Genomic DNA, 114486 nt, shown 5'->3' on the forward strand with positions numbered 1-114486 from the left:
GACAAACAGGCAAGCCTTGAAGATATCAACTTTTCAGATGGGGTGATCAAACGTGAGCAAGACTAAAAAAGCAGAGCCCGCTCAAACAGCCGGCGAAGAAAAAGAATTTGGCTTTTCATTTGAAGCCTTAAAGGAGCACAGTAAGGATCTTTTTGGGGTCAAACCAGAAATCCTTGAAGGTGCTCTTTTTTATATCAAACATCAACCAATTACAAAAACAGAAGCGAAAAAGCACATTGATGCTTTTTTGTCCAAGGAGGTTTAAAGGATGAACGGAGGCACTTTTACACCAGGTACAGAGAAAAAGCGTCCTGGTATTTACTTTAATTTTAAAACAACAGCAGAGCAGCGAATTACTTTAGGCGATCGAGGTACGGTGGCACTTCCCCTTGTGATGAGCTGGGGAGAACCAAAAACCTTTATTTCCGTTTCAAATATGGAAGATTTAAATAAAAAGGTTGGACTCAACATTGATGATAAATCACTTCTTCTTTTCCGTGAAGCAAAGAAAAAAGCGCAAACGGTCTTACTTTACCGCCTCAATGAAGGAGAGCCGGCCAAAGCCGAAATTGCTGAAAATTTTGTCGTCACAGCAAATTATGGCGGCCAAAAAGGAAATGAGATCACAGTACAAGTGGCAGAAAATGTACTTGATAGTAAAAAACGCAATGTGATCACTTATCTTGGAACAGACATTGTGGATAAACAGGTTGTCACTGATGTGAAAGATCTTGTGAAAAACAAATACGTTCAATTTTCTGGTGAAGGTGAAGCTGTCATCACAGCTGGTGTGGCACTAAGCGGCGGTAAAAACGGGGTGGCAAGTGTCGCAGATTATACAGCTTTCCTAGAAGCAGCAGAAACAGAATACTTCGATGTTATTGCCCTTCCAGTCGATAATAGTGAGCAATTAAAAGCAACCTTCGCTTCATTTATCGAGCGTTTGCGTGATAAGCAAGGACGTAAGGTGCAAGGGGTTGTGGCGAATTATGCAGCGGACCAAGAAGGAATCATCAATGTGACAAGCGGTGTTGTACTCGAAGATGGAACCGAACTAACACCTGCTCAAACAACAGCATGGGTCGCAGGTGCAAGTGCCGGAGCAAATTTCAATCAGTCATTGACCTTTGTTGAATACGAAGGAGCGGTCGATACATTAGAACGCCTTGACAATGATCAAGTAGAATACCGATTATCTCAAGGGGAGTTCCTTTTCACCTTTGATGCGCGAGATCGTACCGTGAGTGTTGAAAAAGATATTAACTCCTTGACAAGCTTCACAGCTGAAAAGAACCAGCAAATGGCGAAAAACAAAATCATTCGTGTGCTTGATGCGATCAACAATGATTTAACATTCGAATTAAAAAATCTGATTAAATTACGTAAAGCCAATGGCAATGACATTCCAGCATCAGATGATGGAGTGCAGCTTGTGAAAACACTGATTACCCAGTATCTCACACAGCTTCAAGATGGCAGCGGCATTACAGGCTTTAATTCAGAAACAGATATCGTAATTGGCCTCAATGAAGATCGTGATGGATTTATCATCGATTTAGCGGTTCAACCAGTAGATGCAGCAGAAAAATTCTATTTCAATGTGGAGGTGAAGTAAGATGGCTTTTAAAGCACAAAATACAATTTCAGGTAAAGAAGGTCGTCTTTTCTTAGAAGGTGAGGAACTTGCATTTATCAAAACCTTCGAAGCAAACGTGGAGAAAAACAAATCAGAAGTCAACGTCATGGGCCGCCGAATGACTGGCCATAAAACAACGGGAGCAAACGGAACAGGAACGGCAACATTCTATAAAGTTACGTCCCGTTTCGTTCAATTAATGCTCAATTATGTGAAAAAAGGAGAAGATCCATATTTCACTCTACAAGCGGTAATTGACGATAAATCATCAGGCCGTGGCACTGAGCGTGTGACATTATTTGATGTCAACTTTGATTCTGCTAAAATCGCTGGATTAGATGTTGATTCAGAGGCGCTTGAAGAAGAAGTTCCTTTCACATTCGAGGACTTTGATCTGCCTGAAAAGCTGAAGAATACATTCTAAGAAAAGTGGAGGAAATTAGCTAATTAATTAGCTAAATAACAGCTGAATATGCTATAATGCAGTTGTAATACAACCGTCTTGATGCCGTCTTCATTTCGTCTGGTAACGTCTTGTATTCGATTCATTAAAATATGTTTACTTGCAAAGCAATTTGCATAAAATAAAAAGAAGCCAGGATGCTCTAACATCCCGGCAATGTACAATGAGGCCCTTCAAGGGGCTGGCTTATCGAATAGGTTCTTTAGGTAGACTTCCCTTTAACCTTCCACAGCTCAAGGGGAGTCTATTTTTTGTCTATATACGTCAACAAAGTAAAGATAAACATCCCGAATAAAAGCATAAGGGAAATCGCTTCAAATGTTGACATATGCATCACCCCCTTCCTATCGGGGATGAGCCAGACGCCCTTGAGCAAGCCGTTCACTTGTACAATTTAAATGATACATGAAAAGATTGGAAAGCACATTCAAAAATGGATGTGCTTTTTTGCATTCAAAAAAACATAACAAAGGGAGTTTTTAAACATGAGTGAAAAACAAACATTTGATCTTTCATTTTTTATGCCAGGACAAACAGTAGAAGCGGAAGAAGTCAAAGTACCGATTTCTAAGCGTTTTGTTGATAAAAAAGGAAATGTCATTCCTTTTGTCTTTAAAGCTATTACAACTGAACGTATTGATGAATTGGAAAAAGAAAACACAACCTTCAAAAATGTCAAAGGCAGAGGACGCGTGAAAGACTTAGACAGCCAGCGCTTCTACGCACGTATTGCGATTGAATCGACCATTTATCCAGATTTCCGCTCAAAGGAATTAAGAGAAGCCTACAGCACACAAGATCCAGTTGAAGTAGCAAAACGTGTCCTGTCAGTAGGCGGTGAATATGCGAACTGGTTAAACAAAGCGATCGAAATCAACGGATTCGAAGATGAAATTGAAGATTTAGAAGAAGCAGCAAAAAACTAATAAAAGATGGGGATAAAGAAGCGGTGTTTTTATATTACGCGATGCACGAGCTTCACTACTCCCCATCTGAACTCCTGGAATTATACGAATCACCAAGACCGTTCAAAGCATTCCTTTTCGGACTCATCAGCTACAAGCTAGACATGCTAGAAAAAGAAGCAAAGAAAGGAGGTAAATAATTGGCGAAACTTACAGCACGATTTGAATTAGAAGACCGGGTGTCGAAGAAGTTATTACGCATTCAAAAACGATTTCAAACGTTTGAGAAGCAGCTTAAACCATTTAGAAAACCAGTGAAAATAAGTCTGGAAATGGATGAAAAGAAATTAAGAAACCTCACTTTATCGCTGCGGAAAGTTTCAGTATTTTCTATGAGGCTGGATCAAGGAATCTATCGGGATCTAAAAGCATTGAACAATCAGTTAAATATGATTCCAAATCATCTGATCATATCCATTCAAGCGAAGGGGCTGGATGTCATCAAATCCAGCATAAATCGTTTAAAACAAATGGGAACAACCCCCATTATGATGACGTTTAAACTGAACGATCAATTGTCAGGTAAAATATCATCAATCAAAAAATCAATCCTTCAGCTCATCAACAGAACGTACTATATGAGATTAAACATGGTTGACCAAGCCACCGCAGCAATTCAACGAATCAAAAAGACACTCAAAAGCTTGACGATGTCCAAACACGAAATCAGAGTGTCAGTTCAAGACAATGCAAAGAGTAAGCTGAAAAAACGAGATCAGGCAGAGTCTGTTGTGAAAGAAAAAACCATAAAAAAAGAGCCTGAGACTGCTAGTCCGTCAGTTAAAACGGATGAACCTAAACAGAGTTGGCTCCAAAACTTTGCCAATAAAGGATTAAATGAAATTCAAAAATATGCAGGTGACGTTGCAGACAAAGTGAAGGAAAAATTGAGTCCTAGAAAGTTTTGGGATGAAAAAGCACTTCCTTGGGTTGAAAATAAAATAGAAGAGTACAAACAAGATGTGATCGGAAGAATTAAAGAGAAGATTAAATTTAATCCTGAAGAAAAACTAGATCAATGGGTGAAGACTGGATTAGATCGCCTCTTTGGTACAAGTGATCCATCAAGTGAAAACAATAGTACCACTCCGGCACCAACAACAGCACCAACAACAGCTCCGACAACTGCACCAACATCAACACCATCTAATTCGGCTCCTAAAACGCAGCCTAAGCCGCGAGGTGGAAAAGGTTTGTTTCGCAGTAGTTGTTGCCCTTGTTGTGCAAGAGGTATAAGCAGCCGAGGATCTACTAAAGCGAAAAATGGCCGTTCACCGAGACGATCAACAAATCCAAATGCCACATCAAGAACCGAAATGAATAGAAGGCCTCCAAGTAAATTAGGGAAACTGAAATCAAATGCAGGTAAATTATTTGGAAAAATCCCTAGTGGTCTAAAGAAAGGTGCGGGTATCGCAGCTTCAGTTGGCGGACTTACGGGTCTAATGAAAGGTGGCAAGGGGTTAAGTGGACTAGGAGATGCGGTGAAAAATATCGGTAAAGGGAGCGGTAAATTATTAAAGAAAGTACCTATTCTAGGTGGTTTACTTAGCGCAACAAATTTAATCGGTATGAAAAAAGAGAATGCTGGTGAAAAGATCGGTACGACTGGAGGCGGTATTGCCGGCGGAATGGCAGGTGCAGCAGCAGGTGCAGCTATTGGAAGCGTAGTTCCAGGAGTAGGTACAGCCATCGGTGGTCTAGTAGGCGGCATCGCTGGAAGTATGGGCGGCGAATCTATCGGTGAAACGATCGGAAAATGGTTTGATGGCGGCGGATTTGAAAAGATTGGTCAAAAAGCCATTGAAATCAAAGACCAAATTGTTGAAGTTTGGTCAACAGTTGCGACTTGGTTCACAGAAAATGTCTGGACACCATTAAGCAGTACGGTTGTCACAGTAGCATCATCCATCTGGTCAAATCTAGTCAATGCCTGGACATGGATCCAAGAAACATTCAGTACAGTTGCAGGCTGGTTTATCGAAAACGTCTGGACACCGTTAAGCGGTACAGTCGTTACGGTAGCCACGACCATCTGGTCAAGCCTAGTCAACGCCTGGACATGGATCCAAGAAACATTCAGTACAGTCGCAGGCTGGTTTATCGAGAACGTCTGGACGCCGTTAAGCGGTACAGTCGTTACAGTAGCCACGACCATTTGGTCAAGTCTAGTCAATGCATGGACATGGATTCAAGAAACGTTCAGTGCAGTCGCAGGCTGGTTTATCGAGAACGTCTGGACGCCACTAAGCAGCACAGTTGTTACAGTCGCTACAGGAATTTGGACAGCATTATCAAATGCATGGAAAAAGATACAATCAATCTTTGGAGTTGTATCGACATGGTTTATGGAAAATGTGTGGAATCCACTTGTAGATACGGTAGGAACCATTAAAGACAGTTTCGGTAAAAAGTTTGAAGAAGCGTATAAAGTCGTGACAGATATATGGGATGGATTATCCAAATGGTTTGAGGACAACATTCAAAAGCCAATTGTAAAAGTAGCAGAAGCTATTGGTGATGGGTTTTCTAAAGCGTTTGGCTGGGTCAAAAAGATTTTTGATAAGGCTGGCGGTGGGGTTGATTTTGTATTGAAACATGTCTTTGGAGGTGCTGATAATAACGCCACAGGCGGTTATATCACCCAGCCAACCTTATCATGGGTCGGTGAAGCAGGTAACGAATTTGTTATTCCAACTCAAAATAACCGAGGACGCGGAAAGATGCTTCTTGCACAGGCCGCTTCTCAACTTGGAATGTCTGTTGTACCGAGCGGAGCGGCAGGAACTCAAGTGTCAAGCTCCCCAGCTCCTACAACTCCATCATCTTCTGTAGGTTCAATGAGCGGAGGCGGATCAGTCTCATTGAATGCGAACATTCAAGCCTCTAGCATTGGCGAGCAATTTAATAGCGATTTTGAACAAGGATTAAATCGTAAAGTCATCTCTCTTGATCAATGGAAACAAAAGAATATTCAGCAGCCTTTTGGTCAATTGACATCAGACTCAGGAAAGTATGGTCAGCAAACGGTTTCTGCCTTTGCAAATGGCCAGCAGATGACACCAACAGGAACAGATAGCTTTTTACAAAGTCGTGTAAAAGCACCCTACCAACAAGTCATGACAGCATCACCCACTTGGGGTTCTGGAACGGTTAGTGGTTTTGCAGCAGGTCAAAATGCTACATCAATTGGCACGAGCCAATACGTAGATCAAAACATTAAACAACCATTCCTGCAAGCGAAACAAGAATCACCAGGCTGGGGTTCAGGAATGATTGACGCCTTTAACAGCGGCATGCGTTCCAAAGGAAGCGAAGTTACTCAAGCGGCCAAAGAAATGGCGAAGAAAGTAGAACAGGCGTTTAGAGAGGAATTAGACATTCATTCCCCTTCACGCGTCATGATGAGTCTTGGGAAATTTGCGTCAATCGGTGTTGTCAAAGGGCTTGACTCAGTTGATGTGAAAAAATTTGCTGAAAATCAGGCTGGTTCATTAATCGGTGCCTTCAGCGGTATGGGAGCTTCAGGTCTTAGTGTTCAGCAATGGCTCATGGCAGCTCTCATGGCAACTGGCACATCTATGAGCTGGCTACCTGGTTTGATGACCATCGCGCAGCATGAATCAAATGGAAACCCGAGAGCGATCAACTTATGGGATTCCAACGCCAAAAAGGGAACACCTTCTAAAGGCTTAATGCAAACCATTGGACCGACTTTTAATTCCAATAAAGGCAAAGGCATGAATGACATTTGGAACCCAATTCATAATGCCGTAGCAGCCATTAACTACATTAAGGGAAGATATGGAACAGTCTTCAACACGCCGGGATTGCGAAGTATGAGAAGAGGCGGCCCTTATAAAGGCTATGCAAATGGCGGATTGATTACTCAAGAGCAGGTTGCTAGAGTCGGTGAAGGAAATAAACGCGAATGGATTATTCCTGAGGAAAGAGGCATTCGCGGAAGGTATTTATTGACGCAGGCAGCTAAAGCACTTGGGATGCAAGTATATGATCCATCAAATGCATCTGCTCCTTTACCAGAAGCACAGATGCAGCAAGTTACCTCAGTTCAGTCTACTGGCAGTACAACATCGCCAGGTAATAAACAAATCACGATTCAATTCAATGGAGATCAGCATTTCCATAATGGACAAGATCAGCAATCGCTAGTCGAAAAAATTAAACAAATGCTTGTAGATGAACTAGAAGTAGAGATTCATACAGGAACGAAGGGGGTCGTAATTGATGGGTAAATCAGTGTATCAATTGTGGATTTCCCAAGGAAAGGACAAGTTGCGATTCCCTGTCCTTCCATCCGAACTCGAAATCACAAATAACGTACAAAATGAAACGGTAAAGGTCGCCTCTTTTGGAGAACTGACCTTTATTGACGTACCATCGGCTAAACAAGTATCATTCACCTCATTATTTCCTAAGAAATATTCGCCGATTGCTGAATATAAAAACATTCCATCACCAGAGAATGCGATCGCGAAAATTGAACGAATGATGCGTTCAAAGAAATCTGTTCGGTTGATTGTAACTGGAACAAAAATCAATATGACGTGCAGCATTGAAAGCTTCACCCACAAGGAAGGGGCATATGATATTGGAGATCGTGAATTTACGATCGAGTTAAAGGAATATAAAACCGCATCGCCTAGGAAAATCAAACGAAAGAAAAAAGCAAAACAAACGAAAAAGAAGCGGCCTTCAAAAACACCACCAAAAATGTACACCGTCAAAAAAGGGGATACGCTATGGGCCATTTCTGGCAGGTTTTATGGCGACAGTACAAAATGGCGGCGTATTTGGAATGCCAATAAATTAGCGATGATTAAACGTAGCAGACGCAATATTAAGCAGCCGGGGCATTGGATTTTCCCTGGACAAAGGTTAAAAATACCACAATAGGGGGGCTGGCATTGATCGAGCTTTTTGCCATCAGAAGCGGCACCATGTATGAGCTTGTCACAGAGAGTGTGACACTTCAGGGGCAAAGGTATCAAGCCCCTCGCTCAATTCAGGCAAATATTATCACAAAGCAAGGCAGTCAAACATATTACCGTGTCTCGGAAGGGGACACGGTTCTTTTTAAATGGAAAGGAAAAGAGCTGTTTAGAGGCATTGTTTTTTCCCGTACACCTGTTGAAGGGAAGATGACCTTTACCGCATACGATATGCTCCAATATTTGGTGAAAAACCAAGATGTCTATGTTTTTTCAAATCAAAGAGCAGATCAAATCTTAAGGCGGATTGGAGCTGACTTTCAAATTCCAATGACCTCCATCTCCAATACAGGACATGTCATAAAATCACTAGTGTTTAAAAATGATACAAGCTTGTATGACATGATATTGAAAGCATTGAAAGAAACGAAGCGGCAAACAGGAAGAAACTATCAAATCTATTCTGCTAAAGGCAAGATGGGACTGAGAGCCTGGCCTGATCCAGAGGACGTCTGGGTCATTGAATCAGGCGTCAATCTCATTAGCTATCAATACAGCACCTCGATCGAAGAGACAGCCACTCGTGTCAAGATGCGTACGTCAGCTGATGAACAGGGGAAGAATAAGAAAAAAGGCAGTAAATCCGAGATTGTGGTGATTGAACAGGATAAAGCCGGTCAGAATAAATACGGTATTTTACAGCATGTTGAGACAGTCACTGGGCAAATCAACCAGCCGCAGCTGCAAAAGAGAGCCAAAGTACGGCTGGCAGAGAAAAAAGGCGTCAAACAAGAAGTCAAAAGTATACAAGCCCTAGGAATTCCTGAGCTGCAAAGCGGTCTCCCAATCTATTTGAAAATTCCTGAAATCAACGTAAAAAAAACTTACTGGATCGATCAAGACAAACATGAATTCAGTGGGGTGAAACACACCATGACCATTGATGTTGTTGAGAAAAATTCCATGCCAAAGGGTGATCAAGCGTGAGATTAAGTGAAGCGATTAAACGATTAGCAGTAAATGCAGTAGACGCAGAATCGCCAATTGATCTTGTTATCGGAGAAGTCACGGCAGTTTCCCCTCTGAGCATCCGATTAAATGAAAATCATAAGCTGATCATTCCAGAAGAATTACTGATTTGGCCGAAGCGCTTAAATAAGGGTGAGGATGATGAGCTGAAAAGGGGAGACAGTATTATGGTGCTTGCAATGGCAGGAGGCCAGTCCTTTTACATCATCGACAAATTGTAAGGGAGGTGATGAACGTGGCACTTTCACCAGAGGAAGAAATCGAGGAAATAGAAGAAGATGAAGAGGTCGAAACCTCAACAACGTATCGAATAGATTTTGAAACTGGCAGACTGACAGGCGAAACCATTTCAGGTATTGAGGCAATCCGGCAATTCATTTATATGACACTTAGGACAGAGCGGTATGCACATCCTATCTACAGTCACGACATTGGCACTGAAATTCAGGAGCTGTTGACGGATACAGAAGCTACGGATGAATACAAAGAAATGGAGATTCCAAGGCTGCTAGAGGAAGCACTGCTCGTTGACGAACGGATTGATCATATTGAAGAGTTAGAGGTCACAAAACAAAATGACTCGTTTCATGTCAAACTAGCGATTGTCACAGATGAGGGCACATTAGAAATAGAGGAGGTGATGGAGGGCGATGTTTGAGGAACAGACGTACGAAGCATTAATGGAAAGAATGCTGGATAGACTGCCAGATGATATAGATAAAAGAGAAAACAGCGTCATTTGGAATGCCTTGGCACCTGCTGCCGCTGAACTGGCCCAGTCCTATATTTGGCTTGATCAAGTGTTTGAGCTGGTCTTTGCAGACACAGCACAAGGAGAGTTTCTAGATCGGCGGGCTGCTGAAGTAGGGATCGAAAGAAAACCAGCCACTAAAGCGGTTTGGTCAGCGGTCATTCAGCCAAACAATATCAACATTCCAGCTGGCTCACGTTTTTTTATTGAAGACGTTTATTTCCAGTATTCGAAGGATGGTACGCTAGAATGCGAGACACCTGGTAAAGCCGGCAATGTTCAATTAACAGATCAGCCGCTGCTGTCACTTGATACAATTCCAGGACTTGAATCGATTAAGATGAAAGAACTGGTGATACCAGGTCAAGAGGAGGAAGATGACGCTTCTTTATATGATCGATATTTAATACGTGCGAGGCGGGAGGCTGTCAGTGCCAACAGGGCGCATTATAAAAAATGGGCTGAGGAAGTGCCCGGTGTTGGCAGAGCGAAAGTGTTCCCGCTTTGGAACGGAGAAGGGACAGTCAAAATTGTCATCACAGATGGCAATCTAGATGTTGCATCAGACCTTCTTGTCAAAAGAGTACAGGAATATATCGACCCAGTGCCAGGTGAAGGAGAAGGACAAGCGCCTATAGGCTCGAAAGCAACCGTTGAAAGCGCCAAATGGCTGGATATCGACATAGAAGTGGCTGTCGAACTTCAAATGGACTGGACCCTTGAAGGCGCTCAGAAAGAAATAGAAGAAAAGGTCAAGACACTGTTGAAATCAATCGCATTTGAAAAGAGTACCATTCGAATGTCCGCCTTAAATGATATTCTGTACCATTCAGAAAGTGTGTCAGATTATGCAGATGTGTTATTGAATGGAGAGTCGAAAAACTTAGTATTACAGGACATTGAGATTCCGCGTCTTAGGCAGGTGAAGGTTATTGAGCAAACAGGATGAAATGAAAAACTACCTGCCGCCATATTTTACAGAGATTTATGAAGTTGATCACCTGCTCAAGACAGAGGCACCGGAATTTGAGGGATTGGACGAATCTATTTTCGACTTAACGGATCAGTTCTTTCCTCTAACAGCGACATGGGGATTGAATAGATGGGAAAGAATGCTGAAGGTGCAGCGGGAATCAGATGATTCAATTGAACTGCGCAGGGCACGCTTACTCAATATGATGTCAAATATTCCCCCAATCACGTACCTTTCATTAGAAAAATCAGTCAATCGCTTTCTCAAGAATCCAAGTGCTGTCATCCGTCTCACAACCAATCGCTATCACTTCGCTTTACGTGTGAACCTAGATGATTTGCAAAACACGAGATATATTGTAGAAATACTTGAAACGTTAAAACCCGCACACTTGGCTTATACGTTCACGGCTTTTCATCATACTGATGTACAAGAAAAAAATGATCATCACGGGAGGCTCACACTGCGCAGCAGAGTGGGTTTTTTCGATCATATCCCAATTTTACTCAATGGTGAATTTGTCTTAAATGGTACGTTTTATCTCAGCGGAACAAGAGGGACAACGGATGTGCCTGCTCGTTTTCGGCACTCATTAAACATGAGAATGCCGCTTCAACATCAGTCAGAAACAGCATATCGCATGAACTATGTCATGAATGGAGCGGTACATGAAACGAAGCAAAAAGAGGCACTGACTTTACGCACAAAAAATCAGCTCCAGCATCAAACAAAGAAGAAGATGACGTTCCGTCTGCCAGTACATGTCCAAACTGAGCAGGGTGGAAGCTTACTGATCAAGGATCATTACTGGATTCTCGATGGATCTGTTCCGCTGGACGGATCAAAAATGCTAGCAGCAACTTCTAAAAAAATAGATTTATAAGGAGGATCACAATGGCTGATCAATTAACTGTAACAACACTGTATGCACGTCAACAAATGGCAAAGGCAAGAGCCGAAGGAACAAAACTTACAAAAGTCGTCAAAATGGCCTTTGGAAATGGGGGAACGAAGGATGGAAAACCGATCTCACTAGACGGCACTGAACAAAAACTCAAAAAAGAACTAGTTCAAAAAAATATTGATTCGTTTACTTTTATGGAACCAGCAAAAATCCGCTACACCTGCACGATCGCGGAAGGAGAACTGACAGGAGAAGTGATCAACGAACTAGCACTTGTCGACGAAGACGGTAAATTCACCGCCATCCGCACCATGACAGACAAACAAAAAGATGGCGACATCGAATTTGTTTTTGAGATTGATGATATTTATTAATGGAGGGATTTAAATGGAAATAAATTCACCGAAAACATTTGAAACTAGTGACAAAGCTCATGCTGATTTATTCAATGAAATGGTTCAAACCTTGCTTGAAAACGACAATGGACTGTTAGAACTGCTTACAAGTCACACTCAGGATATGAACTTCCATGCATCGGATGAAGAAAAGAAAAAATGGAATGACTCGCAAATCTATAAAATAACTGCAGATAATGGTATGCAGCTTATCAATGTCTCAGCAGACTCAAAAATATTTGATGCAATTAAGGATAAAGGAACATGTACATTTTACGCAGCTCCTGGAGTTGAAGATTCTCCATCATCGTCAAATATATCACTAAGAGGTATGCAAATAGTAGGCCAAAATAACATAGGGGCAGGCTTTGCGGTAGATATAGCAGGGAAGGCATACAGCTTTTATTACAATCATGGGCATACGACTATTACTTGGACACCTCTTCCGAGTATAAACGATTTAAATAAATGGAATGAAGGGCAACTATCTAAGATTACTGCGGATAATGGAGGGGTGATTCTATCTGTTTCTGATGGTGAAGATTTACTTGAAAAGGTAGTTTCTTTAGGTCCAAGGCATGGAACATTTTATGTTACAGGTAAAGCATTAAACAGCCCAACAACAAGATCGTGTCGTGGTATGTATCATTTTACTTCTCAAGATAGTAATGGAAAAGGGACATTTGGATGGGTCATAGCAATAGATTATAACAATTACATGTATACAAACTATCTTGATTTAAATTTGGGGTGGCAAGGCTGGAAACGTGTTTTAACAAAGGAGGATATGGATAATACTTCTTTTGTTGATACGTATGATCTCGATAATTCTTCTGTATCAGCCGTTGAAAACGTTCCAACAAAACTGAATTTTGGTGATACAAGATCAGACGATTTAGGAGAGTATAATCGTTCGCGCGCTGAAATTACACTGAAAAACAATGGTCTGTATTTAATTAGGCTTTATCTTAATAGCAATAACATTCCTGTTGGATCAGATAGCATTTTGTCATGTTATGTGAATGGTACAGAATTTCAACGATTAGGTAACTGGAATCCTGTCGTCTCATCAAGTGTATGTGTATTATACCTTCAACAAAAGTTTAAAGCAGGAGATAAATTAACATTTTATATTACACCCAAAAACACTGGGAGAACCATTACAGTAAATAGAGCTTATGTTACCTTGTCACAGCTAAGATAGGATTATTTGAAAAAGAAAGTGTGTGAGCAAATCGGAGGTAGCTGTCTTTCACTTTTTCCGTTTTATGTGCTTAATACAACAAAGGAACGAGAACATAAGTTCAATGCTAACATCGCCTAATAATAATGGTTTTTTGAAAGGAGAAAAAGATCATAAAAACACCTCAACCTTTTAGTACGAGCGATAAGGCTCATGCAGATCTCTTTAACAATCTAGTGAAGATTTTGATTGAAAATGACCAGGAACTATTAGAACAATTCAATCTTCATACGGGAGATACAAACCCTCACGTCTCTGATTCAGAAAAGAAGAAATGGAATGAATCACAGCTATATAAACTGACAAATGATAACGGGTCCCATTTGATCAATATCCCTGCCGGCGGCAGTATTTATGAAGGAATTAAAGCGCTAGGTGCCTGCTCATTCTATGCCCCAGGAGGATCTGGAGTAGTTGATTCTCCTGCTGTTGGGAACGCTGCATTAAGAGGCTTCCAGCTTGTAGGCCAAAACAATATTGGTGTAGGAATCGCAATTGACACATTAGGCAATGCATTTTATTTTTCCTATTATGTAAAAGACATTGGAATCAACTGGGTGCAGATGCCGACTCAAAATGAAAAAAACAAATGGGATGCAGGACAATTGTCTAAAATCACTGCTGATGATGGAAAAGCTTTTGAAAGAATTAATGCAGATGATCCTAGCATTTTAGATAAGCTGATAAAGTTGCCGGGAGTTCACTCATGGTACATCCATGAAGCACATCCAGATCTTCCGACAAGAAGTTCCATGAGGGCTTTGTCTGTTTTTAGTGAAAATACCTACGGCTGGGTCATCGGTGCAAACAATACAGGAGATGTCTATATTAACCGTTCAACAACTGATGTAACAGGTACCCAACAAGAGTGGAGCGGTTGGAAACGTCTCAATGACCATAACCTATTAAACTCAAAGGGATTAAGACTTTCAATGCCAATAGGTACTGATATTTTAACGCTGCCATCCGGATTTTACTTTGCTGTTGGATCTAATGTTTTAAATATGCCTGTCGATAATGATTCTTCTTGGTTTAATATCGATATTTTAGAAACTGTAAATGGTAGAAAGAGCATTCATATTATTAGAAGTTATGACAACACTCATTGGTTTGGTACTGTTCATACTGACGGTGTTTTCAAAGGGTGGAAAAAAATAGTAACTGATGCCGATTTTGAAAGTGTCAAGTGGCTAGATGTCACATTAGCCAATGGTTCCTCTATTGGAGACAGACCGGTTCAATATGTTAAATGGGGAAACTTATTATTGTTGAGGGGCCATCTGATAGCAAATAGAGAAGTGATCTGTGGAAGTATTCCAAATACAGGCCTACCCGATAAAGGCATAGTAGTATCAGTCCCAGTATCAGGCACAACGGGTCATAGTAAACTATATATATATAAGACAGGAGAGCTAAAACTAACTGGTTTACATGCAGTGAATAACAGTGGGGTAACTGGCTACTATTTAGACACAGTCGTCCCATTAAATTAAGGAAGTGATAGTATGATACAAGTTTATGAGTACAACCATCAAAATGAATTGGTCAGACCTATCGAAGTGTTCAAAAGGGATGAGGAAGGTAATTATGTCATTCCAGATCAATGCACAACAATTGCCCCACCCAATAATCCCTCTTTTTATAAAGCAGCTTTTGATGTGGAAAAACAACAATGGTATGAATCAGCGACACAGGAGTATATAGATAGCCTAAAACCAGCCCCTCTCCCGCTAAGTGATATAGAACTTTTAAAGAAACAAAATGCTTTATTATCTAAACAATTAACGCAGCTATTGGCTATGCAGACAGGGGGGACTTTAGAATGATGTTTCCAACTGTAGCAGATATCAAACAATTTTGGGACTGGCAATGTTACGGCCCAGAGGACATTGCATTTTATGTAAGCATCGGCTGGATCTCGGCAGATGACTATCAAGACATAACAGGAGACAAATACGAAGCCTAATGGCTTTATTTTTTTACCGTAAAAAGGTGATTCCAGCGGCTTAGGTTAATCAACCATTAAATCATAAATTATCCTCAATCTCATTGAAACAATTTATGGAGTTGTAGAAAGGAGAGAACACATTGGATATAAAAACTCCTCGTTCTTTTGAAACGAGTGATAAAGCTCATGCTGATCTATTCAACGATATGTTGAAAATACTGATTCATAACGACACTGGTATATCAGAACAATTAACTAATCATATCGATGATTCGAGACAGCACTCTTCAGAAGTAGAAAAAAAGAAATGGAATGAGTCGCAGCTGTATAAAATTACAGGTGATGACGGAGTACATCTTATAAATATTCCTGCCGGCACAAAAATTTATGACTCAATTAAAGACAAAGGGACATGTACATTTTATGCGCCCAGTGGAATAGAGGATAGCCCTTCACAATTTGCCATTAGAGGGATACAGACAGTGGGACAAAATAACATTGGAACAGGTTTTGCGATAGATACTTCAGGTAATGCATATTACTTCTACTATAATTCTAGCCATTTATCTATCACTTGGACTCAGATTCCGACAGCAGCTGAAAAAGATAAATGGAACAACAGTCAGCTCCATAAAATAACAAGAGATAACGGTCAACCCTTTTACAAAAGCATAAGTGAAACCACCGACTATAACGAAATGACAGAAACAGGAATGTATCTCGTTTATAATACTGGTCTTAATGGTCCAAAAGAAATCAAAAGGGCATTTATGACCGTGATCAGTTATGGGAATACTCTGCTGCAAGCTATATATGATGCAGTTAATGGTCTGAACTCTTTTTATAGAATTAGGAAGACTGACTATACATGGACCGAATGGGAAAGGCAGCTCACATCTACAGATTTAAATGCTATTCAATCATTCCCTATTACTGATAATAATGGACAGGGGAAGGTTTATATCAGTAATACGGACGATTTCCATGAAATATTACCAAAGTATCGAGGTTTAGTTCATTTTGTATCTGCAAATGCGCCAATCAATGGACCTGGTACTGCGTTAAGGGGGATCTGGACTTGTAATAGCACAAGTACGTACGGGCAGGCAATTGGCTTTGACAACTTAAACCGCACGTGGCGTAAGACAATAGCGAATGGCGTATGGTCAAAATGGGAACGTTTGTTAACCAGCGCAGAGCCAATAGAATGGAAGTCCCCGACAAAAATAATAAACGGATGGAAAGAATACGGGACTCAAAAAGTGCAATTTTATAAGAATGCATTTGGAGAGGTAGAGTTAATTGGTTCAATTACAGGGGGTACTATCGGTTTTGAGGTACCTGCTTTTACATTACCAAGTGGTTATCGTCCTATACAGGGAATGCATTTTATAGGGGTAGCATCTAGTATAGGTGGTGGTTCAACACCACAAACACACAGAACACATATTGATACTGATGGTAATGTGTATATACAAAGTGTCTCCAATTCAACAAACCCAAATGAATTTATCACTTTCGGCTTTAAATTCATGGCTGCACAGGAGGGATGAAAGTGAAATGGATATATAAATACGACGGAAAATTCAATTACCTTCCAGGGGAAGAAATAGAAATTGAAGAGGAAGCAGACATCCCAAAAGGATATACAGATGTAAGACCTCAAGATGGTTTGTACAACGGTAAATACAATGAAGAGAAAAGGGCATGGTATGAGTCAGCAACACAAGCATACATTGATAGTTTACAGCCAAAACCGCTGCCACCATCAGAAATTGACCTATTAAAACATCAAAATGCTGATCTGCTTCAGCAGCTGGCAGAGTCAAAAGAGAGTAGAAGAACAATCAAAAACAATATCAGAACTTATCATGTTGCTGAATGAAAAGGAGGTCATTTAATTGGATTGGTTCCGTAGTATTTCATTGTTCTATCAATGGAAGTGTTATGAAAATCAAGACGTAGCAAAATTTGTTCGGTTCGAGAAGATTACGCCAAAACAATACAAAGAAATAACAAAAGAAGAATATCCAACAAACGCTGAATAGGCGTTTTTATTTTGCCTCCTTTAAGGATGCGCAAAGTGAGGGAGTAGGTGAGTGCAGTGGAAATGGATTTGACTCAATATTTAATGACACAAGGACCGTTTGCGGTGTTGTTTTGTTGGGTGCTGTTTTACGTATTAAACACAACAAAGGAACGAGAAAACAAGCTCAATGAGCAAATCGAGGCGCAAAATGATGTGTTAGCAAAGTTTAGTGAAAAGTATGACGTCGTGATCGATAAGCTCGATAAAATCGAACGAAATTTAAAATAGGAGGAAAGATCATGAAAACATTCGACAAAGGTACTGTGATTCGCACAGTGCTTCTTTTTATTGCTCTGATCAATCAAACGCTTGTCATGTTTGGACAGACGGTGCTGCCGATTAGTGAGGAGCAAGTACAAACCGCAGGTGAAGCACTATATGTGGCAGGTTCTACAATTTTCACTATGGTCACAGCGGTAATAGCTTGGTTTAAAAACAATTATGTGACCTACAAAGGCCAATTACAAAAAGATGCTCTGAAACAAAGAGGGCTAACAAAATAATACTTGAAGGAGAAACGACATGGTAAAAATCATTCAAGCATTGATTCCAAAACAACATCGCAACAGACCAGGAAACACGATGAAGCCGCTCTATATTACAGTGCATAATACATCTAACAGTGCAAAAGGTGCTAATGCGGCCAGTCATGCAGCATTTGTTGCACGTTCAAGTACCGGGGTGAGCTGGCATTACACCGTTGATGATCAGGTGATTTATCAGCATTTACCGTTAAACGAAAACGGCTGGCACGCAGGGGATGGCAGAGGCACCGGCAATATGAAATCAATTGGAATTGAAATTTGTGAAAATGCAGACGGCAATTTTGAACAAGCAGTTGAAAATGCCCAATGGCTCATTCGAAAGCTGATGGGAGATTTCGGAATTCCTTTATCAAATGTAGTGCCTCATAAACATTGGAGCGAGAAAGAATGTCCAAGGAAACTTCTCGGACGGTGGGATCAGTTTAAAGCTAGAATAGCCACAACGCATACCGGCAGCAAAAGTACAAGAAAACCAGTTCAAGCAGAAAGTTTGAGCCACAAAACACCCGTTTCCAAACAGAAATCGTCAAATCTGCCATCTGGCATTTTAAAAGTCACCAAGCCCTTAACAAAAGGCCCTCAAGTCACAGCCGTGCAAAAAGCCTTATCTTCTCTCTATTTTTACCCAGACAAAGGGGCAAAAAACAACGGGATTGACGGCTATTATGGACCGAAAACGGCGAATGCGGTCAAGCGGTTCCAGCTCATGAATGGCTTAACTGCAGACGGAATTTACGGACCGAAGACGAAGAACAAAATCGAAAAAATGTTGAAAAAGTGATTTTTCATCATCAAGGGTAAATGGTAAACGCAATAAGGTAAGAAAATTGCTATATTACATCTTCAACAGCCCAAAAAGAACACCCATAAGCTCACTGATAGAGATTTAAGAGAGCTTTTGGGCAAAACACGCAAAGACTGAGAAGAGCCAAAGGCGGGCGTACAAGCGCAAATAACGGAGAGGGGAAACAGCAAGAACAAAAAAAAGATTGAAGGACTAATTCACAATTATCACTGGATGGCGAAAGAGGTTCAGCGGCTCCAGCGTGTTATATATGGTACTGACATTCCTATGCGAAGGTGGGGTGTGGCGCAATACGGCATTGAGGCAACCTTACCAAAAGGGAGCAAAGGAAAAAGCCAAGCTGAATTACGTGACATGGATATGAGGGAAGAAAGATTATTTAAACGTCTTCGGAAATTTGAAGAACGTGTAGATGCAATAGAAACGGCAGCAAGCAAAATCTAAGGGGAGAAAAACAGAGTCGTGTATGACTGCATGATGGAGGGTATGAGTTATCGAGCTATCGGACTTCACTTGGGCCTGTCTCGTGAAAAGGTCCGCCAGATGAATGATAATATCATCAACCAATTATGCCATTTTGTGCACTTGTTGAATGATGAAAAATCCGTAGTGTAAAATGGAAGGCAGTCTGTGGAGGCGCAATATTACCGCGTCTCCACAGACTTAAATTCGCTAGATAATCCCACTTCTTATTTGTAATAACATTATGATAGTCTTATGTTACAAATAAGAATTGGATGTGTATATCAAATGGACGGGAATTCTAGCACTATCAGGGCTGAAGAATTAAAGAGAATCATTCGAAATTGGGGTCTTCCAATAGTATTATTAAGCAATAAAGAAAATATTGAATTCAAATTCTCTGATGAGGGAATAAAAAATAATACTGAGACAAACTATCGTATTGACGCAGGAACCTGTAAATTTTGTTTATATGATGTGAAAGAAGAGAAGCCTTTATTTAGTATGGAGTTTTATCAAATTAGTGATAGAATAGCTGCATTACGACCTGTAGGCAAGCCAATTGAAAAACCACTAGTATTGGAATTTTTATATGTGCACGATGATTCTTTAAGAAAAAAAGGTATTGCAACGTTTTATATGAAAAAAGTTCTTAGATATGCAAAATCAATTAAAGTTGACTATCTTAAAATAAAGCCTAATGCAAACGCAGATAATTTTAAAAAAGATAAAAAAACAAATGCTTTAAATCAAGAAGAGTTAGAGCAATTCTATTCAAAATTTTGCACCCCAGAGATGCCTGTAAAACTAAATCCTTTAAAGTAAATTCGTTCGACAAATTTTGCAAATGGTTCCATGTGTTTATTTCCTGTCGATATAAAGATGGGGGGTTGATTATTAATGAGTCAAAAGAAAGTGAGATTCGAATATTATCAAGTGGTATTTGTGAAAAAAGAGGACGATCAAAATGGTAGGGAAAGATTGTTTGATCTCTTGCCTTGGATGGCAAAAGCCAATCAAAAGTCTTTAGAAGGCCGGACATACGACTATAGACAAGAACAGGCTAGATTAGAAGAAGCAACATGGGACGATGAATTGCAGATATATTATTTGCATTTTGTCAGACTTAGAGATCATATCCCTTCAACTGCAAAAACCTCTGAGAAAGTAATACCGCTTGAATTAGAAGATGATGAGTATATTGGAGAAGAAGTGTCAGCTTTATATGATGAGTCAAATCATGTGTTAATGTTACAAAGAAACAAATATAGTTTAGGTCCAGAGGGAATCGAAGACTATTTGAATTTAATTTGGAATTCAGAAGAAGAAACAATTTATCTAAGAGCTATTTGTCCACCGAATATTTTTGAGAATGCTAAAAAATCAGCTCAATACAGGAAAATAACTCTTAAATTTGCTGATCTTAAAAAACATAATGGTAATTCAAATGGTTTTTTGGGTCGACTTAAATCGCCTGTAAGTAATTTGTTTCAAAGTTTCAATAAATATGAGGGTGTAAATGCACAAATTACTATTACTGTTGGAAATACTAAAAATTCATTAGATGAAGAAGCAATTCATGAAACTTTAAACGATCTTCAGGAACACAGAGACTTGTTTTCAGGAGCTGAATTAGCCCGAAGAAGTAATGTTGATACTCCAGTGGAATTAATCGATTTATTTGAACATAAAGCACATGACTTCGGAACATTTAGAATGGAAAAAAGACAAACTCTAAATCACCATTCAATTGTAGCTGAGATGTGGAAAATTTATGGAGCTAAAGAAGGCTGTAGGAATAGACAGCGAGATATTAATTCTTATTTAAGGGGCTAGATAGGAGAAATCACATGACAGTTAATAATCAATCTAAAAAATATGAATATGTCCACCTTTTTGTGCCCGGATTAATTTCAATGGGAATTGTCTTTTTAACTATGCGTTCTGGAATCAATTATAACTTCAAAAACTTAGATAAAGTGCTTGAAGGTACAACGAATTTCAGTTCAATTCTTTTAGGTTTTTTGGGTGCATTATTAGGTATTCTATTAAGCATTAAGGACAGTGATATTGTAAGATATATCTTTGATCAAAAAGGTTCTTCATGGTTAAAGTTTTATTTTAATGAATCATTCATATTCGGATTGATAGTAGTTATATTATCGGCTGTTATGCAGGTGTTTATTGATGATAGTAGCACATTTGCTAAGGTGCTATTCTTAAGCTGGATATTTGCTTTGACGTACTTTATGTATTCTACTTTTCGAATTGTGAGGTTTTTGATGAAAATCTTCTTTAATTCTAATGCTGTTAATGCTAATGATAGACCAGAGTCGAATCTAGTTGAAGATGATCAACAAAGGCTTGAAATGAGAAATTCTTTGACACAAAATAACAGCGGAGATTAAATTATATTTCTAATGGCATTAAAGCGGATAAGATGTAAATAGTTCCATGTGCTAACATATTACAGACTCTATTGATGGATGGTGAATTAGTAGTGGAAACGAAAACTTATTACGATTATTGTGTTCATAAAATAAAAGGCTCATTAGATGATAAAGGTCCTCTAGCTGAACTTGAAAACCTTCTGAAACTTCAAGGTGAAGAAGGCTATAGACTTGGTAATGCTATACCGCAAGTTTATGAAGGTAGTACAGAGTCAACAATACTAATATTTGAATCAGAATATGAAGACAAAGCCTAAACTGAGTTTTCAAAAAGCATCCTGCGGGGTGCTTTTTTAGTCCCTGTAAACTGCTTCCGATAATTCTTTACATCAAGCATCGGCTTAAAGGTAGAGTGCGGCGGCAGTTTAGAGCGAATGAAAAAGTTTTACATAAACAAAAAAGAATTAGCAATAATAAATTTTGAATAGGGGGTGTTAGAAATGGAATGCCAACCAAATAATGATCCTCAGCTTTTACGGGATAACGGAAATCTACCTATTATAAAACTGGTTGAAAATATATATAGCGGCGGTGCTCCTACAAGAAACCAAAACGCGAAGACGCACGGGTTTTTATTCAAAGCACATGCCGGCTGAAGCGTTTGAGATCATGCAAGACATTCAGGAGTTTTCACCTGTTGATCTGCTGTGGGAACAAATACAGATTCAATTTACCGCAATTGTGAGGGCGCAAAAGATCATTTTCGTTGAAAGCAAAGACGAAATGATCAAAGAGCTTAAAAAGAAAAAATCAGTCGTTTCAGATTCTACAGATATTGAGGAAGAAGAATACGAGTTTCAGTTTGTCTGAGCTTAGGGGCTTAATAAAGCAATTTGACAACATAGCCCATGAGACAGACGAAAGACGGCTTAAACTGAAGCAGATGCGCTTAAACACCGAGAAGACTAAGAAAGCCAAATTTGTTGCAAGATTAATCTTTTACTTTCAAACCCAAAAAATAAGAAAAGCCTATTACTGGAAAATTGGAAACTTGGCATGCTGCTAATCTTTCAGGTGTCACATTAATATTTTCAAAAAACAAGTACTAATGTCTATTCCTTTTATCTTTGTACTTGTAAAGTCAATATCATTTATATTGCATCTAATTAAATTTACTTTAATTAATTTGGAATTGAAAAAGTTAGAACTCTTTAATGGTGTAAACGGACTTCTTTTAAATCTGCTGTCAGCAAAATTGCTTAAATTAACTCGCAATTTTCAAAAGGTAAATTCCCTAAGCTCGATTTTGCCAAAACAATTCTTAAAAGTTTACAATTTTTAAATACGACTCTATGAATATTTGCTGAAGTTAAAATAGCATTTGATAAATTGCAGTTTTTTAATATTACATCCGTCAATTCTGTATTATCAGTCTTTAATTTTATGACGAACTGTGTGCAATAAAGTTTTTACGTTTTTGGTATGTTATTCACATTACTCACATGGCCCAGTAACAAGAGCTTTTTTTATTTGAACCGTCATTCTTTTTTCTATTAATTACAAGCAAGCTCATTTCGACATTAGATTTTTGACGACTTTTCTTGTATACGCTTTACCTTACCTGTTTTCCTTTAAAATGGTCCCAAAATGGACCAACACGAAAAAAAGAAGAAAGATAAGATGTTGAAAATAAGAAAAACCCTTACACCAGTAAGGGTTTTGTGTATGGAGCATAGCGGGATCGAACCGCTGACCTCTACGCTGCCAGCGTAGCGCTCTCCCAGCTGAGCTAATGCCCCGAGGTATGACGACATAACTTATTATAATCAATCCTCCTGTGAAATTCAAGCTGTAAAACGTAAACACATCGTCTATTTTTCTTTCTGTTCAATCGGAATATAGTCAAAAATTTCACCAGAATGAACAGAATGGGCTAATCGTCTCAGCCAGTCATAATAGGCTTTTGAGCTTTCAAGCTGCTCAATGAGCTGCTGCGCTTCCTCTCTTACATGCTCCTCCAGCTGATCATCACGCGACACCTCTTGAAGCCGCTCTTGCGCTTCTTCAATTGCCGCTAAATTGACCTCGACCTCACGTTCCCATTTTTGCGGAAAGAAGTTCGTGAAAAACTTAAAAAAATCTTTTTCCGCAACAAAGCTGTGTTTTCTTCGGCCACGGTGAAACGTCTTTTTGACAATATTCATGTCTTGCAGCTTTTTCACACCCGTGCTCATACTCGGCTTACTCATTTGCAGCTCTTCACGCATTTCATCCAGTGTCATTTCCTCATTTAAATACATCGTTCCATATAGAATACCTGCACTTCTTGTAATGCCATAGAGATCCATCGTTTCAGCTATGGAATCAATGACTAGATCTTTAGCAGCTAAAATACGATCTTCTGCTTGCGGTTTTTCCTGCTTTTTCATTTTGTCCCTGCTTTCTATTAAGAAAATTCAATCCGTTCAAAAAAATCTTTATGGACTATATGTTAACGAAAGAATACAAAATGTCAAAATAAATGAAGCATATCTCCCTTTGACAGAAAAATTTGAACATGATAAGTTAATTATGTTCAGAACGTTAAATTTTTATTTAACAAACTTACCAAAGAGAATCAGAGGAGGTTCCTTCTATGAGTCAAACACTATTTATAGACGGACAATGGGTTGGTGCTAAAAGTAGCGACACACGGGATATCATCAATCCGTTCAATCAAGAAGTGATCGCGACAGTCAGTGAAGGATCTAGAAATGACGCGCAGCTAGCCATTAAAGCAGCGAGAAAAGCCTTCGATCAAGGGGACTGGGCAAACCTGCCTGGACTTGAAAGAGGAAATATTATGTTTAAGATAGCTGAATTGATTAGACGTGATCTTGATGAACTTGCCAAATTGGAATCGCTTGATACAGGCAAAACATTAGAGGAAAGCAAAGCAGATATGGACGATATTGCGAACGTGTTCCAATATTACGCAGGTCTGGCTGATAAAGATGGCGGGGAAATCATTGCATCGCCAATTCCAAACTCGAAAAGTGAATTAGTCAGAGAGCCTGTCGGTGTATGCGGACAAATCACTCCTTGGAACTATCCATTGCTTCAAGCAAGCTGGAAAATCGCTCCTGCACTTGCGGCGGGAAATACAATCGTTTTAAAGCCAAGTGAAATCACACCACTCACCACAATAAAAGTATTTAAACTCATGGAAGAAGCGGGCGTTCCAGCAGGTGTTGCAAACCTAGTGCTTGGACCTGGGGCAACCGTTGGAGATGAGCTTGCTGTGAATGATCAAGTAGATCTGATTTCATTTACAGGCGGGATTGAAACAGGGAAGAAAATTATGCAGGGAGCCAGCGGGAATGTGAAAAAAATAGCCCTTGAGCTTGGCGGAAAGAATCCGAATATTGTGTTTCAAGATGCTGATTTAGACGTAGCGGTTGACCAGGCGATGAATGCTGTGTTTTTCCATGCAGGGCAAGTGTGTTCAGCAGGTTCACGTTTGCTGGTGGAAGAATCTATTCATGATGAATTTTTAGAAGAACTGGTGAAGCGTACGAAAAAAATCAAGCTAGGAAGCGGCTTTGATGAAGACACCCAGAGCGGGCCGCTCATCTCAGCTGAGCATCGAGAAAAAGTAGAAAAATACGTCAGCATCGGTTTAGAAGAAGGCGCTAAGTTAGAGACAGGCGGAAAAAGACCTGACGCAGAGGAGCTGCAAAATGGGTTCTTCTACTTGCCGACCATTTTCTCAGGCTGCACGTCAGATATGCGGATTGTACAGGAAGAAGTCTTTGGACCCGTCCTGACAGTCGAATGCTTCCGTACAGAGGAAGAAGTCATCAAGCTGGCAAATGATACGATTTATGGTTTAGCAGGAGCTGTGTGGTCTTCTGATATCAGCAAGGCCGAAAGAGTGGCTCGACAATTAAGATTGGGCACGGTTTGGATCAATGACTTCCATCCTTATTTCGCTCAAGCACCTTGGGGTGGATATAAGCAATCAGGCATTGGGCGCGAATTAGGACGTACGGGACTTGAAGAATATACCGAGTTGAAGCATTTATATCGAAATACAAAACCTGAAGCGGTTCATTGGTTTAAATAAAAATTACGCATTTGGAGGAGATTCTATATGACACTAAATATGAAAATTGAAAGCATGCAGAAATTCCATACATTTGAAATTCCAACTGTCATCAAACACGGCATTGGTGCAGTGAAACATGTTGGGGAAGAAGTGAAAGCATACGGCGTTTCAAAAGTATTGCTTGTAACAGACCCTGGTATTTATCAAGCCGGCGTGGTGGACCCAGTCATTGCTTCATTAAAAGAAGCACAAATCGATGTCGTTCTATTTGATAAAGTAGAGCCAAATCCGCCAGTCCGTCTAGTGAACGAAGGATCTGCTTTATATGAAAAAGAAGGCTGTAATGGATTAGTCGCAGTAGGCGGCGGCAGTTCAATGGATACAGCAAAGGCAATCGGAGTAGAGGCGACCCATGAAGGCTCAGTCCTTGATTACGAAGCGGCAGAGGGAAAAAAACCGCTAGAAAACAGAATCCCTCCTTTAACCACTATTCCGACAACAGCTGGTACAGGTTCAGAGGTAACGCAGTGGGCGGTCATTACTGATGAAGAAAGAGAATTCAAATTCAATACAGGTGGACCTCTCATTGCAGCTCATCTAACAGTGATTGACCCAGAGCTTCATGTATCCATGCCGCCTCATGTGACAGCAATGACTGGAATTGACGCACTTGCTCACGCGATTGAATGCTATACGATGAAATTTGCTCAGCCGATTACAGATGCGGTAGCGCTCATGGCGATTGAATATGCTGCTCATTATATTCGCCGTGCCTTTGCCGATGGCGAGGACTTAGAAGCCAGATATGGAATGGCACAAGCTGCGATGCTTGCCGGGCTTTCTTATGGAAGCGAATCAGCAGGAGCTGCACATGCGATGAGTCAAACACTCGGAGGCATTATTCCTGTAGCGCACGGTCAGTGTGTTGCAGCGATGATGGGACCAGTGATGGAGTATAACTGGAAAGGGTATCCGGAAAAATTCGCTCGAATTGCGCAAGCGTTTGGTATTGATACAAGCAGAATGTCAACAGAGGAAGCAGCCAAAGCAGCTGTGAATTGGATGTATGATTTAGTAGAAGATTTAGAAGTTCCTTCATTAGAAGAACAAGGTGTATCAAAAGATATGATTGATCGTTTATCTAAAGAAGCGATGAAAGATCCGCAAACAGTTGGAAACCCAAGAGATTTAAACGAAAAAGCGTACAAATGGATTTATGCTCGCTGCTTTGAGTTAACACCTAAAACGGTGTAACAATGAAAAAAGGCTCCCAAAAGGGAGTCTTTTTTATGTCTATAGTTGTTCTTTAATTTCTTTGATTTGATGAATATGGCGTTTTTCGTGTGCACCGATAAAATCAAGGTATTGCTTAAGGGATAGCTCTTTAAACACAGGGTGTGCAATGACGCGTTTGAAATCTTCCTCAGTAAATGTTGATAAAATTTGATTGAGCTGCTCACGTGCAGTATCGAGCTCATCCTTTAAATGTGTAGGTGTTACATGCTTGCGCTCAGGCTCAACAATACTAGGCGCAGTGGCTTTTTTCGAACGGTCCTCTGCCATTTCTACCGGCTTTGGTTCATATTCTTTAATTGGTGCTTTTTTACCCTCAGCAGCTAGATGTTTTGCTGCAACTAGGTCCATTTTCTTTAAATGATCTGCTACCTCTTGAATACTCCAAGTATCATCAGATAATTTTTGGTTCAATTGTTCTTCGCTCAAACCTTGCAGCTCGTGCCACAATTCTTGTCTCGCTTCATGTAATAAACTCATTTTCTTCATCACCTCAAGATCAAATTTTAACATAATGGTACATGACAATCATTCTTGAGCTATCCGAAAAACCCTTTGAAGAATTGTGATGAAATATGAAACCTTTACAAAAGTGGTTCGTATTACCTGTTAGAAGGAATACATTGGAGGTGAGTGTGGTCTAAATGAAACAAAAGATGTTCATTTCATGAAGAAAGGGTGAGGAAGATGGATGTGTTCGGGCTGCCTCTTCAGACGCTGTATTTATACATATTAATGATATCAGGAATCCTGACACTTGTTTTCGTCTTTTTCGGCGATGTATTTGATGGATTGTTTGAAGCGATCCCTGTTCCATTCCTTCAACCAACATTGATCCTCGCATTTCTTACCTTTTTCTCGGCTGGAGGGTTTATCTCTGAAAAAACAGCAATTGTAGGAAGTGGACTTGGCGCAGGATTATCTGCCATCCTCGCAGTGATCCTTGTGACCTGTTTGAATGTATTTGTACTAGTCCCGCTTTCCTCTGCTGAAGAATCTCTCTCTTATACGGAGGCCGATTTAAAAGGAAGAACTGGGGAGATCATTGTATCTGTTCCAAAAGACGGATTTGGAGAAGTGCTGTTAATCAGTAATAGCGGGAAAATCTCAAAGCCAGCTGTCAGTTTCGACCAAGAGGAGATTCCATATGGAACCCGTGTGCTAGTTGTCGAAGTGAACAAAGGCGTCTTATCTGTTATACCAAATGAAGAAATCTAGGAGGGAATGCTATGCCAGGAACAACGATTTTAGTGATCATTGGAATTGTGCTTGTGATTCTTATTGCACTTATTGGTGTATTTGTTTCTAAATACCGGACAGCAGGTCCAGATGAAGCATTAATCGTCACAGGAAGTTACCTAGGAAGTAAAAATGTCCACGTGGATGAAGGTGGAAACAAGATTAAGATTGTGAGAGGCGGCGGTACCTTTGTACTTCCAGTCTTTCAACAAGCAGAGCCGCTCAGCTTACTATCTAGCAAGCTAGACGTTTCAACACCTGAAGTCTATACCGAACAAGGTGTACCGGTCATGGCGGATGGAACAGCCATCATTAAAATTGGCGGATCGATTGAAGAAATCGCGACTGCTGCAGAGCAATTTTTAGGGAAAACAAAAGAAGACCGTGAAAACGAAGCAAGAGAAGTATTAGAAGGCCATCTTCGTTCCATCTTAGGATCAATGACAGTTGAAGAGATTTATAAAAACAGAGAGAAATTCTCTCAAGAAGTACAACGTGTCGCTTCTCAAGATCTAGCGAAAATGGGTCTTGTCATTGTATCGTTTACGATTAAAGATGTTCGTGATAAAAATGGCTATTTAGAATCTCTAGGTAAACCAAGAATTGCCCAAGTAAAACGCGATGCAGATATTGCAACAGCTGAAGCAGATAAAGAAACACGTATCAAACGTGCCGAAGCAGATAAAGATGCGAAGAAATCTGAGCTTGAGCGTGCTACTGAAATCGCTGAAGCAGAAAAGATCAATGAGCTGAAAAGAGCAGAATTCAGACGTGAACAGGATACGGCAAAAGCAAGTGCTGACCAAGCGTACGATCTAGAAACAGCTCGTAACCGACAGCACGTAACTGAACAAGAAATGCAAGTCAAAATCATTGAGCGTCAGAAACAAATTGAATTAGAAGAAAAAGAGATTCAGCGTCGTGAACGTCAATACGATTCTGAAGTGAAAAAGAAAGCAGATGCGGACCGTTATGCTGTTGAGCAGTCAGCTGCGGCGGAAAAAGCGAAACGCCTCGCTGAAGCAGATGCGAAGAAATACAGCATCGAAGCAATGGCCAAAGCAGAAGCTGAGAAAGTCCGTATTGACGGGCTTGCCAAAGCGGAAGCGGATCGTGCGAAAGGGGAAACAGAAGCAGAAGTCATTAGACTGAAAGGACTTGCGGAAGCGGAAGCAAAAGAGAAAATTGCGGAAGCATTCGAACAGTATGGCCAGGCAGCGATCCTTGATATGATTGTGAAAATGCTTCCTGAATATGCGAAGCAAGTATCTGCTCCACTTTCTAACATTGATAAAATTACTGTTGTGGATACGGGCGGTAACGGCGAAGGCAGCGGCGCCAATAAAGTGACCGGCTATGCGACAAACCTTATGTCCAGTCTTCAAGAAAGTCTGAAAGCTTCCTCTGGGATTGATGTCAAAGAAATTATTGAGAATTTCTCTGGCAAAGGCAATGTGAAACAAAGCATCCAAGAACTGACCAATGAAATCAAACAGCCAAGAAAAAAAGAAATCGCTGATCGTCAAATAGAAGAATAAAATCAAAAGACACCTTCTGATAGAAGGTGTCTATTTTATTTGGGGCACATGCCGGTGTCTTTTGATAGATGAAGAAAGATTCACAAGAATGCCTGCTGATATCATCATGAACACCAATGAAGATCCGCCGTAGCTAATAAAGGGAAGAGGTATGCCTGTAATGGGGAGAAGCCCGAAGACAGCTCCTAGATTAAATGCTGCTTGGAGCATGATTTGAAACGTGAGCCCGATCGTTAACAGTTTTCCAAATGGGTCGTGTAAAGCTTGCACAATTCGCATGGCTCGATACATGATGAGAAGATATGCACCAATCACAAGCAAAATTCCCATGATTCCCAGTTCTTCACTGATGATGGCCATGATAAAATCCGTATGGGCTTCAGGAAGAAAGCCCAGTTTTTGAATGCTTCCGCCTAAGCCATTTCCCGTCAGCCCGCCTGAATTCATCGCGAAATACGAATGAATCAGCTGATATCCATCCCCATTTTCATACTGAAAAGGATTACGAAAAGAAGTCAGCCGTTTTAAACGGTAAGGAGCTGTCACAGCAAAAAAAGTGATTCCCGCTGCGGCAGTCCATCCCAGCAAAATAAGATGGCGCGTTTTCAGTCCAGCGCATAATAAAATAATGCCGCAGCTTAATAAAATAGACACAGCTGTGCCTAAATCCGGCTGCTTTAAGATCAATAAAAAAGCAATCCCTAAAAGAATGAGTGGGGGCATTACACCTTTTTTAAAAGATGTAATGTACGCTTGTTTTTTCGCATACACATAGGCAAAATAGATCACCATCACTAGTTTCACAGCTTCTGAAGGCTGGAGCATGAGAGAACCTAGATGAATCCACCGCTGTGAATTATTTTTGACAACACCAATTCCAGGAAGCAGGACAAGGATGAGACATAGCAATGACAGTAAGACAAGCCACTTTATCCATTTGCGATAAATCTGATAAGGGAGAAGAGCGGCAATGAAGAAAAAGAATCCCCCCATCACGAGCCATTGCCATTGTTTGATAAAGAAATAGCTGCCCTGTTCATACTTCACTTCTCCTAAAGGATAACTTGCACTGTAGACCATCAGTAAACCAAATAAGCAGAGAAACACAATCGTACCAACAAGAATGCGGTCGATTCTTTTGAGATGGGATAAAAGGAATGTCATCATCTTCAACCCCAATTGCGACCAAACATATAGGATGATGATCTAAGATTGACACTAAACACGAGACCAATGGCGATCATGTTGGTCAATAGCGCACTGCCTCCATAGCTGATAAAAGGAAGTGCAAGTCCCGTCACAGGCATTAAACCGATTGTCATCCCTACGTTTTGGAAAACTTGAAACATGATCAGCCCAACGACACCTGCACATATGTATAATCCATAGAGTGTATTAGCGTGCATAGCCACGTGAATGATTCGGTAAATCATCATTAAGTACAGACACATCAAAAGAGAGGCGCCAATAAAACCAAACTCCTCACCAATGACGGCAAATATAAAATCCGTATGGGCTTCAGGGATATTGCCACCTTGTACTTGTTGCCCCTTTGTAAAACCGCTCCCTGATAATTGACCTGATCCAATGCCGAGTATCGATTGTTTCAGCTGATACCCGTATGTTGAATCAAATTCATCAGGAGAGAGCCACCCATAAATGCGATCAAGCTGATGAGGCTTAATGATTTTCGTAAAATGCTCAAAATGATGATTGTGCAGATAGATCAAAAAGGCAAGAAGTGCAAGAAAAGCAGCCATTAATGCAGCCGTCATCTTGCTCGAAATCCCTGATACAAGCATCAGTGTAAAGGCAATGGATAAGATCACGAGCGCTGTTCCTAAATCAGGCTGAATTAAGATGAGGAAAAAAGGGACGATAGTCCAGCAAATGACTTTAGTTGTAGGAATGATGCTTTCTTGAAAAGAAAATCGCTGATGCTTGTATTGGTTCAAGACAGCCGCAAGCAGCAGGATCACAAAAATTTTCATGAACTCTGATGGCTGAATTTTGATTGAACCGAAGCTGATCCACCTTTGGGAACCATTTTGACTCGTTCCGAAAAAATGCACAAGAATAATGAGAAAAATACCACCTGCAAATAACCGAAAAGATAAACGCTCAAGCAGCTCATAATCAAAGTAGGCAACTGCTGCCATGAGACCGAAACCGACGATATACCAGAAAATTTGCCTTTTGACGAAATAAAGCATATCTTGCGTTTCATACTGTCCCGATCCGCTATAAACAGCTAGTAGGCTGATGACAAATAAACAAATAACAGTGAGTAAAAGTGCGAAGTCAATGCTGTACTGTTTTTTCATGGATTCTTTTCCTGCTATGCCCTATTTGTCAGTTGGTTTAATATGACTTGCACCGCGGCAGCGTCATCAATATAGCCGATCGGAAAAATATAATCTGGTATTAAATCAACAGGCATAATGAAATAAAGGAGTGCGCCTCCCATCAGCATCAATTCTCGAGGAGTTCCTCGTCCATTGATGAATAAACTGTACATGTTTTTCAACTGCTCAAGAAATGGCCCGACGCCGCTTAGCGTCTTCATCTTTTTTTCAAACTTTGCCGTAATCGTTTCTTTTCCTTCAGCTGTTTGGCTGTAGACTTCGTATTCGTTTAACTTTTGTTCCAATTTGGTCTGACTAAACGTACCGTCGTAGATCTCTTGATCTTTTAGGGTTTTTTCAATCTCTTCTACCGCTTGAATGAACGTATCACCGTGCGCCTTTTCGTTTTTAATTGGATACCCTGAAGCAGTCAATAGTTGATCTAATGATATGTTCAGAGATTCTGAAAGCCGCTGCAGATGATTCAAAGTGGGTTTTCTTTTTCCATTCATGATTCTGGACAGTGTCGCTTTATCGATTCCTGTGTATGTGCTGAGCTCTCTTAAAGATAAAGAGCGTTGCTGCAATTTTTCCTTTAAAATTTGCCCAAGCTCTGTTGTCTTAATATCCATTTTCTACGCCATCCTTTTCATTATGTATCAACTCTTCTATAGAAGAAGTCGTACCCAATATAAAGGTGTGTTGACAAAATGTCAACGGATATCCTTTATTGATTGAATTTTAAAAAATAAGAATTTATCATAATATAAATAGGATAAAAACAGTGAGTAGGAGTGGCGCGGATGAAGGTGAGACACGCGGTACATCAAGATATTCCAAAAATCGCTGAGATTCATGTGAAAAGCTGGCAGACGACTTATCAGGGGATTATTTCGCAGGAGTATTTAGATGGATTAAACATTGAAGATCGGAAAGAGAGCTGGAGAAGAAGGTCACTTGAAGGGACGTTTGTCGCAGAAGATGCGGAAGGCGTATTTGGTTTTGCTTCTTTCGGAAAACAACGTGACGAACGTTATTCTACATATGATGGAGAGCTATATGCCATCTATTTATTACAACAGAAACAGAAATCAGGTGCGGGTATTGCTCTAATAGCAAAAGGAGTGGAATATTTAATAGAAAAAGGTTATCAGAATATGCTGCTATGGGTGTTTGAACAAAATTCGGCAAAACAATTTTATCAAAAACTTCAACCTAGTTTTGTCGTTACCAGCCAGTTCGAGCTGGCTGGCGAGAACCATAATGAAATAGGGTATGGATGGGAGCTGTCTATATTGAATAACCATGTACAGCGAATTAAATCGTCAGCTTCCAGTAATAATGAGAGAAAAAAGTGAAGAGCACAGCAAGCAACATGTAAGAAATAAACGGTGAAGCTTCTACTTTTCCTTTCACGCCTGCTATTTTTAAAGCTTCATAGAAGCCTGCCAAAAAATAAGCAAGACTGAGAATATAACAGCACAGCATAATGGAGTAAGGGCTCATTGTCGTACCTCCAGCATGAAATCTTCTATTATTAATAGATTCCATGGAGCAGCAAATTATGCATAAAAAAATAACCAGCTGAAATCAGCCGGTTATTTTTGATGAGGAAAAACCAAACGAGATGCACTTGGGATGAGTATGCAAAGAACGATACTGCAAATAATAAATGAAGGAACCATATATGTGCTGTTATAAATTAAAGAGTAGACCCATCCTGGTGTTCCTTTCGGTGCATATTGAGAAAAGAAAACGACGCCAGAAATAAAGAACGTCAGCAGCCTGAAGAAACTAGCAATAAAAACAGCTAGGGTAATATAGAAGAATTGCTGTTTTCGCTTTTGATCCTGAATGGCTTTTTTGATCAGTCCAGAAAACAGGCCGCTTAAAGAAATGACAACAGATGCAACGAAGTAATCGAGGAATCCTTGAACAGGTGTAGCGATGATCGGGCTATTCATCAGCTGAAGACCTGCGATTAACACACCGATGATAAATCCGGTAGATATTCCCCATCTAATAGACATGAGAATGACGGGAATCATAATCAGCGCAAGAGAACCGCCATTAGGCATTCTTAAAAAGAGACCTGATAAGTAATCTAATACAAGTGCAAGTGAAGTCATAATTGCGATTTCCATCAGTCGGACCAATTGATTTGATTGCTGCATAAAAAAATCTCCTTTTTCATGAATTGAGCAAGGAGAGACCGTGTAAGGATGAGTATGTTATTCATAGAAAAACATATCGATTTGAATACACCGTATGTATTCAAGTGATTCCACATTCCTACTTCAGTATTAACTGACAGGTTCAAAGGGTCAGAACAACGAATGTTCACTCTCAGCACAAAGCTCCCCCTGCGGTTATTTAGTTTCAATCTATTATAAATATACTAAAGACCCGCAGGATCAACAATAGATAATTCCCGAGATAAGTAGCATTTGTATCAATATATAGGAAGAGATAAGGAAAAATAAATTATTTAGAAAAAATACTTGTTTCTTCTTTCAAAAGGTGTTATATTTGTATTCGCCGCTGAAACAGCGCGGTTGATAAATAACATTAAGAAAAAAGTTGTTGACTTTATCTTGATAGAATGTTATATTAATAAAGTCGCCTCTGAGAGACGACGAAGATGATCTTTGAAAACTAAACAAGACAAAACGTACCTGTTAATTCGAGTTTTTATAAAAAAATCCTATGATACTTCATAGGTAGTCAGTCAAACTGGCGAGGCAGGAAGTGATCACATGCTAAGTTCGCTACATCGTGTAGCAACGCATGTGTGATATGCATCCTGCATACCTCGGAGAGTTTGATCCTGGCTCAGGACGAACGCTGGCGGCGTGCCTAATACATGCAAGTCGAGCGGACAGAAGGGAGCTTGCTCCCGGATGTTAGCGGCGGACGGGTGAGTAACACGTGGGTAACCTGCCTGTAAGACTGGGATAACTCCGGGAAACCGGAGCTAATACCGGATAGTTCCTTGAACCGCATGGTTCAAGGATGAAAGACGGTTTCGGCTGTCACTTACAGATGGACCCGCGGCGCATTAGCTAGTTGGTGGGGTAATGGCTCACCAAGGCGACGATGCGTAGCCGACCTGAGAGGGTGATCGGCCACACTGGGACTGAGACACGGCCCAGACTCCTACGGGAGGCAGCAGTAGGGAATCTTCCGCAATGGACGAAAGTCTGACGGAGCAACGCCGCGTGAGTGATGAAGGTTTTCGGATCGTAAAGCTCTGTTGTTAGGGAAGAACAAGTGCGAGAGTAACTGCTCGCACCTTGACGGTACCTAACCAGAAAGCCACGGCTAACTACGTGCCAGCAGCCGCGGTAATACGTAGGTGGCAAGCGTTGTCCGGAATTATTGGGCGTAAAGGGCTCGCAGGCGGTTTCTTAAGTCTGATGTGAAAGCCCCCGGCTCAACCGGGGAGGGTCATTGGAAACTGGGAAACTTGAGTGCAGAAGAGGAGAGTGGAATTCCACGTGTAGCGGTGAAATGCGTAGAGATGTGGAGGAACACCAGTGGCGAAGGCGACTCTCTGGTCTGTAACTGACGCTGAGGAGCGAAAGCGTGGGGAGCGAACAGGATTAGATACCCTGGTAGTCCACGCCGTAAACGATGAGTGCTAAGTGTTAGGGGGTTTCCGCCCCTTAGTGCTGCAGCTAACGCATTAAGCACTCCGCCTGGGGAGTACGGTCGCAAGACTGAAACTCAAAGGAATTGACGGGGGCCCGCACAAGCGGTGGAGCATGTGGTTTAATTCGAAGCAACGCGAAGAACCTTACCAGGTCTTGACATCCTCTGACAACCCTAGAGATAGGGCTTTCCCTTCGGGGACAGAGTGACAGGTGGTGCATGGTTGTCGTCAGCTCGTGTCGTGAGATGTTGGGTTAAGTCCCGCAACGAGCGCAACCCTTGATCTTAGTTGCCAGCATTCAGTTGGGCACTCTAAGGTGACTGCCGGTGACAAACCGGAGGAAGGTGGGGATGACGTCAAATCATCATGCCCCTTATGACCTGGGCTACACACGTGCTACAATGGACAGAACAAAGGGCTGCAAGACCGCAAGGTTTAGCCAATCCCATAAATCTGTTCTCAGTTCGGATCGCAGTCTGCAACTCGACTGCGTGAAGCTGGAATCGCTAGTAATCGCGGATCAGCATGCCGCGGTGAATACGTTCCCGGGCCTTGTACACACCGCCCGTCACACCACGAGAGTTTGCAACACCCGAAGTCGGTGAGGTAACCTTTATGGAGCCAGCCGCCGAAGGTGGGGCAGATGATTGGGGTGAAGTCGTAACAAGGTAGCCGTATCGGAAGGTGCGGCTGGATCACCTCCTTTCTAAGGATATATGGAGCAGCGTGCGTTTTCGTCTTGTTTAGTTTTGAAGGATCATTCCTTCAAAACATGTCTCTAGCGAGACAGGATTGTTCTTTGAAAACTAGATAACAATAAGTAATACATTCACATTGAATGCAATGCAAAGTTCATCACACATAGTGATTCTTTCTAAAGTAAGAAATGGTTAAGTTAGAAAGGGCGCACGGTGGATGCCTTGGCACTAGGAGCCGATGAAGGACGGGACGAACACCGATATGCTTCGGGGAGCTGTAAGCAAGCTTTGATCCGGAGATTTCCGAATGGGGAAACCCACTGCTCGTAATGGAGTAGTATCCATACTTGAATACATAGAGTATGAGAAGGCATACCCGGGGAACTGAAACATCTAAGTACCCGGAGGAAGAGAAAGCAAATGCGATTCCCTGAGTAGCGGCGAGCGAAACGGGAACAGCCCAAACCAAGAGGCTTGCCTCTTGGGGTTGTAGGACACTCTATACGGAGTTACAAAGGAATGATATAAGCGAAGAGGTCTGGAAAGGCCCGCCAAAGAAGGTAACAGCCCTGTAACTGAAATGTTGTTCTCTCCAGAGTGGATCCTGAGTACGGCGGAACACGTGAAATTCCGTCGGAATCCGGGAGGACCATCTCCCAAGGCTAAATACTCCCTAGTGACCGATAGTGAACCAGTACCGTGAGGGAAAGGTGAAAAGCACCCCGGAAGGGGAGTGAAATAGATCCTGAAACCGTGTGCCTACAAGTAGTCAGAGCCCGTTAACGGGTGATGGCGTGCCTTTTGTAGAATGAACCGGCGAGTTACGATCCCGTGCAAGGTTAAGCAGAAGATGCGGAGCCGCAGCGAAAGCGAGTCTGAATAGGGCGCATGAGTACGTGGTCGTAGACCCGAAACCAGGTGATCTACCCATGTCCAGGGTGAAGTTCAGGTAACACTGAATGGAGGCCCGAACCCACGCACGTTGAAAAGTGCGGGGATGAGGTGTGGGTAGGGGTGAAATGCCAATCGAACCTGGAGATAGCTGGTTCTCTCCGAAATAGCTTTAGGGCTAGCCTCAAGGTAAGAGTCTCGGAGGTAGAGCACTGATTGGACTAGGGGCCCCTACCGGGTTACCGAATTCAGTCAAACTCCGAATGCCGATGACTTATCCTTGGGAGTCAGACTGCGAGTGATAAGATCCGTAGTCGAAAGGGAAACAGCCCAGACCGCCAGCTAAGGTCCCAAAGTATACGTTAAGTGGAAAAGGATGTGGAGTTGCTTAGACAACCAGGATGTTGGCTTAGAAGCAGCCACCATTTAAAGAGTGCGTAATAGCTCACTGGTCGAGTGACTCTGCGCCGAAAATGTACCGGGGCTAAACGTATCACCGAAGCTGCGGACTGTTCTTACGAACAGTGGTAGGAGAGCGTTCTAAGGGCTGTGAAGCCAGACCGGAAGGACTGGTGGAGCGCTTAGAAGTGAGAATGCCGGTATGAGTAGCGAAAGACGGGTGAGAATCCCGTCCACCGAATGCCTAAGGTTTCCTGAGGAAGGCTCGTCCGCTCAGGGTTAGTCGGGACCTAAGCCGAGGCCGAAAGGCGTAGGCGATGGACAACAGGTTGATATTCCTGTACCACCTCCTCACCATTTGAGCAATGGGGGGACGCAGGAGGATAGGGTAAGCGCGGTATTGGATATCCGCGTCCAAGCAGTTAGGCTGGGAAATAGGCAAATCCGTTTCCCGTAAAGGCTGAGCTGTGATGGCGAGCGAAATTTAGTAGCGAAGTTCCTGATTCCACACTGCCAAGAAAAGCCTCTAGCGAGGTGAGAGGTGCCCGTACCGCAAACCGACACAGGTAGGCGAGGAGAGAATCCTAAGGTGATCGAGAGAACTCTCGTTAAGGAACTCGGCAAAATGACCCCGTAACTTCGGGAGAAGGGGTGCTTCTTAGGGTGTTAAAGCCCCGAGAAGCCGCAGTGAATAGGCCCAGGCGACTGTTTAGCAAAAACACAGGTCTCTGCGAAGCCGTAAGGCGAAGTATAGGGGCTGACGCCTGCCCGGTGCTGGAAGGTTAAGAGGAGCGCTTAGCGTAAGCGAAGGTGCGAATTGAAGCCCCAGTAAACGGCGGCCGTAACTATAACGGTCCTAAGGTAGCGAAATTCCTTGTCGGGTAAGTTCCGACCCGCACGAAAGGCGCAACGATCTGGGCACTGTCTCAACGAGAGACTCGGTGAAATTATAGTACCTGTGAAGATGCAGGTTACCCGCGACAGGACGGAAAGACCCCGTGGAGCTTTACTGCAGCCTGATATTGAATGTTGGTACAGCTTGTACAGGATAGGTAGGAGCCTTGGAAACCGGAGCGCTAGCTTCGGTGGAGGCATCGGTGGGATACTACCCTGGCTGTATTGACCTTCTAACCCGCTGCCCTTATCGGGCAGGGAGACAGTGTCAGGTGGGCAGTTTGACTGGGGCGGTCGCCTCCTAAAATGTAACGGAGGCGCCCAAAGGTTCCCTCAGAATGGTTGGAAATCATTCGCAGAGTGTAAAGGCACAAGGGAGCTTGACTGCGAGACCTACAAGTCGAGCAGGGACGAAAGTCGGGCTTAGTGATCCGGTGGTTCCGCATGGAAGGGCCATCGCTCAACGGATAAAAGCTACCCCGGGGATAACAGGCTTATCTCCCCCAAGAGTCCACATCGACGGGGAGGTTTGGCACCTCGATGTCGGCTCATCGCATCCTGGGGCTGTAGTCGGTCCCAAGGGTTGGGCTGTTCGCCCATTAAAGCGGTACGCGAGCTGGGTTCAGAACGTCGTGAGACAGTTCGGTCCCTATCCGTCGCGGGCGCAGGAAATTTGAGAGGAGCTGTCCTTAGTACGAGAGGACCGGGATGGACGCACCGCTGGTGTACCAGTTGTTCTGCCAAGGGCATCGCTGGGTAGCTATGTGCGGACGGGATAAGTGCTGAAAGCATCTAAGCATGAAGCCCCCCTCAAGATGAGATTTCCCATTCCGCAAGGAAGTAAGATCCCTGAAAGATGATCAGGTTGATAGGTCTGAGGTGGAAGCGTGGTGACACGTGGAGCTGACAGATACTAATAGATCGAGGACTTAACCTATATTCTATTGTGAAGCATGAACATTGTTATCTAGTTTTGAGAGAACATTCTCTCCATCAGGTTTGGTGGCGATAGCGAAGAGGTCACACCCGTTCCCATACCGAACACGGAAGTTAAGCTCTTCAGCGCCGATGGTAGTTGGGGGTTTCCCCCTGTGAGAGTAGGACGCCGCCAAGCTTCTATAAGGATCAGTTCCAGTCGGAACTGGTCTTTTTTGTGCAAGTTGAGGGTACATACATTCACTTGTTTGATAAAAGATCGTGGCTTCATTTTATGTCCACAAGCAGCGTGTAAAATACTTGGATATAAAGAGAAAATGAGCCTATCGCATAAAACATATCTATAAAAAACAATAGAGAGATAGAGTATCAGCTTATATAGGGAAATTAAAGATGTGTAAGCCTATATGATTTTTATAAATGCTTACGGCTAAAGAGATTACATATATCATTAAAGTATAAAAATGAGGGACTGCTAATATTTCTGAAGGAATCGAACGTTTTAAAAGAGAATATAGAAGAGAGAAGTTCAGCTGCTGAACGTGGAACAGCAGCTGTTTGAATAGGTGAAATGACGATCATTTGTTAAAAGAAATACGCAATGAAAATTGAAATAAAATTTTTTTAATATAGCCTTTACAAATGATTAAAACCTGTATATAATAATCTTTGTCGGATCGAGAGATTCCTACATAGTGGAGGATTAGCTCAGCTGGGAGAGCATCTGCCTTACAAGCAGAGGGTCGGCGGTTCGAGCCCGTCATCCTCCACCATATTTATTCTTACATAATGTTAGGATAGATAAAGCCGGTGTAGCTCAACTGGTAGAGCAACTGACTTGTAATCAGTAGGTTGGGGGTTCAAGTCCTCTTGCCGGCACCACTTTCATATGGTAAGATAGACAAGTCGCTTTTAAAGCGAGCCATTAGCTCAGTTGGTAGAGCATCTGACTTTTAATCAGAGGGTCGAAGGTTCGAGTCCTTCATGGCTCACCATGTTTCATGCGGGTGTGGCGGAATTGGCAGACGCGCTAGACTTAGGATCTAGTGTCTTTATGACGTGGGGGTTCAAGTCCCTTCACCCGCATTGCCAAATAAAATAAAGAAATCCTGTAATGCGGAAGTAGTTCAGTGGTAGAACACCACCTTGCCAAGGTGGGGGTCGCGGGTTCGAATCCCGTCTTCCGCTTATACCATCCACGCCGGGGTGGTGGAATTGGCAGACACACAGGACTTAAAATCCTGCGGTAGGTGACTACCGTGCCGGTTCAAGTCCGGCCCTCGGCATTATAAATAAGCGCCCGTAGCTCAATTGGATAGAGCGTTTGACTACGGATCAAAAGGTTAGGGGTTCGACTCCTCTCGGGCGCGCCATTAAGATCGGGAAGTAGCTCAGCTTGGTAGAGCACTTGGTTTGGGACCAAGGGGTCGCAGGTTCGAATCCTGTCTTCCCGACCATCTTTTATGGGGCCTTAGCTCAGCTGGGAGAGCGCCTGCCTTGCACGCAGGAGGTCAGCGGTTCGATCCCGCTAGGCTCCACTTTTTAAAAGATTATTTTGATCATGGCGGTGTAGCTCAGCTGGCTAGAGCGTACGGTTCATACCCGTGAGGTCGGGGGTTCGATCCCCTCCGCCGCTATAAAGGACCTTTAGCTCAGTTGGTTAGAGCAGACGGCTCATAACCGTCCGGTCGTAGGTTCGAGTCCTACAAGGTCCACCATCTATACGGAGGAATACCCAAGTCCGGCTGAAGGGATCGGTCTTGAAAACCGACAGGGGTGTCAAAGCCCGCGGGGGTTCGAATCCCTCTTCCTCCGCCATATTTTTTAAAACCCATATCATCGCGGGGTGGAGCAGTTCGGTAGCTCGTCGGGCTCATAACCCGAAGGTCGCAGGTTCAAATCCTGCCCCCGCAACCAAAATGGTCCGGTAGTTCAGTTGGTTAGAATGCCTGCCTGTCACGCAGGAGGTCGCGGGTTCGAGTCCCGTCCGGACCGCCATTTTTCAAAAGAATACTTGGCTCGGTAGCTCAGTTGGTAGAGCAACGGACTGAAAATCCGTGTGTCGGCGGTTCGATTCCGTCCCGAGCCACTTTTATAAAAATATTCATAGTATGGCGGTTGTGGCGAAGTGGTTAACGCACCAGATTGTGGCTCTGGCACTCGTGGGTTCGATTCCCATCAATCGCCCCATACATATTTTTGCGGGTGTAGTTTAGTGGTAAAACCTCAGCCTTCCAAGCTGATGTCGTGGGTTCGATTCCCATCACCCGCTCCATTTGTATATCTGTTCATGGGCCTGTAGCTCAGCTGGTTAGAGCGCACGCCTGATAAGCGTGAGGTCGGTGGTTCGAGTCCACTCAGGCCCACCATGATCTTCCGCAGTAGCTCAGTGGTAGAGCTATCGGCTGTTAACCGATCGGTCGTAGGTTCGAATCCTACCTGCGGAGCCAAATGGAGAAGTACTCAAGTGGCTGAAGAGGCGCCCCTGCTAAGGGTGTAGGTCGCGTAAGCGGCGCGAGGGTTCAAATCCCTCCTTCTCCGCCATTGATCTGGCCCGTTGGTCAAGCGGTTAAGACACCGCCCTTTCACGGCGGTAACACGGGTTCGAATCCCGTACGGGTCATTTTTAAAAGAGATCTTGTCAAAGATCTCTTTTTTATTTTCTCCAAAACGAAAGACCGCATCATGGCGGTCTTTTTTTTACATATTCATGGAATAGATCGTATAAGACAAGTATGTGGCAAAGAAGCCCCATAAGACATAAGGAATCAGTAAAATTGGAACGACTTTGCTTAGTTTACGTGAGACGATGACAAGTGCAAGTGCTGTCAGTGCGACGAGAAGGCAGTCGATTGTAGCTACAAACAAATCCTTTTGTGTAAATTGAAAAAAGCTAAAGGCTTGATTGAAAACATAATTTAAAAGGAAAAGAATCCAAAATGGTAAAGTGATTTTTTGGAATCCATATTTTCCATAAATGATCGCTGCGGACAATGAGATGAGTGCAAATAAGACAGCCCACACAGCACCAATCACACCGCCACCAGGCGTCCATTCTGGTTTATTCAATGCGTCATACCATTCTCTGTCGATGGGGAACAAGAATCCGGCAATAGAGAATAGTGCGTATGTAATAAAGAAGACAACAATCGCCCAAATGATACTTTTTCTAGCCATCAAGAATCTCCTCCAATCAAATTCACTCTTAAAATGATTTCCCAATAATTACATGATATAAACATAAAGCCCCCAATATGAGGGGACTAATGATTTTCTTCTGTATAAGGTTCTTCCTCGTACGGTTTCAAGTCACCAAATACCGTCATGACACCTTCTTCGTCTAGTGCTTCTTCATAGGCCTCGTGTGCTTTGTTCGGATACACCTTGCTTGCTTTTCCTTCAATATCAGCAGCTGCGAATCCTTCGTAGTCCTCCACATAATCTTCATCTTCTGATTGTGTATATACATCATCGTATGTTAGAGGAGGGAATTCCATATCAGATGGGGTCTCAGAGTTTCCGTAGCGTTCTACGTCTTGGTAGGCATCCTCTCCATCGTATGCAGCACTTTCTTCATTTTCAAATTGTCCCGCGGGCGGACTTAATAAATCCTCTTCAATCGGACGGTTTTGTGAAACGGTCTGTTCTTTTGAATGCTCTGTGCATGTGACGGCAGTAGGCAAGGCTTCTAAGCGTTCCTTTGGAATAGGGGCTTTACAGACCTTGCACAGACCATAAGAGCCGTCTGCAATGGCTTGGAGTGCTTCATTGATGTCTAACATATGTTCATGTTCCAAGCTGTTTAAAGCAATATCTTTCCCCCGCTCGAACAGCTCTGTCCCTTGATCACCCGGGTGGTTATCATAGGCAGACAATTCACCGATCGAATCGTAAGGAAAGGATACTTTCTGTTCATCGTCATGGCTTTTGGCTTCAAGTTCTTTCTTTTCATCAAGAAGGCGCTGCTTCAAATGATGTAATACGTCTTTAGACAACAAAGCGATCATCCTTTCATATCAAACATATTGTTAGTATGAGCAATTTTGTATGTAAGACTAGTTCCAATTTGAAGCAATTCCTTATTAAAAAAACGCCTGCGGCTGCAGGCGTTCTTTGTTACGCGATATAGTATTGTAAGATCAAAGCGATCGTCAGCAGAAAACCAAAAAATGTATTGGTTTGAGCTGTAGATTTCATGGCATTCATTAATTCAATCGGCTTTTCTTTTTGTTTAAACTCTTTAATGGCTGTATAGGCTTTTGGCACACTCAGTAAAACAAGAAGACTCCAAAGACCGACGATATCTGTGAAGATATAAACAAAAATGAGTACATATGATACCAAAAACATGGAAAGTAAAATGTTCACTGCAGCTCTGCGTCCAGCAAGAATGGCAAGTGTTCTTCGTCCATTTTCCTTATCCCCGTCTAAATCACGGATATTGTTCGATAGTAAGATAGCACCAACTAAAATAGAAATTGGTAGTGAGATGAGAACCGCTTTAGACGTCAGTGTGCCTGTTTGGATATAGAAACTAATCAGGATGATTCCTAATCCCATAAAAGCACCTGAAACAAGTTCTCCAAACGGTGTATATGCAATTGGTACAGGACCGCCAGTATAGAAATAGCCTGCTGCCATACAAATAAGTCCTATTAGTGCAATCCACCAGCTAGACATCATGCAAATATATACCCCAAGTAATAAAGAAAGCGCAAATAGTGCATAAGCGAGGCTGAGGACTGTCTTTGGCTTCACACCGTTTCTTACAATGGCTCCGCCGATGCCGACAGATTTCTCGTTGTCAAGCCCGCGAACATAATCAAAGTACTCATTAAACATGTTTGTTGCGATTTGGATAAACATAGATGCAAACAGCATGGCTAAAAATAGCCCAACATGTATTTGACCACTTGGAAGTGCTAAAACAGTTCCTAAAGTAACGGGAATAAATGCCGCTGTTAGTGTATGCGGTCGTAGTAAATTCCACCAAATTCGCCAGTTTTTATCAGGCTTTATTGGTGAAAGTTGATCTGATATCGATTGATGCTGCATAAAATATACTCCTTTAAATAAAAAAATACGTACACGTCCAAATTCCAGTTTAGCAAAGTTCAAAAAGGTGTCAATATATTGATGCGATGAATCGGGAAAAAGATGTTTGCTAATCGTTGCCATATCGAAGGAAAGCTTGATTTTAGAACAGGACCTGCCATTTTACCTTTGATGCTCTCGTTTCAATAAGCAGGAGCGAAAAAATCTTGAAAGCGTGATATAATAAGGATTCGAGGTTTTAAAAGCTGTTTTCTTTACTAAGTTCATCTGTTAAGGTTTATAATAGAAAAGCAGGTCATTCGACATATTCGAATGTTCATGTATTTTTTTGTTATGGTTTTATTTTTTATGTTATTTCATGGATTTTGGAGGAATGTATCATGGTGACAACAGTGCAAAGTACTTTCCGGCAGGAAGCGCTCGCGACATTAGAAGAAGCGAATAACGTCAACCATGCTGTTTTGATAAGCTACTCCAGAAGAGTTGACGATCTGGATCCTCTTGCCTTTTTCCAAAGCGGCGAAGCTGATTTTTTAGGCGAGCGGTTTTTTTGGTCTGATCCAGAAAGCCAAATGATATTTTCTGGACTTGGCAGAGCGGCCGTCATTAAATCATCTAAGCAAGGCAAGGAACGATTCGATATAGTCCATCAAGAATGGGAACAGCTAAAACAGCACATGTTCCATTTTCATGATGAGAAGGAGTTAAAGCAAGCGGCTGTTGGTCCGCTTTTATTTGGAGGATTCTCGTTTGATCCGCACGAAGAGAAGGCACGTCATTGGGAAGCATTTGGCGAAGCTCATTTTTTTGTGCCATCGATCATGCTGACTGTCTCAAAAGAAGGCAGTTTTCTTACGATCAATGAGTGGAAGCAGGTGGACGGGAATGTTCATCAGCTTATTCAAGAAATAGAACAAAAAGCCTCTCTTTTCGAGACATTGCCAGTACGGACTGGTGGACAAGCTGAACTTGTTCATATGGAAGAGCTGGATGTGAACGAATGGATGAAGGCGATCCAAGAAGCGACAGACCACATTCGTGCAAACGAATATGAAAAGGTTGTTTTAGCAAGAGAAGTCTTGCTTCACTATAAAAATCAAATTGAACTTGCTCCACTATTAGCAGAATTATTAAAGCACCAAACAACGAGTTATGTATTTGCGGTTGAACAGGGAAGACAAGCATTTGTCGGAGCCACGCCGGAACGCTTAGTGAAAAAAAGCGGCGGAGAGGTCTTTTCATCCTGTTTAGCAGGTTCCATTGTTCGCGGAAAAGATGAAGCGGAGGATTACGCATTAGGCGAGGAACTGCTGCATGATGAGAAGAATTTGATTGAACATCAAATTGTCGTCAATATGATTGAGCAAGCATTTAAAGCGAATTGCCTTCATGTGCATAAACCAAATCAACCAAGTCTTTATAAAACAAAAAACATTCAGCATTTGTTTACACCGATTGTGGGAGAAATCAAAAGCAGCTGTTCCCTCTTTTCATTAATTGAGCAGCTTCATCCGACGCCGGCATTAGGCGGATATCCTAAGGAAAAGGCGGTTGAAGTGATTCGTGAAATCGAACCGCTTAAGCGCGGCTGGTATGCAGCGCCGGTAGGCTGGATTGATTCTCAGGATAATGGAGAATTTGCTGTAGCCATTCGGTCAGGTCTTATTGAGGAAGATCGTGTTCGTTTGTTCGCCGGCTGCGGAATTGTAGAGGATTCCCTTGCAAAGCAGGAGTATGAGGAAACACAAGTGAAGTTAAGACCAATGCTGTCTGCTCTTGGAGGTCATCCTATTGAATAATCACATCATGACAACATATATAGGCAGATTGATGGATGAATTCGTTCAAGGTGGTGTGAAAGAGGCAGTTGTCTGTCCTGGTTCTCGTTCAACTCCGCTTGCGATGCTGGCCCTTGCTCATCAAGACATCCATGTCCATGTTTTAGTGGACGAACGGTCTGCTGCTTTTTATGCGCTTGGTCTTGCAAAAGCAAGTCAATCACCAGTGCTGCTTATTTGTACATCAGGTACAGCAGCTGCTAACTTTTATCCAGCCATTGTAGAGGCGCATTATTCTCGTGTACCTCTTATTGTGTTAACTGCTGATCGGCCGCACGAATTGAGGGAAGTTGGGGCACCTCAAGCGATTGATCAGCAATTCTTATTCGGTAAGTTTGTTAAATGGTTCACAGACTTAGCATTGCCAGAGGAAAGTCAAACGATGCTGCGTTATGTTCAGACAGCAGCTGCGAGAGCAAATCACATGTCGATGCAGGAGCCAAAGGGGCCTGTTCAGATCAATGTACCTCTGAGAGAACCATTGCTTCCTGATCTGTCTATTGACCCTTTCGCGCGAGAAGAATCAGACACGAAAAAGGTATTAGCATCAGGTCAGGCTTTCCCAAATGATCGAGTGATGTCTGAAATCGTAACCGTCATAAACCAATCAAAAAAGGGACTAATTGTGGCTGGTGAACTTCATACACAGGAAGAAAAAGAGGCAGTTTTACGCCTTTCGAAAGCTCTGCATTTACCTATTTTAGCTGACCCGCTTTCTCTTTTGCGCAACGGGCATGAGAATAAAGAGCTAATTATCGACGCTTATGATTCTTTATTGAAAGATGAAGCATTACAGCAGCACCTATTGCCGGATATGGTCATTCGCTTTGGACCGATGCCTGTATCTAAGCCCTTATTCAAGTGGCTGGAAAAACATGCGGAAGTGCAGCAGATTGTTGTAGATGCAGCCGGAGGTTTTCGTGATCCTGGGTTAAGTGCTTCTTACGTCATTGAAAGTACTGTCTCTGCTTTTGTAGAAGCAGCATTAAATCAAGCAGTACAACGTAAAGAGACAAGTTTCTTAAACTGCTGGCAGAATGCTAATTCTTCATTCAGAACGCATGCAGCCCGCTATTCAGATGAGGATTTGTCCTTTGAAGGGAATGTGTACCGTCAGCTTCAGTTCCTCTTGCCAAAGGAGAGTGTCCTTTTTATCGGAAATAGTATGCCGATTCGTGATGTAGATACATTTTTTGAAACTCAGTCCAAGCCTTTTCGAATGATGGCGAATCGCGGAGCAAATGGCATTGACGGCGTTGTGTCCACAGCACTTGGCACGTATGCAGCATTGAAGCAGCCAGTCACTTTAGTCATTGGAGATTTATCATTTTACCATGATATGAACGGTCTGCTTGCAGCTAAGCTGATGGACATTCCGCTGACAGTTGTTTTGATAAACAATGATGGGGGAGGTATCTTTTCTTTCCTTCCGCAGGCGTCTGATAAACCTTATTATGAAAAGCTCTTCGGTACGCCGACAGGACTGAATTTTGAGTATGCATCGAAGTTATATGGGGGAACCTATTCGAAACCGTCAACGAAACAAGAGTTACATGATGTGTACATGGCGCATATCGATGAACCAGGGCTTCATTTAATTGAAATTGAAACAGATCGTCATTCCCGTGTAGACAAGCATCGTCAAATGATGGATGACATATTGGAAGAAGTGAAAAAAGAATGCTTTCTCTCATCATAAGAATGCGTGATGGGGTAGCGTACGAAGTGGTGGACCAGAACCCTTCGGCAGCAAACGCCACATTATGCTTACACGGCTTTACTGGAAGTGCAGCGTCTTGGACGTTCTTGAATGCTTATTTGGAGAATACAAGACTGATTCAGATCAGCTTGCTTGGACATGGGCGTACGGACTCGCCAGAAAGTGTGAGAAGATATGCCATGTCTCAGCAGCTGGCAGATCTTGTAGAGATTTTAAACCAATTAAAGCTTCACAAAGTGAATATTCTCGGATATTCTATGGGAGGACGTATTGCTTTATCATTTGCCGCTCGTTATCCAGATCGTGTCAATAAATTGATTCTTGAGAGTACATCTCCTGGGCTTCGCACTTTTAAAGAGCGGATGGCAAGACTAAAGCATGATCATCAGCTTGCTCAAAAGATTAGACATGAAGGCTTAGTGAAGTTTGTGGATTTTTGGGAAAGCATTCCTTTGTTTGCGTCGCAGAAAACTTTATCAGCGGAAAGGCAGACTGAGCTGAGAGAGGGAAGACTAAAAGCCAATCCTCTTGGACTGGCTCGCAGCTTAGAGGGAATTGGAACAGGTTCACAGCCGTCTGTTTGGAAGGCGTTAAAGCATATTCATTTGCCTGCTTTGTTCATTTGCGGAACGCTTGATGAAAAGTTCTGCCATATCGGCAAACGTATGCAGCAGGAGCTGAAAGGAAGTCAATTTATAGTGGCTGAGCATGCTGGGCATACAGTTCATGTGGAACAACCACATTTTTTTGGTAAAATAGTAAGTGAGTTTATTTTAGCGTAAGATTAGAGGAGGAAATATTGATGGCTATTGAATGGCAAACTGAGCGTCAGTATGACGAAATTTTATATGAAACGTACAATGGGATCGCAAAGATTACGATTAATCGTCCGCACGTACATAACGCGTTTACCCCAAAGACTGTTAGTGAATTAATTGATGCATTTTCACGGGCTCGTGATAATTCAGAAGTTGGTGTGATCGTACTTGCAGGTGCTGGCGGAAAAGCATTCTGTTCTGGTGGAGACCAAAAAGTTCGCGGCCATGGCGGTTATGTAGGAGACGATCAAATTCCACGTCTAAATGTATTAGACTTGCAGCGTTTGATTCGTGTCATTCCAAAACCAGTTATCGCAATGGTAGCAGGTTACGCGATTGGCGGAGGCCACGTTCTTCACGTTGTGTGTGACCTGACGATTGCAGCAGATAATGCGATTTTTGGACAAACAGGTCCAAAAGTAGGCAGCTTTGATGCTGGTTATGGTTCAGGCTACCTTGCACGTATTGTTGGTCATAAGAAAGCAAGAGAAATCTGGTACTTATGCCGTCAATACAATGCACAAGAAGCGCTTGATATGGGACTTGTTAACACAGTTGTCCCATTAGATCAGCTTGAAGAGGAAACGGTGAAGTGGTGTGAGGAGATGCTAGAAAAGAGCCCGACTGCTTTACGATTCTTGAAGGCTGCATTTAACGCAGATACGGATGGATTAGCTGGAATTCAGCAATTTGCAGGAGATGCGACACTTCTTTATTACACAACAGATGAAGCAAAAGAAGGACGCGATTCCTTTAAGGAAAAACGCAAGCCGGACTTCGGCCAGTTCCCGCGTTTCCCTTGATTCAATGATATCAATGAACAACAGCTTAGTGTATCAGACTAAGCTGTTTTCTTTTACGAAAAGGAGGTGTCATGATGAAGCAACCTAATTGGCTGCTGCACCGTGCCTATTTAACGCCAGATCGAGTCGCACTCATTTATCAAGAGAAAGAGTGGACATTTCACGAATTAGCTCAAGAAGCGGAAGAGCTTTCAAATAGACTTGCTCAGACATCATTGAAAAAAGGGGAAACGGTTGCGCTTTTGATGAACAATCATCCTCATATGGTGATGCTTGTACATGCCTGTTTTTTATTAGGGTTAAAAATTGTGCTATTGAATAATAAGCTGACAAAAGCTGAAAGGTGCTATCAGCTAGAAGATGCAAAAGCCGCGGCGTTATTAACAGAATCTAGTTATGCAAGCGACCATGAGGGTGATTTACCCGTTTATACAATGGAAACTTTACCTAAACCAGGGGAAGGCCATGTCAACAAGATCGAGAGTGAATTTGATTTGAATGAAACAGCGACCATCATGTATACATCTGGGACAACAGGACGTCCAAAAGGGGTAGAGCAAACGTTTGGCAATCATTTTCATAGTGCTGTTTCCTCTGCACTGAATCTGGGTCTCAGAGAGGATGACCGCTGGCTCATTGCCCTGCCTCTTTTTCATATTAGCGGCTTATCTGCTTTATTTAAGTCTGTGATATATGGAATGACAGTCGTGCTTCATCAGAAGTTTGACGTCGATGAAGTAAAGCATTCTATTGAACGGCATCGTGTAACGATGATTTCTGTTGTGCAGACGATGTTATCTCGTTTGTTAAGCAGATTGGCAGAATGTCCGTCTTCTTTGCGCTGTCTTTTATTAGGCGGAGGACCTGCGCCTTATGCGATGCTTCAAGAAAGCAAAGAGAAGGGCTTTCCTGTCTTTCAATCGTACGGGATGACGGAAACCTGTTCACAAATTGTGACCCTTGCGCCCGAATTTAGTGTAGAGAAGCTTGGGTCAGCGGGAAAACCTCTTTTTGGGTGTGAGCTGAAAATTCAAGACGGTGATCGCATTTGCCGTCCTTTTGAGCATGGCGAAATTATGGTGAAAGGTGCAAATGTGATGAAAGGATACCTTTACCGTGAAGAAGCGACCGCGGCTGCCTTTGATGAGGGCTGGCTGAAAACGGGCGATATTGGCTATGTGGATGAGGAAGGGTTCTTATTTGTGCTTGACCGCCGTTCAGATTTAATTATTTCTGGCGGAGAAAATATTTATCCTGCGGAAATTGAAGCGGTTCTGCTAACACATCCGCATGTCAAGGAAGCCGGAGTAACGGGTATGTATGATGATAGATGGGGAGAGGTACCTGCTGCTTTCCTTGTAACAGATGATAAGATACCGGAGAATGAGCTCTATGCTTTATGTGGGTCGCATTTAGCCAAATATAAATGGCCCGCCGCTTTTCACTTTGTGGACGAGCTGCCAAGAAATGCGTCGAATAAATTGCAAAGGCACAGACTCAGATCAAAGGGGTTTTCAAATGATTCAAATTGAACGAGTAATTTTATATCATGTCACGATGAAGCTTAAACAGCCATTTACAACAAGTCTTGGAACCATTTCAGAGCGTGAGTTTATTATTGTTGAAGTCAAAGATCAGACAGGATTGACTGGATGGGGAGAAGTCTCTGCTTTTTCTTCTCCGTGGTATACAGAAGAAACAATTGAGACTTGCTATCATATGCTGAGGGCTTTCTTTATACCGAACGTGCTGACGCGCACCTTTACACATCCTTCAGAAATCCCTGACAGTCTATATCATTTTAAAGGCAATAGGATGGCGAAAGCAGGCATTGAAGCGGCTGTTTGGGATATTTATGCGAAGCGTGAGAATAAGTCTTTACGCGATGTATTAGGCGGTACAATAGATAGAATACCATCTGGTGTTGTGGCGGGGTTAGGCCCTATTGACGATATGCTTGAGCAAATTCAGCAATTTGTTGACCAAGGTTATCAGCGGGTGAAGGTGAAAATTAAACCGGGGCAAGATATTGGACTTCTTCAAAAGATCAGAGAGTCTTTTCCTGATCTGCCATTAATGGCAGATGCAAACTCTGCTTATGAATTAAAAGATATTAGCAAGCTTAAGCAGCTCGACGATATTCGTTTATTAATGATTGAACAGCCTTTAGCTGCAGATGATATTGTGGACCACCGCCATTTGCAAAAGCATTTAAAAACGCCGATTTGTTTAGATGAAAGTATTTGTTCTTTAGATGATGCTAGAAAAGCTGTAGAGCTTGGCAGCTGTCAAATTATTAATGTGAAGCCTTCACGAGTTGGCGGATTGACAGAGGCTCTTAAAATTCATACGTTCAGTAAGGAGCATCAAATTCCGTTATGGTGCGGAGGGATGATTGAAACAGGTATTTCCCGAGCGCAGAACGTAGCACTTGCTTCGCTTCCTCAATTTACGATTCCCGGTGATATTTCAGCTTCGTCAAAATTTTGGGAGCAGGATATCATTTTTCCTGAAATTAAGGTTGAAAATGGGTTTATTGAGGTGCCTCGTTCACCAGGAATGGGCGTGGAAGTTGATTACCAAGCGCTCCGTTCGTTTTCTGATAAAATCGACGTGTTTACAAAACATGATTTTGTGAGATAAAAACGAAGGAATCACCTTTTGCATCCCAAATAGAATCTAGATATAGTGAGAGAAAGTTTTTCCTTCCTGTCTGAACAAAAAAGAAAGAGCGGTGATCCGCTCTTTCTTACTCTTCAACCAGCTCGCTGTCATAAGCAAGCTGTCCGATATACTGATGAATTTCACTTGGCATGTTTGATGCATGTCCATATTCATAATCCCAAAGATTTAAAAAGGAGTGAGCGGCTTGGTGGAATGCGGCTTCATCCGCGTCATGAATTTCGTCAAAAAACGTTTGAAGCAACCGATCGTGTTTCAAATTGAAGCGCCTCCTTCAATGAGACTTAAAGGTCTTGTGGTTTAAACGTTTTACAATCCGTTTCTTCACTTTTCTCAGCCGTATTTCCTGTGTGGCTGACGACATAGATTGCATCTGCACCACAGCGGTTTCCAGCATTCCAATAGGAACAGTTATTGACTTCACAAAGGATTTTTTGACTCATACAGATGACCTCCTTTTGAGTATGTCTTTCATCTATAATGTAACCGAAATGAAGCTCGTCCATTCATGTTAATCTTCCTGACGAATATAGCGCTTATCTTTCATAAATAATTTCCAGAAGAAATAAAATCCGGGAAACAAGATGATAAACCCTACAATATAGGTGATAAATAATGCCCTAAATGTGACAGGGTCTGTAAATCCAGACATGATTGTAATATCTGGATAAGCCATGTAAGGCAAATGGGCACGCCCATACACATAGCTTGCTAAGAAATATTGAATGGTAATCGCAATGACGGCAAGGCGTGGTCTCCCTTTCCGATGCTTAAACCGGCTGTTTGGTAAAAATAGAGCCAGTCCTGCGAGCAAAAACATTAAGAGAGATACAAGAAGAATAGGAATGTTCTGCATCATTTTTGTGAACAGCCAATTGGCCTCGCTTCGTAATGTCAGCATGATAAAAAAGGCCATCATGAGTGAAAGTGGACCCGTAATGAGCGCCCCTCTTCTATAAATGCTGTAAGCTTCATCTTCATCAGCAACATTAGAGAAATCAGCTAAAAGCAAGGACGAAAGAAAAAGGGTGCTGAAAATGGCAAAGCCGATAAAAGAATAGACATTTGCACTTGTAAAGACTAGTCCAAGATCTAATGAGTAGACGTTGTTCTCCTGAAAGATAAAGCCACCATGGGTGATTGGGAGAACCATGATCAGGATGGACGGAATGATAAAGCCGCTGATCCCTGAAATATACGTCACCGCTTTTCGGTATTTCTTAGGCAGTGAATGAGAAAACACGAGAAACCCGCTTCGCAGTGCAAGAAGCAATAAAATAATGCTGCCGGGTATTAATAAAACGGTACCAAGTACAAAGGTCGCACCTGGAAACAGGCTGAACAATGCGACAACGATGGCGACAATAAAGACGTTTGTCACTTCCCATGTTGGAGAAAGATACTTATTCGCGATATTAGCTGCCTTTGTTTGTTCTCTATTCATATAAATCATCGACCAAAATCCTGCGCCGAAATCCATTGATGCCATCACTGCATAGATAAAAACGAATCCCCATAAGATGGTGATTGCAATGAGCGCATCAGTTGTAACATCCGTTTGCATCAAGATCGCTCCCTTTTTAAGATTCTGTTAACCGTAGGTCTTCTTCAATCGTATGTTTCCTAAAGTAGTAAGTCAGCACTATGACGGTTGCTATGCCTAAGATGAGATAGACAATGGCAAAAAGGATAAAAAGTGTCCCGATCGAGCCTGATGATGTGACAACCTCAGAGGTTTTGAGCATTCGATAAATAACCCATGGCTGGCGGCCTGTACAAGCAAAGATCCAGCCAAATTCAATAGCCAAAAGACTAAGAGGCCCGCCGAATAAGTAAAGAAAAAGAAGCCACTTCGGAAATTTGTCCCGTTTTAAAATTTTACGGTAAAGTAGCGCTAATACCGCAAATAGAATGAGCACCGATCCAATAATGACCATGCCGTTAAATAATGTGTGTATAAATAAAGGCGGCCACTCGTCACGAGGAAAATCATTTAAGCCTTTGACCACTGTATCGAAGCTATTTCCTGCCAGAAAACTGAGCGCCCAAGGAATTTCGATCGCACCTTTAATTTCCTGCGAATCAGCATCCGTAAAACCACCTATTGCAAGAGGCGCATGTGATTGCGTTTCAAATAAACCTTCAGCTCCAGCCAGCTTTTCAGGCTGATATTCATACAGAAGCTGAGCGGATTCGTGGCCATTTAAGGCTGTTAGAAAAGAGAAAAGTCCTCCTACAATGAGTCCAAGAAAAAGGGCTTTTCGATGAAATGTATAGAGCTTCTCATTTTTTCTCGTTTTGAGCATTTTAAAAGCTGCAACTGAAGCAATCACAAAAGCACCTGTTGTAAAAGCAGACAGCACAACATGTGTAGCAGTTACAGCAAAGCTTGGATTGAAAAAGGCCTTCCAAGGCTCGATATTTGTGATTTCTCCATTCACCATCTGAAAGCCAGCAGGTGTCCCTTCAAAAGCATGTACGTTTGTAATTAGAATCGCTGATGCAGCTGCACCAATGACGATAAAAATAACCGTAATGATGCGCATTGCATTTGATAGGCGATCTGCTGCGTACACATAAATAGACATAAATAATGCTTCTATAAAGAACGCATAGATTTCAATCTGGAATGGCAGTGACATGACCTTTCCGATGACCTCCATAAAACCTGGCCATAAAAGGGCAAGCTGTGTACCAGCAATAGTACCTGTTGGAATGGCGACCCCTAACAGAACAGCCTGTGCTTTTGTCCACCGCTTGGCCATGATGGCATAATGCGGGTCCTTCGTTTTTTGAAAGATGAGTTCAGCTAACAAAATCATTAGCGGGATGCCAACGCCAAGCGAGGCATAAATAATATGAAAGCCCATGGTTGTGCCGAACAGGCTTCTAGCTAAAACGAGATCAGTCAATTTTTTCTCCGCCTTTCTTATCGCTTCTCTTTTTCATGATGCTTATTATTCTCCACCATTTTTAGATTATTCTTCCTGACTAAGAAAGCTTGTTTTTTGACAAGTTGTAAAAGAGGGAGTAGAATATAAAAACAAAACGTAACCATTACGTTTTATTAACGGAAGGAGTTTTGACATTGAAAAGAGATATTCATCCAACCTCACATGAAGTTGTATTTATGGACGTAAACAGCGGTTACCGCTTCTTGAGTAGATCAACAAAGACATCAAACGAGACAGTAGAGTGGGAAGATGGGAAAACGTATCCAGTCATTAAAGTAGAAACAAGCTCTGATACGCATCCTTTTTATACAGGACGTCAAAAATTCGGAGAAAAAGGCGGAAGAGCTGAGCAGTTTAAGAAAAAATATCAAATGTAATCAAAAAAGCACGCCTGATAACGGTGTGCTTTTTTTACAGCAAAAAACCCCGGTTGATTAGCCGGGGTTCAAAGCATTAATCATTTAATGCAGTTTTTAAGGTCTTTAAGTTTTGTTTCATTAAGCTGACGTAGCTTTCGCCATTTTTGACATCATCCTCAGTAATGGATTCTAGATTTTTAAGGGTCAAGCTTTTTGCCCCAATTTCACTGCGGATTGTATCTGATACTTTGCTGCTGACGTTGTTTTCAAAAATAACGTATTGAATGTGATGCTTTTCCGCTTTTTGTACAATGTTTTCGAGCTGTTTTTGTGATGGCTCCTCAGAAGCGGATAACCCTAAAACACTGATTTGCTCAATGCCATAGCGCTTTTCCCAATAACCATAAGCTGCGTGAGAAACAAGAATTTCTTTATGTTTCGCTTTAGATAACGTTGTTTTAAATTCTTGATCTAACGATTGCAAATCTTTTTTTAGATGTTCATAGTTTTTTGTGTATTCGTCTTTATGATCTGGATCTAAAGAGACGAGTGTGTCTTTAATGTTTTTCGCCATTTGCTGTGCATAAACCGGGTCTAACCATGCATGAGGGTCTTTATCTCCGTGATCGTGCCCGTCATGATCATGGTCTTCACCTTCATGGTCATGATCTTCGCCTTCTTCATGTGCATGTTCTTCATTTGTCGATAACAATTTGATGCCTTCGGCTGCTTTGACTGTTTTCACACCTTGGTCTTTTAAAGTGGCAGCAGTTTTGTCTGCGAATGCTTCAGCCCCTGTGCCGCTGTAGATAAAGGCATCACCTTCAGCCATTTCAACCATTGTTTTTGAACTTGGTTCAAAGCTGTGTGCATCTGCATTTGCAGGATACACGCTTTGAGCATGAACGTGAGAGCCGCCAATTTTTTCAGTGAAATCTTGAATTGGGAAGATCGTGGTGTAAATGATTAGTTTCCCGTCTGCTTTTCCTTTTGAAGCATTAGTGCCCGCGCTGCTTGAGCAAGCGGCAAGACCGATCGCGAATAAAGCAGCTGTTAAAATAAAAAAGATTTTTTTCATGTAGAAAATGTCTCCTCTCAATCTAATAGATAGAAATGATTACGATTTAATGTCCTGAGTTATTGTATCGTAATAATTACGATTTGAAAAGAGGAAAATAAAAAATTTTCATCAGCAGATGTTTCCTCTAAAAAAATAAGCTGCAAAACGTGACGAAATTTCTTACATTGTGCTATATTTATTTTTAAAAAAAGATAAAGGAATGGACAAACGTATGAAACTTTTAGATGAAATCATCGAATATAATCAACAATTTATTGAAGAAAAGAAATACGAAGAATTTACAACAACAAAGTTTCCACAGAAAAAAGCTGTCATTCTATCATGTATGGATACAAGACTTGTTGAACTGCTTCCGCGTGCCATGAACATGAAAAATGGTGATATTAAGATTGTCAAAAGTGCTGGGGCGCTTGTTTCTCATCCATTTGGAAGTATTATGCGAAGCATTTTAGTTGCTGTTTACGAATTAAATGCTGACGAGGTATATGTCATTGGGCACCATGATTGTGGGATGAGCAAAATAGACAGCCAAACACTTTTAAATAAAGCCGTTGAGCGCGGTATTCCAGAAAAACGTATTGAAGTACTGGAATACTCAGGAATTGATTTTAAACAGTGGCTCAAAAGCTTTAGTTCAGTTGAAGAGAGCGTGAAGGACAGTGTGTCTGTAGTAAAAAATCACCCGCTTCTTCCATCAGATGTACCTGTACATGGGCTTGTCATTGACCCTGGAACAGGGAAGCTTGACTTAGTTGTCAACGGATATGAAGAAAAGTAAGTTATTTTTCTTTTTTAGGCGGAACAGGATCGATGCCGCCAGGGTGAAGCGGATGACATTTCAAAATCCGTTTTATGGTGAGCCAGCCGCCCTTGACCGCGCCATGCGTTTTGATTGCCTCTAGTCCATAGTTTGAGCATGTTGGATAAAACCGGCAGCTTGGCGGTGTCAGAGGGGAAATACATTTTTGATAAAAGCGTATCATGCCGATAAAAATTTGTTTCATAGAGGTTCCTCCTTGTCTGTCTTTCACAGTATAAGAAAAAAGAACAAGGAAGGAAAGTTTTATAAACTAAACTGGTCGGAGAAATATGTTATAATATAGGAAATTGCAATTATAGGAGTGGTGATTATGCCTTCAGTCGAAAGCTTTGAACTTGATCATAATGCTGTAAAAGCGCCATATGTTCGTCATTGCGGCGTTCATAAAGTGGGATCAGATGGGGAAGTAAATAAATTCGATATTCGTTTTTGTCAGCCCAACAAGCAGGCGATGAAACCTGATACGATTCATACATTAGAGCATTTGCTTGCGTTTAATATTAGAACACACTCAGAGAAATATGATCATTTTGATATCATCGATATTTCTCCAATGGGCTGCCAGACAGGCTACTATTTAGTTGTCAGTGGTGCACCAACTCCAAAAGAGATCGTTGAACTTCTTGATGCAACATTCAAGGATGCGGTTGAAGTAACAGAAATTCCTGCTGCAAATGAAGAGCAATGCGGCCAAGCGAAGCTTCATGATCTTGAAGGGGCAAAACGTTTAATGCGTTTCTGGCTTTCTCAGGATCAAGAAGAGCTTTTAAAAGTATTTGGTTAATAGAAGGATGAACCGGACATTGAGATGTCCGGTTTTTTATTTGAATTCAAACAGAGATGTCAAAATAGGGGATATTTGTTAAAATGGACATGTCAGTAAAAGAAGGGGGAAACGCAGGATGCGAAAAATGTTGGGAATGATTCTGATGCTCACGTTATTGAGTGCATGTGGAAACTCTGCAGCAAATAGCGGCAAAGGGGAAGTGCCTGAGCTATTAGAAGTAAAGCTCACAGGACCTGAGCAAGTGGAGAAAAATGAAAGCGTTATAGTAAAAGCAGCTGTCACATACGGTGATACGCCTGTTGATGATGCAGATGATGTTCAATTTGAAGTGTGGAAAGATGGCGACAAGGATAACAGCAAGATGATTCAGCCAAAGAAAGAAAACAAGGGTGTATACGAATTGCACACAGCCTTCAAAAAAGATGGCCTTTATATCATACAAGTCCATGTGACAGCTAAACAGCAGCATAATATGCCGAAAACGAACATCCACGTAGGTGAGGTGAAAAAAGAGAGTTCAACTACTGCAGAAGAAGAAACCTCACATCATTAAAAGCGGATTTATTTTGGATTAGGACGTTGATTTGGTTCTGCATCCTGTGGTGAATCGACTTTATGCTTATATTCATAAGCCTTCGATGTCGTCCACAATGATAAAAAGACAACGATTGAGATAATAATAAAGCTGATAATCCCAAGTAACAGCATCTAACTCCCTCCTTATTTCCATATTAACATATATTTCATGCAGTCAAAATAGAAGAAATTGACGGCAGGTTTCAGTATAATAAGAAAAGGGTATTCTCATACTAAACGCAATTACATAAGGAGGAATAAATATGTCTGAACAATTATTAAACGTCGTCAATAAACAAGTAGCTGATTGGACTGTGCTTTACGTGAAATTACATAACTATCATTGGTATGTAAAGGGAAAAGATTTCTTTACACTCCATGAGAAATTTGAGGAACTATATACAGAAACTGCTACATATATTGATGATTTGGCTGAGCGTATGCTTGCTTTAAATGGACAGCCTGTTGCGACAATGAAAGAGTGCTTAGAAATTTCCAGCATTCAAGAAGCAGAAGGCAAAGAATCAGCGGAGCAAATGGTGAAAAATCTATATGATGATTTCTCCAATATCGCTGAGGAATTAAAGCAAGGAATGGAGCTGGCTGCAGAGGTTGGCGATGAAACTACAGGTGATATGCTGCTTGCGATTCATCAATCCATTGAAAAACACAACTGGATGCTTAAAGCATATTTAGGATAATACACGTATGTGAAAAGAATGTCGGTCATCAATAGACCGACATTCTTTTTTTATTGGAATCGGGACAGACAGCCCATTGAAATCATAGGGCTTTCAGCCGAAGAGAAAAGAGAAGGGAGGGAAGAAGATGTCTTCTATTGCAGGAATGATGAGTCAGCAAGTAGCGAGCATTCAAAAGACACTCAATATTAGTTTGTTGAATTCACAGCTTGCTACGAATACAGCACAAGCTATGGTGATGCTGGATCAAGTGCAGCAGCAGCCTCAAGCTGTTCAGCCAAAGGATTCAGATGCTTCATTTATTGATGTCAGAGTCTAAAAAGAGAAGCCGCCTCATGGGCGGCTTTTTTGGTCTCATTCGTCTACTTGAATACATAACAGCGCCTTTATTTTTTGTCGTCCAAGCTATTGCGAGAATTCGGCATATACTATTGAGGTAAGGAGTTCCACTTTGAAAGGATGTTGATGCCAAGTGAGCAAGGATTTAGGCATCTTTTCGTTGGTTACAGTGAGTTTGTCGGCGATGGGCTTTCTGTTTGGTGGAGCAGGATATTTACTGATGATTTTAGTGACGTTGATGGCTATTGAATTAATTTGTTCAAGCCTAAGAGAATCTTTGACTGGACAGCTCACAATGAAGCGGTTTTTTACGCGGCTTGTTCGAAAGATCGTGACAGTTTCCTTAATATCGATGGCGCATTTCTTTGATGTCATGCTGAAGACAAATGGGACGATTAAGGATTTAGCGATCATCTTTTATATTATTTATGAATCTTACCAAATCGTCTCGACAGCCAGAGCCCTTGGAGTTCCCATTCCACAATTGTTTATTGATGTATTGGACATGTTGAAAAATAAATTGCGCAAAAAGCCGTAATTTCCTCATATCTGGTCATACTAAAGGAAAAAGGATGATTCAGATGGCGAGACACACATACTATGTATCCGTACAAGATGGATCGATATCGCAGCATAGAGATGCAGCGGCTTGGCAATTTCAAATAGAAGCAGATGATGATCAAATTTTGCAGCTGAGAGACTATTTCGATGAACAGTATATGACAGATTGGAAAGGCTTCTTTCGGGCACATGTTCCTTTTCTTGAATATCATTATGATAGTCCAAATGATGAAATGGATAGAAAAAGAAAAGAGATTTACACAATGATTTATGAGCTCGGCAATGAAGAGACAAGGAGCTTTATTGAGACAAATGGTTTGATGAATTGAAAAAGCATGTAGAGAATCTCTACATGCTTTATTTTCGCGGTTGTAAAATGCCTCCGATCAAATCACTGATCCCGCCGCCTCTATTTTCTTGCTGTGAATTGGTGAATTCCTGAGAAGAGCTCTGGCTCTGAGGCTTATAGCGATTATCATCTAAGCCAACCCGTAAGCCAGATGTGCGCTCAGATGGCTGGATAATGACGATTTGGTCTTGTTCTTGGAACTCAAATAAATAGGATTCACCAGATGTTTGTCCGATGAAAGTTTTCCAGTTCACATCTAATTTGACCTTTGGTGCTTTGCCCGTCCAAGCGACAATTGCGTCAGGGTCTACGCGGCAGGGGGCTTTTAAAATGAGCGGATTTCCATTCGTTTTGATGGCGACCTGCGCTCCGTGTCCTTGATAAGAGAGTTTTGATGTAAACAGTCCTTTCTGCGATAAAATACCAACGCCTACTGGTGTGACGCCGTAATGGCATTCCTCAGTAAAGGCAAGTAAATCTTCACTTTCTACACTTACATGCTGCCAAGGACCGCTTGGCTCAAGATTAATCACTGTTACATGCTCGCTTGAATCAGCCAGATAGCAAGTACCTTGTCCACTCACTTCCATCATCTCAAGGTTTTCACCTGTGAATTTCCTGCTGATATGGTTAAATACTTGGCTGACCATATTTCCTTTATTCGTTCCAAGTAATCGCTTGCGGTATTGGAAACTTCCTTGATCAGCAATCATGGCGCCTTTTTTGGCAAAAAAGATTCCGCTGCCTTCTGCTTGTAAGGTAAGCTCTTCTATCGTGTTGAAATGAAATCCCATAGGTGCCGGCTCCTTTCCTGCGTCAAGATGTAAATCCGTAGATGCGGCATAAATCATTTAAATCTAGAGTAGTCCCTTGCCCGGTCGCCGTGATTTTCCATTCCTCCTGATCTCTCGTGAGTTCAGCGCATATAATGGATGTACAATACGAATAATCATCTGTTAACTGAAAGGTACAAATCTCTTGCTGCGAGATTTGATTCGTAAGTCGCACGTAGGCATTGGTGACTTGTCCAAAATGATGCTGGCGTTCGTGTGCATCATGTATCGTGGCTGTGACGACAATTTTATGAATATCAGGTGAGACTCTGCTTAATTGCATAATAATCATTTCATTGTCTCGATACCCTCCGCCAAATTGATGATCACCAAGGTGACGAACAGCTCCATCTAAGCTTTGCTGCTGGTGATAATAGATCAGATGCTTAGGAGACAACAGTTTGTCCTCTTCATTTAAAAGAAACACTTGCGTATCTAAATCAATTGGCTGACCAGCCAGGTCCCAGCCAAGCCCGATATGAATTTGGTCGGCCGCTGGATTGTCTTTTGTTAAATCTAACTTTTGCCCTTTCAAGAGGTGTTTCTTGATCACCTCATGGGACGCGTTTTGTTTTGACCCATTTTTTATACTCATGCTGATTTCCTCCTCGTTGTCATAGGACAAACACTGATTCATTTACGTCATATAGGGATAAAAGGTTTCATGATTAAAATTGGGTGAAGTTGGAGATGATAAAAAGGTTTTAGCAACAATACCTCATTTTAGATACAGACGAGTTAGAACCACTCGTTTGTTTCACTTTTGATAAAAATTCTTCAGATAAATGTGATCTGTGGTATGATGTTTTACAAGAAGCAAGGACAGGATATGAGGGATTTCACATGCATGTATTTAAAGACTATTATCATAATACGGTCAAGCTCTCTTTTGAGGAGAAGCCTTTTTCAAGTCATCCTAAGCATGTTTGGGCCATCTGCCGCTACCAAGGGAAATGGCTGCTCACTGAACATGAGGATCGGGGCTATGAGTTTCCAGGAGGGAAAGTTGAGCCGGATGAAGAAGCAGACCAAGCCGCTATACGGGAGATTCAAGAAGAGACGGGTGCTGTTGTTCGTGAATTAACGTATATTGGTCAATATCAGGTGCTGGGCAGAGAAAAGGTCATTGTCAAGAATATTTATTTCGCTGATATTGAAAAGCTAGTGAAGCAAGACACGTATTTTGAAACGAAAGGACCCGTTCTTTTCGCAGACTTGCCAAGATCCATCGCCAAAAATAAGAATTTCAGTTTTATTATGAAAGATGATGTGTTAAGACAAAGTCTTGCTTATTTAGAAAAGAACGGTTTGATTCTTTAAAAAAGCGCAGGGGTGACAATCCCTGTGCTTTTTTATTTTTGAAGAAAACGGCGTTCGAGCCATTCCACAAGCTGGTACATGATGGTCGCAAACACGGCAATAATGAAAAGACTTAAGAACACGAGTGTAAAGTTGAAGACTTGAAAGCCGTAAATGATCATGTAGCCGAGCCCTTTTGAGGAAACAAGAAATTCCCCTACAATAACCCCAACCCAAGAAAGGCCGACATTGACCTTGATGGCAGAAATCATCGTTGGAATACTAGCTGGCAAAATGACCTCGCGAAAGACGACGCTTTTTTTCGCACCAAAGGTTTTCATCACCTTTAAATAATTCTCATCGACCTCTTGAAAGGCTGTATAGATGACGATCGTCGTAATGATTACACTAATGATTGCGCCCATGGCAACGATGCTGATCATGCCAGGCCCAAGGGCAACAATTAAAATCGGAGCGAGGGCAACTTTTGGCATGGCATTTAAAATGACTAAATAAGGATCAAGAACGTTTGCCAGGCGGGTGGACCACCATAAGGCGGCAGCGAGCAAAATGCCGCAAAAGGTACCAAGTAGAAATCCGAGCACCGTTTCAAATAATGTAATACTCATATGATTCATTAAAGACCCATCGGATATTTTTTGTACAAACAATTGGCAGACTGCTGATGGTGAACTAAATATCAGTGGATCGATAAGACGAAAATGACTGGCAAGCTCCCAAAGCGAAAAGAAGCTGGCGAAAATAATGAACTGATAGATTCGGGTCATGCGTTTTTCCATTCGGTATTTTTTGCGATAGGCTTCATGTAAAAGATCACTGTGTTTCAACTGTTTTCAGCTCCTTCCAAATCGTTTGAAAGAGCTCTTGGAAACTCTGGGTCTGTCTGGCATCGAAAGGAGAAAGAGTCCTCAGTTCATCTGGAACGGTAAAAATCCTCTTGATTGAGCCAGGATGCTTAGAGAATAAGAAAATGCGGTCACTCATCGCAATGGCTTCGCCAATGTCATGTGTCACAAGGACCGCTGTTTTTTGATAGTTTTTGAGTGTATGAAAGACGAGATCCTCTAAAGTGAGTTTGGTTTGATAGTCTAGAGCTGAAAAGGGTTCATCTAGTAAAAGCAGACCGGGATTCACTGCAAGCGTTCGGGCGAGAGCCGCACGCTGCCTCATACCGCCTGACAGCTCCTTCGGGTATTTTTCCTCTACATCATGAAGGCCAAGCTTAGGCAGTAAGCCAAGAGCGGCGGAGGTGGCTTCATGTGAATCTTGCTTGGTAATTTTTAACCCGAGAATGATATTTTCCTTGATGGTTTTCCAAGGAAACAAATAATCTTGCTGGAGCATGTAGCCGATTTGATGCTCTTTTTGATTCGGTTCTTTTCCTTCGATTAAAATTCGGCCTTCAGAGGGCGGCGTTATTCCTGCAATGATAGACAGCAGGGTGGTTTTTCCGCAGCCGCTGGGACCAATAAATGAGATAAATTCTCCTTGGTCTATCTCCATATTGATATGCTGTATGGCCGTTGTTTTTTCTTTTAAAGAGAAGTACGTGTGGGTCACATGGTCAATTTGAAGGAAAGACATGTGCTACCTCCTATTCTATTTATGTTCTGTGACCTTCTTTGCAATGGATGAATTGACAAGTTGTTTGTACGGGATAAATTTCGGCAATTCATCGCTCTCCTTCATGATTTCTTGCAATTTGTTCCATTCCTCTTCATTCAGAAGGGGATCTGTTGCATAGGAGTCCTGCTGTTTGTAGCGTTTAATGGCAGTTGATAAAACATCAAGTTCTGTGTCAGGAAAATGAGATTGAATGGTTTTGGCAATCTCCTCCGGCTGCTTGGCTTCTACCCATTTCTGCGCTTTGTAAATGGCGCGAGTGAAGGCTTCAGCTGTTTCTTTGTTTTCCTCTAAGTAACTCTTCTTTGCCATGAAGGTGGTATACGGCACCTTTCCGGAAGCCTCTCCAAAGGAGGCGGTAATGTACCCTTTGCCTTCTTTTTCAATTAAGGATGCTGTCGGTTCGAATAACTGCACAAAATCGCCAGTTCCAGAGGAGAAAGCACCTGAAATGTTGGCAAAATCAATATTTTGAATCATGCGGAGATCCTTTTTTACATCAATGCCTTCCTTTTTCAGGACATATTCACCGACCATTTGCGGCATGCCGCCTTTCCGCTGTCCAAGAAAGTCTTTTCCTTTTAATTGATCCCAAGAGAATTCGCTCACTTTCTCCCTTGAAACAAGAAATGTACCGTCTGTTTGTGTCAGCTGTGCAAAGTTGATGACAGAGTCTTTTGTGTCTTGAGCCTCTACATAGATAGAGGATTCAGATCCGGTCAGGGCGATATCTGCACCGCCGGATAAGAGAGCTGTCATCGTTTTATCACCGCCCCAAGTCGTTTTTAATTCAACCTCTAGCCCTTCTTCTTTGAAGAAATCCTCAGATAAGGCAACATATAGCGGAGCATAAAAAACCGAATGGGTCACCTCGGCTACTTGTACGGTCTGCTCTTGTTCTTTTTTACAGGCGACAAATGGAATAAAGAGCAGGACAACGACGATGAATGCCAGTCTGACTTTGATGGAACGATTCAAGAGTAATTCGCCTCCTTTGTTCTAGATCACTAATTAAAGTATGTCAAAAGGGATTTTTGGTGAGTGCCTAGATGAAAATAAGAAGCGCACTGTTTATTTATAGAACATGTCTTTTTTTCTATACTAGAAGCATGAATACTTTCTTGAATTTGGAAGAAATAAAGGGGCGGTTTCGTGTATAGAGTGAGTTGGGTATTTCTTGGATGGTATTTAGTAGGACTCATATTAATGGTCTCTTTTGAAGTGCCAGCATGGCTTCAGTTTGCAAATGGCATTTTCCTTGTGCTGTATGCCTGGTGTGTGATAGAAATTGGGCGAAATATTTATGGTTCATGGGGGTTTGTGATCAAAAGGGCAGCTATTGTCGGGGTGCTGACATTTACGGTTGAATGGATAGGGATCACAACCGGTTTTCCTTTCGGGGCCTATGACTATTATCCGACGTTAGGTTTTCTAGTGGCAGGGGTGCCTTTAACCATTGCTTTTGCATGGGTTGGTGTGTTTTTAAACAGCCTTTTTTTAGCCAATCAGCAGTCGAAATGGAAACGAGCTGTCGAAACGGGAATATGGATTGTCTTGCTTGACCTCATATTAGACCCAGTAGCGGCTGAACGGAAATTTTGGGTGTGGTATGACGGCGGTGGTTTTTATGGTATTCCTTTTGAGAATTTTGTGAGCTGGGGTATGATTGGAGCAGGACTTTCCTTTCTCTTCCCGCTTGTTCAGATTGATCAAAAGGCTCTGAGCTGGACGAGCCGTATTTATCAAGCAATGGTGTTCTTTTTTGGTGTGCTGGCATTAAAGGGCGGGCTCGATGTCATTTTTTATTTAGCACTGATCATTGTTATTTTGTGTGAAGGAAGGGTTCAATTTGAAAGAAAGCGACAAAAGCCGATCGTTTAGACGTATATTTTCTCTTTATCTTGAGCGGTATTTACTTCATAAACATTTCCGCTGCGTGATGATGAAAGGCGCTGTGGATCCAAACGAGAAGCTGCCTGTTCTTTATATCGCCAATCATAGCTCATGGTGGGATGGACTGATCATCTTTCTTTTAACAGAAAAAGCGTCCGAACTCGATCATTATATGATGATGGAGGAGAAACAGCTGAAGCAATATGCCTTTTTCCGAAAGCTTGGTGCCTTTCCGGTTCAGAAAAAGAATCTGAAAAGTGTGAAGCAAGCATTAATGACGGCAAAAGAGAATATGCAGGCTGGCGGGGCTGTATGGCTTTTCCCACAGGGGAAAATCATGCATCAGGATAAGCGGCCGCTTGAATTGGAGGGCGGGGCTTCATTTTTAGTGAGACAATTTGAGCAAGTTGTGGTGAAGCCTGTGACCTTGCATTATACATTTAATCAATTTCAAAAGCCGACAGTATCTGCTTTGTTTGGTGAAGATACCTTAGTATGTGGCGGAGAACTTCGAAGCAAGGACGTGACGCATCTGCTTAGAGATCTGCTTGAAACGCAGCTAAATGCACATCAAGCACAGGTCATCGCAGATCCTGATTTTTCAACTAATCAAGAATTTAGACAGATGACGAGGACAAGTCAATCAACAAGTGATGCGTTTGATTCCTTTAAAAAGTGGGTGAAAACATGGCGGTCTTCTTAACCGTAATCAGTGTACTCTTGCTCTGTCAGTTTATTTTCACCATATGGAATATGAAGCAGCTTCCTGTTTTAAAGCCAGCATCCATTTCGCCGGGTGAACCTATTTCATTATCAATTCTGATTCCAGCGAGAAATGAGGAAAAACGAATAGAAGCCTGTCTTCAGTCGATCGTTGATCAACGTCTTTACCCGAAAGAGCTCATCATCCTTGATGACCATTCGACAGATCAGACAAGAGCGATAGTGGAGCGCTTCGCAGAAATATATCCGTGGATCCGTGTCCAGTCAGGTCAGCCATTAAAGCGGGGCTGGCTTGGTAAATCATATGCCTGCTCTCAGCTCGCTGAGGCAGCAGATTCTGACTGGCTGTTATTTTTAGATGCGGATGTCCGGTTAAAAAAAGGGGCAGTTGAATCAGTATACAAGCAGTTATGTATGCAAAAAACGGGCATGCTGTCAGGTTTTCCAGAACAAAAAACAGGTACATTTTTTGAGCATCTTGTCGTTCCTATGATGATGTTTACCATTGGCTGTCATCTGCCAGTGAAATGGGTAAGAAAATCTAAGAACCCCGCTTTTGCCGCAGCACATGGCGGTTTTATTGCCATTGAAAAGAATTGTTATCACGACATTGGCGGGCATGAAGCGATCAAGGATTCACTCGTTGATGATATGGCCTTGGCTAGAAGGGTGAAGGAAAAAGGCTTTCCGTTCACACTTGCAAGCATTCATCCATTTGTGTATATGAGAATGTATGAAAGTGGACAAGAGGTTTGGGAAGGTTACCGCAAAAATTTGTTCCCGGGCGTGAATCGAAGCATTGCTTTGTTAAGCAGTGTCTTTTGTTTATACACCCTCCTTTATTTGGTTCCTGTCATTTGTTTCATGATCGCATTGTTTCAGCTGGATGTTTTGAGCATATGCTTAGCCATTCTTTGCTATGGGCTGGGTGTGTCGATTAAAGCGGCAATTGATACTGAAAATGGGCGGACATCTGCGATGGCTTTTTTATTGCCGATCAGTATTTTAAGCCTGATCGCCATTGGCTTTGCTTCTATGAAAATCGGTCTGAAAAAAGAAGGGTATGAATGGAAAGGGAGAAGGTACGAATGAAAAAAGTGATCATCATCGGCGGCGGACTTGGCGGATTATCAGCCGCGATTCGTCTACAGTCACGCGGGGTTCAGGTCACCATTTTAGAAAAAGAAGCGGCTTTAGGGGGGAAATTGCAGCGCCATCACGAGGCAGGCTACTCTTTTGATTTAGGACCGAGCACCATTACAATGAAGGCCTATTTTGAAGAAGTGTTTACATCCTGTCATAGACGGATGGAGGATTATGTGACCTTTTATCCGATTTCTCCGCTGACCAAAAATATTTTTCCAGATGGACATACGGTCGAGTTTACGCCGAATATTGAGCAAATGGAATCACAAATTGCTGCATTCAGTCCTGAAGATGCGAAGCAATACCGTGCATTTTTGCAGGAATCAAAGATGCTTTTTCAAAAGGCAGAGGAGCAGTTTTTAAATCGTTTGTTATTGAGCTGGAAGGATAAGGCGGATGTAAAGCTGATGAAAGCATTTCTTGCTGTCAAACCATTCACATCGGTTCAGCGCCTGCTGCGTCAATATTTCCGTCATCCCCATACATTGGCGATGTTTGGACGGTATGCCACTTATATTGGCTCTTCTCCCTACGAGGCGCCGGCTATTTTTAATATGATGGCGTATTTAGAAGGAGAGAAAGGGATTTATGGAATACAAGGCGGTACATATCGTTTAGTTGAGGCATTTGAGACACTGGCAAAAGAATTAGGCGTTCAGATTTACCTGAATGAACAAGTGAACAAGATTCATGTGAAGGATCGGCGGATCAAAGGAGTGGAGACGGATCAGCAGATGTATGAGGCAGATCAAGTCATTGCAGGAGCAGATGCGCTGACTGTATACCGTCATCTCATAGATGAAAAAGACCGTCCTCGTTTTTTAAATCAAAAACTGTCTGGTATTGAACCGTCGTTGTCGGGCTTTGTTCTCTTATTAGGGGTACCTAAAGTCTATGAACAGCTGGTCCATCACAATGTGTTTTTCCCTGAGGATTATGAGCAAGAATTCAAGGATATTTTTCAGAAAAAACAACTGCCTCAAGACCCGACACTTTACATATGCTATTCAGGCCATTCAGAACCAGCTTTAAGCGGAGGAGCGGGAAGAAGCAACCTGTTTGTACTGGCCAATGCACCTTATGTGACAAAAGAGCAAGATTGGGACATGCTAAAGGAGACATATCGTCAGCATGTAAAAAACAAATTAATGGAAAAAGGTCTTTTTGATTTGGATGAGCTTATTGAATATGAAGCGGTTCAAACCCCGCTCGATCTGCAGCAGAAAACGGGGGCATATCTTGGAGCCATTTATGGCATGTCTTCAAACTCGTTCAAACAGGCGTTCTTTCGCATCAATAATCAGTCAAAGGACATTGAAGGACTTTGGTTTGTTGGAGGAACAAGTCATCCAGGCGGCGGCACGCCGATGGTGACAAAATCAGGCCAGCTTGTCGCAGAAGCGATGCTGAAGCAATGGACGTAATCAAAGATGAAAAGGAGAGAAATCGAGTGATTGTGGAAAAAAGAAGGTTTCCGTCGCCCCATCCGCATATTCACTTATATACAGTGACCTATGAGGCAGATGGACTTCGGATGAAAGGGCTGCTCGCTGAGCCGGCCGGAGAAGGTCTCTACGACGGCTTTTTGTATTTACGAGGCGGCATTAAAAATGTAGGGATGGTCAGACCAGGCCGGATTGTGCAATTTGCCGCGCAGGGCTTTGTCGTCTTTGCTCCATTTTACCGAGGAAACCAAGGAGGCGAAGGGAACGAAGATTTTGCCGGAGAAGATCGAAAAGATGCGTTTGCTGCCTTTCAGCTGTTAAAACAGCACAAAAAAGTGAAGAAGGACCGCATTCATATCTTTGGTTTTTCGCGAGGCGGTATTATGGGCATTTGGACCGCTGTTGAAATGAAACAGGAGGCGGCTTCCTTTGTCACATGGGGGGGCGTCAGTGACATGAAACTGACTTATGAAGAGCGTGTGGATATGAGACGGATGATGAAGCGTGTGATTGGCGGACCGCCGCATAAGGTGCCAGAGGCATATGAGAACAGAACCCCTTTAAATGATGTGGACAAAATTGAAGCACCTGTCCTTATCATCCACGGAGAAGAAGATCAAAATGTATCGATTGAGCATGCGTATTTGTTAGAAGATGCGCTGCGCCAGCACGGGAAATCTGTGGAAACATGGTATTTCCACGGATACAACCACTATTTCCCGCCGCAGCATAATCGAGAAATTGTGAGAAGGCTGACCACATGGATGCAAAGCCGAAAAAGCGGAAATGTGTTAAAATAAGCAGTATAACGAAATATAGAAAGTAGGGGGATTTTCATTATGGGAATGCCTGTTGAATTTAATACAATGATTGTCACAAAGGGAAAAGAGACAAGAATTGAAGAAAATGTATTTGAACTCATGAAGGATGGATACCGCATTTATCCGTTAAATATTCCACTTGAGGTGCGCAAAACGAAAGACGGAGAAAAAACTGGGACAGCACATGTTGAAAAGCTGGAGCTGACAGACAATGTCACGAAGGTGACGTACCGTCTTGTGTCATTGCATTCAACCAACTAAAAAAGCTGAGGGATTGAATCTCCTCAGCTTTTTTCATTTGGTTATACGAGTGGTCCGCCTTTGGCTTCAATGTCACTTGCCGCGTGGCTGAATTTTTGGAAGTTCTTTTTAAATTCATTGGCAAGGAAGTGTGCTTTTTCTTGATAAGCCTCTTGGTCATCCCATGTTTTAGCAGGTTGAAGCACTTCATCTGGTACACCAGGAATATGAAGCGGGATGTGTAAGCCAAAGATGTCATCAGTAATCATCTCGGCATTGTCAAGGTCACCTTCGATTGCTGCCTGCACCATTGCTCTTGTATGAGCGAGATTCATTCGTTTGCCTGTACCGTAGCCTCCGCCAGTCCAGCCTGTATTCACAAGGAATACTTTTGCACCGTGCTCATCAATCTTTTTGCCAAGCATTTCAGCATAGACGTGAGCTGGAAGTGGAAGGAATGGTGAACCGAAGCAAGTAGAGAATGTCGTTTCTGGTGATGTGACACCGCGCTCAGTTCCCGCTAATTTACTTGTGTACCCGCTCAAGAAATGGTACATTGCCTGCTCTTTTGTTAAACGGCTGATTGGAGGTAAGACGCCAAACGCATCAGCTGTTAAGAAGACAATGGCAGATGGGTGTCCTGCGATACTTGGTTTCACGATGTTATCAATCATTTCGATTGGGTAAGCTGCGCGTGTATTTTCAGTAAAGAAGGTATCATCATAATCCGCTTCACGTGTTTCTTCATCAAGCACAACGTTCTCAAGAACTGATCCGAAGCTGATCGCTTTGTAGATCTGCGGTTCTTTTTCTTCACTTAAGTTCACACATTTCGCATAGCATCCGCCCTCGATATTGAAGACCCCTGTGCCAGACCAGCCGTGTTCATCGTCTCCGATCAGCTTGCGGCTTGCGCTTGCAGAAAGCGTCGTTTTCCCAGTACCTGAAAGTCCGAAGAATAGGGCCACATCGCCTTCTTGACCTACGTTTGCTGAGCAGTGCATGGATAAAATGTCTTGCTCAGGAAGCAGGTAGTTCATCACAGAGAAAATGGACTTTTTCATTTCTCCTGCATATTCTGTTCCACCGATAAGAATCGTGCGTTTTTCAAAAGAAACGATGATAAACGTTTCAGAGTTTGTGCCATCTGTTGCAGGATTTGCTTTAAAGTGCGGTGCAGATAAGATGGTGAAAGGTTTTTCGTTTGAAGAAGGTGTTGACCCGTCAGGTCTGATAAATAGCTGCTTGGCAAAAAGATTGTGCCATGCGAATTCGTTTACAACTGTAATCGGCATACGATATCTTTCATCAGCGCCTGCAAACCCTTCAAAGACGAATAGTTCATCACGTTCTTTTAAGTATGACACAACCTTTGTATATAAACGGTCAAATGCTTCTTTGGAGATCGGCTGGTTGACTTGACCCCAATCGATTTTATGTTCAGAGCTTTCTTCTTTGACAATAAATTTATCTTTAGGCGAACGTCCTGTATAGGCTCCAGTTGTGGCGCGGACAGCTCCTGTTGATGTTAAAACGCCTTCATTACGTGCCAAAATCTTTTCAACAAGTTTCGGAACAGATAAATTTTGGTGCGTATTTTCTAATGAGAGCAATGACTGCAAATCTTCTTTTAAATCCACTGAGTTCATAAAAAAACCCTTCCTTTACCGTTGAATTTGTTTGTTTCGATTAGTATAACACATTAATAATAATAGTCTATACTATTTAAAAATTTTTGTGTGTGTTTTTTCATTTCTGCTATGAAAATATGCTTTTTGGTGATGCTAATGGTGAGGAGAAAAAAGAGGGAGATAATTCTTATGAAGCATTGACATGACGCAAGGGTTTAAGATAAGATATCTTATTGAACGGATACTCTTATCCCGAGTTGGTGGAGGGACAGGCCCGATGAAGCCCAGCAACCGGTTTCTTATGAAAAAGGCATGAAAATGCTGAGAAACCAAGGTGCTAACCTGATGCAAGGTACAAGAACACCTTGAGCGATAAGAGTGAAAGGCATGCGATCTCAGACCCTTTCCTCGCAATGAAGGAAATGGTTTTTTTATTTTTGGGATATCATATGAACAAATTGCCAATAACATCTCTAATATAAACGTTTTCAAATATAAGAGGGAACGAGTTCCGTATCATATTGGAGGCCTCATCTTGGGATGATGTGGTCTTGTACAGGAGGAAATAGCCATTATGAGTCAAAATCGTCGTTTATTTACTTCAGAATCAGTGACAGAAGGACATCCAGATAAAATCTGTGACCAAATTTCAGACAGCATTTTGGATGAAATTTTAAAGAAAGATCCAAATGCACGTGTTGCCTGTGAAACTTCTGTTACAACCGGTCTCGTATTAGTAAGCGGTGAAATTACAACGTCTACTTATGTCGATATTCCAAAGACGGTGCGTGACACAATTAAGGAAATTGGCTACACACGTGCGAAATATGGTTTTGATGCGGAAACATGTGCGGTACTTACATCAATTGATGAACAGTCTGCTGATATTGCGCAAGGTGTAGACAAAGCGCTTGAAGCACGTGAAGGAACAATGACTGAAGAAGAAATTGATGCGATTGGTGCAGGTGACCAAGGATTGATGTTTGGTTTTGCCAATAATGAAACCGAAGAGCTCATGCCGCTGCCAATTTCACTAGCGCATAAATTATCTCGCCGTTTAACAGAAGTACGCAAGAATGAAACACTTGCATACCTTCGTCCAGACGGAAAAACACAAGTCACAGTTGAATATGATGAGCAAAACAAACCAGTTCGTATTGACACAGTGGTTATTTCTACGCAGCATGCACCAGAAGTGACGCTTGAACAAATTCAAAGTGACTTAAAAGAACATGTCATCAGTCCTGTCGTTCCAAGTGAACTGATTGATGAACAGACAAAATACTTTATTAACCCAACTGGCCGTTTCGTGATCGGTGGACCTCAAGGGGATGCTGGTTTAACTGGACGTAAAATCATCGTTGATACGTATGGCGGATACGCTCGTCATGGCGGCGGTGCTTTCTCAGGTAAGGATGCAACGAAGGTTGACCGTTCTGCGGCATACGCTGCACGTTACGTAGCGAAAAACATCGTAGCTGCCGGCCTTGCAGATTCTTGTGAAGTACAGCTTGCTTATGCAATTGGTGTTGCACAGCCTGTATCGATTTCAATTGATACATTCGGAACAGGAAAAGCTTCTGAAGAAAAATTAATTGAAGTGGTTCGTGCAAACTTTGATCTTCGTCCAGCTGGCATTATTAAAATGCTTGACCTGCGCCGTCCGATCTACAAACAAACAGCTGCATACGGGCATTTCGGCCGTCACGACTTAGATCTTCCTTGGGAAAAAACGGATAAAGCCGATACACTTCGCAAAGAAGCATTGGGACAATAACAACATAAAAAACCGCTTATTTTAAGCGGTTTTCCTTTTGATTAAAAAAAAATATGCAAAAAGCGAAAAAATGTGAAACAAAATCGGACAAAATACTGTCTAATTATAGGTCTACTTTTAAGAAATAACATAACGTGGAGGCAATAATATGTGTGGGTTTGTTGGTGTATTTAATCACCGTCCATTGTCCGAAACTACTGAACAGGAAGAGCTAATTAAACAAATGAATCGTCTCATCGTTCATCGTGGTCCGGATGATGAGGGTTACTTTCATGATGAGCATGTAGGATTTGGATTTAGACGTTTAAGTATTATAGATGTTGAGCACGGAAAGCAGCCGCTTTCTTATGAAGATGAAAAGTATTGGATTATTTTCAACGGAGAAATTTATAACTATGTGGAGCTGAAGGAAGAGCTTGTGAAAAAAGGCTATACGTTCAGCACAGATTCTGATACGGAAGTACTTCTTGCCACATACCGTCATTATAAAGAAGAAGCGGCTTCAAAGCTTCGCGGCATGTTTGCATTTTTAATTTGGGATAAGGAAGCGCAATTATTATATGGCGCAAGAGATCCTTTTGGCATCAAACCGCTTTATTTTACACAAATGGATGAGCAAGTGTACTTTGCGTCTGAACGCAAAAGCTTGATGGCAGTAAGCGAGAACATTTTATTTGATGAGACATCCTTACAGCAATATATGTCATTCCAGTTCGTACCTGAGCCAAATACACTTGATCAAAAGGTGCACAAAGTAGAGCCAGGTCATCAGTTTACTTTACGCCCAGGACAGGAGATTGAATTTAAGACTTACTGGAAAGTTCAATTCAAGCCTGAGCAAACACAAGAACAAAAGCTGATTGAAGAAGTCCGCGATGCAATCTATGATTCTGTGAAAATTCATATGAGAAGTGATGTACCTGTTGGTTCATTCCTATCAGGTGGTATCGATTCTTCTTTCATCGTATCTGTTGCAAAGGAATTTCATCCTGAGCTGAAGACGTTTTCTGTTGGTTTCCAGCAGGATGGCTTTAGTGAAGTTGATGTAGCGAAGGAAACGGCTGATAAGCTTGGCTTACAAAACTTCAGCGCGGTGATTTCTCCTGAGGAATATATGAATGAGCTTCCGAAAATTGTTTGGCATTTAGATGATCCTTTAGCTGATCCGGCGGCGATTCCATTGTACTTCGTGGCAAAGGAAGCGAAGAAACAAGTGACGGTTGTTCTTTCTGGTGAGGGAGCAGACGAGCTGTTCGGTGGATATAATATTTACCGTGAGCCGCTTTCTCTTAAACCATTTGAATCTGTTCCATCTATGCTGAAAAAGCTTCTTCTTCGTCTGGCGCGCTTAATGCCAGAAGGAATGAAAGGAAAAAGCTTTATCGTCCGCGGCTGTACACCATTAGAGGAACGTTATATCGGTAATGCGAAAATCTTTGAAGAGCCAGTAAAGAAAAACCTCTTAAAGCAGTATGATCCGAACATTACGTATCGTGATGTGACGAAGACATACTTCGAGGAAAGTGCAGGCTACAGTGATATTAACAAAATGCAATATGTTGATATTCATACGTGGATGCGCGGGGACATTTTACTGAAAGCAGATAAGATGACAATGGCGAATTCTCTTGAGCTTCGTGTTCCTTTCCTTGATAAGGTCGTATTTGAAGCGGCTTCTAAAATTCCAGAAGAGCTGAAAACAAAAGATGGCACAACGAAATATTTATTGCGTAAAGCAGCAGAAGGCATTGTGCCTGACCATGTGTTAAACCGCAAGAAGCTGGGCTTCCCTGTTCCAATTCGTCATTGGCTGAAAAATGAGATGAACGCTTGGGCGAAAGACATCATTAAAAACAGTCAAACTGACGAATATATTAATAAAGCGTATGTGCTTGATTTATTAAATGAACATTGTGCTGGTAAAGCAGATCATAGCCGTAAGATTTGGACTGTCCTGATCTTTATGATTTGGCACAGCATTTATGTCGAGCGCAGTATTGATCCAGAGCAATTGAATCATCAACCGAAAGAAGTCATCTTCAGTTAATGAAAAAAGGTTTTCAGCTTTGTGCTGAAAACCTTTTTTGTCATGATAGAAAGGGGTGGAAAAGGGTAAAATAACTAGCGGTTCATAGTTATTGCTTAATATCCTAAAAAAAACATGATAAAGTGAAGATACACGTATGATGTTAACGAGATAAAAGGGAACGATAGTATTGTCCTTTTTCTACATATTCTCTGCGGATTCGGTCCATGTCTTGGATATCTTCATCTGTTAACAGCCGAACGACTTTGGCTGGACGGCCAAAAGCGAGTGATCCTTTTGGAATGACCTTTCCTTGAGGGACAAGACTTCCTGCACCGATAAAGGCGCCTTCGCCAATCTCCGCACCATCGAGAATGATAGACCCCATGCCAATGAGGGCATTTTTTCGAATGATTGAGCTATGTAATGTGACTTGGTGTCCAATGGTAGCACCATCTTCAATAAGAAGTGTTTTTCCAGGACTTTGATGCAGGCACGATAAATCTTGAATGTTGACGTTCTTTCCAATTCTCACAGGTGCAACATCGCCTCTGATGACGGTTTGAAACCACACGCTCGAATATTCTCCAATTATGACATCACCGGTAATGGTGGCGTTATCTGCGACAAAGACCGATTCATGAATCTCAGGTGTAAACTGATGATATGGATAAATCACTTTTTCGACTTCCTTTCTTAATACAACATTTGTGAGGTGTTTACTTTGTGGACTTGGCATGCTGAAAGACCAGTTGGTACAATTGTGATTGTACATGGTGCGAGTGAATATCACGGCCGATATAAATGGCTGATTGAAATGTGGCGGAATGCAGGCTATCACGTCGTCATGGGTGACTTGCCTGGACAAGGCACATCGACACGTGCGCGAGGCCACATTCGTTCGTTTCAAGAATACATTGATACAGTCGATGAATGGATCGAACATGCGAAATCATTCAGACTTCCTACTTTTTTACTTGGACACAGTATGGGTGGACTCATTTCAATTGAGTGGATGAAGCAGTATACCCATACGAAGTTGAATGGCCTTATTTTATCATCACCTTGTTTAGGTCTGCAATTTAAACCGAAGAAGCTGATGGATTTTGCGTCAAAAGGTCTAAATGTGCTGGCACCGTCTTTTAAAGTGGAGTCTGGTCTGTCGATTGAACTAGCGACACGAAATCAGGCGGTCATTGAGGCAGACTCAAATGACTCTCTTTACGTGACAAAGGTGTCGGTTCGCTGGTATAGAGAGCTAATCAAAAATATCGATGCGGCGATGCAGCCGACGAATGTCTTTAAATCGATCCCGCTCCTTTTAATGCAGGCGGGAGATGATAAGATCGTCGATAAAACGAGGGTGATTAAATGGTTCAATGGCATAGAATCAACCAATAAATCATACCGTGAATGGGAAGAGCTGTATCACGAAATTTTTAATGAACCAGAAAGAGAAGATGTGTTTAAGGCGGCAAGAGCCTTTACAGATCAATATATTTGATTGTGAGCTTTAAGTTGGGGGTGGAGAGATTTGTCAGTACCAGAGCGTCCTTTTGCACTGATGACAAAGGTGTATAAAGATATTTTTCCGCTTGTTCATCAGGAGCTGAAAAAGTGGCGGGCTCATGCAGAAATGATTGAAAATGAAGAACTGAGAACGCAGGCACTAGCGAGCATATCGAGTAAAACGTTTCACTGTGAAGGCGGAGGCATTTTATCTCTTCTAGCAGGCGATGAGAAAGAAACGTGCATTGAATTCATTGTGGCGTATCAAACCATCAGTGACTACTTAGATAACCTATGTGACCGCAGCACGTCGCTTGATCCTAAGGATTTTCATATGCTGCATCAAGCGATGAGAGATGCGCTTGATATTCATGCTGAGCTCAAGCCATACTATCAATTCCGTGATGATCAAGAGGATCATGGATATTTACATGCGCTTGTCCGCACATGTCAAGACGTGCTTACACGCGTTCGGCATTATCCGATCATTCAGCCATATTTACACACGCTGTGTGATTACTATAGTGACCTGCAAGTACATAAGCACGTCGTTCCTCATGAACGTGTGCCAAGATTAGAGTCGTGGTTCCGTCAATATGAAAAGGATTTGCCGAAGATGGAATGGTATGAGTTTTCAGCTTGTGCGGGATCAACGTTAGGAATATTCTGTCTTGTGGCGTATGCGCTGCAGCCTGATTTTACAGAAAAGCAGGCGAAGCAAATTTACGAAAGCTATTTCCCTTATATTCAAGGTCTGCACATTTTACTCGATTATTTAATAGACCAAGAAGAGGACCGGCTTGGGGGAGATCTGAACTTTTGCTCATACTATGATTCTCATCATGAGATGATGGATAGACTTCAGCATTTTATCGAAAAAGCGGATGAGCAGCTGAAAGGTATTCCGCATGAAAACTTTCACAAATTGATTAACAGAGGATTACTGGCGGTCTATTTGTCCGATGAAAAAGTGACAGCCCAAAAAGAGATGAACAAGCTGGCAAAGCGGCTGATCAAATCAAGCGGGAAAACATCGTTCTTTTTCTATATTAACGGAAGAGCCTATCGGACCTATCAGAAAATGCCTTGGATGAAATCATCATAAAAAAGCTCAAATCCATTAGGATTTGAGCTTCAGCGTGTAGACAAACCCTCGCATTCGGTGTCAGGTCTGCGCGCCGGTACTCACGAATGTCAAATTCGCTCCGTTCCGGTGCTTGCCCTTCCTAGACTGCAAAGGTTTTCTATCACGCTGAAAAGAAGAAAAAAAGCTAAAATGCACATCATTTTAGCTTTTTTTCAATGGCGACCACAAACGGCGGGTCGTTTTGAATATTCATGTATTGATATGATAAAACTTGTACCTCTTCATGAGGCAGTGATCTGCAATAGTCGAGAAGCACTTCTTTTTCTCTTTTTCCTTCGGGATGTCCGTGGTAGATCACAAGGACGATCAGACCTCCGGGTTTGAGCCATTCGAGGAGCTGCTTGATGGCTTCAATGGTTGTATGAGCCTGAGTGGTGACGGCTTTATCGCCTCCGGGCAGATACCCAAGGTTAAACACTGCACCGGCTATTTGTCCATAAGCATCCTTCGGAAGATGATCCGCCAGTTTTTCATGCCCATCATGGATGAGGTGAACGTAAGGATATTGATCGCCAAGTCTTTTGCTTGTCTGCTGCAAGGCTTCCTCTTGCACGTCGAATGCAAACACTTGTCCATCAGTTCCTACAAGGTCAGCTAAATAGAGTGTATCGTGGCCGTTGCCCATTGTTGCATCTATAACGATGTCGCCTTTTTGACAAGCGCGTTCTAACAGCTCTTTACTAAAAGGAAGCATGCGTTTCAAAATCATTTGGCTGCTTCTTCCAATCTGACGAAACGTTTCCCTTGGTAGCTGTTACGTCTTTCGAGCTCAGCATTAATGGCATTGAGTACTTCCCACTTATTTACACTCCACATTGGACCAACCATTAATTCAATTGGGCCGTCGCCTGTAATACGGTGAATAATCATTTCTGGCGGCAGAATCTCCAGCTGATCACAAACAAGCTGAACATATTCCTCCTGGCTTAAAAACTCAAGCTTTCCTTTTTCATATTGCTTGACCATTGGAGTCCCTTTTAAAAGGTGAAGCAAATGAATTTTAATTCCCTGCACATCTAAATCCGCAACAGCTTTTGCTGTTTCCATCATCATGTCCCGATTTTCAAGAGGCAATCCATTGATGATATGTGAGCAGACACGAATTCCGTGTTTTCTCAGTTTTTCTACACCTTCAACGTAGCATTCATAATCATGAGCACGGTTGATGAGCATAGCTGTCCGTTCGTGTACCGTTTGAAGACCAAGCTCTACCCACAGGTAAGTGCGTTCGTTTAATTCGGCTAAATACTCCACTACGTCATCCGGCAGACAGTCAGGTCTTGTTGCAATGGATAGACCTACGACACCATCCAGATTCATGACGGTTTCATATTTTTCTTTTAGGACAGGTAGCGGAGCGTGTGTGTTTGTATACGCCTGGAAATACGCCATGTATTTTCCGTCTTTCCATTTTGTATGCATCCGGTCTTTGATTTCGTTAAATTGTGTGATGAGATCATCAGCCCGGTTTCCTGCAAAATCACCAGATCCAGCGGCACTGCAAAATGTACAGCCGCCGTGGGCTACAGTACCATCACGGTTTGGGCAGTCAAAGCCGCCGTCTAAGGCTACTTTAAATACTTTATGACCAAAGTGTTCACGCAAATGGTAGTTCCACGTGTGATAACGTTTTTCGCTGTTTGAATATAAAAAAGGGTTATGCTGATCCAAGTCAGTAACCTCCTTGCATAATAATAGGCATCCTTAAAGTTTAACAAAAATCACGAAGGAGGACAATTGAATCTGTCCAACATTTTCTTTAGTGAAAAAGCGTTACATGGGCAAAATAGGCGGGAGCGATGATGAAATGGAGGGAATGTAAGATGGCAACAAGGCAGTCGATCGATGAATTTATCCAAAAAAGTACGGAAACCCTTGAGTTTGCAAATGAACAATTTGATTTGAGCTCACGTCAGGAACATTATAATGAGGAAGAGTTTTCTAAAGCACAGCTCATGCTTGAGAATACGGTCAACGAATTAGAAAAATTAAAAGATGTCGCCAATGACCAGCAAAGAGAACGGTTAGACAGGGCGCGTGTTCAAATTCAGAGCTTGCAAAATCAAATGATTTTAGGGATTTCCTACGATAATGAATGATGAACAGATCCTTCTTTTAAGGGTCTGTTTTTTATTTTTTAATAAGCTATTGACTTTTATACTGGGTGTCTATATTGTATTAAGTGTACTACATCAACTAATACACTACAGACACTTAAAAAGTGGAGAAAGGTGTTCGACCATGAAAAAAGAAAAAAAGCCAATCAATTTGAAGTGGATGGTGCTGGCTGTTGCGTTAGCATGTACATTTTTTTTCGTTCTTGTTTTCATTGGTTTTGAAGTTCAAAAAGATTTGATACCCAATTCAGTTCCTTTAATGCAAGGACATGATCAAGCGATAGGACTGCAAAAGCATGAATGAGGAAAGAGGGAGTCATCATGATTCAAATAGATCCAAGAAGCGCTGCGCCAATTTATGAACAAATCATTGAGCAGCTCAAAATTTTATGTTTAAAAGGCGTGATGAAGCCAGGTGACAAACTGCCCTCTGTCAGAGAGCTCGCCACCATTATTATTGCCAATCCAAACACCGTCAGCAAAGCGTATAAAGAGCTTGAGCGGGAAGGGATTATTGAAACTCTGCGGGGCCGCGGTACGTATGTAACAGAAGGTGCTCAGTTAAAGCTGAATGAAGGGAAGGTGCTCGAGATGAAAGAACAGTTAAGACAACTCATCATAGAAGCTCATTATGCTGGTATTGATATTCATCAGCTCAAGGAATGGCTGGAAGAGATCGGCTCAAGTCTAAAAGGAGGAAAACAAGTTGATTGAGGTCAGAAATGTATCGAAGAAATTAAATGGACGCGAAGTACTCAGCGACGTTTCCTTCAAAATAGGCGAAGGTGAGATCTTCGGTCTGCTTGGCCGGAATGGCTCTGGGAAAACAACACTTCTCAGATTGATTCAGCAAATTCTTCTTCCGGATGAAGGAGAGATTTATTTTAAAGATGTGCTGGTGAAAGACCACCCTTTAGTAAAGCAAAATATTGTATTCATGCCAGTCGTGAATCCTTACTTTGACAGATACAATTACGGACAGCTTGTCCAGCTGTTAAAGCATATTTATCCAAAGTTTGACGTGACCTATGCCAATGAGCTTGTGAACCGCTATGAAATTCCGGAAAAAGTGAAGTATCGTGAATTGTCGACAGGGTTAAAGAAACAGCTGTCATTAATTTTAAGCTTTGCCATCAAACCAGCGGTCATTTTATTAGATGAGCCGACTGATGGTATTGATGCCGTCACAAGAAATGACGTTCTTCAGCTGATGATTGACGAGGTGGCAGAACGACAAACAACGATTTTAATTACATCTCACCGCTTAGAGGACATTGAGCGTATGTGTAATCGAATTGGATTTTTAGAAGGAAATGAACTCACAAGTGTCATGGATTTAGATGAATTAAAGAATGACTATGTCAAAATCCAAATGGCCTTTGAAGAAGATATGAACTTAAGTATTCGAAAAAATGGCGTTGCGATTTTGGATCAAGCGGGCGTTTTCTATACAGCGCTTGTTCTAAAAACCGACGAAGAAGCTAAAGAGTACTTGAAGTCACTGAAGCCAAAAGTATGGCATGAACTGCCTGTGAATTTAGAAGAAGTATTCATTGCGAAGTTTGGAGGGAAACGCAGATGGTAAAGCGGCAATTATTATATAAGGAGTGGAAGCAATCTGAGCTGACATTCATTTTAGTGATGCTTGTTGCGGTCTTTGCGACGCCATTATCCCTCTTAATGGATTACTCAACCTTTCAAGATTGTTTGAAAAATCCAGACTGTATACTGGATTCAACAACATTCACTTATCTGTTTAAGAAGGATGCATTTCTCTCACTATCATGGTTAATGGGAATATTTTTTGCTGTGATTCAGCTAGGATTTGAGAGAAATAAAGGGCAGATGGACTTTACATTATCCTTGCCATTTAGCAGAAGTGCTATCTTTCATACCAAGTTTTTCTTAGGTGCTGGCATCATCGCAGGCGTTCATGTTGTCTCATATCTTATCATTTATTTACTCAAATTAGGCCTTCATCCAATAGAAACACCTGAGTTCAACAGTCGTTATTTTTATGCACTGTTGTCAGCTTTGATGATCTACAGTTTATTTTTTGCAGCAGGTACATTAACAGGAAGTGCTATATCCCAAACAATCGTTGGATTCAGTACGTCCATTCTACCATTTTTGTTAATTGGACTTCCGATCGTTCATTTAGATTTTATCTTTAGAACAAGTGAGAGGTGGATAGATACGAGCCTCAATTATTTGATATCGCCTATTTCACCAATTACTTATATTACAAATGACATTTTTCAACAAGAATATCAGCATTGGTTTAATGGTGAAGCATTCATCATTCCACTTGTCATGATGGTCATATTTTACCTGATTGGTTTGTTTAGCTTTATAAAACATCCAATTGAAAGAAATGGCCGCTTCTTCCTTTACTCAAGTATGGATAGACCTATTCAGATTATGGTCATTGCCTTCGGTGTTCTAGGGTTTGGATGGTTTGGTTTTTCTTCAGATAATTCCATATTTGGTTATATCGTTGGTATGCTCATCGGTGGAGTCGTAGGCGCCTTAACGAGTTATTTCTTAATCTATAGAAAAAGATAAACAGAGAGCAGGGGAGTAGAGATGATTCAGATTCAAGCATTAGATCATGTATTTAAAATTGGTAAAAAGGGCAGGGAAAATGAAATTCCTGTACTAAAAGGGATTGACCTGTCCATCAAAAGAGGCGATATTGCTTGTATTGTTGGACGAAGTGGTTCGGGGAAATCGACTTTATTAAACTTAATATCAGGCTATATTACGCCAACGAGCGGAAAAATTGTCATTGATGGCACCGATGTGACCGGCTTTAATGAAAAAGAATGGGCAGACTTTCGCTTAGATCACTTTGGCTTTATCTTTCAAAGCTTTCAGTTGATCGGGAGCTTAACAACGTATGAGAATGTTGAACTTCCGCTTACTTTAAAAGGTGTGAAGCCGTCTGAACGAAAGGCGAAAGTAAAAGAAATGCTGAAACGAGTAGGACTTGAACATCACGCAGGACATTACCCAAATGAGCTGTCAGGCGGACAGCAGCAGCGTGTGAGTATTGCAAGAGCCTTGATTTTAAATCCATCTATTATTTTAGCGGATGAACCAACAGGTAGTCTGGATTCAGAAACTGAAGGAGAAATTTTAGCCTTTATCCAGCAGCTCAATCGCGAAAAAGGAATTACATTTGTCATCATTACACATGACGATGAAGTCGCTTCAATCGCAGACACAACGTTCCAGCTTCACGACGGTGTATTAAAGAAAGGGGAACAATCCATTGAAATTTAGAGATCAGGTCAAATTCATTAGAAGAAATATGAAGAAAAATAGATTGCGTGTGTTTATGACCATTCTTGCGACGACAATGGCATGCTCTTTCTTAATCGTTCTAGCGTCTGTCGGTTTTGGTTTGCAAAAATCAGCTCAAGATGAAATTATGAAACAGCAAATCATCACTGAAATTAAAGTGTTAGGAAAAGAAAAAGGAGACGTTAAGATTGATGATTTAAAGAAATATGATCATGTGAAATCTGTCGTCTCAAGAACGGCAATCAATCCATCGGTTAACGTCGAGCTCGATAACCGTTCAAGTGAAACGCAGGCTGCTTTGACTGATATGAAAGAAGAAAAAGAAGCAGGGCTTGAGCTAGACCGAGGAAAAGTCCCAACATCAGCGAACGAAATTGTGGTTGGATATCATATGGCGCAGCAACTGTGGACAAAAAAAGAACGCGAAGCCTATGAAAAAGAATTAAACCAGACGTCAAATGGGGAAGAAACACCGAAGGAGCCAAAAGGCTACACGAAGGATATTTTAAATAAAGTGATTCAAATCAAAGTGCCAAAACTAAATGAAGAAGGTGAAGTCGTTAAAGAAAAAACATTTGATTTCCGTGTAGTAGGTGTTTTGAAAAAGCCGAATTTGGAGTGGCAGGAGGATCATAAAATTTTGATTCCGAATGCTTATGAAAAAGAATTTGGTCAAATACTCGACCTGTCTCCTGAAGCAGGAAATGTCGAGAAAATGACTTCTGTTTATGCAGATAAATTCGACAATGTCGGTACGCTCACGAATAAACTGACAGATGAGGGCTATCAAGTCATCTCTGTGACGAACCAGCTTGAAGGAATGGATATGTTCTTTACGGTCTTCAAAATTGGACTCATTTTTGTCGGATGTATTGCAGTCATTATTTCTGCCATCGGAATTTTCAATACGATGACCATGGCGGTAACAGAGCGAACACAAGAGATTGGGATTATGAAAGCCATTGGCGCGAATCCATCCATTATCAAGCGGATGTTCCTAATGGAAAGTGCTTATATTGGAGTCATCGGATCAATCATCGGTATTATCATCTCATATTTGATTAGTTTCGCCGTTAATTTAATCATCCCAGCCATTTTGTCGTCCATGTCTGAGGGAGGATCAAGCGATCAATTCTCGATTACTTTTTCCTATATTCCACTCAGCCTTGTCATTACAGCGACAGTGATCAGCGCAGGGGTAGCGATCATTTCAGGGCTTAACCCGGCACGTAAGGCAACAAAAACGAATGTATTAGCAGCTTTAAGAAGAGAAATCTAAAAAAGAACCTCCTGTAAACCCGATTGGGCGCTCAGGAGGTTCTTTTTTATCTTAATTAAACATTGCTATTGCTTAGGTGCCCTGTATCCGGCACGCTCTGCTTCTTCTACTGAGCAGAACATTTTGGTTACATTCTTTGTTCTAGAGTAGTATCTGCTGCTTGGTGTGTGGTAAATACCGTTGACACTCCCTTTAATGTTACAGGCAGCCGATTCTTTTTTTGTTTCCTTTTGTGATTCATGACCGCCTGTGCTTTTTCCTTCATCTTTAGGTGCGGAGCGCTGGACGGTGGAAGACTTCGTATCGCTGCTGCTATTCTTGATTTCTTGTTTGAGTGTTTCATTGCTGGAGGTGAGCTTGTCTATTTTCTCTTCAAGCGATTGAATGGTCTTCTCTTGCTGTTTGACCGTTTCTTTTTCTGAGGTGATGGTTTCTAGCTTTTTTTCCAGCTTTTCTTTTTCCTTCTCCGCATCTTCTAAAGAGGAGGTAAGCGACTCTTTATCAGCTTTTAAGCGCGAAATGTCAGATGAGAGTTCCTTTTGATCCTTTAACAGCTGTTCGGAAGATGGATCGGCTTGTGCCTTTGGCGCATTTCCAGCAGTAAGAGGTAATGACATAATGGAAAAGAAGAGACCAATGATCAAAAAAGGATAAAAAAGTTTCTTTGAAAAAATGAGCTCGTTCTTGCGTTTGAGTAAGAAGAAATTGACAGCATATCCGATGGCAAAACAAACACATAAAAGACCTAATATGAGTAAAAACATATCTAACAGCCCCCCTAAATTGCTATTTACACCTATCATACCTCATTTTTCCATTTTGGGGAGCGGTTCAATTAAAAAAAACCTGTTTACACAGGGTTTTCCAGCGTGTAGACAAACCCTCGCATTGGTTGTCAGGTCTGCGCTCCGGTGCTCACGAATGTCGAATTCGCTCCGCTCCGGTGCTCGCCCTTCCTAGACTGCAAAGGTTTTCTATCACGCTGAATAGAAGACAAAGGGCTAAAATAAAGATTATTTTAGCCCTTTGTCAACAATCTGAAAAACCCTGTTTACACAGGGTTTTCAGCTAATGGTAATCCTTTTATGGCTTCTTTTACTGTCAAATAAGTGATCGTATTCTGGAAATCTGTATCGAGGTCTTTCATTTTCATCGCAAGCTGCGGCTTAATCCCAGTGATGATCAGTTCGGTTCCAGTTAGATTGAGAAGATGATGCAGTTTGAAAATACGTGCTGCGACGGAATCATCGACATCGATTAAACCAGAAAGGTCGACAATTAAATAATCATCCTTTGAATCATCTAATATACAGGTTAACTTAGCGACAATGGCATCAAAGCGTTCTTCAGATAATTTTCCGATAAGCGGAAGAGCAGATACACCATTTTTGATTGGGACGATTGGCGTCGAAAGAGAGGTGACTTCCTGTAAGGAATCTTCTAGGAGCTGTTCATATTCTTTCTGTTTCGTAATATCCTTTTGAAAACCAATGAAAAATGTTTTGTCATCTTGTTCAATGTATAGAGGATCTATATTGAGTTCATTCCAAAAAAAAGTACCGTCTTTTTTATAATTTTTTAGCTGTGTGGTAATAGGTGTTTTGTTTTGAATTCCATGACGAATTAAAGCAAGCTGGTTTTGATCCGTGTCTTTTCCTTGAAGGAATCGACAATTACGACCAAGAATCTCATCTGGTTTGTATCCAGTCATTTGTGTAAAGCCGTGATTCACATAAACGATAGGGTTATCCTCTAAGGAAGGGTCTGTAATGACAACACCGATCCGCGCATGATCCAGCGCTTTTTTGATGAGTTCAAGCTGTTTTTGAAAGCCGAAAATGTTCGAGCTGACCATATTACCCTCCTTTGCTGCTATAAGACATATCAAATGGTTGTCTTTTCAACCAAATGAATCCTTTTAAACGTAACATAACATATGTTCTGTTTCAACGATTGCAAACGCTTTGTTAAATTTGTCATCATAGTTTGTCCTCCATTAGAATAGAGTAAGTAAGGAGACTTTTCATTAGAAAAAGAAGGAATCAATTACTCATCATTCATAAAATGACAAAAATAGTTAATATGGATTAGGTGAAAATGATTCCAATGCATCAAGATTGTTTTTAGGTCATTCACATATAATGGAAGAAACAAGCTTTTTTTCTTCGTTAGAGAGAATAGACCTTTTACATGGATTATGACGGAACAGCAGAATGGCATTACAGGGGGCTGGACAGCCTGAAGTCGCTTTACTATTCTAAGGGCTTTAGGAAGGTGATGAAAATGCTGCAACAAGTCATTATTGCTTGCGCCATTGGAGGGGTCATGGGCATTCTCGGTCACGTAAAGAAAAAAGGCAGGCTAGAGAAGCCCAGAATGACAAAAAAGTTTATTTACTTAGGGTTTATTGAAGATTGGCTCGTTGGGATGATTGCCGCTACACTGCTTGTCTTATCCTCAAATCCCGAATCTAGTCTGCACTTGATCATCTTATCCATTATTTCAGGTTACGGAGGAGAAGCAGTTCTGCGAAGCTTCGATTTTGTGAGAGAAGAACGTTCACAGGATGCAGGCTCCAACCGTCATAACCGATCTCCACACGAATAATATCCTCTACTTTACCCTAGTCTAGGGTACATTCCCATTGTATACAAACCTGCTTGCACTTATGATCATAATTCTATAAAATACTACTTAGATGACGGTTACGATAAGAACAGTGAAGAGGAGTAGTAGGAAAGCAGTATTTGTCTTTAGAGAATTGACGGCTGGTGAAAGTCAATCAAATCTGCTTCTGAACTCGCCTCAGAGTTGCAGTTGCGTTAAAGCTTCTGTCGCATGTCTGCGTTAAAGATATTAAGTGAGCGTATGAACAGCATGTTACGCTAACAAGGGTGGTACCGCGGGAACCAAAAAATCTCTCGTCCCTTTCCAGGGATGAGGGTTTTTTGTTGATTTTAGAAAAATCTGAATTCTTGCAGTGGTCATCTAAGCAGATAAGGCCGTACATATTAAAGGAGGTTTTCACATTGAGTTTTCAGCATCGGGAAATTGAAAAGAAGTGGCAGGATTATTGGCTGACACATAAAACATTCGCCACATCTGACTCGGAAGATAAACCGAAGTTTTATGCACTTGATATGTTTCCATATCCATCAGGAGCAGGGCTTCATGTCGGGCACCCTGAGGGCTATACAGCAACGGATATTCTATCACGCATGAAACGTATGCAGGGATATGATGTTCTTCATCCAATGGGATGGGACGCATTTGGTCTCCCGGCAGAACAGTATGCACTTGATACAGGAAATGACCCGGCGGCCTTTACAGAAGAGAACATCAATAACTTCCGCCGCCAAATTCAATCACTAGGGTTCTCGTATGATTGGGATCGAGAAATCAACACAACAGATCCGAATTACTACAAATGGACACAATGGATTTTCTTAAAATTGTACGAAAAAGGATTGGCCTATATCGATGAAGTACCAGTGAACTGGTGCCCAGCGCTTGGCACAGTGCTTGCAAATGAAGAAGTCATTGATGGAAAAAGTGAACGCGGAGGCCATCCTGTTGAAAGACGTCCTATGAAGCAGTGGATGCTAAAGATTACAGCATATGCGGACAGGCTGTTAGAAGATTTAGAGGACATTGATTGGCCTGAAAGCATCAAAGATATGCAGCGTAACTGGATCGGACGCTCTGAAGGTGCGCACGTTCATTTTGAAGTAGAAGGACATGACGAACAGTTTACGGTTTTCACAACGCGTCCTGATACACTATTTGGCGCAACATATGCAGTGCTTGCACCAGAGCATGCACTTGTTGAAAAAATTACATCAGATGCTCAAAAAGAAGCTGTTAAAGCGTATATCAAAGAGATTCAATCAAAGAGTGACTTAGAGCGGACAGATCTTGCTAAAACGAAGACAGGTATTTTCACAGGAGCGTATGCCATCAATCCTTTAAATGGTGAAAAGATGCCGATCTGGATTGCCGATTACGTGCTGGCGACTTATGGAACTGGAGCCATTATGGCGGTTCCTGCCCATGATGAACGTGACTATGAATTCGCCAAAACCTTTGATCTTCCAATTAAAGAAGTTGTAGAAGGCGGAGACATTGAAAAAGAAGCCTACACAGGTGATGGAAAGCACATTAACTCTGATTTCCTAAATGGCTTAGGAAAAGAAGAAGCGATTGAAAAAGCGATTGCATGGCTTGAAGAACATCAAAAAGGTGAAAAGAAAGTCACATATCGTTTAAGAGACTGGCTGTTCAGCCGTCAGCGCTACTGGGGTGAGCCGATTCCAATCATTCATTGGGAGGATGGAACATCTTCAGCTGTTTCAGAAGAAGAACTTCCACTGATCTTGCCTAAGACGACAGAGATTAAGCCAAGTGGGACAGGTGAATCACCATTAGCCAATATTAAAGACTGGGTTGAGGTTGTAGATCCTGTTACAGGTAAAAAAGGCCGCCGCGAAACGAATACAATGCCGCAATGGGCAGGCAGCTGCTGGTATTTCTTACGTTATATTGATCCTCATAACACAGAAGAGCTTGCCTCTCCTGAAAAGCTGAAGAAATGGCTTCCAGTTGATGTGTATATCGGCGGAGCAGAACACGCTGTACTGCATCTTCTATATGCACGCTTCTGGCATAAGTTCTTGTATGATATCGGTGTTGTTCCAACAAAAGAACCTTTCATGAAATTGTTCAACCAAGGTATGATTCTTGGGGAAAACAATGAAAAAATGAGTAAGTCAAAAGGAAATGTGGTCAACCCAGATGATATCGTAGAATCTCATGGTGCGGATACATTACGACTTTATGAAATGTTCATGGGACCTTTAGATGCATCAATTGCTTGGTCTGAAACAGGACTTGATGGCGCTCGTCGTTTCCTTGATCGTGTATGGCGTCTCTTTACAAATGAAGATGGTTCACTCAGTGATAAAGTGACAGAGCAATCTGGCGGCGCATTGGAACGCAGCTATCATGAAACAGTTATGAAGGTAACGGATCATTATGAAGGCTTGCGTTTCAATACAGGAATTTCACAATTAATGGTGTTTATCAACGATGCCTATAAGGCGGATACACTGCCGAAAGAATATGCAGAAGGCTTTGTAAAGCTTCTTTCTCCAATTGCACCGCATTTAGCAGAAGAGCTTTGGAATAAACTTGGTCATGAAGGATCTATTTCTTATGAAGCATGGCCTCAATATGATGAGTCAAAGCTTGTCGACGATGAAGTAGAAATTGTCGTACAGCTTAACGGTAAAGTAAAAGCAAAATTAACCGTTCCTGCTGATGCAACAAGAGAGCAGTTAGAAGAGCTTGCGAAAAATGATGCACGTGTAAAAGAACAGCTTGAAGGGAAAAACATTCGTAAAGTGATTGCAGTTCCTGGGAAGCTTGTCAATATTGTTGCGAACTAATGATGACACCCATCGGTATGAACCGGTGGGTGTTCTTTATTTCCCGGGACATAATTTTGTCGAAAACAAGGTGATTCCCGCATCGGTCTCGTATTTTAACAGGTGATCAAGAAAATGAGGAGTGACGTCAATGGAAAAGGAAAGCAAACGTGAACAACTGCTCAGTCTGTTAGGAGAGATGCCAGAACGTCATCGCGTGGAGGCTTATACGTTAAAAATGGAAGAACGTGAATCATATGTGGTTGAAACTCTCATTCTCTCTATGAATGGTGTAGAGGAAGTCCCTGCTTATTTCGTGAAACCGAAGGATACGGTGAAAAAAAGACCCGTTGTGCTGTTCCAGCATTCTCATGGAGGGAATTACGTGAATGGGAAGGAAGAGCTGTTAAAAGGTGCTCATTATTTGCAAGCGCCTTCATATGCAAAAGAGTTTACGTCTAAAGGATATGGTGTACTGGCCATTGATCATGCAGGGTTTGGTGAGAGAAGAGGAAGAACAGAAAGTGAAATTTTTAAGGAAATGCTTTTAACAGGAAAAGTGATGTGGGGCATGATGCTGTATGAAAGTATGTGTGCGATTGATTATTTGCTGTCTCGATCTGATGTGCTGGCGGACAGGTTAGCTGTCTTTGGGATGTCAATGGGCGGTCTTCTTTCCTGGTGGACGGCTGCACTTGATGAGAGGATCAGTGTGTGTATTGATCTTTGTGCACAGGTGGACCATCATACATTAATTGAAACGAACAATTTGGACAGACATGGCTTTTATTACTATGTACCGGGCTTGGCGAAGCATTTTACAGCAGCGGACATTCAAGAAATGATTTTTCCGAGACCGCATTTAAGCTTAGTTGGAAAGCTTGATCAGCTCACGCCTGCTGAAGGCGTTGGAAGGATTCAAAAGGTATTGAGTCAAACCTATGAAGCTGCTTCATTGAAAGAACGATATCAGCTTACCCGTCTTCATGCAGGTCATTTTGAAACAGCCGCTATGCGTCACGAGGCGACACGATTTTTGAAAAAGTGGCTGTAATCAAGAAACGCTTGGACATACTACGTCAAAAGAAAGGAGGAGACAGATGAAAAAAATCACCATCATTGGCGGATGCGGTGTGATTGGACGTCTTTTAACAAAAGCGCTCTCTGCTGAGTACAGCGTCACGATTATTGATCTAACAAGCTGTGTAGAAGGAGTCATTTTAGCCGATGCAGCGAATGAACAGAATGTATATGAGGCAATTCCGCGGGATACAGATGTGATCTTGCATCTTCTAAACATGGACATGACGCATGATGTGATGGATCATGAAGAATTTGCAAAAATGACTGATATTTTTTGGAGGAGTACCTATTATATGTTTCGTTCAGCCGCGCGGCTTGGTATACGAAAAGTCATTTTTGCAAGCAGCAACCATGTGACGGATCGTTATGAAGAGGATGGACGCTCCTTACTTGGACGGCAGATTACAACTGACGATGTGCCCGCGACTAAAAATGTCTATGGCATTTTAAAGTTTGCTTCCGAACAGCTGGGACGTTTGTTCCACGATCAATCGGGAATGTCTGTCATCAATTTAAGAATTGGAACAGTTGTAACAGATGAGATGAAGGCATTGCACAAAAAGCAAAGAACAAAAAGAACTCTGCTGTCACATGAGGATCTTACAGGTATGATAAAGGCAGCGGTTGAATCAGATATTCCCTTTGGGACCTATTATGCAGTATCAGAGAATGAAGAAAAGCCGTGGTCTACTGAGAAAACGAAGCTGGAGTTAGGCTATGAACCAGATGTCAATACGACGGAAATCCTCGAAGAAAATGATCGAGTATAAGGCATAATCATGTCATGAGCTAATGATCTTATTCTTTTGTTTCATGAGCATAAAAGCACGGCTGACATGATCTATCCAGTTGGTCTGTCAAAATGATTATAGACGCTTTCTTCCCCCGTTTGTTACATTTTAATCACGATATCGTCACAGGCTGCAGCTTACTTTCAGATGAAATGATAACGCTTTCAAAGAAAGGGCGTGATGAACATAGATCGTTCTATTAAAGGCCGATTGTTCAATTTATTTAATTACTCTTTTCTACTCATGTTCGCATTAATATGTGTGCTTCCGTTCATCCATGTCATTGCCGCCTCTTTTGCAACAGTAGAAGAGGTCATCACGAAGAAATTTATCTTGTTCCCGACGACGTTTTCTCTAGAGGCATATCGATACATTTTCTCTACAGATATTGTGTATCGCAGCCTCATTGTGTCCATTCTTGTGACGCTCGTTGGAACAGCTGTCAGCATGTTTTTGTCCTCGCTTATGGCATACGGGCTGTCTCGTCAGGAGCTAAAAGGCCGAAGAACACTGATGTTTCTCGTTGTTTTCACGATGCTGTTTAGCGGAGGTATGATTCCGACGTTTATTGTGGTGAAAACACTTGGTCTGCTTGATACGTATTGGTCACTTATTCTCCCGGTTGCAATCAATGCGTTCAACTTAATCATTTTGAAAAACTTCTTTCAAAACATACCGGCGAGCCTTGAGGAATCAGCGAAGATGGACGGCTGTAACGATTTAGGGATTTTCTTTAAAATTGTGCTCCCACTTTCTTTGCCAGCCATTGCTACTATTTCACTTTTTTATGCCGTGACGTATTGGAATACGTATATGACTGCCATTCTGTATTTAAATGATTCAGTGAAGTGGCCGATTCAAGTGCTGCTGAGACAGATTGTCATTGTCTCAAGCGGAATGCAGGGAGATATGTCGGATATGGGCTCATCCACCCCACCGCCAGACCAGACGATTAAAATGGCTGTCATTGTTGTGGCAACCATTCCGGTTCTGCTTGTCTATCCATTTATTCAAAAGCATTTCAACAAAGGGGCATTACTAGGTTCTGTAAAGGGTTAAAAAGATGGAACAACGGAGGGATCTTATGGGGAGAAAGAAATTATGGCTGATTGCGTTTGTTCTGTTATTTGCAGCAAGCGGTATTCTGTCAGCATGTTCAAGTAAAGGGGCAAACTCATCAGATGAGAAGGTTGATCTAGACAAAAAGGTAAAGCTGACATGGATGGCGATTTTATATCATCAGCAGCCGCCGAAGGATTCCGTTTTAAAAGAGATTGAGAAGCTCACAAATACAGAGCTTGATATTACATGGGTACCTGATGCTGTGAAGGAAGATCGTTTAAATTCCGCACTTGCAGCAGGGAATTTGCCGCAAATTGTGACGATTCAAGACATTAAAAATTCGTCTGCGATTAATGCGTTCAGATCTGGCATGTTCTGGGAAGTCGGTCCGTATTTAAAGGATTATCCAAATTTAAGTAAGATGAACGAACTGATTAATAAAAACGCTTCTATAGACGGCAAGCTTTATGGCATCTATAGAGAAAGACCACTTTCAAGACAAGGGATTGTCATTCGAAAGGATTGGCTTGAAAATTTAAATTTGGATACTCCAAAAACATTGGATGATCTGTATGAAGTAGCCAAAGCCTTTACGGAAAAAGACCCGAATCAAAACGGAAAAGCCGATACAATTGGTTTTACGGATCGGAACGATTTAATTTATGGCGCATTTAAAACACTTGGTTCATATGAAGGAATGCCAACAGACTGGAAAGAAGAGAACGGGAAATTCACGCCGGACTTTATGACAGATGAGTACATGAATACAATGAAATACATGAAAAAGCTGCGCGATAATGGCTATATCAACAAAGACTTCCCAGTGACAAGCAAAACACAGCAGCAGGAATTATTCTCACAAGGAAAAGCAGGTATCTATGTTGGAAATATGGTAGATGCCGTGAACCTGAGAGATGATGCGACAGATAAAAACATGAAAGTAGATATTATCAACCGAATCAAAGGCCCAGATGGCAAAGAACGTGTGTGGGCATCAGGGGGGCATAATGGCATCTTCGCATTCCCTAAAACAAGCGTGAAATCAGAGGCGGAATTAAAGCGGATTTTGGCCTTCTTTGACCGTATTGCCGAAGAAGATGTATATGGTCTCATGACGTACGGTATAGATGGCAAGCATTATAAGAAAGAAGAAGGAAATACATTTGTCAGGGAAGAAAGCCAAGTGAAAGGCTGGCAGACAGATGTACAGCCGCTTGTCAGTCTTGTAGGAATTGATAAACGTTACTTAAAAAATAAAGGGGATGCAGTTCGTTCTAAATATGAAGAGCTAGAAGAAGACAATCAAAACATCATCGTTGCCAATCCTGCTGAAAGCCTGTATTCAGAAACAGCATCAGAGCGTGGAAACGAATTGAAGAAAATCATCGATGATGCGACGTATAAGTTCATCCTTGGTGACATCAGTGAAGATCAATTTCAGAAGGATGTAGAGAAGTGGAAATCCAATGGTGGGAATAAAATCATAGAAGAATATGAAGCTTCCTTTAAAAAATCAAAATGACCAATAGGAACACCCCCGCAAAGTAAAAAAGCGGGGGTGTTTTCATTAAAAGTCGAAGTTATCTGGATCTGGACCGATACGTTTGTTTTCATTTAAGTCAGAAAGACGTTTCATATCTTCATCAGATAAGACAAAATCAAATATATCAGCGTTTTCCTTTAAACGATGTGCTTTCGTTGATTTTGGGATGGTGATGACACCTTTTTGTACATCCCAGCGCAAAATAATTTGAGCAGGTGTTTTACCGTATGTGTCTGCGAGCTCTGTGATCAGCGGGTGATGCAGTAGTTCACCCTGCATCAGCGGTGACCAAGCTTCCATTTGAATGCCATGAGAGTTCAAATACGTAGAGAGTGTTTCCTGCGTTAGCTTTGGATGAAATTCTACTTGGTTGATCGCTGGTTTGATGTCTGCATCTTTTAATAGCTCGTCTAGGTGATGCGGCTGGAAGTTGCTCACTCCGATGGCTCTGACCTTTCCTTCACGATACAAGGTTTCCAGTGCACGCCAAGCTTCTTTGTATTTTTCTTCAACCGGCCAATGGATTAAATACAGATCAAGGTAGTCAAGCTGAAGCTTTTTTAAGCTTTCTTCGTATGCATTTAGAGTAGATTCATATCCTAAATCGGCATTCCACACTTTTGAGGTGACAAAGATGTCCTCACGGCGCAGTCCTGTTTCTGCTAAACCAAGCTGTATGCCTCGTCCAACACCTTCTTCATTTCCGTAAATAGCCGCTGTATCAATACTGCGATAGCCTAATTGAATGGCTGTTTTGACAGCATCAACTAATTCAGCTCCATCTTCCACCTTGAATACACCAAGGCCAAAGCCTGGCATGAGGACCCCATTGTTTAATGTTTTTGTACTTTGTAAATGTTCCATCATAAAAACTCCTTTAAATGGTTTGTGTTTGTTCTTTTTGTTCTATTTGATAACTGATCATCGTAAGAATGGCTGCGATGAGGACCATGATGCCGCCGACCCAGCCTGTATGCACAAGCCCAAGTGTATCTGTCACGATGCCTCCTAAAAATGAGCCAATGGCAATACCGGCATTAAAGGCAGCGATATTCATGGCAGATGCGACGTCGACCGCTCCAGGTGTGTATCTTTCTGCAAAATCAACGACGGCTACTTGCAGCCCAGGCACATTCATGAATGCAAACAGCCCCATCAGCATGACGGTTCCAATGCCTAACACTGTGAATCCTGCAGTGAAGCTAAGGATAAACAAGATGATGCTTTGGATAATAAACATATAGATCAGTGCTTTCATTGGCTGTTCATTAGCAGCTTTTCCGCCAATGACATTTCCGGCTGCGATCGTGATTCCGTATAAAAGCAGGATCAAGGCCACAGCCCCAGGCGCAAGCCCTGTCACATGCTGCAAGAGAGGAGATAGATACGTGAAGACGACAAAGGTTCCTCCATACCCTGTGGCTGTAATGACAAATAAAAGCAAAATTCTTTTTGTTTTTAATAGGACAGCTTGATCTTTAAAAGATGTTTTCACACCCTGCTTTAATTGAGACGGCACAAGAAAATAGTTGGATATCAGTGCGATCAGACCAATGATCACAATCACACCAAATGATGTCCGCCAGCCGAACTCGTGACCAAGAAATGTCCCGAATGGCACACCTGTCACAGTCGCTACTGTTAAACCAGTGAACATAAAGGCAATCGCGCTTGCCCGTTTTTCTTTCACGACAAGGCTTGCAGCAATCGTAGAACCGATGGACATGAAGATTCCATGGGACAAGGCTGAAATCACCCGGCCGATTAACAGCACTGAAAAAGTCGGGGCAATGGTGGCAAGTGTATTACCAATCAAAAAGACGAGCATAATGAGCAAAAGCAATGTCTTTCTTTTCATCGTGGAAGTAAGAGAAGTCAATATAGGCGCGCCAAATGTCACACCAAGTGCATATAAAGAGACAGTCCAGCCCGCCTGACTGACGCTCACTCCAAAGTCTTCTGAGATCATTGGCAAAAGACCGACACTAATGAACTCAGTTGTTCCTATAGCAAAAGCACTAATCGCTAGTGCGAGAAGAGCAAAATGGTTTTGCTTTTTTTTCATAAGTAAGTTCACATCCTTCTGTGATGACATTTTGATAGACGAAGCCGATCGGCAAGAGTTATTATCTAACATAGATGACGAAAAAAAAAGTACGTACTTTTTTGTAATATAGGTACTAAAAAGTGCCTGTTCGTACAAAGAGGAGTGAACATTCGATGGAAAAGAAAAAATATAATATCTCTGTGGAAGCAACGCTTGAGGTCATAGGCGGGAAGTGGAAGTGTGTGATTTTATGTCATTTGACACACGGGAAAAAACGGACGAGCGAATTGAAGCGGCTCATGCCAAACATCACACAAAAAATGCTGACGCAGCAGCTGAGAGAGCTTGAAAGTGACGGGGTCATTAACCGGATTGTCTATGAACAGGTGCCGCCTAAAGTGGAATATGAATTAAGTGAATACGGACAGTCGCTCGAAAGAATCCTCAATGCGCTATGCGATTGGGGAGCAGCTCATATTGAACGTGTGTATGGTGAACCGCTTTCCGTGCTGGAAGACAGCATCTTAAATGAACAGTTTAAATAAAAGAGCCCCGCTTTCTTGTGAGAGCGGGACTCTTTGTCTTACGAGCCTTTTTTCTGGTCGCGGTATTTCCCAGGAGTTGTACCTTCCAGCTTTTTAAAGGAGCGGATGAAATTTTGCGGGTTTTTATATTTCAGTTTTTCCGAAATTTCTTTGACGGACATATCGGTTTCTACAAGCCAATTTTTAGCGACATGGTGTCTGTAGGAAGAGAGATATTCACTAAAGGAGATATCCATTTCCTTTCTGAAAATGCTGCTTAAATAATTGGGATTGTAATGCAGGCGTGTGGCGATTTCATCCAATGTGAGATCTGAGTCGAATTCTTGATGAATAATATGAATGATTTTTTCTGAGATGTTTTTGTATTGTGAGTCTTCACGTGCAGCAAGCTGGTCAATAATTGGCCGGATGATTTCATGTTTCAGCCATGCTTCTGTATCTTCAAAGGTTTTAAATTCAAAAATCGTATCATAGAGCATTTTGTTATCTTCAACCTCAAATAATTCAATGCCCAGCAAATGCATCAGCTCAATTAAATTGTTTAAAAAACGAGCGAGGGCGATATGGTATTCGTGCGGTCCTGCATTTTTAGAAAAAATGGATTGCAGGAGCACATGTAAATAGTGATCCGCCTTGCCTTGATCGCCAGCTTTCATTGCATCAAATAAATCATGTTGCAGCTGCTTTGGAAAATGGGTTTTGAACGTCTTTCCTTGCTGAATATGCTCATATAAGATAATGGACTTTTTCTCTGCTTTGAGTCTGTATTTTAAGGCTTCCTTTCCTTCAATATAAGCGTGTTTTGCCATCGTGAGCTCCTTAAACTGGCGGCTGATTCCGATGCTGATCGATAAACCAAGCTCTTCCTCGATACGCTGCTGAATGGTTTCTGCTAATTGGTTTAAATATTCAGTAAACTCTTCATCTGACTTTGAGTGGTTGAGGATAATCGTCGTTTGATGCTGATTGACAACGGTTGGCTGAAGGTGCTCCTCTTGCGGAATAATCTGCTCGATCAATCCATTGATCGCAAATAAAAGCAAGTCAGCATCTTTTTTTTCATAAGGTGTTCCTTTTAATGTATCGATTTGGGTCACAAGCATGGACAAATGAGACCAGCCCTGAGGAAAGCCTAAGCTTTGGAACCGGTTGTTAACTTCTTCATCTGTCAGCTTTCCAAGCAGCAGCCGTACCATAAAGTATTGCTGTAAGTGTGTCACTTGCTGCTCAATCCGTTCCTCTAAATCATTGTTTTGATCTTTCATTTGTTTAATACTCGATTCAATCAACTCAAATTCATTTTGAAAGGGCTGTTTTTGCAAAAATGATTCATTGCGTGCAAATGACTCGTATAATAAGCGGATTGGTTTATAAAAGTGTCTAGAACCGAACCATGAAAATAGTAATGAAAGCGCTAACAAAATAGTGCAGATAATAAAGGTAATCCACCCGATTGATTTCGTTTGCTGCTTAAGTTCTGGAATAGAAACAAAGGATAGGTACGTCCATTCATTATAATCTGATTTTTGAAATGTGATTTGATAGTTGAGTTCGTCGATCTTCATATCAAATTGCCCTGATCGTTTTTCAAGTGAGAGCACATGTTTGACGATATCTTGATGTTTCAGCGATTCACCAATTTGTTCTTTGCGATTATGTAGCAGCACTTTTCCGTTTGTATCGATGACAAACATACTATCTGATTGAGAGAAGTCAGGCATGTTATCAGCAATGACGCAGCTTGGAATGCTGGCGACAGCGATTCCCTTTTTTTGAACGCTGTTCATAGGCAGTTGTTTGATTAAATTCACATTGTACTTACAAAAGGATGCTTTTCCTTCTTTTGTCGCAACAAGTGGATTATTCTCTTCAAGTGCCCAGCTGGAGTGACTTGGTATATTGAGGTAAGAGGTCAGCGCTTTTTCTTGGTCTTCGCTTGTGACATGATAAAGCCCTGAATTGTTCATGTACCAGTCTTCCATTTTACTGACGAGTGTAATATTGGAAAGATCGGTGTCGAAGGTTTGCAGGTAATTCAGTTCCTGCTGTACTTGATTATAAAGCTGGAATTGGTCTGGATTTAAAGGTTCTGCCAGTGTTTGAAGGAGAGGCGGCGAACTGACATAGTGAGTGAGAGAATGATCAACAGTTTTTAAAATATGCTCAATATTGGATTGCGTTTGTTTAACGCTGTCGAGCTTTTCATTTGAGATATTTTCAAGTGCTGTTTTTTGCGAATGCTGATAAGAAAAAATGCCGACAATGATAACAGGAATCGTACTAAGTATGAAAAAAAACGTCACAAGCTTGTAATAAAATTTATACTGCCTTCTTTTCATAAAACCCCCCATTTCAAACGAAACAATCTTTTCCCCTTAATTTATTAATCCAAAAATCTGGTAGGTTTGTCAATAATCATTTTCTGAGATTAGGATCATTTTCTTATGTTTTATATAACGTTTTGAGTAGCATCACCTATGAAAATATGATCTGTTGATATGATTGTAGACGGATTTTTCATCCTTAAGATACAGTTAACACATGCATGAACATGAGGGGAGGCTTTATTAATGAAAACAGAGGATGTCACTGCCAAGGGTGTGCCTGCGGCAGCTTTGAAAAGTGAAAAAAGAAAGCGCTTACTTAATCAATTGCTTAGTCAAAAGTTTTTGTATTTAATGATTTTGCCGGGGCTCATTTATTTTATTGTTTTTAAATATGTGCCAATGTGGGGGCTCATCATTGCCTTTCAAGATTACCAGCCGTTTCTCGGCATTCTTGGCAGTGAGTGGGTTGGCTTCAAACACTTTATTCGATTGTTTACAGAACCAACATTTTTCATCTTATTAAAAAATACGCTGATTTTATTTGCCATGAATGTCGTGATTTTCTTTCCAATTCCGATCTTATTAGCCCTTCTTTTAAACGAAGTGAGATTGGCATTGTTTAAGAAATTTGTACAGACGATGATTTATATCCCTCACTTCATGTCATGGGTGATTGTCGTGTCCTTATCTTTTGTTTTGTTAACCGTAGATGGCGGGTTAATGAATGAATTGATTGCTTTCTTTGGAGGAGAAAAGATTAACTTCCTTCTTAGTCAGGAATGGTTTAGACCGATGTACATTTTACAGGTAATCTGGCGGGAAGCAGGCTGGTCAACAATCATTTACCTTGCGGCGATTACAGCGGTAGATCCACAGCTATATGAAGCAGCAAAAATGGATGGGGCCGGGAGACTGAGACAAATGTGGCACATCACACTTCCTGCCATTAAAAGTGTCATTGTGGTTCTGCTTATTTTAAAAATCGGTGATACGCTTGAGCTTGGCTTTGAGCATGTCTATCTATTACTGAACGCAACGAACCGGGAAGTAGCAGAGATTTTTGATACGTACGTTTATACAGCAGGTCTTAAGCAAGGACAATTCAGCTATAGTACCGCTGTTGGTTTATTTAAAGCAGCCGTTGGACTTATTTTGGTCATGCTGGCAAACCGTTTAGCGAAGAAATTCGGGGAAGAAGGTATTTATTAAAAAGGGAGATGAGGAAGAATGACTTTATCGATTGAAAAGGGATCACCGCTTGAGCATGCAGAGAAATTAGCACAAACCATTATGAAAGCGTATACACCAATTGAACTGCCGCCAGCTGGAAGATGGCATTATCATCAAGGGGTTTTCCTTTGCGGCGTCATGAAGCTATATGAGGCAACAGGGAACGAGGCGTATTTCAATTATGTGAAAAACTATGCGGACTCACTCATTGATGAGTACGGAAATCTATTATTTCGCAGGGATGAGCTTGATGCCATTCAAGCAGGACTCATTTTATTCCCTCTTTACGAACGAACGAGAGAGAAGCGGTATGTGCTGGCGGCGGAGAAGCTGCGCGGACTTTATCGTACGCTAAACCGCACGTCTGAGGGCGGATTTTGGCATAAAGACAATTATGCTTATCAAATGTGGCTCGATGGTCTCTACATGGGCGGTCCTTTTGCCTTAAAGTATGCTCAGCTTAAAGGTGAAGAGTCACTAGTGGATATGGTCATCCATCAAGAGCATCTCATGAGAAAACATACGAAAGATGAACAAACAGGTCTGTATTATCACGCGTGGGATGAACGAAAAACGATGCCATGGGCTGATCAAAAGACCGGCTGTTCCCCAGAGTTTTGGGCAAGATCGTTTGGCTGGTATGTCCTTGCATTAGCAGATATGATCGAGGATCTGCCCGAGCAGCATGAGGGGCGAAAGGTGTGGAAGGAAACGCTGACAGACATGCTGGAAAGTGTGGCAAAGTACCAGGATCAAAAGACAGGTCTCTGGCATCAAATCATTGATAAAGGAAATCACAGTGACAATTGGCTTGAAAGCTCGGGGTCGTGTTTATTCATGTACGCCATGGCAAAGGCCATGAATGAAGGGTATGTAGGTCTCCGTTATGTTGATCATGTGGTCAGAGCATATCAAGGCTTGATTCAGCATAAGACGGCTGAGAAAGAAAATGGTGATTTTACCATCCATGATATTTGTATCGGAACATCTGCGGGATTTTATGATTACTACGTTGGAAGAGAGCGGAGCACAAATGACTTGCACGGGGCAGGCGCTTTTATTATGGCGTTAACTGAGCTAGAAAAGCTGTCTGTTTTTCAAAAGGCATGAGGAGGCAAAAAAGAGCCGCCGTATGGCTCATCAGTTTCATCGCTGCCATTTGTTTATCTGCCTGTCAGGGGAAAACAAACGGGATCGATGTCCTGATTTTTTCTGATATGTCAAAGGGAATGAAAGATCAATTAGTGGAGAAGGCTTTTCAGCCGGAACAAGAGACTTATAGCGTTCACATCTTTCCGGCGATTCCTGAAAAGCTTCTTGTTGAAATTACCTCAAAAGAGGGGGACGTGATGCTTGTTCCAGAAGAAATGTTTAGAACGTATGATGATCCTGAAAGTTTTCAGCTGCTGGAAGAGATGAAAATAGGCGATCAAGCAGCAGGACCATATACGGTCGAGGACAAAAAGACAGGGAAAACGGTCGATTATGCAGTTCAAATCAATAAAGGAAAGAAAAAACTCAACGGCTATACCTTTCAATTACACCGAGATATGGTCGCTTTCATTCCCGTGTATGCTGACAAGACGGAAGAGGCGCTGTCTCTTATGAAACAGCTTCGTGAAAACCAATAGAAAATGGGGGTGGGGAATGTGAAACGGGTCGTGATTTGCGGGCTGAGCCATCGTGCGTTCAATATGTTTATTCAACCGCTCACAGAGGATTTCAATGAGCATTATCGGATTACAGGGCTCCTCGATATAGATCATCAGCGGTATATACTTTGTCAGGAGCGTTTTCCGTCACTCCGGGGCGTTTCGTTTTTTCATGAAGATGCATTTGATCAGATGGTCAAAGAAACAAAACCAGATATCGTCATTGTGGCAGGCAGGGATGACACACATGTCACATATATCATGCAGGCACTTGACCATGATCTAGATGTCATCACCGAAAAGCCGATGGTGACAACAGCAAAAGACGCCAAAAAAGTGATGGAAAAAGAAGCGGAAAGTAAAGGGAAGGTCACGGTCACCTTTAATTATCGCTACAATCCTTTCCATCGAAAGGTAAAAGAACTGATTCTAGACGGGAAAATTGGAAGAGTCACTTCTGTTGAACTGAGCTGGCTTATTGATACGTATCATGGTGCTAGTTATTTCAAAAGGTGGAACCGTACACGTCAATTTTCCGGCGGACTGTCCATTCATAAGTCGACGCATCATTTTGACCTGGTCAACTGGTGGATTGATCAAAAGCCGAAGCAAGTATTTGCCTACGGGGCGCTGAACTATTACGGCAGTGAAAGCCCTTGGAATCCCTTGCAGGGGGAGGAAAATAGATTTTGTGGAACATGTCATGTGAAGGATATTTGTCATTATGAAGCAAGGTGGAATCCGCGGGTTGAGCGCTCGAAGGTGGAGGACGACCATATTGAATCCGGTCAGGAGCAAACGCAGCAGTACTCAAACTATCGCCCGGATGCCTGCATTTTTGATCAGGAAATAGATATTGAGGATACATATGTGGCGTCAGTCGCTTATGATCAAGGGGCTCTGCTCAGCTATTCGATTCAATTCTCAGCCCCATATGAAGGCTATCGTCTGGCCATTAATGGGACGAAGGGGCGTATTGAAACAAATGAGTTTCATGTGCCATCAAGAATTCCATTTCAATTCCCAGAACAAACAATTTCTTATTACCCGATGTTTGGATCAAAGGAGACGATTGAAGTCGTGAAGCAGCCAGGCGGACATGGCGGCGGAGATCCTCTGCTATTGGCTGATTTATTTATAGGAAAAGATCCCTTGATTCACTATGACATCTTAGCAGGAGCAGAGGCTGGTGCTTATTCGATTGCTCTTGGGGAAGGCATGTGGCGCTCTGTCACAGAAAAACGCCCAATTGAAATCGATGAATTGTTTCATAAAGAGAAGGTGTAAAGAGAGAGAGGAGGGGAAAGAGATGGATCATGATGGTTCAATGAGCAGAATGCTGAGGTTGTGTGAGTGGGTGATGAGACTCGCCTATACGAATTTGTTATGGCTTTTGTTCACCATTCTAGGGCTTGGCGTTTTTGGCTTGATGCCCGCGACCACTGCGTTATTTTCCGTGATGAGAAAGTGGATTCAAGGTCATGAGCAAGTCAATGTATTCCGCACTTTTTGGAAGGTATTCAGGGAGGAGTTTGTACGCTCTAACATCATTGGAGTGGTGCTGTTCATCATTGGAACGATTATTTATGTCGACCTTGCTTATATTTATCCGACGAGCTGGCTTTTACATGTGCTTCGATTTGCTATATATATTTTCGGTTTTCTGTTTATTGTGAGCTTATTTTATATTTTTCCGCTGCTTGCTCATTATGATTGGAAAAAACGTCTCTATCTGAAATTCTCTCTTCTGCTCGGTATCTCATACTTGCAATATACACTCTCTATGCTTGTTTTCTCGGCTGTTCTGTTTGTTCTGTTTGCTTATTTACCGGGAATCGTGCCGTTTTTTAGTGTGAGCATACTCGCCTACGGTCATATGTGGCTGGCCTATCAAGTCTTTAAAAAGGTAGAGTTTGAAATTGAGCACGAGACAGCCGAAGTGAAGAAGCGGCTGCCGTCTTTCCTTCAATCGAAGCGGGTGAATACGCAGTGAAGTGAATCATTTGCTATAATGGTGTCACCGTAATGAAAAGGAGAGATGAGAGCCGTGTCAGTGAAAGAAATTTCAATAGAAGAATTAAAACAAAAGCTGCAGCAGGAAGATGCCATTCAGCTTGTCGATGTACGTGAGGATGAAGAGGTAGCAGAAGGGATGATCCCGGAAGCTATTCACATTCGAATGGGCGATATCCCTGAGAAGCTGGATGCATTCGATCAAACGCAGGAATATTATATTATTTGCCGCTCTGGTAAACGTAGTGAAAATGTCTGCTATTACCTAGAAGATCAAGGCTACCAAGCGACAAATGTCGTTGGCGGGATGCTGGCTTGGACAGGAGAAACAAAACCGAAGCTGTAATTAGAAGGCCTTTCATCTTAACGATGAAAGGTTTTTTTGTTCATATGCCTCTCTCTATGTGCATAAAGATAGAGTAGCGAGAGAAGGGAGAGTGGCATAGGTGCTAAAGGTAGCTGTATTTGATGAAGAGCATGAGAAAGATTTGCAGAGCGAAATCAATCATTTTTTAAAAGGAATGGATGACGACCAAATCATTGACATCAAGTACAATGTAGCGGTGATCTGTGAGCAGGGAGGGGAACAGCTCTACTGTTTTTCTGCACTCATTTTATATAAAAAATAGACGGCATCAAAAAAGGACCTGCTTGAAGGGTCCTTTTTCCTTGGTTAGCTGGCGTCAATATATAAACGATGCTTGTTGCAGTGAACACATTGAAAAAGGTAGCCTTGTAAGTCTCCTCCGTTGACGAGCCATTGCTTTAGGTTCTCTTTTGTTAATCCTTCGCCGCTGCAAATGTCTTCGATATCCTCGGCGAGTTCTTCCTCTAGATGTTCAATCTCTTTCCAGCCGACATACTGGACGATTGCGCAAAAATCTCCGCAATGACTTAACCAATATTCTTGCTGCCATCCGCGATAGCCTGGCGTTCTGAAGATCAGCTCATCGATATATTCCTCTTGATCGACGTCATCACAGCTTGCATCGTCTTGAAAGGTTCCATTGTATTTTTTCGCTGCTGATCCATCTTTAATGCACCAAGGACAAATTCCTTCCACATCTTCAACAGTATAAAAAGGGCCTTGGTATACATAATCTCTTTCTTTCTCACAAACAGGACATGTCGTATGCTCTTTTTTGATCACGTTTAACGAAACTGGATCTCGGTTGTACTTGAACGTAGGTAACGTCATATAAACCTCCATTATGTAGAAAGTGATGATTTATCACTATTTTAAAGGAATCCTCAAGCTCGCGACAATCTTAAATTGCATATATAGAAAAAAGCCGTTCGGATGAGGAACGGCTTTTTCTCGCTTGCGATTATGCTTTTTTTACTCTTGGACTTCTTGGTTTATTGACTTTATTGGCTTGTTTGATAATTCTTCGTTCATCATTTAGTGATTTATACAGCGAAACAATCATCAATATGATGACAACGGAGAACGGCAAGGCTGCGAGCTTGGCTGTATTTTGCAGGGCTTCAAGTCCCCCTGAAAATAAAAGCACAGCAGCAACAGCCGATTGGATAATGCCCCAGCTGACTTTGACACTGCCAGGAGGGTTTAACGATCCGTAGGTTGTCTGCATTCCAAGCACAAATGTAGCTGAATCAGCTGATGTAATAAAGAATACGGCGATTAAAATGAGTGCTAGTATCGATGTAATTATCGCCAGCGGATATTCATTCAGTACACCGAAGAGCATCGTTTCAGTTGAAAGGCCTGCAACATCGACAATATTCTTTTGCTGTAAGTCCATTGCAGATACACCGAAAATCGAGAACCATAGGAAGACTAGGATGGAAGGAGCGACTAAGACACCCACTAAAAATTCGCGAATCGTTCGCCCGCGTGACACTCTAGCGATAAATATCCCGACAAATGGTGCCCAAGAAATCCACCATGCCCAATAAAAGATCGTCCATCCATTAATCCATTCTCTCTTTTCAGGATCATTGGGAGATAGACGGAAGCTCATTTGAACAATATTAGATAAGTATTGTCCAATCGAGTCAGTAAATGAATTTAAGATAAAAACAGTTGGACCTACCAAAAGTAAGAAAAACATCAGAACAGCTGCTAATACCATATTGATATTACTTAAGTATTTAATGCCTTTTCCAATCCCTCTTAAAGCAGATGCAAGGAAAAGCACCGTCACAATGATAATAATGATCAATTGTGTGCTAAAGGTATTTGGAATATGAAAAAGGTAATTCAATCCACCATTTATTTGTGCCGCGCCTAATCCTAGGCTTGTCGCAACACCAACCACGGTTGCAAATACCGCAATACAATCGATGGTTTTACCGATCCATCCGTGAATTTTATTTCCTAAAACGGGCTGCAGCGTTGCACTGATTAAACCAGGTGCGTCTTTTCTAAATTTAAAGTAAGCAATGCAAAGTGCAACAATGGCATAAATAGCCCATGCATGAAGCCCCCAGTGGAAAAATGTATAGCGAAGAGAATCACGGAAGGCCTGCGCAGTTTCAGTCTCCCCTGTTGGAGACTGAATAGCATAGTGGCTGATTGGTTCAGCTGCTCCGTAAAAAACAAGACCAATTCCCATACCGGCACTAAATAGCATAGCAAACCAAGAAAATAGACCAAATTCAGGTTCTTCCCCCGGTTTTCCTAGCGTAATCTTACCGATTGGGCTAAAGATAAAGAATAGACAAAAGCCGACAAGCAGTGATACCACTAACAAGTAATACCAGCCAAAGTCATTTGTAATGTATGTTTGAATTTGATCTGTGACATTTTGCAGTGTTTCTGGAGAAAATGCTCCCCACATCACGGCAACAAATGTGATCGCAATCACAATCCAAAATACACTTGATACTTTTTTCACACCATCTCACTCTCCTGTTGTTCTACACGTTTAAGCAGAGGACTTTTGCTTAATATCCCCTAACTCAACTTATTTCAAACAAAAAGAGGCGAGCTTCTCACTCGACCTCTACTTTACCGTAACATGTTTTGCTTCCATTTATCAACTATCGATATGGGAAGACGATTTTTCCTCAATCCGTTTGCGAAGACGGTAGACATATTCTTTTAAAGATACGGCGAAAATGGTAAACGCCAAAACAATGGCGACTTTTAACGGGGTAATGGACAGCTTCAAGAAAACAGCGGCTGTCAAACTGATAACGACCGCAAGAACAATCGGTAATGCACGTCTGATCATTGATCTCTCTCCTTTGCTTCTAGTGCAGCATTCATGCCGGCAAGCCTGCCTGTCACAAGTGCTGATGTGATATTGTAGCCGCCTGTGTAGCCGTGGATGTCTAAAATTTCTCCACAGAAATAAAGACCCGGCATTTTTTTAGACGCCATTTTCTTCGGTTCAATTTCCTTCACAGAAACGCCGCCTCCTGTCACGAACGCTTTGTCTAAGGATAGGGTACCATTTGCATGAACAATAAAATGTTTGCAATCATGGGCAAATGCACGCAGTTTATCCTTGGCTAGACCAGAGAATGTGTCTTGTGGATCAATCCCGTTCCGTTCTAACAGAAACAATAAATAGCGTTCTTGCATCCAAGACTTGAGGACATTTTTAATGGCTTTCTTCGGTTCATCTTTAAGGTCACGATAAAGCTTCTGGAACAGCTCCTCGTCATTCAGCTTCGGATATAAGTCTATTTGCAGGCGGACTGTCGGTTGTTTTTTCAATTCCTTCACAACAAATCCGCTGCATCTAAGAACAGCTGGACCTGATAAACCAAAGTGAGTAAAAATCATATCCATGACATGTGTGACGACGGGTTTCCCTTTTTTATTTAAAACACTGACAGCCACACTTCTTAAAGAAAGACCTTGAAGCACTTTTTCTTTAATAAATCGTTCATCGGATGTGACCGGTACCTCTGTTGGGAAGAGCTCTGTAATGGTATGACCGGCTGCTTCTGCCCATGCATAGCCGTCACCAGTAGAGCCGGTATGCGGCACACTTTTTCCGCCGACAGCAATGACGACAGACTTACTTGAAATTTTTTCATCATTATTTGTAACAATTCCAGCTGCTTGTCCGTCTTGATACAGAACTGTTTTAATTTTTTCGTTCGTTCGAATGGTGACATTGAGGGCTCGGAGCCTGTCTAGAAGGGCATCCACAACAGATTGTGCTTTGTTTGAGACAGGGAACATACGTCCATGGTCTTCTTCTTTTAGTTCAATGCCAAGGTTTTCAAAAAACGAAATAATATCCTCGTTGTTGAACTCAGAAAATGCACTATATAGAAAACGGCCGTTTCCGGGAATATGTTTGATGATTTCTTCTACTGGAAGGCGATTGGTGACGTTACAGCGTCCGCCGCCAGAAATGGCCAGCTTTCTGCCAAGTTTGTTTCCTTTGTCAATTAACAGAACAGTCGCACCGTGCTCTGCTGATGCAATCGCGGCCATCAGCCCAGAAGGTCCGCCGCCAATGACAATGACATCATAATGTTTCATGTTACATTCCTCTTTCTACTTTCAGTCATTTTTCTATTATAACGAAGATTAGGGAAGGCTGAAATATGAATTGATTGGTTTTGTGACTTCCGTATTGGATTTGTTACCTGTGTATTGAATTGATGTGGTAAAATAGTTAAGTTGAATATTCATTAGAAAAATGGTGGTTAAGCGCATGTCTAATAAACTGCTTCGTGGTACGTTGGTTTTAACGATAGGGACGTATCTCTCTCGTATTCTTGGTATGATTTATTTAATTCCATTTAGCGCAATGGTTGGAGCTACTGGTGGTGCGCTATTCCAATATGGATACAATCAGTATACGATCTTTTTAAGTATCGCTACGCTTGGTTTTCCAACAGCGGTATCAAAATTTGTTTCCAAATATAATGCGATCGGCGATTATGAGACAACAAGAAAAATGTTCAGGGCGGGTATGTCGGTCATGCTTGTCACCGGGATGATCGCCTTTTCTATTTTATATTTGTCCGCACCGATTTTTGCCAAGATTCAGCTTGGCGGATCAAATGAAACAGGCGGTTTGACTGTCGATCAAGTAGTATATGTGATTCGAATGGTCAGCTTAGGTCTTTTGGTTGTACCGATCATGAGTCTTGTACGCGGGTTCTTCCAAGGACACTCCATGATGGGACCGACAGCTGTTTCCCAAGTGATTGAACAGCTTGTCAGAATCATCTTCCTATTAACGGCAACGTTTATTATTTTAAAAGTGCTTGACGGCGGGCTTGTCATTGCTGTCGGATATGCAACATTTGCGGCTCTGATCGGTGCATTTGGCGGTTTATTCACGCTTTATTTATATTGGCTGAAGCGGAAGGACAGGCTCTTAGCCATGCAGCCGAATACAGGCGCTCACTCTGATTTATCTTATAAGCAAATGTTTACAGAGCTGTTTAGCTATGCGGCGCCGTATGTGTTTGTTGGACTTGCGATTCCTATTTATTCTTATATCGATACAAACACAATTAACAGAGCCATGATTGCATCCGGACATCAGGATATTAGTACAGCGGTATTGTCCATTGTGACGTTATATTTACCGAAGGTCGTGATGATTCCTGTGTCACTTGCCACAGCGTTTGGCTTAACATTGATTCCGACGATTACGGAATTATTTACAGCACGTAATTACAAGCTGCTCAATAGACAAATTGATCAGACGATGCAAGTCATTTTATTTTTCGTGCTGCCTGCTTCATTTGGTATCTCGGCATTGGCTGGACCGGCTTATTGGTTTTTCTATCCGTCTGTTCATCCTGAGATTGGGATTTCCATTTTGTTCTGGTATGCACCTGTTGCATTATTGTTTTCTTTATTCACCATTAATGCAGCGATTCTGCAAGGGATCAACAAACAAAAATTTGCGATCGTCAGTCTTTTGTTAGGGATCATTATTAAAACGGTTCTGAACATCCCGCTAATCAGCTGGCTGCAAGGAAATGGTTCTGTATTGGCAACAGCATTAGGCTACAGTGCGTCCATCTTGTATATGTTTATCATGATTAAACGCCATGCCGGCTATTCGTTCCGCAGAATTTTCAAACGTTTTATTCTCATTGGTATTTTAACGGCGATCATGGCTGTCGTGGCATATTTGACAAGTCAGCTTGTGAACCAAGTAATTTCTTATGAAGACGGAATTTTACAAGCGGGTATCGTCATTTTGATTTCCATGATCACTGGTGGCGGTGTGTATATGTACTTGTCTTATAAGGTGGGATTACTAGAGCGTGTACTGGGCAGCCGTATGCCGAAATTTTTAAGAAAAAAGAGTTAAGAAGAGGTAGATATTCATGAGGCTTGATAAATTACTTGCTAACAGCGGCTTTGGTTCAAGAAAAGATGTGAAAAAGCTTGTCAAAGCCCGGGCGGTCACAGTGAATGGAGAAGTGGCAAAGCAGGTGAAAGATCATGTTGATCCATCAAATGATGAAGTACTCGTACACGGAGAGCGTGTAGAATATAAAGAATTCATTTACTTAATGATGAACAAGCCAGACGGGGTGATCTCGGCAACTGAAGATCTGCGGGATGAAACGGTTGTTGATTTACTTGAGCCGGAGGATATCGCAAGGGAGCCATTCCCTGTGGGGAGACTGGATAAGGATACGGTCGGTCTCCTTCTCCTCACAAATGATGGACAGCTTGCTCATCAATTACTTTCCCCAAAAAAGCATGTGCCAAAAACGTATGAGGTTCATTTGAAATATCCTTTAGGAGTTCAAGACATTAAGCGTCTTGAAAAGGGCGTTGTCATCTTAGATGATTATCACACGAAGCCGGCGAAGGTGGAAGTAGATGCAAATGAAGAGGGAGATACACGCATCCGTTTGACGATTACTGAAGGGAAGTACCATCAAGTGAAGCTAATGGCGCAAGCGGTGGGAAATGAAGTGCTCTTTTTAAAAAGGCTCTCGATGGGGGCTGTCTCTTTAGATGAAGAACTAGCACCCGGAGAGTACCGTGAATTGACGGATGAAGAATTAGACAGCTTAATGAATCGTGAATAACATAAGAATAAAAGAAAAGAACCGGCATATCGCCGGTTCTTCAGCGTGTAGACAAACCCTCGCATTCTTTGTCAGTCCTGTGCGCTGGTGCTCACGAATGTTAAATTCGCTCCGCGCCAGTGCTCGTTCTTCCTAGACTTCAAAGGTTTTCTATCACGCTGTAAAGAAGACAAAGGGCTAAAATAAAAATCATTTTAGCCCTTCGTCAACAATTTGCAAAAGAAAAGAACCGGCATATCGCCGGTTCTTTTTGTTATATGGACAATTCATTATACGCTTAAGATGATATTTTTACTTTTTTTCTCGTTGTTTCCCATTTGCCTCTGCTTGGACTATGAACAAGATCGTTATAGGCAAGCACGTTTAAGTCTCTTTGAATGGTTCTAGGTGTGATCCCGAATTCATCAACCAGCTCTTGTGTCGTCACAAGACCTTTCTCTTGAATGAACATATAGACTGATTTGATTCGAGTCATCATACGGTTTGTTGAAGGTTTCAAAAAACCACTCCCTATCAATAAGATCGGATGGACTTGACTAACCACAACTTACTACACTAAAACTGCGAAATAAGGACAAGCAACAATGGTAAATGTTCGTGTTTTTTAATGTTTTATTCTATTATACACGTTATTATGCATCTAGTTCCACCAAAAAGTCAACTTTACGTGTTTTTAAACTTGTCTTCATGAAATGAAATATGGTATATATCATGATTTGAATCCGGTTACAACCCAATAATGATAAGGGATACGATTGGAGCTGGCATTTTCAAATTCCGAAAAATAAACACAGAAAATTTACAAAATAAAAAATTCAGTGAAGGCAAAAAGGCACATTCCATGTGAGGATGTGCCTTTTTTGTTTCTGTTATCCTTCTAAGAAAAAGAGCTGAATGAAAAATAAGACCGCAAAGATGAGAACAAGCACATGTACTTCTCTCCATTTCCCTTTTGCCAATTTCACAAGCGGATATGAAATAAATCCAAGTGAAATTCCTGTAGAGATACTAGAAGTCAGCGGCATCGAAAGAATAACAAGGAAAGCAGGGAATGCCTCGTCTAGTTCGTTCCAGCGAATGCGTGACACCGAGTTCATCATCAAGCAGCCAACAATGATTAAAACAGGTGATGTGATCGATGGTAAAGAAGAAATAGCTTGAACGAGCGGGCCAAAAAATAATGCCACAATAAACAGTGCAGCGACCGTTAAAGACGTCAGCCCAGTTCTTCCGCCAGCAGCTACTCCTGATGATGATTCAATATAAGCAGTGGTTGGGCTTGTACCAAACATAGAACCAACCGTCGTTGCAGCAGAGTCAGCGAGCAGGGCTCTCCGCACTTTTGGCAGCTGGCCATTTTTCATTAATCCCGCTTGTTCGGCAACGCCGATCATCGTGCCTGTTGTATCAAAAATCGTCACCAGTAAGAAGGAGAAGACGACAGCATACAAATGATGAGAGAACACGTCACCAAAGGCAGCGATTGGATTTGTAATCAGCATGCCTTCAGGCAGTGCAGGGATATCCATCAGTGTTTTAGGGAAATGAAGCTGGCCGGTTGCGAGCGCAATCAATGTGGTCGCTAACATGCCGATAAACAGTGCACCATTTATTTGAAGCACCATTAAAATAACCGAAATCATTAAGCCGACAAGCGTTAAAATGACAACAGGCGAGCTTAAATTGCCAAGCTTCACAAGGTTTTCTGGATCAGCAGCGATGATCCCAGACTGACGGAGGCCGATAAATGCAATGAAAAGCCCGATTCCTGCTGTAATACCGTACTTTAAATTATCTGGAATGGCTTGAATCAGTTGTTTTCTAAGGGATGTTAACGATAAAATAATAAAGAGTATACCAGCAACAAATACCGCACTAAACGCTGTTTGATAGCTGATGCCGCCACCGCCGACAACGGTAAAGGTGAAATAGACATTTAGCCCCATGCCTGGTGCAATGGCAATCGGATA

General features: G+C 41.8%; 119 protein-coding genes, 22 tRNA genes, 3 rRNA genes, 2 pseudogenes, 2 riboswitches and 1 other annotated feature (2 of these 149 running past the window's edge). Of the genes and pseudogenes, 107 read left to right on the top strand and 39 right to left on the bottom strand.

Going from position 1 to position 114486, the window contains the following annotated elements; translation table 11 throughout:
- The 4 genes in view from JJ692_RS06805 to JJ692_RS06820 are tightly spaced (at most 3 nt apart) and all read left to right on the top strand, a layout consistent with a single transcriptional unit that may run on beyond the window.
- Window positions 1-66, top strand: partial view of a phage tail terminator family protein gene (locus JJ692_RS06805; RefSeq protein WP_039180991.1) — the final stretch only. Its footprint begins 390 nt before the window's first position; the window shows 66 of its 456 coding nt (coding positions 391-456); its start codon lies beyond the left edge, outside the window; the stop codon is at window positions 64-66.
- Complete coding sequence (locus JJ692_RS06810; RefSeq protein ID WP_003212736.1) at window positions 53-265, top strand: YqzN/YkzM domain-containing protein; 213 nt, start codon at window positions 53-55, stop codon at window positions 263-265. The genes JJ692_RS06805 and JJ692_RS06810 overlap by 14 nt, the downstream gene beginning before the upstream one ends.
- A 3-nt stretch (window positions 266-268) precedes the next feature.
- Window positions 269-1615, top strand: coding sequence for a phage tail sheath family protein (locus JJ692_RS06815; RefSeq protein WP_206534367.1), 1347 nt, complete (start codon window positions 269-271; stop codon window positions 1613-1615).
- 1 nt (window position 1616) lies between these two features.
- A complete protein-coding gene (locus JJ692_RS06820; RefSeq protein WP_024423257.1) occupies window positions 1617-2060 on the top strand; it encodes a phage tail tube protein in 444 nt (147 codons plus the stop codon).
- 283 nt (window positions 2061-2343) lie between these two features.
- Here the strand turns inward: JJ692_RS06820 and JJ692_RS19280 are convergent, their stop codons facing one another.
- Entirely contained in the window at window positions 2344-2433 is a 90-nt protein-coding gene (locus JJ692_RS19280; RefSeq protein ID WP_073207186.1) for a putative holin-like toxin, read from the bottom strand.
- 151 nt (window positions 2434-2584) lie between these two features.
- Here JJ692_RS19280 and JJ692_RS06825 point away from each other — a divergent pair, with 151 nt between their 5' ends.
- The 26 genes and pseudogenes from JJ692_RS06825 to JJ692_RS06950 all read left to right on the top strand — a co-directional run.
- Window positions 2585-3025, top strand: a complete 441-nt coding sequence (locus tag JJ692_RS06825) for a phage tail assembly chaperone (RefSeq protein WP_012011040.1) — start codon at window positions 2585-2587, stop codon at window positions 3023-3025.
- A 41-nt stretch (window positions 3026-3066) separates the two neighbouring features.
- On the top strand, window positions 3067-3204 hold the full coding sequence (locus JJ692_RS06830; RefSeq protein WP_095357030.1) for a hypothetical protein: 138 nt from the start codon (window positions 3067-3069) through the stop codon (window positions 3202-3204).
- Entirely contained in the window at window positions 3205-7320 is a 4116-nt protein-coding gene (locus JJ692_RS06835) for a transglycosylase SLT domain-containing protein (RefSeq protein WP_206534368.1), read from the top strand.
- Window positions 7313-7981 carry a LysM peptidoglycan-binding domain-containing protein gene (locus JJ692_RS06840; RefSeq protein ID WP_206534369.1) on the top strand — a complete coding sequence of 223 codons (669 nt, stop codon included), beginning with the start codon at window positions 7313-7315 and terminating at the stop codon, window positions 7979-7981. Before JJ692_RS06835 ends, JJ692_RS06840 begins: the two co-directional genes overlap by 8 nt.
- Before the next feature lie 11 nt (window positions 7982-7992).
- The gene (locus JJ692_RS06845) at window positions 7993-9003 is read left to right on the top strand and encodes an XkdQ/YqbQ family protein (protein ID WP_024423254.1); all 1011 of its coding nucleotides are present in this window, start codon (window positions 7993-7995) and stop codon (window positions 9001-9003) included.
- Window positions 9000-9266, top strand: coding sequence for a DUF2577 family protein (locus tag JJ692_RS06850; RefSeq protein WP_024423253.1), 267 nt, complete (start codon window positions 9000-9002; stop codon window positions 9264-9266). The genes JJ692_RS06845 and JJ692_RS06850 overlap by 4 nt, the downstream gene beginning before the upstream one ends.
- Window positions 9267-9280: 14 nt before the next feature.
- Window positions 9281-9703 (top strand): DUF2634 domain-containing protein, encoded by a 423-nt coding sequence (locus JJ692_RS06855; protein ID WP_024423252.1) that lies wholly within the window; start codon window positions 9281-9283, stop codon window positions 9701-9703.
- On the top strand, window positions 9696-10745 hold the full coding sequence (locus tag JJ692_RS06860) for a baseplate J/gp47 family protein (RefSeq protein ID WP_025094224.1): 1050 nt from the start codon (window positions 9696-9698) through the stop codon (window positions 10743-10745). The genes JJ692_RS06855 and JJ692_RS06860 overlap by 8 nt, the downstream gene beginning before the upstream one ends.
- Window positions 10729-11652, top strand: coding sequence for a YmfQ family protein (locus JJ692_RS06865; RefSeq protein WP_122632086.1), 924 nt, complete (start codon window positions 10729-10731; stop codon window positions 11650-11652). The genes JJ692_RS06860 and JJ692_RS06865 overlap by 17 nt, the downstream gene beginning before the upstream one ends.
- 11 nt (window positions 11653-11663) lie before the next feature.
- Window positions 11664-12047, top strand: a complete 384-nt coding sequence (locus JJ692_RS06870; RefSeq protein WP_206534370.1) for a phage tail-collar fiber domain-containing protein — start codon at window positions 11664-11666, stop codon at window positions 12045-12047.
- A 13-nt stretch (window positions 12048-12060) separates the two neighbouring features.
- Window positions 12061-13272 carry a hypothetical protein gene (locus tag JJ692_RS06875; RefSeq protein WP_206534371.1) on the top strand — a complete coding sequence of 404 codons (1212 nt, stop codon included), beginning with the start codon at window positions 12061-12063 and terminating at the stop codon, window positions 13270-13272.
- A 215-nt stretch (window positions 13273-13487) separates the two neighbouring features.
- Complete coding sequence (locus JJ692_RS06880; protein ID WP_241258026.1) at window positions 13488-14804, top strand: hypothetical protein; 1317 nt, start codon at window positions 13488-13490, stop codon at window positions 14802-14804.
- Window positions 14805-14816: 12 nt separating this feature from the next.
- On the top strand, window positions 14817-15137 hold the full coding sequence (locus JJ692_RS06885; RefSeq protein WP_206534372.1) for a hypothetical protein: 321 nt from the start codon (window positions 14817-14819) through the stop codon (window positions 15135-15137).
- A complete protein-coding gene (locus JJ692_RS06890; RefSeq protein ID WP_034624530.1) occupies window positions 15134-15277 on the top strand; it encodes an XkdX family protein in 144 nt (47 codons plus the stop codon). The genes JJ692_RS06885 and JJ692_RS06890 overlap by 4 nt, the downstream gene beginning before the upstream one ends.
- Before the next feature lie 122 nt (window positions 15278-15399).
- Window positions 15400-16812: a hypothetical protein gene (locus tag JJ692_RS06895; RefSeq protein WP_024423244.1), complete on the top strand. Its 1413-nt coding sequence runs from the start codon at window positions 15400-15402 to the stop codon at window positions 16810-16812.
- A 2-nt stretch (window positions 16813-16814) separates the two neighbouring features.
- The gene (locus tag JJ692_RS06900) at window positions 16815-17144 is read left to right on the top strand and encodes a hypothetical protein (protein ID WP_241258028.1); all 330 of its coding nucleotides are present in this window, start codon (window positions 16815-16817) and stop codon (window positions 17142-17144) included.
- Between the two features lie 16 nt (window positions 17145-17160).
- Complete coding sequence (locus tag JJ692_RS06905; protein ID WP_134817523.1) at window positions 17161-17307, top strand: XkdX family protein; 147 nt, start codon at window positions 17161-17163, stop codon at window positions 17305-17307.
- 56 nt (window positions 17308-17363) lie between these two features.
- On the top strand, window positions 17364-17576 hold the full coding sequence (locus JJ692_RS06910; RefSeq protein ID WP_008344062.1) for a BhlA/UviB family holin-like peptide: 213 nt from the start codon (window positions 17364-17366) through the stop codon (window positions 17574-17576).
- Between the two features lie 11 nt (window positions 17577-17587).
- The gene (locus tag JJ692_RS06915) at window positions 17588-17851 is read left to right on the top strand and encodes a phage holin (protein ID WP_019743388.1); all 264 of its coding nucleotides are present in this window, start codon (window positions 17588-17590) and stop codon (window positions 17849-17851) included.
- Window positions 17852-17870: 19 nt separating this feature from the next.
- Complete coding sequence (locus JJ692_RS06920) at window positions 17871-18674, top strand: peptidoglycan recognition protein family protein (protein WP_151863274.1); 804 nt, start codon at window positions 17871-17873, stop codon at window positions 18672-18674.
- 237 nt (window positions 18675-18911) lie between these two features.
- Window positions 18912-19313, top strand: a pseudogene (locus JJ692_RS19220) (sigma-70 family RNA polymerase sigma factor).
- Window positions 19314-19448: 135 nt separating this feature from the next.
- A complete protein-coding gene (locus JJ692_RS06930; protein ID WP_206534373.1) occupies window positions 19449-19985 on the top strand; it encodes a GNAT family N-acetyltransferase in 537 nt (178 codons plus the stop codon).
- 75 nt (window positions 19986-20060) lie between these two features.
- On the top strand, window positions 20061-20996 hold the full coding sequence (locus JJ692_RS06935; protein ID WP_151863276.1) for a DUF6731 family protein: 936 nt from the start codon (window positions 20061-20063) through the stop codon (window positions 20994-20996).
- Window positions 20997-21010: 14 nt separating this feature from the next.
- Window positions 21011-21568 carry a hypothetical protein gene (locus JJ692_RS06940; protein ID WP_151863277.1) on the top strand — a complete coding sequence of 186 codons (558 nt, stop codon included), beginning with the start codon at window positions 21011-21013 and terminating at the stop codon, window positions 21566-21568.
- A gap of 92 nt (window positions 21569-21660) precedes the next feature.
- The gene (locus tag JJ692_RS06945) at window positions 21661-21867 is read left to right on the top strand and encodes a hypothetical protein (protein WP_151863278.1); all 207 of its coding nucleotides are present in this window, start codon (window positions 21661-21663) and stop codon (window positions 21865-21867) included.
- Window positions 21868-22134: 267 nt separating this feature from the next.
- Window positions 22135-22520 (top strand): annotated as a pseudogene (locus JJ692_RS06950) (phage terminase small subunit); the annotation flags it as partial.
- Between the two features lie 289 nt (window positions 22521-22809).
- Here the strand turns inward: JJ692_RS06950 and JJ692_RS19285 are convergent.
- From JJ692_RS19285 to cudC, 3 genes are all read right to left on the bottom strand, one after another.
- Window positions 22810-22968 carry a pentapeptide repeat-containing protein gene (locus tag JJ692_RS19285; protein ID WP_192929567.1) on the bottom strand — a complete coding sequence of 53 codons (159 nt, stop codon included), beginning with the start codon at window positions 22966-22968 and terminating at the stop codon, window positions 22810-22812.
- Window positions 22969-23276: 308 nt separating this feature from the next.
- Window positions 23277-23349: transfer RNA gene (locus JJ692_RS06965), tRNA-Ala, on the bottom strand.
- A gap of 72 nt (window positions 23350-23421) precedes the next feature.
- A complete protein-coding gene (cudC, locus tag JJ692_RS06970) occupies window positions 23422-23979 on the bottom strand; it encodes a transcriptional regulator GbsR (protein WP_034284303.1) in 558 nt (185 codons plus the stop codon).
- Window positions 23980-24185: 206 nt separating this feature from the next.
- On the opposite strand from cudC, the gene betB reads away from it, so the two are divergent.
- Complete coding sequence (gene betB, locus JJ692_RS06975; RefSeq protein WP_073207145.1) at window positions 24186-25655, top strand: betaine-aldehyde dehydrogenase; 1470 nt, start codon at window positions 24186-24188, stop codon at window positions 25653-25655.
- A gap of 27 nt (window positions 25656-25682) precedes the next feature.
- Window positions 25683-26891: a choline dehydrogenase gene (locus JJ692_RS06980; protein ID WP_065215259.1), complete on the top strand. Its 1209-nt coding sequence runs from the start codon at window positions 25683-25685 to the stop codon at window positions 26889-26891.
- 39 nt (window positions 26892-26930) lie between these two features.
- Here the strand turns inward: JJ692_RS06980 and JJ692_RS06985 are convergent, their stop codons facing one another.
- Window positions 26931-27410, bottom strand: coding sequence for a DinB family protein (locus tag JJ692_RS06985; RefSeq protein ID WP_024423236.1), 480 nt, complete (start codon window positions 27408-27410; stop codon window positions 26931-26933).
- A gap of 207 nt (window positions 27411-27617) precedes the next feature.
- Between JJ692_RS06985 and JJ692_RS06990 the strand changes: the two genes are divergently transcribed.
- A complete protein-coding gene (locus JJ692_RS06990) occupies window positions 27618-28148 on the top strand; it encodes an NfeD family membrane protein (RefSeq protein ID WP_024423235.1) in 531 nt (176 codons plus the stop codon).
- An 11-nt stretch (window positions 28149-28159) separates the two neighbouring features.
- Window positions 28160-29707 (top strand): flotillin lipid rafts scaffold protein FloT, encoded by a 1548-nt coding sequence (locus JJ692_RS06995; RefSeq protein ID WP_024423234.1) that lies wholly within the window; start codon window positions 28160-28162, stop codon window positions 29705-29707.
- Between the two features lie 30 nt (window positions 29708-29737).
- On the opposite strand, the gene ftsW is transcribed toward JJ692_RS06995, so the two are convergent.
- From ftsW to JJ692_RS07010, 3 genes are read right to left on the bottom strand one after another with little or no spacing between them, the layout of a single operon-like run.
- The gene (ftsW, locus tag JJ692_RS07000) at window positions 29738-30871 is read right to left on the bottom strand and encodes a putative lipid II flippase FtsW (RefSeq protein WP_081372127.1); all 1134 of its coding nucleotides are present in this window, start codon (window positions 30869-30871) and stop codon (window positions 29738-29740) included.
- A 5-nt stretch (window positions 30872-30876) separates the two neighbouring features.
- A complete protein-coding gene (rodA, locus tag JJ692_RS07005; RefSeq protein WP_024423232.1) occupies window positions 30877-32031 on the bottom strand; it encodes a rod shape-determining protein RodA in 1155 nt (384 codons plus the stop codon).
- A gap of 14 nt (window positions 32032-32045) precedes the next feature.
- Window positions 32046-32684, bottom strand: a complete 639-nt coding sequence (locus tag JJ692_RS07010; RefSeq protein ID WP_024423231.1) for a helix-turn-helix domain-containing protein — start codon at window positions 32682-32684, stop codon at window positions 32046-32048.
- A 171-nt stretch (window positions 32685-32855) separates the two neighbouring features.
- On the opposite strand from JJ692_RS07010, the gene JJ692_RS07015 reads away from it, so the two are divergent.
- Window positions 32856-33410, top strand: coding sequence for a GNAT family N-acetyltransferase (locus tag JJ692_RS07015; RefSeq protein ID WP_073207141.1), 555 nt, complete (start codon window positions 32856-32858; stop codon window positions 33408-33410).
- Window positions 33411-33650: 240 nt separating this feature from the next.
- Here JJ692_RS07015 and thiT read toward each other — a convergent pair whose 3' ends face one another.
- Window positions 33651-34226, bottom strand: coding sequence for an energy-coupled thiamine transporter ThiT (thiT, locus tag JJ692_RS07020; RefSeq protein ID WP_056765981.1), 576 nt, complete (start codon window positions 34224-34226; stop codon window positions 33651-33653).
- A gap of 98 nt (window positions 34227-34324) precedes the next feature.
- Window positions 34325-34426, bottom strand: a riboswitch (TPP riboswitch).
- A 435-nt stretch (window positions 34427-34861) separates the two neighbouring features.
- Here thiT and JJ692_RS07025 point away from each other — a divergent pair.
- From JJ692_RS07025 to JJ692_RS07140, 24 genes are all read left to right on the top strand, one after another.
- Window positions 34862-36410 (top strand): 16S ribosomal RNA (locus JJ692_RS07025).
- A gap of 182 nt (window positions 36411-36592) precedes the next feature.
- A 23S ribosomal RNA gene (locus JJ692_RS07030) occupies window positions 36593-39523 on the top strand.
- 61 nt (window positions 39524-39584) lie between these two features.
- Window positions 39585-39700, top strand: a 5S ribosomal RNA gene (gene rrf / locus JJ692_RS07035).
- The 16S, 23S and 5S rRNA genes sit together here, the layout of an rRNA operon.
- 519 nt (window positions 39701-40219) lie before the next feature.
- A tRNA-Val gene (locus JJ692_RS07040) sits at window positions 40220-40295 on the top strand.
- Window positions 40296-40328: 33 nt separating this feature from the next.
- A tRNA-Thr gene (locus JJ692_RS07045) sits at window positions 40329-40404 on the top strand.
- Window positions 40405-40441: 37 nt separating this feature from the next.
- Window positions 40442-40517, top strand: a tRNA-Lys gene (locus tag JJ692_RS07050).
- Between the two features lie 8 nt (window positions 40518-40525).
- Window positions 40526-40608 (top strand) — tRNA-Leu (locus tag JJ692_RS07055).
- A 30-nt stretch (window positions 40609-40638) separates the two neighbouring features.
- Window positions 40639-40710, top strand: a tRNA-Gly gene (locus tag JJ692_RS07060).
- Between the two features lie 12 nt (window positions 40711-40722).
- A tRNA-Leu gene (locus JJ692_RS07065) sits at window positions 40723-40808 on the top strand.
- A 10-nt stretch (window positions 40809-40818) separates the two neighbouring features.
- A tRNA-Arg gene (locus tag JJ692_RS07070) sits at window positions 40819-40895 on the top strand.
- 7 nt (window positions 40896-40902) lie between these two features.
- A tRNA-Pro gene (locus tag JJ692_RS07075) sits at window positions 40903-40979 on the top strand.
- An 8-nt stretch (window positions 40980-40987) separates the two neighbouring features.
- Window positions 40988-41060: transfer RNA gene (locus JJ692_RS07080), tRNA-Ala, on the top strand.
- Window positions 41061-41085: 25 nt separating this feature from the next.
- Window positions 41086-41159: transfer RNA gene (locus JJ692_RS07085), tRNA-Met, on the top strand.
- A 4-nt stretch (window positions 41160-41163) separates the two neighbouring features.
- Window positions 41164-41240: transfer RNA gene (locus JJ692_RS07090), tRNA-Ile, on the top strand.
- Window positions 41241-41247: 7 nt separating this feature from the next.
- A tRNA-Ser gene (locus JJ692_RS07095) sits at window positions 41248-41340 on the top strand.
- 22 nt (window positions 41341-41362) lie between these two features.
- Window positions 41363-41439: transfer RNA gene (locus tag JJ692_RS07100), tRNA-Met, on the top strand.
- Window positions 41440-41443: 4 nt separating this feature from the next.
- A tRNA-Asp gene (locus tag JJ692_RS07105) sits at window positions 41444-41520 on the top strand.
- 18 nt (window positions 41521-41538) lie between these two features.
- Window positions 41539-41611: transfer RNA gene (locus tag JJ692_RS07110), tRNA-Phe, on the top strand.
- A gap of 25 nt (window positions 41612-41636) precedes the next feature.
- A tRNA-His gene (locus JJ692_RS07115) sits at window positions 41637-41712 on the top strand.
- Window positions 41713-41723: 11 nt separating this feature from the next.
- Window positions 41724-41797: transfer RNA gene (locus tag JJ692_RS07120), tRNA-Gly, on the top strand.
- Window positions 41798-41814: 17 nt separating this feature from the next.
- Window positions 41815-41891, top strand: a tRNA-Ile gene (locus tag JJ692_RS07125).
- A gap of 6 nt (window positions 41892-41897) precedes the next feature.
- Window positions 41898-41972 (top strand) — tRNA-Asn (locus tag JJ692_RS07130).
- A gap of 3 nt (window positions 41973-41975) precedes the next feature.
- Window positions 41976-42066, top strand: a tRNA-Ser gene (locus JJ692_RS07135).
- A 7-nt stretch (window positions 42067-42073) separates the two neighbouring features.
- Window positions 42074-42145 (top strand) — tRNA-Glu (locus JJ692_RS07140).
- A gap of 77 nt (window positions 42146-42222) precedes the next feature.
- On the opposite strand, the gene JJ692_RS07145 is transcribed toward JJ692_RS07140, so the two are convergent.
- The 3 genes from JJ692_RS07145 to JJ692_RS07155 all read right to left on the bottom strand — a co-directional run bounded on the left by JJ692_RS07145 (window position 42223) and on the right by JJ692_RS07155 (window position 44577).
- The gene (locus tag JJ692_RS07145; protein WP_024424942.1) at window positions 42223-42699 is read right to left on the bottom strand and encodes a TspO/MBR family protein; all 477 of its coding nucleotides are present in this window, start codon (window positions 42697-42699) and stop codon (window positions 42223-42225) included.
- 86 nt (window positions 42700-42785) lie between these two features.
- Window positions 42786-43520 carry a TraR/DksA C4-type zinc finger protein gene (locus JJ692_RS07150; protein WP_056766975.1) on the bottom strand — a complete coding sequence of 245 codons (735 nt, stop codon included), beginning with the start codon at window positions 43518-43520 and terminating at the stop codon, window positions 42786-42788.
- Between the two features lie 118 nt (window positions 43521-43638).
- Window positions 43639-44577: a 1,4-dihydroxy-2-naphthoate polyprenyltransferase gene (locus JJ692_RS07155; RefSeq protein ID WP_073207138.1), complete on the bottom strand. Its 939-nt coding sequence runs from the start codon at window positions 44575-44577 to the stop codon at window positions 43639-43641.
- 380 nt (window positions 44578-44957) lie between these two features.
- Here JJ692_RS07155 and JJ692_RS07160 point away from each other — a divergent pair, with 380 nt between their 5' ends.
- From JJ692_RS07160 to menC, 6 genes are all read left to right on the top strand, one after another.
- Window positions 44958-46376, top strand: coding sequence for an isochorismate synthase (locus tag JJ692_RS07160; RefSeq protein ID WP_073207136.1), 1419 nt, complete (start codon window positions 44958-44960; stop codon window positions 46374-46376).
- Window positions 46369-48114: a 2-succinyl-5-enolpyruvyl-6-hydroxy-3-cyclohexene-1-carboxylic-acid synthase gene (gene menD, locus JJ692_RS07165; protein WP_073207133.1), complete on the top strand. Its 1746-nt coding sequence runs from the start codon at window positions 46369-46371 to the stop codon at window positions 48112-48114. Before JJ692_RS07160 ends, menD begins: the two co-directional genes overlap by 8 nt.
- A complete protein-coding gene (menH, locus tag JJ692_RS07170) occupies window positions 48096-48917 on the top strand; it encodes a 2-succinyl-6-hydroxy-2,4-cyclohexadiene-1-carboxylate synthase (protein ID WP_044332232.1) in 822 nt (273 codons plus the stop codon). The genes menD and menH overlap by 19 nt, the downstream gene beginning before the upstream one ends.
- Before the next feature lie 20 nt (window positions 48918-48937).
- Window positions 48938-49756: a 1,4-dihydroxy-2-naphthoyl-CoA synthase gene (gene menB, locus JJ692_RS07175; protein ID WP_024424937.1), complete on the top strand. Its 819-nt coding sequence runs from the start codon at window positions 48938-48940 to the stop codon at window positions 49754-49756.
- Between the two features lie 71 nt (window positions 49757-49827).
- Window positions 49828-51288, top strand: coding sequence for an o-succinylbenzoate--CoA ligase (locus JJ692_RS07180; RefSeq protein WP_073207130.1), 1461 nt, complete (start codon window positions 49828-49830; stop codon window positions 51286-51288).
- On the top strand, window positions 51275-52399 hold the full coding sequence (menC, locus tag JJ692_RS07185) for an o-succinylbenzoate synthase (protein ID WP_073207128.1): 1125 nt from the start codon (window positions 51275-51277) through the stop codon (window positions 52397-52399). The genes JJ692_RS07180 and menC overlap by 14 nt, the downstream gene beginning before the upstream one ends.
- Window positions 52400-52505: 106 nt before the next feature.
- Here the strand turns inward: menC and JJ692_RS07190 are convergent, their stop codons facing one another.
- The 4 genes from JJ692_RS07190 to JJ692_RS07205 form a co-directional block, all read right to left on the bottom strand.
- A complete protein-coding gene (locus JJ692_RS07190) occupies window positions 52506-52697 on the bottom strand; it encodes a hypothetical protein (RefSeq protein WP_024424934.1) in 192 nt (63 codons plus the stop codon).
- A 25-nt stretch (window positions 52698-52722) separates the two neighbouring features.
- Window positions 52723-52881, bottom strand: a complete 159-nt coding sequence (locus JJ692_RS07195) for a DUF1540 domain-containing protein (RefSeq protein WP_008360682.1) — start codon at window positions 52879-52881, stop codon at window positions 52723-52725.
- A 68-nt stretch (window positions 52882-52949) separates the two neighbouring features.
- A complete protein-coding gene (locus tag JJ692_RS07200; RefSeq protein WP_073207125.1) occupies window positions 52950-54002 on the bottom strand; it encodes a cytochrome d ubiquinol oxidase subunit II in 1053 nt (350 codons plus the stop codon).
- A 16-nt stretch (window positions 54003-54018) separates the two neighbouring features.
- The gene (locus tag JJ692_RS07205) at window positions 54019-55350 is read right to left on the bottom strand and encodes a cytochrome ubiquinol oxidase subunit I (protein ID WP_024424932.1); all 1332 of its coding nucleotides are present in this window, start codon (window positions 55348-55350) and stop codon (window positions 54019-54021) included.
- A gap of 176 nt (window positions 55351-55526) precedes the next feature.
- Between JJ692_RS07205 and JJ692_RS07210 the strand changes: the two genes are divergently transcribed.
- Window positions 55527-55769 (top strand): type B 50S ribosomal protein L31, encoded by a 243-nt coding sequence (locus JJ692_RS07210; protein ID WP_024424931.1) that lies wholly within the window; start codon window positions 55527-55529, stop codon window positions 55767-55769.
- 76 nt (window positions 55770-55845) lie between these two features.
- Here the strand turns inward: JJ692_RS07210 and JJ692_RS07215 are convergent, their stop codons facing one another.
- Window positions 55846-56829 (bottom strand): metal ABC transporter solute-binding protein, Zn/Mn family, encoded by a 984-nt coding sequence (locus JJ692_RS07215; RefSeq protein ID WP_024424930.1) that lies wholly within the window; start codon window positions 56827-56829, stop codon window positions 55846-55848.
- A 214-nt stretch (window positions 56830-57043) separates the two neighbouring features.
- Here JJ692_RS07215 and JJ692_RS07220 point away from each other — a divergent pair, with 214 nt between their 5' ends.
- On the top strand, window positions 57044-57610 hold the full coding sequence (locus JJ692_RS07220; RefSeq protein ID WP_024424929.1) for a beta-class carbonic anhydrase: 567 nt from the start codon (window positions 57044-57046) through the stop codon (window positions 57608-57610).
- Window position 57611: 1 nt separating this feature from the next.
- On the opposite strand, the gene yidD is transcribed toward JJ692_RS07220, so the two are convergent.
- Window positions 57612-57836: a membrane protein insertion efficiency factor YidD gene (yidD, locus tag JJ692_RS07225; protein WP_024424928.1), complete on the bottom strand. Its 225-nt coding sequence runs from the start codon at window positions 57834-57836 to the stop codon at window positions 57612-57614.
- A gap of 126 nt (window positions 57837-57962) precedes the next feature.
- Here yidD and JJ692_RS07230 point away from each other — a divergent pair, with 126 nt between their 5' ends.
- Together JJ692_RS07230 and JJ692_RS07235 are read left to right on the top strand one after the other, a co-directional pair.
- On the top strand, window positions 57963-58436 hold the full coding sequence (locus tag JJ692_RS07230; RefSeq protein WP_003217624.1) for an S-ribosylhomocysteine lyase: 474 nt from the start codon (window positions 57963-57965) through the stop codon (window positions 58434-58436).
- Window positions 58437-58554: 118 nt separating this feature from the next.
- The gene (locus JJ692_RS07235; RefSeq protein ID WP_024424927.1) at window positions 58555-58992 is read left to right on the top strand and encodes a FixH family protein; all 438 of its coding nucleotides are present in this window, start codon (window positions 58555-58557) and stop codon (window positions 58990-58992) included.
- A gap of 8 nt (window positions 58993-59000) precedes the next feature.
- Here JJ692_RS07235 and ytzI read toward each other — a convergent pair whose 3' ends face one another.
- Window positions 59001-59147, bottom strand: a complete 147-nt coding sequence (gene ytzI, locus JJ692_RS07240) for a YtzI protein (RefSeq protein ID WP_003217544.1) — start codon at window positions 59145-59147, stop codon at window positions 59001-59003.
- A gap of 131 nt (window positions 59148-59278) precedes the next feature.
- On the opposite strand from ytzI, the gene JJ692_RS07245 reads away from it, so the two are divergent.
- The 4 genes from JJ692_RS07245 (at window position 59279) to JJ692_RS07260 (ending at window position 60945) form a co-directional block, all read left to right on the top strand.
- Window positions 59279-59716 carry a Dps family protein gene (locus JJ692_RS07245; RefSeq protein WP_024424926.1) on the top strand — a complete coding sequence of 146 codons (438 nt, stop codon included), beginning with the start codon at window positions 59279-59281 and terminating at the stop codon, window positions 59714-59716.
- A 127-nt stretch (window positions 59717-59843) separates the two neighbouring features.
- Complete coding sequence (locus tag JJ692_RS07250) at window positions 59844-60035, top strand: hypothetical protein (protein ID WP_024424925.1); 192 nt, start codon at window positions 59844-59846, stop codon at window positions 60033-60035.
- Between the two features lie 153 nt (window positions 60036-60188).
- Entirely contained in the window at window positions 60189-60593 is a 405-nt protein-coding gene (locus JJ692_RS07255) for a phage holin family protein (protein WP_034279395.1), read from the top strand.
- A gap of 43 nt (window positions 60594-60636) precedes the next feature.
- Window positions 60637-60945, top strand: coding sequence for a hypothetical protein (locus tag JJ692_RS07260; RefSeq protein WP_024425787.1), 309 nt, complete (start codon window positions 60637-60639; stop codon window positions 60943-60945).
- Between the two features lie 28 nt (window positions 60946-60973).
- Here the strand turns inward: JJ692_RS07260 and JJ692_RS07265 are convergent, their stop codons facing one another.
- Entirely contained in the window at window positions 60974-61759 is a 786-nt protein-coding gene (locus JJ692_RS07265; RefSeq protein ID WP_206534374.1) for an AIM24 family protein, read from the bottom strand.
- A gap of 22 nt (window positions 61760-61781) precedes the next feature.
- Entirely contained in the window at window positions 61782-62393 is a 612-nt protein-coding gene (locus JJ692_RS07270) for a TerD family protein (RefSeq protein ID WP_241258030.1), read from the bottom strand.
- 248 nt (window positions 62394-62641) lie between these two features.
- Here JJ692_RS07270 and ytkD point away from each other — a divergent pair, with 248 nt between their 5' ends.
- Window positions 62642-63118, top strand: coding sequence for an RNA deprotection pyrophosphohydrolase (gene ytkD, locus JJ692_RS07275; RefSeq protein ID WP_185853787.1), 477 nt, complete (start codon window positions 62642-62644; stop codon window positions 63116-63118).
- A 32-nt stretch (window positions 63119-63150) separates the two neighbouring features.
- Here ytkD and JJ692_RS07280 read toward each other — a convergent pair whose 3' ends face one another.
- The 3 genes from JJ692_RS07280 to JJ692_RS07290 are packed head-to-tail and all read right to left on the bottom strand — an operon-like array spanning window position 63151 to window position 65719.
- Entirely contained in the window at window positions 63151-63897 is a 747-nt protein-coding gene (locus JJ692_RS07280; RefSeq protein WP_370880888.1) for an ABC transporter permease, read from the bottom strand.
- 34 nt (window positions 63898-63931) lie between these two features.
- On the bottom strand, window positions 63932-64702 hold the full coding sequence (locus JJ692_RS07285) for an ABC transporter ATP-binding protein (protein WP_024426225.1): 771 nt from the start codon (window positions 64700-64702) through the stop codon (window positions 63932-63934).
- Between the two features lie 15 nt (window positions 64703-64717).
- Window positions 64718-65719 (bottom strand): ABC transporter substrate-binding protein, encoded by a 1002-nt coding sequence (locus JJ692_RS07290; RefSeq protein ID WP_024426224.1) that lies wholly within the window; start codon window positions 65717-65719, stop codon window positions 64718-64720.
- A 174-nt stretch (window positions 65720-65893) separates the two neighbouring features.
- On the opposite strand from JJ692_RS07290, the gene JJ692_RS07295 reads away from it, so the two are divergent.
- Genes JJ692_RS07295 through JJ692_RS07320 form a run of 6 tightly spaced genes read left to right on the top strand, consistent with a single transcriptional unit; the run spans window position 65894 to window position 71030 of the window.
- Window positions 65894-66622, top strand: a complete 729-nt coding sequence (locus JJ692_RS07295) for a carotenoid biosynthesis protein (RefSeq protein WP_073207112.1) — start codon at window positions 65894-65896, stop codon at window positions 66620-66622.
- Entirely contained in the window at window positions 66591-67337 is a 747-nt protein-coding gene (locus JJ692_RS07300) for a lysophospholipid acyltransferase family protein (protein ID WP_073207109.1), read from the top strand. Before JJ692_RS07295 ends, JJ692_RS07300 begins: the two co-directional genes overlap by 32 nt.
- On the top strand, window positions 67322-68449 hold the full coding sequence (locus JJ692_RS07305; RefSeq protein WP_073207105.1) for a glycosyltransferase family 2 protein: 1128 nt from the start codon (window positions 67322-67324) through the stop codon (window positions 68447-68449). Before JJ692_RS07300 ends, JJ692_RS07305 begins: the two co-directional genes overlap by 16 nt.
- Window positions 68446-69927, top strand: a complete 1482-nt coding sequence (locus JJ692_RS07310) for a phytoene desaturase family protein (protein WP_073207102.1) — start codon at window positions 68446-68448, stop codon at window positions 69925-69927. Before JJ692_RS07305 ends, JJ692_RS07310 begins: the two co-directional genes overlap by 4 nt.
- Window positions 69928-69953: 26 nt before the next feature.
- A complete protein-coding gene (locus tag JJ692_RS07315) occupies window positions 69954-70748 on the top strand; it encodes an alpha/beta hydrolase family protein (protein WP_073207099.1) in 795 nt (264 codons plus the stop codon).
- Window positions 70749-70787: 39 nt separating this feature from the next.
- On the top strand, window positions 70788-71030 hold the full coding sequence (locus JJ692_RS07320; protein WP_025092385.1) for a DUF2584 domain-containing protein: 243 nt from the start codon (window positions 70788-70790) through the stop codon (window positions 71028-71030).
- Between the two features lie 41 nt (window positions 71031-71071).
- Here JJ692_RS07320 and pckA read toward each other — a convergent pair whose 3' ends face one another.
- Window positions 71072-72658, bottom strand: coding sequence for a phosphoenolpyruvate carboxykinase (ATP) (pckA, locus tag JJ692_RS07325; RefSeq protein WP_151863318.1), 1587 nt, complete (start codon window positions 72656-72658; stop codon window positions 71072-71074).
- A 226-nt stretch (window positions 72659-72884) separates the two neighbouring features.
- A riboswitch (SAM riboswitch) is annotated at window positions 72885-73019 on the top strand.
- Window positions 73020-73214: 195 nt separating this feature from the next.
- Here pckA and metK point away from each other — a divergent pair.
- Window positions 73215-74417, top strand: a complete 1203-nt coding sequence (gene metK / locus JJ692_RS07330) for a methionine adenosyltransferase (protein WP_024424909.1) — start codon at window positions 73215-73217, stop codon at window positions 74415-74417.
- Window positions 74418-74565: 148 nt separating this feature from the next.
- Window positions 74566-76464: an asparagine synthase (glutamine-hydrolyzing) gene (gene asnB, locus JJ692_RS07335; protein WP_024424908.1), complete on the top strand. Its 1899-nt coding sequence runs from the start codon at window positions 74566-74568 to the stop codon at window positions 76462-76464.
- Between the two features lie 142 nt (window positions 76465-76606).
- Here the strand turns inward: asnB and JJ692_RS07340 are convergent, their stop codons facing one another.
- Entirely contained in the window at window positions 76607-77122 is a 516-nt protein-coding gene (locus JJ692_RS07340; RefSeq protein ID WP_024424907.1) for a gamma carbonic anhydrase, read from the bottom strand.
- A gap of 45 nt (window positions 77123-77167) precedes the next feature.
- Between JJ692_RS07340 and JJ692_RS07345 the strand changes: the two genes are divergently transcribed.
- Window positions 77168-77947 (top strand): alpha/beta hydrolase, encoded by a 780-nt coding sequence (locus JJ692_RS07345; RefSeq protein WP_024424906.1) that lies wholly within the window; start codon window positions 77168-77170, stop codon window positions 77945-77947.
- A gap of 30 nt (window positions 77948-77977) precedes the next feature.
- A complete protein-coding gene (locus tag JJ692_RS07350) occupies window positions 77978-79057 on the top strand; it encodes a tetraprenyl-beta-curcumene synthase family protein (protein WP_025092387.1) in 1080 nt (359 codons plus the stop codon).
- 178 nt (window positions 79058-79235) lie between these two features.
- On the opposite strand, the gene mnmM is transcribed toward JJ692_RS07350, so the two are convergent.
- Window positions 79236-79808, bottom strand: coding sequence for a tRNA 5-(aminomethyl)-2-thiouridylate-methyltransferase MnmM (gene mnmM / locus JJ692_RS07355; protein WP_024424904.1), 573 nt, complete (start codon window positions 79806-79808; stop codon window positions 79236-79238).
- On the bottom strand, window positions 79805-80770 hold the full coding sequence (gene mnmL, locus JJ692_RS07360) for a tRNA modification radical SAM protein MnmL/YtqA (protein ID WP_017358356.1): 966 nt from the start codon (window positions 80768-80770) through the stop codon (window positions 79805-79807). Before mnmL ends, mnmM begins: the two co-directional genes overlap by 4 nt.
- A gap of 152 nt (window positions 80771-80922) precedes the next feature.
- Between mnmL and JJ692_RS07365 the strand changes: the two genes are divergently transcribed.
- The 7 genes from JJ692_RS07365 to JJ692_RS07395 all read left to right on the top strand — a co-directional run bounded on the left by JJ692_RS07365 (window position 80923) and on the right by JJ692_RS07395 (window position 85801).
- Complete coding sequence (locus JJ692_RS07365) at window positions 80923-81198, top strand: YtzC family protein (RefSeq protein WP_024424902.1); 276 nt, start codon at window positions 80923-80925, stop codon at window positions 81196-81198.
- Window positions 81199-81340: 142 nt separating this feature from the next.
- Window positions 81341-81520 (top strand): hypothetical protein, encoded by a 180-nt coding sequence (locus JJ692_RS07370; RefSeq protein ID WP_024424901.1) that lies wholly within the window; start codon window positions 81341-81343, stop codon window positions 81518-81520.
- Window positions 81521-81537: 17 nt separating this feature from the next.
- A complete protein-coding gene (locus tag JJ692_RS07375) occupies window positions 81538-81930 on the top strand; it encodes a GntR family transcriptional regulator (RefSeq protein WP_019743690.1) in 393 nt (130 codons plus the stop codon).
- Window positions 81923-82801 (top strand): ATP-binding cassette domain-containing protein, encoded by an 879-nt coding sequence (locus JJ692_RS07380; protein WP_024424899.1) that lies wholly within the window; start codon window positions 81923-81925, stop codon window positions 82799-82801. The genes JJ692_RS07375 and JJ692_RS07380 overlap by 8 nt, the downstream gene beginning before the upstream one ends.
- Complete coding sequence (locus tag JJ692_RS07385) at window positions 82795-83781, top strand: ABC transporter permease subunit (protein WP_073207093.1); 987 nt, start codon at window positions 82795-82797, stop codon at window positions 83779-83781. The genes JJ692_RS07380 and JJ692_RS07385 overlap by 7 nt, the downstream gene beginning before the upstream one ends.
- Before the next feature lie 21 nt (window positions 83782-83802).
- The gene (locus JJ692_RS07390; protein ID WP_024424897.1) at window positions 83803-84501 is read left to right on the top strand and encodes an ABC transporter ATP-binding protein; all 699 of its coding nucleotides are present in this window, start codon (window positions 83803-83805) and stop codon (window positions 84499-84501) included.
- Window positions 84491-85801 carry an ABC transporter permease gene (locus JJ692_RS07395; RefSeq protein WP_024424896.1) on the top strand — a complete coding sequence of 437 codons (1311 nt, stop codon included), beginning with the start codon at window positions 84491-84493 and terminating at the stop codon, window positions 85799-85801. Before JJ692_RS07390 ends, JJ692_RS07395 begins: the two co-directional genes overlap by 11 nt.
- A gap of 65 nt (window positions 85802-85866) precedes the next feature.
- Here the strand turns inward: JJ692_RS07395 and JJ692_RS07400 are convergent, their stop codons facing one another.
- Window positions 85867-86565, bottom strand: a complete 699-nt coding sequence (locus tag JJ692_RS07400; RefSeq protein WP_024426209.1) for a sunset domain-containing protein — start codon at window positions 86563-86565, stop codon at window positions 85867-85869.
- Window positions 86566-86852: 287 nt separating this feature from the next.
- Window positions 86853-87656: a YtvA family blue-light photoreceptor gene (gene ytvA, locus JJ692_RS07405; RefSeq protein ID WP_073207088.1), complete on the bottom strand. Its 804-nt coding sequence runs from the start codon at window positions 87654-87656 to the stop codon at window positions 86853-86855.
- A 422-nt stretch (window positions 87657-88078) separates the two neighbouring features.
- Here ytvA and JJ692_RS07410 point away from each other — a divergent pair, with 422 nt between their 5' ends.
- The 6 genes from JJ692_RS07410 to JJ692_RS07435 all read left to right on the top strand — a co-directional run bounded on the left by JJ692_RS07410 (window position 88079) and on the right by JJ692_RS07435 (window position 95682).
- Window positions 88079-88408 (top strand): DUF4257 domain-containing protein, encoded by a 330-nt coding sequence (locus JJ692_RS07410; RefSeq protein WP_008343006.1) that lies wholly within the window; start codon window positions 88079-88081, stop codon window positions 88406-88408.
- Between the two features lie 103 nt (window positions 88409-88511).
- Window positions 88512-88733, top strand: a binding site (T-box leader).
- Window positions 88734-88830: 97 nt separating this feature from the next.
- Window positions 88831-91245 (top strand): leucine--tRNA ligase, encoded by a 2415-nt coding sequence (leuS, locus tag JJ692_RS07415; protein WP_206534375.1) that lies wholly within the window; start codon window positions 88831-88833, stop codon window positions 91243-91245.
- A gap of 130 nt (window positions 91246-91375) precedes the next feature.
- The gene (locus JJ692_RS07420; protein ID WP_206534376.1) at window positions 91376-92278 is read left to right on the top strand and encodes an alpha/beta hydrolase family protein; all 903 of its coding nucleotides are present in this window, start codon (window positions 91376-91378) and stop codon (window positions 92276-92278) included.
- A 46-nt stretch (window positions 92279-92324) separates the two neighbouring features.
- Window positions 92325-93077, top strand: a complete 753-nt coding sequence (locus tag JJ692_RS07425) for an NAD-dependent epimerase/dehydratase family protein (protein ID WP_185853784.1) — start codon at window positions 92325-92327, stop codon at window positions 93075-93077.
- 219 nt (window positions 93078-93296) lie between these two features.
- On the top strand, window positions 93297-94157 hold the full coding sequence (locus JJ692_RS07430) for a carbohydrate ABC transporter permease (protein ID WP_087976618.1): 861 nt from the start codon (window positions 93297-93299) through the stop codon (window positions 94155-94157).
- A 25-nt stretch (window positions 94158-94182) separates the two neighbouring features.
- Window positions 94183-95682, top strand: coding sequence for an extracellular solute-binding protein (locus JJ692_RS07435; RefSeq protein WP_073207075.1), 1500 nt, complete (start codon window positions 94183-94185; stop codon window positions 95680-95682).
- A 45-nt stretch (window positions 95683-95727) separates the two neighbouring features.
- On the opposite strand, the gene JJ692_RS07440 is transcribed toward JJ692_RS07435, so the two are convergent.
- Both JJ692_RS07440 and JJ692_RS07445 read right to left on the bottom strand, forming a co-directional pair.
- Window positions 95728-96570 (bottom strand): aldo/keto reductase, encoded by an 843-nt coding sequence (locus JJ692_RS07440; RefSeq protein ID WP_206534377.1) that lies wholly within the window; start codon window positions 96568-96570, stop codon window positions 95728-95730.
- A gap of 10 nt (window positions 96571-96580) precedes the next feature.
- Window positions 96581-97768, bottom strand: coding sequence for an MFS transporter (locus JJ692_RS07445; RefSeq protein WP_333482112.1), 1188 nt, complete (start codon window positions 97766-97768; stop codon window positions 96581-96583).
- A 155-nt stretch (window positions 97769-97923) separates the two neighbouring features.
- Here JJ692_RS07445 and JJ692_RS07450 point away from each other — a divergent pair, with 155 nt between their 5' ends.
- Window positions 97924-98295: a winged helix-turn-helix transcriptional regulator gene (locus JJ692_RS07450; protein WP_003217763.1), complete on the top strand. Its 372-nt coding sequence runs from the start codon at window positions 97924-97926 to the stop codon at window positions 98293-98295.
- Between the two features lie 38 nt (window positions 98296-98333).
- Here the strand turns inward: JJ692_RS07450 and JJ692_RS07455 are convergent, their stop codons facing one another.
- Window positions 98334-100634 (bottom strand): helix-turn-helix domain-containing protein, encoded by a 2301-nt coding sequence (locus tag JJ692_RS07455; protein ID WP_042968228.1) that lies wholly within the window; start codon window positions 100632-100634, stop codon window positions 98334-98336.
- A 231-nt stretch (window positions 100635-100865) separates the two neighbouring features.
- On the opposite strand from JJ692_RS07455, the gene JJ692_RS07460 reads away from it, so the two are divergent.
- The 7 genes from JJ692_RS07460 (at window position 100866) to JJ692_RS07490 (ending at window position 106146) form a co-directional block, all read left to right on the top strand.
- Window positions 100866-101831, top strand: a complete 966-nt coding sequence (locus JJ692_RS07460) for an ABC transporter permease (protein WP_024424886.1) — start codon at window positions 100866-100868, stop codon at window positions 101829-101831.
- Window positions 101832-101849: 18 nt separating this feature from the next.
- The gene (locus JJ692_RS07465; RefSeq protein WP_073207065.1) at window positions 101850-102962 is read left to right on the top strand and encodes a glycoside hydrolase family 88/105 protein; all 1113 of its coding nucleotides are present in this window, start codon (window positions 101850-101852) and stop codon (window positions 102960-102962) included.
- Window positions 102959-103483, top strand: a complete 525-nt coding sequence (locus JJ692_RS07470) for a lipoprotein YteS (protein WP_073207063.1) — start codon at window positions 102959-102961, stop codon at window positions 103481-103483. The genes JJ692_RS07465 and JJ692_RS07470 overlap by 4 nt, the downstream gene beginning before the upstream one ends.
- An 18-nt stretch (window positions 103484-103501) precedes the next feature.
- Window positions 103502-104791, top strand: coding sequence for a Gfo/Idh/MocA family protein (locus tag JJ692_RS07475; protein WP_073207061.1), 1290 nt, complete (start codon window positions 103502-103504; stop codon window positions 104789-104791).
- 22 nt (window positions 104792-104813) lie between these two features.
- Window positions 104814-105497, top strand: coding sequence for a YesL family protein (locus JJ692_RS07480; protein WP_073207060.1), 684 nt, complete (start codon window positions 104814-104816; stop codon window positions 105495-105497).
- Window positions 105498-105551: 54 nt separating this feature from the next.
- Window positions 105552-105863, top strand: a complete 312-nt coding sequence (locus JJ692_RS07485; protein ID WP_044332369.1) for a rhodanese-like domain-containing protein — start codon at window positions 105552-105554, stop codon at window positions 105861-105863.
- A 100-nt stretch (window positions 105864-105963) separates the two neighbouring features.
- The gene (locus JJ692_RS07490) at window positions 105964-106146 is read left to right on the top strand and encodes a sporulation protein Cse60 (RefSeq protein WP_024424881.1); all 183 of its coding nucleotides are present in this window, start codon (window positions 105964-105966) and stop codon (window positions 106144-106146) included.
- Window positions 106147-106190: 44 nt separating this feature from the next.
- On the opposite strand, the gene JJ692_RS07495 is transcribed toward JJ692_RS07490, so the two are convergent.
- From JJ692_RS07495 to JJ692_RS07510, 4 genes are all read right to left on the bottom strand, one after another.
- Window positions 106191-106715: a CbrC family protein gene (locus tag JJ692_RS07495; protein WP_044332372.1), complete on the bottom strand. Its 525-nt coding sequence runs from the start codon at window positions 106713-106715 to the stop codon at window positions 106191-106193.
- 130 nt (window positions 106716-106845) lie between these two features.
- Window positions 106846-108378 (bottom strand): glycine betaine transporter OpuD, encoded by a 1533-nt coding sequence (opuD, locus tag JJ692_RS07500; protein WP_073207058.1) that lies wholly within the window; start codon window positions 108376-108378, stop codon window positions 106846-106848.
- 141 nt (window positions 108379-108519) lie between these two features.
- On the bottom strand, window positions 108520-108717 hold the full coding sequence (locus JJ692_RS07505; protein ID WP_073207055.1) for a hypothetical protein: 198 nt from the start codon (window positions 108715-108717) through the stop codon (window positions 108520-108522).
- The gene (locus JJ692_RS07510) at window positions 108714-109985 is read right to left on the bottom strand and encodes a BaiN/RdsA family NAD(P)/FAD-dependent oxidoreductase (protein ID WP_206534378.1); all 1272 of its coding nucleotides are present in this window, start codon (window positions 109983-109985) and stop codon (window positions 108714-108716) included. The genes JJ692_RS07505 and JJ692_RS07510 overlap by 4 nt, the downstream gene beginning before the upstream one ends.
- A 175-nt stretch (window positions 109986-110160) precedes the next feature.
- Between JJ692_RS07510 and JJ692_RS07515 the strand changes: the two genes are divergently transcribed.
- Both JJ692_RS07515 and JJ692_RS07520 read left to right on the top strand, forming a co-directional pair.
- Window positions 110161-111783, top strand: a complete 1623-nt coding sequence (locus JJ692_RS07515) for a putative polysaccharide biosynthesis protein (RefSeq protein WP_025092401.1) — start codon at window positions 110161-110163, stop codon at window positions 111781-111783.
- A gap of 16 nt (window positions 111784-111799) precedes the next feature.
- On the top strand, window positions 111800-112516 hold the full coding sequence (locus JJ692_RS07520; RefSeq protein ID WP_073207047.1) for a pseudouridine synthase: 717 nt from the start codon (window positions 111800-111802) through the stop codon (window positions 112514-112516).
- A gap of 277 nt (window positions 112517-112793) precedes the next feature.
- Here JJ692_RS07520 and JJ692_RS07525 read toward each other — a convergent pair whose 3' ends face one another.
- Both JJ692_RS07525 and JJ692_RS07530 read right to left on the bottom strand, forming a co-directional pair.
- Window positions 112794-113015 carry a DeoR family transcriptional regulator gene (locus JJ692_RS07525; RefSeq protein WP_008356419.1) on the bottom strand — a complete coding sequence of 74 codons (222 nt, stop codon included), beginning with the start codon at window positions 113013-113015 and terminating at the stop codon, window positions 112794-112796.
- 370 nt (window positions 113016-113385) lie between these two features.
- Window positions 113386-114486: the 3' portion of an NCS2 family permease gene (locus JJ692_RS07530; protein ID WP_024424875.1), read on the bottom strand. Its footprint extends 198 nt past the window's final position; 1101 of the gene's 1299 nt are visible here — the last part of the coding sequence; the start codon falls outside the window, past its right edge; it ends in the stop codon at window positions 113386-113388.

This window comes from Bacillus sp. 3a (assembly GCF_017161885.1).
Taxonomy (GTDB): Bacteria; Bacillota; Bacilli; order Bacillales; family Bacillaceae; genus Bacillus; species Bacillus safensis.

Excerpts from the sequence above, each read along its gene's own strand:
- JJ692_RS06815 (WP_206534367.1), top strand. The coding sequence starts at position 269 with ATGAACGGAGGCACTTTTACACCAGGTACAGAGAAAAAGCGTCCTGGT.
- JJ692_RS06820 (WP_024423257.1), top strand. The coding sequence starts at position 1,617 with ATGGCTTTTAAAGCACAAAATACAATTTCAGGTAAAGAAGGTCGTCTT.
- JJ692_RS19280 (WP_073207186.1), bottom strand. The coding sequence starts at position 2,433 with ATGCATATGTCAACATTTGAAGCGATTTCCCTTATGCTTTTATTCGGG.
- JJ692_RS06825 (WP_012011040.1), top strand. The coding sequence starts at position 2,585 with ATGAGTGAAAAACAAACATTTGATCTTTCATTTTTTATGCCAGGACAA.
- JJ692_RS06830 (WP_095357030.1), top strand. The coding sequence starts at position 3,067 with ATGCACGAGCTTCACTACTCCCCATCTGAACTCCTGGAATTATACGAA.
- JJ692_RS06840 (WP_206534369.1), top strand. The coding sequence starts at position 7,313 with ATGGGTAAATCAGTGTATCAATTGTGGATTTCCCAAGGAAAGGACAAG.
- JJ692_RS06860 (WP_025094224.1), top strand. The coding sequence starts at position 9,696 with ATGTTTGAGGAACAGACGTACGAAGCATTAATGGAAAGAATGCTGGAT.
- JJ692_RS06870 (WP_206534370.1), top strand. The coding sequence starts at position 11,664 with ATGGCTGATCAATTAACTGTAACAACACTGTATGCACGTCAACAAATG.
- JJ692_RS06875 (WP_206534371.1), top strand. The coding sequence starts at position 12,061 with ATGGAAATAAATTCACCGAAAACATTTGAAACTAGTGACAAAGCTCAT.
- JJ692_RS06885 (WP_206534372.1), top strand. The coding sequence starts at position 14,817 with ATGATACAAGTTTATGAGTACAACCATCAAAATGAATTGGTCAGACCT.
- JJ692_RS06890 (WP_034624530.1), top strand. The coding sequence starts at position 15,134 with ATGATGTTTCCAACTGTAGCAGATATCAAACAATTTTGGGACTGGCAA.
- JJ692_RS06915 (WP_019743388.1), top strand. The coding sequence starts at position 17,588 with ATGAAAACATTCGACAAAGGTACTGTGATTCGCACAGTGCTTCTTTTT.
- JJ692_RS06920 (WP_151863274.1), top strand. The coding sequence starts at position 17,871 with ATGGTAAAAATCATTCAAGCATTGATTCCAAAACAACATCGCAACAGA.
- JJ692_RS06930 (WP_206534373.1), top strand. The coding sequence starts at position 19,449 with ATGGACGGGAATTCTAGCACTATCAGGGCTGAAGAATTAAAGAGAATC.
- JJ692_RS06935 (WP_151863276.1), top strand. The coding sequence starts at position 20,061 with ATGAGTCAAAAGAAAGTGAGATTCGAATATTATCAAGTGGTATTTGTG.
- JJ692_RS06940 (WP_151863277.1), top strand. The coding sequence starts at position 21,011 with ATGACAGTTAATAATCAATCTAAAAAATATGAATATGTCCACCTTTTT.
- cudC (WP_034284303.1), bottom strand. The coding sequence starts at position 23,979 with ATGAAAAAGCAGGAAAAACCGCAAGCAGAAGATCGTATTTTAGCTGCT.
- betB (WP_073207145.1), top strand. The coding sequence starts at position 24,186 with ATGAGTCAAACACTATTTATAGACGGACAATGGGTTGGTGCTAAAAGT.
- JJ692_RS06980 (WP_065215259.1), top strand. The coding sequence starts at position 25,683 with ATGACACTAAATATGAAAATTGAAAGCATGCAGAAATTCCATACATTT.
- JJ692_RS06985 (WP_024423236.1), bottom strand. The coding sequence starts at position 27,410 with ATGAGTTTATTACATGAAGCGAGACAAGAATTGTGGCACGAGCTGCAA.
- JJ692_RS06990 (WP_024423235.1), top strand. The coding sequence starts at position 27,618 with ATGGATGTGTTCGGGCTGCCTCTTCAGACGCTGTATTTATACATATTA.
- JJ692_RS06995 (WP_024423234.1), top strand. The coding sequence starts at position 28,160 with ATGCCAGGAACAACGATTTTAGTGATCATTGGAATTGTGCTTGTGATT.
- ftsW (WP_081372127.1), bottom strand. The coding sequence starts at position 30,871 with ATGACATTCCTTTTATCCCATCTCAAAAGAATCGACCGCATTCTTGTT.
- rodA (WP_024423232.1), bottom strand. The coding sequence starts at position 32,031 with ATGAAAAAACAGTACAGCATTGACTTCGCACTTTTACTCACTGTTATT.
- JJ692_RS07010 (WP_024423231.1), bottom strand. The coding sequence starts at position 32,684 with ATGGATATTAAGACAACAGAGCTTGGGCAAATTTTAAAGGAAAAATTG.
- JJ692_RS07015 (WP_073207141.1), top strand. The coding sequence starts at position 32,856 with ATGAAGGTGAGACACGCGGTACATCAAGATATTCCAAAAATCGCTGAG.
- thiT (WP_056765981.1), bottom strand. The coding sequence starts at position 34,226 with ATGCAGCAATCAAATCAATTGGTCCGACTGATGGAAATCGCAATTATG.
- JJ692_RS07145 (WP_024424942.1), bottom strand. The coding sequence starts at position 42,699 with ATGGCTAGAAAAAGTATCATTTGGGCGATTGTTGTCTTCTTTATTACA.
- JJ692_RS07155 (WP_073207138.1), bottom strand. The coding sequence starts at position 44,577 with ATGCAGCATCAATCGATATCAGATCAACTTTCACCAATAAAGCCTGAT.
- JJ692_RS07160 (WP_073207136.1), top strand. The coding sequence starts at position 44,958 with ATGGTGACAACAGTGCAAAGTACTTTCCGGCAGGAAGCGCTCGCGACA.
- menH (WP_044332232.1), top strand. The coding sequence starts at position 48,096 with ATGCTTTCTCTCATCATAAGAATGCGTGATGGGGTAGCGTACGAAGTG.
- menB (WP_024424937.1), top strand. The coding sequence starts at position 48,938 with ATGGCTATTGAATGGCAAACTGAGCGTCAGTATGACGAAATTTTATAT.
- JJ692_RS07180 (WP_073207130.1), top strand. The coding sequence starts at position 49,828 with ATGATGAAGCAACCTAATTGGCTGCTGCACCGTGCCTATTTAACGCCA.
- menC (WP_073207128.1), top strand. The coding sequence starts at position 51,275 with ATGATTCAAATTGAACGAGTAATTTTATATCATGTCACGATGAAGCTT.
- JJ692_RS07195 (WP_008360682.1), bottom strand. The coding sequence starts at position 52,881 with ATGAGTCAAAAAATCCTTTGTGAAGTCAATAACTGTTCCTATTGGAAT.
- JJ692_RS07200 (WP_073207125.1), bottom strand. The coding sequence starts at position 54,002 with ATGCAAACGGATGTTACAACTGATGCGCTCATTGCAATCACCATCTTA.
- JJ692_RS07215 (WP_024424930.1), bottom strand. The coding sequence starts at position 56,829 with ATGAAAAAAATCTTTTTTATTTTAACAGCTGCTTTATTCGCGATCGGT.
- JJ692_RS07220 (WP_024424929.1), top strand. The coding sequence starts at position 57,044 with ATGAAACTTTTAGATGAAATCATCGAATATAATCAACAATTTATTGAA.
- yidD (WP_024424928.1), bottom strand. The coding sequence starts at position 57,836 with ATGAAACAAATTTTTATCGGCATGATACGCTTTTATCAAAAATGTATT.
- JJ692_RS07230 (WP_003217624.1), top strand. The coding sequence starts at position 57,963 with ATGCCTTCAGTCGAAAGCTTTGAACTTGATCATAATGCTGTAAAAGCG.
- JJ692_RS07235 (WP_024424927.1), top strand. The coding sequence starts at position 58,555 with ATGCGAAAAATGTTGGGAATGATTCTGATGCTCACGTTATTGAGTGCA.
- ytzI (WP_003217544.1), bottom strand. The coding sequence starts at position 59,147 with ATGCTGTTACTTGGGATTATCAGCTTTATTATTATCTCAATCGTTGTC.
- JJ692_RS07245 (WP_024424926.1), top strand. The coding sequence starts at position 59,279 with ATGTCTGAACAATTATTAAACGTCGTCAATAAACAAGTAGCTGATTGG.
- JJ692_RS07250 (WP_024424925.1), top strand. The coding sequence starts at position 59,844 with ATGTCTTCTATTGCAGGAATGATGAGTCAGCAAGTAGCGAGCATTCAA.
- JJ692_RS07260 (WP_024425787.1), top strand. The coding sequence starts at position 60,637 with ATGGCGAGACACACATACTATGTATCCGTACAAGATGGATCGATATCG.
- JJ692_RS07265 (WP_206534374.1), bottom strand. The coding sequence starts at position 61,759 with ATGGGATTTCATTTCAACACGATAGAAGAGCTTACCTTACAAGCAGAA.
- JJ692_RS07270 (WP_241258030.1), bottom strand. The coding sequence starts at position 62,393 with ATGAGTATAAAAAATGGGTCAAAACAAAACGCGTCCCATGAGGTGATC.
- ytkD (WP_185853787.1), top strand. The coding sequence starts at position 62,642 with ATGCATGTATTTAAAGACTATTATCATAATACGGTCAAGCTCTCTTTT.
- JJ692_RS07280 (WP_370880888.1), bottom strand. The coding sequence starts at position 63,897 with ATGGAAAAACGCATGACCCGAATCTATCAGTTCATTATTTTCGCCAGC.
- JJ692_RS07285 (WP_024426225.1), bottom strand. The coding sequence starts at position 64,702 with ATGTCTTTCCTTCAAATTGACCATGTGACCCACACGTACTTCTCTTTA.
- JJ692_RS07305 (WP_073207105.1), top strand. The coding sequence starts at position 67,322 with ATGGCGGTCTTCTTAACCGTAATCAGTGTACTCTTGCTCTGTCAGTTT.
- JJ692_RS07310 (WP_073207102.1), top strand. The coding sequence starts at position 68,446 with ATGAAAAAAGTGATCATCATCGGCGGCGGACTTGGCGGATTATCAGCC.
- JJ692_RS07320 (WP_025092385.1), top strand. The coding sequence starts at position 70,788 with ATGGGAATGCCTGTTGAATTTAATACAATGATTGTCACAAAGGGAAAA.
- pckA (WP_151863318.1), bottom strand. The coding sequence starts at position 72,658 with ATGAACTCAGTGGATTTAAAAGAAGATTTGCAGTCATTGCTCTCATTA.
- metK (WP_024424909.1), top strand. The coding sequence starts at position 73,215 with ATGAGTCAAAATCGTCGTTTATTTACTTCAGAATCAGTGACAGAAGGA.
- asnB (WP_024424908.1), top strand. The coding sequence starts at position 74,566 with ATGTGTGGGTTTGTTGGTGTATTTAATCACCGTCCATTGTCCGAAACT.
- mnmM (WP_024424904.1), bottom strand. The coding sequence starts at position 79,808 with ATGATTTTGAAACGCATGCTTCCTTTTAGTAAAGAGCTGTTAGAACGC.
- JJ692_RS07365 (WP_024424902.1), top strand. The coding sequence starts at position 80,923 with ATGGCAACAAGGCAGTCGATCGATGAATTTATCCAAAAAAGTACGGAA.
- JJ692_RS07370 (WP_024424901.1), top strand. The coding sequence starts at position 81,341 with ATGAAAAAAGAAAAAAAGCCAATCAATTTGAAGTGGATGGTGCTGGCT.
- JJ692_RS07375 (WP_019743690.1), top strand. The coding sequence starts at position 81,538 with ATGATTCAAATAGATCCAAGAAGCGCTGCGCCAATTTATGAACAAATC.
- JJ692_RS07385 (WP_073207093.1), top strand. The coding sequence starts at position 82,795 with ATGGTAAAGCGGCAATTATTATATAAGGAGTGGAAGCAATCTGAGCTG.
- JJ692_RS07390 (WP_024424897.1), top strand. The coding sequence starts at position 83,803 with ATGATTCAGATTCAAGCATTAGATCATGTATTTAAAATTGGTAAAAAG.
- JJ692_RS07400 (WP_024426209.1), bottom strand. The coding sequence starts at position 86,565 with ATGTTTTTACTCATATTAGGTCTTTTATGTGTTTGTTTTGCCATCGGA.
- ytvA (WP_073207088.1), bottom strand. The coding sequence starts at position 87,656 with ATGGTCAGCTCGAACATTTTCGGCTTTCAAAAACAGCTTGAACTCATC.
- JJ692_RS07410 (WP_008343006.1), top strand. The coding sequence starts at position 88,079 with ATGAAAATGCTGCAACAAGTCATTATTGCTTGCGCCATTGGAGGGGTC.
- JJ692_RS07420 (WP_206534376.1), top strand. The coding sequence starts at position 91,376 with ATGGAAAAGGAAAGCAAACGTGAACAACTGCTCAGTCTGTTAGGAGAG.
- JJ692_RS07425 (WP_185853784.1), top strand. The coding sequence starts at position 92,325 with ATGAAAAAAATCACCATCATTGGCGGATGCGGTGTGATTGGACGTCTT.
- JJ692_RS07435 (WP_073207075.1), top strand. The coding sequence starts at position 94,183 with ATGGGGAGAAAGAAATTATGGCTGATTGCGTTTGTTCTGTTATTTGCA.
- JJ692_RS07440 (WP_206534377.1), bottom strand. The coding sequence starts at position 96,570 with ATGATGGAACATTTACAAAGTACAAAAACATTAAACAATGGGGTCCTC.
- JJ692_RS07445 (WP_333482112.1), bottom strand. The coding sequence starts at position 97,768 with ATGAAAAAAAAGCAAAACCATTTTGCTCTTCTCGCACTAGCGATTAGT.
- JJ692_RS07450 (WP_003217763.1), top strand. The coding sequence starts at position 97,924 with ATGGAAAAGAAAAAATATAATATCTCTGTGGAAGCAACGCTTGAGGTC.
- JJ692_RS07455 (WP_042968228.1), bottom strand. The coding sequence starts at position 100,634 with ATGAAAAGAAGGCAGTATAAATTTTATTACAAGCTTGTGACGTTTTTT.
- JJ692_RS07460 (WP_024424886.1), top strand. The coding sequence starts at position 100,866 with ATGAAAACAGAGGATGTCACTGCCAAGGGTGTGCCTGCGGCAGCTTTG.
- JJ692_RS07465 (WP_073207065.1), top strand. The coding sequence starts at position 101,850 with ATGACTTTATCGATTGAAAAGGGATCACCGCTTGAGCATGCAGAGAAA.
- JJ692_RS07470 (WP_073207063.1), top strand. The coding sequence starts at position 102,959 with ATGAGGAGGCAAAAAAGAGCCGCCGTATGGCTCATCAGTTTCATCGCT.
- JJ692_RS07480 (WP_073207060.1), top strand. The coding sequence starts at position 104,814 with ATGGATCATGATGGTTCAATGAGCAGAATGCTGAGGTTGTGTGAGTGG.
- JJ692_RS07495 (WP_044332372.1), bottom strand. The coding sequence starts at position 106,715 with ATGACGTTACCTACGTTCAAGTACAACCGAGATCCAGTTTCGTTAAAC.
- JJ692_RS07505 (WP_073207055.1), bottom strand. The coding sequence starts at position 108,717 with ATGATCAGACGTGCATTACCGATTGTTCTTGCGGTCGTTATCAGTTTG.
- JJ692_RS07510 (WP_206534378.1), bottom strand. The coding sequence starts at position 109,985 with ATGAAACATTATGATGTCATTGTCATTGGCGGCGGACCTTCTGGGCTG.
- JJ692_RS07515 (WP_025092401.1), top strand. The coding sequence starts at position 110,161 with ATGTCTAATAAACTGCTTCGTGGTACGTTGGTTTTAACGATAGGGACG.
- JJ692_RS07520 (WP_073207047.1), top strand. The coding sequence starts at position 111,800 with ATGAGGCTTGATAAATTACTTGCTAACAGCGGCTTTGGTTCAAGAAAA.